This is a genomic window from Allokutzneria multivorans (assembly GCF_039537405.1).
Classification (GTDB): Bacteria; Actinomycetota; Actinomycetes; order Mycobacteriales; family Pseudonocardiaceae; genus Allokutzneria; species Allokutzneria multivorans.
The window spans coordinates 298418-412919 of the sequence record NZ_BAABAL010000018.1 but is presented as its reverse complement, the minus strand read 5'-3'; the positions used below and the strand labels follow the sequence as shown (position 1 = coordinate 412919).

General features: G+C 70.4%; 107 protein-coding genes, 1 pseudogene and 1 riboswitch (1 of these 109 only partly in view). Of the genes and pseudogenes, 62 read left to right on the top strand and 46 right to left on the bottom strand.

Annotation, left to right across the window (positions count from 1 at the left end; all coding sequences use genetic code 11):
* Positions 1-189, top strand: partial view of a LysR family transcriptional regulator gene (locus ABD798_RS25995; RefSeq protein ID WP_344879878.1) — the final stretch only. The gene continues 693 nt to the left of window position 1, outside the view; the window shows 189 of its 882 coding nt (coding positions 694-882); the start codon falls outside the window, past its left edge; the stop codon is at positions 187-189.
* Here the strand turns inward: ABD798_RS25995 and ABD798_RS25990 are convergent.
* Entirely contained in the window at positions 152-1483 is a 1332-nt protein-coding gene (locus ABD798_RS25990) for an FAD-dependent monooxygenase (RefSeq protein ID WP_344879875.1), read from the bottom strand. The two genes, ABD798_RS25995 and ABD798_RS25990, sit on opposite strands and share 38 nt — an antisense overlap.
* A gap of 46 nt (positions 1484-1529) precedes the next feature.
* Here ABD798_RS25990 and ABD798_RS25985 point away from each other — a divergent pair, with 46 nt between their 5' ends.
* The 5 genes from ABD798_RS25985 to ABD798_RS25965 all read left to right on the top strand — a co-directional run bounded on the left by ABD798_RS25985 (position 1530) and on the right by ABD798_RS25965 (position 6851).
* Entirely contained in the window at positions 1530-1937 is a 408-nt protein-coding gene (locus tag ABD798_RS25985; RefSeq protein ID WP_344879872.1) for a MerR family transcriptional regulator, read from the top strand.
* Positions 1934-2497: a hypothetical protein gene (locus tag ABD798_RS25980; protein ID WP_344879869.1), complete on the top strand. Its 564-nt coding sequence runs from the start codon at positions 1934-1936 to the stop codon at positions 2495-2497. The genes ABD798_RS25985 and ABD798_RS25980 overlap by 4 nt, the downstream gene beginning before the upstream one ends.
* A 21-nt stretch (positions 2498-2518) precedes the next feature.
* Positions 2519-3436 carry an alpha/beta hydrolase gene (locus ABD798_RS25975; protein ID WP_344879866.1) on the top strand — a complete coding sequence of 306 codons (918 nt, stop codon included), beginning with the start codon at positions 2519-2521 and terminating at the stop codon, positions 3434-3436.
* 187 nt (positions 3437-3623) lie between these two features.
* A complete protein-coding gene (locus ABD798_RS25970; protein WP_344879863.1) occupies positions 3624-4265 on the top strand; it encodes a lipase family alpha/beta hydrolase in 642 nt (213 codons plus the stop codon).
* A 21-nt stretch (positions 4266-4286) separates the two neighbouring features.
* Positions 4287-6851, top strand: coding sequence for a GH36-type glycosyl hydrolase domain-containing protein (locus ABD798_RS25965; protein WP_344879860.1), 2565 nt, complete (start codon positions 4287-4289; stop codon positions 6849-6851).
* A 180-nt stretch (positions 6852-7031) separates the two neighbouring features.
* Here ABD798_RS25965 and ABD798_RS25960 read toward each other — a convergent pair whose 3' ends face one another.
* The 3 genes from ABD798_RS25960 to ABD798_RS25950 are packed head-to-tail and all read right to left on the bottom strand — an operon-like array spanning position 7032 to position 8958.
* Complete coding sequence (locus ABD798_RS25960) at positions 7032-7943, bottom strand: isoprenoid biosynthesis enzyme family protein (protein ID WP_344879857.1); 912 nt, start codon at positions 7941-7943, stop codon at positions 7032-7034.
* A 43-nt stretch (positions 7944-7986) separates the two neighbouring features.
* Positions 7987-8403 carry an MmcQ/YjbR family DNA-binding protein gene (locus ABD798_RS25955; protein ID WP_344879854.1) on the bottom strand — a complete coding sequence of 139 codons (417 nt, stop codon included), beginning with the start codon at positions 8401-8403 and terminating at the stop codon, positions 7987-7989.
* 3 nt (positions 8404-8406) lie between these two features.
* On the bottom strand, positions 8407-8958 hold the full coding sequence (locus ABD798_RS25950; RefSeq protein ID WP_344879850.1) for a P-loop nucleotide/nucleoside kinase family protein: 552 nt from the start codon (positions 8956-8958) through the stop codon (positions 8407-8409).
* Positions 8959-9310: 352 nt separating this feature from the next.
* Between ABD798_RS25950 and ABD798_RS25945 the strand changes: the two genes are divergently transcribed.
* The 5 genes from ABD798_RS25945 to ABD798_RS25925 all read left to right on the top strand — a co-directional run bounded on the left by ABD798_RS25945 (position 9311) and on the right by ABD798_RS25925 (position 15281).
* Positions 9311-10987: a glycosyl transferase gene (locus tag ABD798_RS25945; protein WP_344879847.1), complete on the top strand. Its 1677-nt coding sequence runs from the start codon at positions 9311-9313 to the stop codon at positions 10985-10987.
* A gap of 296 nt (positions 10988-11283) precedes the next feature.
* A complete protein-coding gene (locus ABD798_RS25940; protein ID WP_344879844.1) occupies positions 11284-12405 on the top strand; it encodes an HNH endonuclease signature motif containing protein in 1122 nt (373 codons plus the stop codon).
* 116 nt (positions 12406-12521) lie between these two features.
* Entirely contained in the window at positions 12522-13784 is a 1263-nt protein-coding gene (locus tag ABD798_RS25935; protein ID WP_344879841.1) for an MFS transporter, read from the top strand.
* 58 nt (positions 13785-13842) lie between these two features.
* Entirely contained in the window at positions 13843-14277 is a 435-nt protein-coding gene (locus ABD798_RS25930; RefSeq protein ID WP_344879838.1) for a nitroreductase family deazaflavin-dependent oxidoreductase, read from the top strand.
* An 86-nt stretch (positions 14278-14363) separates the two neighbouring features.
* Complete coding sequence (locus ABD798_RS25925; RefSeq protein ID WP_344879835.1) at positions 14364-15281, top strand: streptomycin biosynthesis protein; 918 nt, start codon at positions 14364-14366, stop codon at positions 15279-15281.
* On the opposite strand, the gene ABD798_RS25920 is transcribed toward ABD798_RS25925, so the two are convergent.
* A complete protein-coding gene (locus ABD798_RS25920) occupies positions 15265-16167 on the bottom strand; it encodes a LysR family transcriptional regulator (protein WP_344879832.1) in 903 nt (300 codons plus the stop codon). The genes ABD798_RS25925 and ABD798_RS25920 overlap by 17 nt on opposite strands.
* Before the next feature lie 83 nt (positions 16168-16250).
* On the opposite strand from ABD798_RS25920, the gene ABD798_RS25915 reads away from it, so the two are divergent.
* Positions 16251-17105, top strand: coding sequence for an EamA family transporter (locus tag ABD798_RS25915; protein ID WP_344879829.1), 855 nt, complete (start codon positions 16251-16253; stop codon positions 17103-17105).
* Between the two features lie 221 nt (positions 17106-17326).
* Here ABD798_RS25915 and ABD798_RS25910 read toward each other — a convergent pair whose 3' ends face one another.
* On the bottom strand, positions 17327-17809 hold the full coding sequence (locus ABD798_RS25910) for a DUF6194 family protein (RefSeq protein WP_344879826.1): 483 nt from the start codon (positions 17807-17809) through the stop codon (positions 17327-17329).
* Between the two features lie 167 nt (positions 17810-17976).
* Between ABD798_RS25910 and ABD798_RS25905 the strand changes: the two genes are divergently transcribed.
* The 3 genes from ABD798_RS25905 to ABD798_RS25895 all read left to right on the top strand — a co-directional run bounded on the left by ABD798_RS25905 (position 17977) and on the right by ABD798_RS25895 (position 20350).
* Entirely contained in the window at positions 17977-18801 is an 825-nt protein-coding gene (locus tag ABD798_RS25905) for an SAM-dependent methyltransferase (RefSeq protein ID WP_344879823.1), read from the top strand.
* 63 nt (positions 18802-18864) lie between these two features.
* Positions 18865-19704, top strand: a complete 840-nt coding sequence (locus ABD798_RS25900; RefSeq protein WP_344879820.1) for a helix-turn-helix domain-containing protein — start codon at positions 18865-18867, stop codon at positions 19702-19704.
* Positions 19705-19768: 64 nt separating this feature from the next.
* Positions 19769-20350: a dihydrofolate reductase family protein gene (locus ABD798_RS25895; protein WP_344879817.1), complete on the top strand. Its 582-nt coding sequence runs from the start codon at positions 19769-19771 to the stop codon at positions 20348-20350.
* 316 nt (positions 20351-20666) lie between these two features.
* On the opposite strand, the gene ABD798_RS25890 is transcribed toward ABD798_RS25895, so the two are convergent.
* A complete protein-coding gene (locus ABD798_RS25890; RefSeq protein WP_344879815.1) occupies positions 20667-20897 on the bottom strand; it encodes a hypothetical protein in 231 nt (76 codons plus the stop codon).
* A gap of 102 nt (positions 20898-20999) precedes the next feature.
* Between ABD798_RS25890 and ABD798_RS25885 the strand changes: the two genes are divergently transcribed.
* Positions 21000-21503, top strand: coding sequence for a hypothetical protein (locus ABD798_RS25885; RefSeq protein ID WP_344879812.1), 504 nt, complete (start codon positions 21000-21002; stop codon positions 21501-21503).
* Here the strand turns inward: ABD798_RS25885 and ABD798_RS25880 are convergent.
* Positions 21483-22925, bottom strand: coding sequence for a HEAT repeat domain-containing protein (locus ABD798_RS25880; protein WP_344879809.1), 1443 nt, complete (start codon positions 22923-22925; stop codon positions 21483-21485). The genes ABD798_RS25885 and ABD798_RS25880 overlap by 21 nt on opposite strands.
* A gap of 58 nt (positions 22926-22983) precedes the next feature.
* Entirely contained in the window at positions 22984-26265 is a 3282-nt protein-coding gene (locus ABD798_RS25875; RefSeq protein ID WP_344879806.1) for an error-prone DNA polymerase, read from the bottom strand.
* Between the two features lie 436 nt (positions 26266-26701).
* Between ABD798_RS25875 and ABD798_RS25870 the strand changes: the two genes are divergently transcribed.
* Positions 26702-28306: a glycoside hydrolase family 99-like domain-containing protein gene (locus ABD798_RS25870; RefSeq protein WP_344879803.1), complete on the top strand. Its 1605-nt coding sequence runs from the start codon at positions 26702-26704 to the stop codon at positions 28304-28306.
* Here the strand turns inward: ABD798_RS25870 and ABD798_RS25865 are convergent.
* A complete protein-coding gene (locus tag ABD798_RS25865) occupies positions 28256-28645 on the bottom strand; it encodes a hypothetical protein (RefSeq protein WP_344879800.1) in 390 nt (129 codons plus the stop codon). The two genes, ABD798_RS25870 and ABD798_RS25865, sit on opposite strands and share 51 nt — an antisense overlap.
* A gap of 18 nt (positions 28646-28663) precedes the next feature.
* Here ABD798_RS25865 and ABD798_RS25860 point away from each other — a divergent pair, with 18 nt between their 5' ends.
* Positions 28664-29383 carry an AraC family transcriptional regulator gene (locus tag ABD798_RS25860; RefSeq protein WP_344879797.1) on the top strand — a complete coding sequence of 240 codons (720 nt, stop codon included), beginning with the start codon at positions 28664-28666 and terminating at the stop codon, positions 29381-29383.
* 30 nt (positions 29384-29413) lie between these two features.
* On the top strand, positions 29414-30709 hold the full coding sequence (locus ABD798_RS25855) for an APC family permease (protein WP_344879794.1): 1296 nt from the start codon (positions 29414-29416) through the stop codon (positions 30707-30709).
* Here the strand turns inward: ABD798_RS25855 and ABD798_RS25850 are convergent.
* The gene (locus ABD798_RS25850) at positions 30700-32247 is read right to left on the bottom strand and encodes a DNA polymerase Y family protein (protein WP_344879791.1); all 1548 of its coding nucleotides are present in this window, start codon (positions 32245-32247) and stop codon (positions 30700-30702) included. The genes ABD798_RS25855 and ABD798_RS25850 overlap by 10 nt on opposite strands.
* Positions 32232-32816: a hypothetical protein gene (locus ABD798_RS25845; protein WP_344879788.1), complete on the bottom strand. Its 585-nt coding sequence runs from the start codon at positions 32814-32816 to the stop codon at positions 32232-32234. Before ABD798_RS25845 ends, ABD798_RS25850 begins: the two co-directional genes overlap by 16 nt.
* Before the next feature lie 419 nt (positions 32817-33235).
* On the opposite strand from ABD798_RS25845, the gene ABD798_RS25840 reads away from it, so the two are divergent.
* A complete protein-coding gene (locus ABD798_RS25840) occupies positions 33236-34060 on the top strand; it encodes a class I SAM-dependent methyltransferase (RefSeq protein ID WP_344879785.1) in 825 nt (274 codons plus the stop codon).
* A 346-nt stretch (positions 34061-34406) separates the two neighbouring features.
* Here ABD798_RS25840 and ABD798_RS25835 read toward each other — a convergent pair whose 3' ends face one another.
* On the bottom strand, positions 34407-34766 hold the full coding sequence (locus ABD798_RS25835) for a MerR family transcriptional regulator (RefSeq protein WP_344880983.1): 360 nt from the start codon (positions 34764-34766) through the stop codon (positions 34407-34409).
* Positions 34767-34818: 52 nt separating this feature from the next.
* Between ABD798_RS25835 and ABD798_RS25830 the strand changes: the two genes are divergently transcribed.
* Positions 34819-35649, top strand: a complete 831-nt coding sequence (locus ABD798_RS25830; protein WP_344879782.1) for an NAD(P)-dependent oxidoreductase — start codon at positions 34819-34821, stop codon at positions 35647-35649.
* A 209-nt stretch (positions 35650-35858) separates the two neighbouring features.
* Here ABD798_RS25830 and ABD798_RS25825 read toward each other — a convergent pair whose 3' ends face one another.
* The gene (locus ABD798_RS25825; RefSeq protein ID WP_425549266.1) at positions 35859-36656 is read right to left on the bottom strand and encodes a lysozyme; all 798 of its coding nucleotides are present in this window, start codon (positions 36654-36656) and stop codon (positions 35859-35861) included.
* The gene (locus tag ABD798_RS25820; protein ID WP_344879779.1) at positions 36653-37159 is read right to left on the bottom strand and encodes a hypothetical protein; all 507 of its coding nucleotides are present in this window, start codon (positions 37157-37159) and stop codon (positions 36653-36655) included. Before ABD798_RS25820 ends, ABD798_RS25825 begins: the two co-directional genes overlap by 4 nt.
* 199 nt (positions 37160-37358) lie before the next feature.
* Here ABD798_RS25820 and ABD798_RS25815 point away from each other — a divergent pair, with 199 nt between their 5' ends.
* Positions 37359-39671: a transglycosylase domain-containing protein gene (locus ABD798_RS25815; protein ID WP_344879776.1), complete on the top strand. Its 2313-nt coding sequence runs from the start codon at positions 37359-37361 to the stop codon at positions 39669-39671.
* A 42-nt stretch (positions 39672-39713) separates the two neighbouring features.
* On the top strand, positions 39714-40907 hold the full coding sequence (locus tag ABD798_RS25810) for an MFS transporter (protein WP_344879773.1): 1194 nt from the start codon (positions 39714-39716) through the stop codon (positions 40905-40907).
* On the opposite strand, the gene ABD798_RS25805 is transcribed toward ABD798_RS25810, so the two are convergent.
* Positions 40904-41242, bottom strand: a complete 339-nt coding sequence (locus tag ABD798_RS25805) for a DUF5313 family protein (protein WP_344879769.1) — start codon at positions 41240-41242, stop codon at positions 40904-40906. The genes ABD798_RS25810 and ABD798_RS25805 overlap by 4 nt on opposite strands.
* Positions 41243-41252: 10 nt before the next feature.
* Positions 41253-42071, bottom strand: coding sequence for an AraC family transcriptional regulator (locus ABD798_RS25800; protein ID WP_344879766.1), 819 nt, complete (start codon positions 42069-42071; stop codon positions 41253-41255).
* A 79-nt stretch (positions 42072-42150) separates the two neighbouring features.
* On the opposite strand from ABD798_RS25800, the gene ABD798_RS25795 reads away from it, so the two are divergent.
* Positions 42151-43035, top strand: a complete 885-nt coding sequence (locus ABD798_RS25795) for an NADP-dependent oxidoreductase (RefSeq protein ID WP_344879763.1) — start codon at positions 42151-42153, stop codon at positions 43033-43035.
* Here ABD798_RS25795 and ABD798_RS25790 read toward each other — a convergent pair.
* On the bottom strand, positions 43028-43996 hold the full coding sequence (locus tag ABD798_RS25790; protein WP_344879760.1) for an MsnO8 family LLM class oxidoreductase: 969 nt from the start codon (positions 43994-43996) through the stop codon (positions 43028-43030). The genes ABD798_RS25795 and ABD798_RS25790 overlap by 8 nt on opposite strands.
* A 192-nt stretch (positions 43997-44188) precedes the next feature.
* On the opposite strand from ABD798_RS25790, the gene ABD798_RS25785 reads away from it, so the two are divergent.
* The 3 genes from ABD798_RS25785 to ABD798_RS25775 all read left to right on the top strand — a co-directional run bounded on the left by ABD798_RS25785 (position 44189) and on the right by ABD798_RS25775 (position 47007).
* Positions 44189-45727 carry a DHA2 family efflux MFS transporter permease subunit gene (locus tag ABD798_RS25785; protein ID WP_344879757.1) on the top strand — a complete coding sequence of 513 codons (1539 nt, stop codon included), beginning with the start codon at positions 44189-44191 and terminating at the stop codon, positions 45725-45727.
* Positions 45720-46076: a YybH family protein gene (locus ABD798_RS25780; RefSeq protein WP_344879754.1), complete on the top strand. Its 357-nt coding sequence runs from the start codon at positions 45720-45722 to the stop codon at positions 46074-46076. The genes ABD798_RS25785 and ABD798_RS25780 overlap by 8 nt, the downstream gene beginning before the upstream one ends.
* A gap of 172 nt (positions 46077-46248) precedes the next feature.
* Positions 46249-47007: an NPP1 family protein gene (locus ABD798_RS25775; RefSeq protein ID WP_344879751.1), complete on the top strand. Its 759-nt coding sequence runs from the start codon at positions 46249-46251 to the stop codon at positions 47005-47007.
* Here the strand turns inward: ABD798_RS25775 and ABD798_RS25770 are convergent.
* Positions 46991-48214, bottom strand: coding sequence for an MFS transporter (locus tag ABD798_RS25770; RefSeq protein WP_344879748.1), 1224 nt, complete (start codon positions 48212-48214; stop codon positions 46991-46993). The two genes, ABD798_RS25775 and ABD798_RS25770, sit on opposite strands and share 17 nt — an antisense overlap.
* A 44-nt stretch (positions 48215-48258) precedes the next feature.
* On the opposite strand from ABD798_RS25770, the gene ABD798_RS25765 reads away from it, so the two are divergent.
* A complete protein-coding gene (locus tag ABD798_RS25765) occupies positions 48259-49242 on the top strand; it encodes an ArsR/SmtB family transcription factor (RefSeq protein ID WP_344879745.1) in 984 nt (327 codons plus the stop codon).
* On the opposite strand, the gene ABD798_RS25760 is transcribed toward ABD798_RS25765, so the two are convergent.
* The 4 genes from ABD798_RS25760 to ABD798_RS25745 form a co-directional block, all read right to left on the bottom strand.
* Positions 49229-49675 carry a hypothetical protein gene (locus tag ABD798_RS25760; RefSeq protein ID WP_344879742.1) on the bottom strand — a complete coding sequence of 149 codons (447 nt, stop codon included), beginning with the start codon at positions 49673-49675 and terminating at the stop codon, positions 49229-49231. The genes ABD798_RS25765 and ABD798_RS25760 overlap by 14 nt on opposite strands.
* Before the next feature lie 54 nt (positions 49676-49729).
* Positions 49730-50230 carry a hypothetical protein gene (locus ABD798_RS25755; protein ID WP_344879738.1) on the bottom strand — a complete coding sequence of 167 codons (501 nt, stop codon included), beginning with the start codon at positions 50228-50230 and terminating at the stop codon, positions 49730-49732.
* Positions 50231-50305: 75 nt separating this feature from the next.
* Positions 50306-51253: a hypothetical protein gene (locus tag ABD798_RS25750; RefSeq protein WP_344879735.1), complete on the bottom strand. Its 948-nt coding sequence runs from the start codon at positions 51251-51253 to the stop codon at positions 50306-50308.
* Between the two features lie 96 nt (positions 51254-51349).
* Positions 51350-52282, bottom strand: a complete 933-nt coding sequence (locus ABD798_RS25745; protein ID WP_344880977.1) for an NADP-dependent oxidoreductase — start codon at positions 52280-52282, stop codon at positions 51350-51352.
* A gap of 85 nt (positions 52283-52367) precedes the next feature.
* On the opposite strand from ABD798_RS25745, the gene ABD798_RS25740 reads away from it, so the two are divergent.
* A complete protein-coding gene (locus ABD798_RS25740) occupies positions 52368-53330 on the top strand; it encodes a GlxA family transcriptional regulator (RefSeq protein ID WP_344879732.1) in 963 nt (320 codons plus the stop codon).
* 177 nt (positions 53331-53507) lie between these two features.
* Here the strand turns inward: ABD798_RS25740 and ABD798_RS25735 are convergent, their stop codons facing one another.
* Positions 53508-53984 carry a MarR family winged helix-turn-helix transcriptional regulator gene (locus tag ABD798_RS25735; RefSeq protein WP_344879729.1) on the bottom strand — a complete coding sequence of 159 codons (477 nt, stop codon included), beginning with the start codon at positions 53982-53984 and terminating at the stop codon, positions 53508-53510.
* Positions 53985-54079: 95 nt separating this feature from the next.
* Between ABD798_RS25735 and ABD798_RS25730 the strand changes: the two genes are divergently transcribed.
* The 9 genes from ABD798_RS25730 to ABD798_RS25690 all read left to right on the top strand — a co-directional run bounded on the left by ABD798_RS25730 (position 54080) and on the right by ABD798_RS25690 (position 70336).
* On the top strand, positions 54080-55048 hold the full coding sequence (locus ABD798_RS25730) for a ring-cleaving dioxygenase (RefSeq protein ID WP_344879727.1): 969 nt from the start codon (positions 54080-54082) through the stop codon (positions 55046-55048).
* Complete coding sequence (locus ABD798_RS25725) at positions 55045-55644, top strand: alpha/beta hydrolase (RefSeq protein ID WP_344879724.1); 600 nt, start codon at positions 55045-55047, stop codon at positions 55642-55644. The genes ABD798_RS25730 and ABD798_RS25725 overlap by 4 nt, the downstream gene beginning before the upstream one ends.
* A gap of 678 nt (positions 55645-56322) precedes the next feature.
* Positions 56323-59259, top strand: coding sequence for an ATP-binding protein (locus ABD798_RS25720; protein WP_344879721.1), 2937 nt, complete (start codon positions 56323-56325; stop codon positions 59257-59259).
* On the top strand, positions 59256-61928 hold the full coding sequence (locus ABD798_RS25715; RefSeq protein ID WP_344879717.1) for an AAA family ATPase: 2673 nt from the start codon (positions 59256-59258) through the stop codon (positions 61926-61928). The genes ABD798_RS25720 and ABD798_RS25715 overlap by 4 nt, the downstream gene beginning before the upstream one ends.
* Before the next feature lie 5 nt (positions 61929-61933).
* Entirely contained in the window at positions 61934-64786 is a 2853-nt protein-coding gene (locus tag ABD798_RS25710; RefSeq protein WP_344879714.1) for a helix-turn-helix transcriptional regulator, read from the top strand.
* A 659-nt stretch (positions 64787-65445) separates the two neighbouring features.
* Entirely contained in the window at positions 65446-66153 is a 708-nt protein-coding gene (locus ABD798_RS25705) for a helix-turn-helix transcriptional regulator (protein WP_344879711.1), read from the top strand.
* Positions 66154-66834, top strand: a complete 681-nt coding sequence (locus ABD798_RS25700; RefSeq protein WP_344879708.1) for a hypothetical protein — start codon at positions 66154-66156, stop codon at positions 66832-66834. It abuts the gene before it with no gap.
* Between the two features lie 27 nt (positions 66835-66861).
* Positions 66862-68001, top strand: coding sequence for a cytochrome P450 (locus tag ABD798_RS25695; protein ID WP_344879705.1), 1140 nt, complete (start codon positions 66862-66864; stop codon positions 67999-68001).
* 358 nt (positions 68002-68359) lie between these two features.
* A complete protein-coding gene (locus tag ABD798_RS25690; RefSeq protein WP_344879702.1) occupies positions 68360-70336 on the top strand; it encodes a tetratricopeptide repeat protein in 1977 nt (658 codons plus the stop codon).
* Here ABD798_RS25690 and ABD798_RS25685 read toward each other — a convergent pair.
* Positions 70314-71837: a glycosyltransferase family 28 protein gene (locus ABD798_RS25685; protein WP_344879699.1), complete on the bottom strand. Its 1524-nt coding sequence runs from the start codon at positions 71835-71837 to the stop codon at positions 70314-70316. The two genes, ABD798_RS25690 and ABD798_RS25685, sit on opposite strands and share 23 nt — an antisense overlap.
* 136 nt (positions 71838-71973) lie before the next feature.
* Here ABD798_RS25685 and ABD798_RS25680 point away from each other — a divergent pair, with 136 nt between their 5' ends.
* Positions 71974-72780: an SDR family NAD(P)-dependent oxidoreductase gene (locus ABD798_RS25680; RefSeq protein WP_344879696.1), complete on the top strand. Its 807-nt coding sequence runs from the start codon at positions 71974-71976 to the stop codon at positions 72778-72780.
* On the opposite strand, the gene ABD798_RS25675 is transcribed toward ABD798_RS25680, so the two are convergent.
* Positions 72767-73090, bottom strand: coding sequence for an STAS domain-containing protein (locus ABD798_RS25675; RefSeq protein WP_344879693.1), 324 nt, complete (start codon positions 73088-73090; stop codon positions 72767-72769). The genes ABD798_RS25680 and ABD798_RS25675 overlap by 14 nt on opposite strands.
* Before the next feature lie 338 nt (positions 73091-73428).
* Between ABD798_RS25675 and ABD798_RS25670 the strand changes: the two genes are divergently transcribed.
* Positions 73429-74001 (top strand): GNAT family N-acetyltransferase, encoded by a 573-nt coding sequence (locus tag ABD798_RS25670; RefSeq protein WP_344879691.1) that lies wholly within the window; start codon positions 73429-73431, stop codon positions 73999-74001.
* A gap of 1 nt (position 74002) precedes the next feature.
* On the opposite strand, the gene ABD798_RS25665 is transcribed toward ABD798_RS25670, so the two are convergent.
* On the bottom strand, positions 74003-74704 hold the full coding sequence (locus tag ABD798_RS25665; RefSeq protein ID WP_344879688.1) for an SDR family NAD(P)-dependent oxidoreductase: 702 nt from the start codon (positions 74702-74704) through the stop codon (positions 74003-74005).
* A gap of 41 nt (positions 74705-74745) precedes the next feature.
* Here ABD798_RS25665 and ABD798_RS25660 point away from each other — a divergent pair, with 41 nt between their 5' ends.
* On the top strand, positions 74746-75147 hold the full coding sequence (locus ABD798_RS25660) for a DUF3224 domain-containing protein (RefSeq protein ID WP_344879685.1): 402 nt from the start codon (positions 74746-74748) through the stop codon (positions 75145-75147).
* Here ABD798_RS25660 and ABD798_RS25655 read toward each other — a convergent pair.
* From ABD798_RS25655 to ABD798_RS25635, 5 genes are all read right to left on the bottom strand, one after another.
* A complete protein-coding gene (locus ABD798_RS25655) occupies positions 75140-75493 on the bottom strand; it encodes a hypothetical protein (RefSeq protein WP_344879682.1) in 354 nt (117 codons plus the stop codon). The genes ABD798_RS25660 and ABD798_RS25655 overlap by 8 nt on opposite strands.
* Positions 75494-75544: 51 nt before the next feature.
* Complete coding sequence (locus ABD798_RS25650; protein ID WP_344879679.1) at positions 75545-75898, bottom strand: DUF427 domain-containing protein; 354 nt, start codon at positions 75896-75898, stop codon at positions 75545-75547.
* 7 nt (positions 75899-75905) lie between these two features.
* Positions 75906-76346: a hypothetical protein gene (locus ABD798_RS25645; RefSeq protein WP_344879676.1), complete on the bottom strand. Its 441-nt coding sequence runs from the start codon at positions 76344-76346 to the stop codon at positions 75906-75908.
* 11 nt (positions 76347-76357) lie between these two features.
* Positions 76358-77152 (bottom strand): TIGR03619 family F420-dependent LLM class oxidoreductase, encoded by a 795-nt coding sequence (locus ABD798_RS25640; protein WP_344879673.1) that lies wholly within the window; start codon positions 77150-77152, stop codon positions 76358-76360.
* A 103-nt stretch (positions 77153-77255) separates the two neighbouring features.
* The gene (locus ABD798_RS25635; protein WP_344879670.1) at positions 77256-78041 is read right to left on the bottom strand and encodes an IclR family transcriptional regulator; all 786 of its coding nucleotides are present in this window, start codon (positions 78039-78041) and stop codon (positions 77256-77258) included.
* A 104-nt stretch (positions 78042-78145) separates the two neighbouring features.
* Between ABD798_RS25635 and ABD798_RS25630 the strand changes: the two genes are divergently transcribed.
* From ABD798_RS25630 to ABD798_RS25615, 4 genes are all read left to right on the top strand, one after another.
* Entirely contained in the window at positions 78146-78823 is a 678-nt protein-coding gene (locus tag ABD798_RS25630; protein WP_344879667.1) for an HAD family hydrolase, read from the top strand.
* A 15-nt stretch (positions 78824-78838) separates the two neighbouring features.
* Positions 78839-78925, top strand: a riboswitch (ZMP/ZTP riboswitch).
* A 4-nt stretch (positions 78926-78929) separates the two neighbouring features.
* The gene (locus ABD798_RS25625) at positions 78930-80201 is read left to right on the top strand and encodes a serine hydroxymethyltransferase (RefSeq protein WP_425549265.1); all 1272 of its coding nucleotides are present in this window, start codon (positions 78930-78932) and stop codon (positions 80199-80201) included.
* 247 nt (positions 80202-80448) lie between these two features.
* Positions 80449-81570, top strand: a complete 1122-nt coding sequence (locus ABD798_RS25620) for an HNH endonuclease signature motif containing protein (protein WP_344879664.1) — start codon at positions 80449-80451, stop codon at positions 81568-81570.
* A gap of 47 nt (positions 81571-81617) precedes the next feature.
* On the top strand, positions 81618-82580 hold the full coding sequence (locus ABD798_RS25615; RefSeq protein ID WP_344879661.1) for an iron-containing redox enzyme family protein: 963 nt from the start codon (positions 81618-81620) through the stop codon (positions 82578-82580).
* Here ABD798_RS25615 and ABD798_RS25610 read toward each other — a convergent pair.
* Positions 82566-82775: a CDGSH iron-sulfur domain-containing protein gene (locus ABD798_RS25610; protein WP_425549264.1), complete on the bottom strand. Its 210-nt coding sequence runs from the start codon at positions 82773-82775 to the stop codon at positions 82566-82568. The genes ABD798_RS25615 and ABD798_RS25610 overlap by 15 nt on opposite strands.
* Entirely contained in the window at positions 82756-83412 is a 657-nt protein-coding gene (locus ABD798_RS25605; protein ID WP_344879658.1) for a HemK2/MTQ2 family protein methyltransferase, read from the bottom strand. Before ABD798_RS25605 ends, ABD798_RS25610 begins: the two co-directional genes overlap by 20 nt.
* Before the next feature lie 319 nt (positions 83413-83731).
* Here ABD798_RS25605 and ABD798_RS25600 point away from each other — a divergent pair, with 319 nt between their 5' ends.
* The 3 genes from ABD798_RS25600 to ABD798_RS25590 all read left to right on the top strand — a co-directional run bounded on the left by ABD798_RS25600 (position 83732) and on the right by ABD798_RS25590 (position 87607).
* Entirely contained in the window at positions 83732-84613 is an 882-nt protein-coding gene (locus ABD798_RS25600) for a hypothetical protein (protein ID WP_344879655.1), read from the top strand.
* 144 nt (positions 84614-84757) lie between these two features.
* Positions 84758-84991, top strand: coding sequence for a hypothetical protein (locus tag ABD798_RS25595; protein ID WP_344879652.1), 234 nt, complete (start codon positions 84758-84760; stop codon positions 84989-84991).
* Between the two features lie 99 nt (positions 84992-85090).
* Positions 85091-87607 carry a penicillin-binding protein gene (locus ABD798_RS25590; protein WP_344879649.1) on the top strand — a complete coding sequence of 839 codons (2517 nt, stop codon included), beginning with the start codon at positions 85091-85093 and terminating at the stop codon, positions 87605-87607.
* 192 nt (positions 87608-87799) lie between these two features.
* Here ABD798_RS25590 and ABD798_RS25585 read toward each other — a convergent pair whose 3' ends face one another.
* On the bottom strand, positions 87800-88060 hold the full coding sequence (locus tag ABD798_RS25585; protein ID WP_344879646.1) for a hypothetical protein: 261 nt from the start codon (positions 88058-88060) through the stop codon (positions 87800-87802).
* Positions 88061-88253: 193 nt separating this feature from the next.
* On the opposite strand from ABD798_RS25585, the gene ABD798_RS25580 reads away from it, so the two are divergent.
* The 3 genes from ABD798_RS25580 (at position 88254) to ABD798_RS25570 (ending at position 90129) form a co-directional block, all read left to right on the top strand.
* Positions 88254-88742, top strand: coding sequence for a DUF4383 domain-containing protein (locus ABD798_RS25580; protein WP_344879643.1), 489 nt, complete (start codon positions 88254-88256; stop codon positions 88740-88742).
* An 80-nt stretch (positions 88743-88822) separates the two neighbouring features.
* Positions 88823-89206: an STAS domain-containing protein gene (locus ABD798_RS25575; protein WP_344879640.1), complete on the top strand. Its 384-nt coding sequence runs from the start codon at positions 88823-88825 to the stop codon at positions 89204-89206.
* A gap of 41 nt (positions 89207-89247) precedes the next feature.
* Positions 89248-90129: a glycosyltransferase gene (locus tag ABD798_RS25570; RefSeq protein ID WP_344879637.1), complete on the top strand. Its 882-nt coding sequence runs from the start codon at positions 89248-89250 to the stop codon at positions 90127-90129.
* Here the strand turns inward: ABD798_RS25570 and ABD798_RS25565 are convergent.
* Positions 90116-90850, bottom strand: coding sequence for a thymidine kinase (locus ABD798_RS25565; protein ID WP_086830064.1), 735 nt, complete (start codon positions 90848-90850; stop codon positions 90116-90118). The genes ABD798_RS25570 and ABD798_RS25565 overlap by 14 nt on opposite strands.
* 115 nt (positions 90851-90965) lie before the next feature.
* On the opposite strand from ABD798_RS25565, the gene ABD798_RS25560 reads away from it, so the two are divergent.
* The gene (locus ABD798_RS25560) at positions 90966-91388 is read left to right on the top strand and encodes a hypothetical protein (protein WP_344879633.1); all 423 of its coding nucleotides are present in this window, start codon (positions 90966-90968) and stop codon (positions 91386-91388) included.
* 366 nt (positions 91389-91754) lie between these two features.
* Here ABD798_RS25560 and ABD798_RS25555 read toward each other — a convergent pair whose 3' ends face one another.
* Together ABD798_RS25555 and ABD798_RS25550 are read right to left on the bottom strand one after the other, a co-directional pair.
* Entirely contained in the window at positions 91755-93086 is a 1332-nt protein-coding gene (locus ABD798_RS25555; protein WP_344879630.1) for an MFS transporter, read from the bottom strand.
* A gap of 79 nt (positions 93087-93165) precedes the next feature.
* Complete coding sequence (locus ABD798_RS25550) at positions 93166-93990, bottom strand: class I SAM-dependent methyltransferase (protein ID WP_344879628.1); 825 nt, start codon at positions 93988-93990, stop codon at positions 93166-93168.
* Between the two features lie 62 nt (positions 93991-94052).
* Here ABD798_RS25550 and ABD798_RS25545 point away from each other — a divergent pair, with 62 nt between their 5' ends.
* From ABD798_RS25545 to ABD798_RS25535, 3 genes are read left to right on the top strand one after another with little or no spacing between them, the layout of a single operon-like run.
* The gene (locus tag ABD798_RS25545) at positions 94053-95273 is read left to right on the top strand and encodes an FAD-dependent oxidoreductase (protein ID WP_344879625.1); all 1221 of its coding nucleotides are present in this window, start codon (positions 94053-94055) and stop codon (positions 95271-95273) included.
* Between the two features lie 46 nt (positions 95274-95319).
* A complete protein-coding gene (locus ABD798_RS25540; protein ID WP_344879622.1) occupies positions 95320-96033 on the top strand; it encodes a Clp protease N-terminal domain-containing protein in 714 nt (237 codons plus the stop codon).
* The gene (locus ABD798_RS25535) at positions 96030-96947 is read left to right on the top strand and encodes an asparaginase (protein ID WP_344879619.1); all 918 of its coding nucleotides are present in this window, start codon (positions 96030-96032) and stop codon (positions 96945-96947) included. The genes ABD798_RS25540 and ABD798_RS25535 overlap by 4 nt, the downstream gene beginning before the upstream one ends.
* 237 nt (positions 96948-97184) lie before the next feature.
* Here the strand turns inward: ABD798_RS25535 and ABD798_RS25530 are convergent, their stop codons facing one another.
* From ABD798_RS25530 to ABD798_RS25520, 3 genes are read right to left on the bottom strand one after another with little or no spacing between them, the layout of a single operon-like run.
* Positions 97185-98165, bottom strand: coding sequence for a small ribosomal subunit Rsm22 family protein (locus ABD798_RS25530; protein WP_344879616.1), 981 nt, complete (start codon positions 98163-98165; stop codon positions 97185-97187).
* A gap of 16 nt (positions 98166-98181) precedes the next feature.
* Positions 98182-99957, bottom strand: coding sequence for an ABC transporter ATP-binding protein (locus tag ABD798_RS25525; protein WP_344879613.1), 1776 nt, complete (start codon positions 99955-99957; stop codon positions 98182-98184).
* The gene (locus tag ABD798_RS25520) at positions 99954-101711 is read right to left on the bottom strand and encodes an ABC transporter ATP-binding protein (RefSeq protein WP_344879610.1); all 1758 of its coding nucleotides are present in this window, start codon (positions 101709-101711) and stop codon (positions 99954-99956) included. Before ABD798_RS25520 ends, ABD798_RS25525 begins: the two co-directional genes overlap by 4 nt.
* A gap of 111 nt (positions 101712-101822) precedes the next feature.
* Between ABD798_RS25520 and ABD798_RS25515 the strand changes: the two genes are divergently transcribed.
* The 3 genes from ABD798_RS25515 (at position 101823) to ABD798_RS25505 (ending at position 103279) form a co-directional block, all read left to right on the top strand.
* Positions 101823-102431 carry a hypothetical protein gene (locus ABD798_RS25515; protein ID WP_344879607.1) on the top strand — a complete coding sequence of 203 codons (609 nt, stop codon included), beginning with the start codon at positions 101823-101825 and terminating at the stop codon, positions 102429-102431.
* A gap of 85 nt (positions 102432-102516) precedes the next feature.
* A complete protein-coding gene (locus tag ABD798_RS25510; RefSeq protein WP_425549275.1) occupies positions 102517-102969 on the top strand; it encodes a SigE family RNA polymerase sigma factor in 453 nt (150 codons plus the stop codon).
* A 4-nt stretch (positions 102970-102973) separates the two neighbouring features.
* Positions 102974-103279, top strand: a complete 306-nt coding sequence (locus tag ABD798_RS25505; RefSeq protein WP_344879601.1) for a hypothetical protein — start codon at positions 102974-102976, stop codon at positions 103277-103279.
* Here ABD798_RS25505 and ABD798_RS25500 read toward each other — a convergent pair whose 3' ends face one another.
* Positions 103280-103846 (bottom strand): dihydrofolate reductase family protein, encoded by a 567-nt coding sequence (locus ABD798_RS25500; protein WP_344879598.1) that lies wholly within the window; start codon positions 103844-103846, stop codon positions 103280-103282.
* Positions 103847-104015: 169 nt separating this feature from the next.
* On the opposite strand from ABD798_RS25500, the gene mihF reads away from it, so the two are divergent.
* Entirely contained in the window at positions 104016-104330 is a 315-nt protein-coding gene (mihF, locus tag ABD798_RS25495) for an integration host factor, actinobacterial type (RefSeq protein WP_086824577.1), read from the top strand.
* Positions 104331-104409: 79 nt separating this feature from the next.
* Here the strand turns inward: mihF and ABD798_RS25490 are convergent, their stop codons facing one another.
* Positions 104410-105153 (bottom strand): aminoglycoside phosphotransferase family protein, encoded by a 744-nt coding sequence (locus ABD798_RS25490; RefSeq protein ID WP_344879593.1) that lies wholly within the window; start codon positions 105151-105153, stop codon positions 104410-104412.
* 219 nt (positions 105154-105372) lie between these two features.
* Between ABD798_RS25490 and ABD798_RS25485 the strand changes: the two are divergent.
* A pseudogene (locus ABD798_RS25485) lies at positions 105373-111384 on the top strand (type I polyketide synthase); the annotation flags it as partial.
* Here the strand turns inward: ABD798_RS25485 and ABD798_RS25480 are convergent.
* Positions 111332-111589, bottom strand: coding sequence for an AMED_5909 family protein (locus ABD798_RS25480; RefSeq protein WP_344879587.1), 258 nt, complete (start codon positions 111587-111589; stop codon positions 111332-111334). The pseudogene ABD798_RS25485 and the gene ABD798_RS25480 overlap by 53 nt on opposite strands.
* A gap of 134 nt (positions 111590-111723) precedes the next feature.
* Between ABD798_RS25480 and ABD798_RS25475 the strand changes: the two genes are divergently transcribed.
* The gene (locus ABD798_RS25475; RefSeq protein ID WP_344879584.1) at positions 111724-112455 is read left to right on the top strand and encodes a DUF5919 domain-containing protein; all 732 of its coding nucleotides are present in this window, start codon (positions 111724-111726) and stop codon (positions 112453-112455) included.
* Between the two features lie 2 nt (positions 112456-112457).
* Entirely contained in the window at positions 112458-112928 is a 471-nt protein-coding gene (locus ABD798_RS25470; protein ID WP_344879581.1) for an NUDIX domain-containing protein, read from the top strand.
* Here ABD798_RS25470 and ABD798_RS25465 read toward each other — a convergent pair.
* The gene (locus tag ABD798_RS25465) at positions 112921-113259 is read right to left on the bottom strand and encodes a VOC family protein (protein WP_344879578.1); all 339 of its coding nucleotides are present in this window, start codon (positions 113257-113259) and stop codon (positions 112921-112923) included. The two genes, ABD798_RS25470 and ABD798_RS25465, sit on opposite strands and share 8 nt — an antisense overlap.
* Positions 113249-113881, bottom strand: coding sequence for a DUF2238 domain-containing protein (locus tag ABD798_RS25460; RefSeq protein WP_344879575.1), 633 nt, complete (start codon positions 113879-113881; stop codon positions 113249-113251). Before ABD798_RS25460 ends, ABD798_RS25465 begins: the two co-directional genes overlap by 11 nt.
* Positions 113882-114502: the final 621 nt, after the last annotated feature.

The window sequence follows — 114502 nt, the reverse complement described above, 5'->3', positions numbered from 1 at the left end:
ACCACCGAGGGCACCAGCCACAGCCACCCGCACCCCGGCGTGCACTACCTCGCGCTGGCCGACGCCGACCCCGTGACCGTCCACCTGGCCTGGCCGCTCACGCCGCCGCACCCCGCAACCGCGCAGTTCTGCGAGCTGGTTCGCCGTCAGCTCACGCCGTCCACGCCACGATCCCGTCCGGGCGGATGAGGGTCGGCCCGTCCACGACGCGCCAGCCGGAACCGTCCACTGTGGACACAGTTTGGTCCGCGTCCAGCCAGCGGTGCGGGTAGCGGGAACCGACCACGACGCTGTCCACCAGCACATCGGTCTCGGTGTCGCCGTAGGCGTAGAACATCATCGCGCGCAGGTAGTCCTCCGCGATCGACGTCGACGGGTCCGAGTCCCCGTCCAGGTAGGCCTCGTGCAAGCGTCGCGACAGCGCCTGCGATGCCTCGGCAGCGGCACGGCGTTCTGGCTCGTAGGTGTCCAAGAAGCAGGGTTTGCCGCTGAGCGCGGCGGCGAGCTTCCACGCGAGGTTGTGCCCGTCCTGGATTCCGGTGTTCATCCCGAGCCCACCGGCTGAGCTCTGCACGTGAGCGGCGTCGCCGACCAGGAAGGCTCGACCGCTGCGGAAGGAGTCGGCGATGCCGATCGCTGCCGTCCACGCGGTGACCGCGTCGAGCCGGATACTCGCCCGCTCGTCGCCGATCGCGGCCCTGAGCAGGCGGATGGTGTCCTCTTCCGACAGTTCGGAGGGACCGCCCGGTTTGCCGGGGTAGTCCATGATGTGCGAGGACCACTGGTCTCGGCCGTTCTTGGAGAAGATCGTGGCGTAGACGTGCTCGTTGCGGACGAAGCACCTGGTCGTTCCCCACTGGTCGACGATGTCGCCGAGGTCCGCGCGGTAGAAGGCCGTGTTGAGGTGTGCGACCGCGCGCAGGTCCGACATCGCGATGCCGAGCCCGTCGCGGACGTGGCTCCTCGCGCCGTCGGCGCCGATGAGGTAGTCGGCGGTGATCTGCTCCCGCACGCCCGTCCGCTCGTCGACGACGGTGGCGGTGACGACGAGATCGGTCATGGTGAAGTCGAGCAGGCGCACGCCCAACCGCACGCGGTCACCGAGACGGCGGAGCACGAGCAGCTGGATGTCCCGCTGGGACAGGCTGAGGCGGGAATCGACGGGACTGCACGTCCGCAGGCGCCGCGCGTACTCCGGCGGAAGGTCGCCGCGGTGCAGGACGTTGCCCTTCCCGCTGTCCTTGAAGACGGTGCTCATGGGCGGTGACGCGCGCCAGCCCGCCTCGGTGAGCTCCTCGCCCATGCCGAGCGAGCGGAAGATCTCCACCGTCCTCGGGCTGATGTCCGCGCGCGGCGGGGCCTCGGTCGGATCGCGCTTGTCGATCACCAGGGAGTCGACGCCCCAGTGCGCGAGGAACGCCGCGGTCGACAGGCCGACCGGTCCGGCGCCGACGACGAGGACCGGCACGTGTGTTGTTCGCATGCGACCACCCTTTCCGCTCAAGTCGGCTTGAGTGCAAGATGGGCGCGTGCACTCGATCAGCGCGGTGGCGAAGGCGTTCGGCGTCCCGATCTCCACGCTGCGCTACTACGACGAGCTCGGCCTGCTCGCCCCGGCGGAGCGCAGGGGCAACGTCCGCCACTACGGGCGCGAGGAGCTGAAGCGGCTGGCGCTCATCCAGCGGCTGCACCACCAGGGCCTGGTGAGCCTCGCCGACACGGCCGAGCTGCTGGGCGAAGGCGCACGGGGCCGAGAGGTGCTGACGGCGACGGCCGCCGCGCTGGCGGAGCGCATCGCCGAGCTGACCGGAGCCCACCGCCTGCTCGAACACCTGTTGACCTGTCCCAACACCGATCCGGTTCGGGACTGCACGAAGATGAGCGCGGAGCTCGACGGCATCGTCGACTCGGCCCTCGCTGATCAGGAGACCCGGTGACACTGAACGGTTTTGACTCGCTGCTGGTGGAGCAGCCCTGGAGCGCTTCGCGTCACCTGTGGAGCACGCGCTACGAGTGCGCCGTCTACAGCGAGCAGGGCGCGCCGCTGGCCACGGTGACCGAGCGCAAGCGGCTCGGCCCGCTGAGGAAGCTCCTGCGCGCCACGGGGTTCTCCGGGCGCACGGTGTTCGACCTCGTTGTGGCGCAACAGGGTTACCCGGTGCTGTCCATCCACAAGGGAATGGGGCGGCCACCCACCACCGTGGCCAGGCCCGACGGTGTGGCACTCGGATCGGCGCGGCACGTGCGGCGCGGGGTGTACGCGCTGCTCGATCCGGCAGGGAACCAGATCTGCCTGTTGCACGAGGTCGTCGCGTTCACACCGGGCGCGATCACCAAGCGGGACGGGCGGAGGGTGCGCCAGGACTCGCTTCGGTTGCGCCCGAATGTTGCTGAGCCAGTGCGGTCATTGGCGCTCGCGACGTGCTTCGCTTATGACGTGGTGCGCGGGATCGGGACGAACCACACCAGCGATGCGTTCGACTTTCCCGTCGGCTGAGCCCGACCTCTGGAGGTACTGATGCGCCGTGCGCTCGGCATCGCCCTGCTCCTGCTGATGACATCGATGCACGGCGCGGCCGCTGAGCCGCCTCGCGGGGGAGAACTGCGGAGCGCCTCGGTGCACTCACCCGCGCTCGGCGAGGACATCCAGTACACGGTCTACCTGCCGCGCGGCTACGACCGGGACAAGGCGCGGCGCTTTCCGGTGCTGTACCTGCTGCACGGGCGCGGCGACTCGATGAGCGCGTGGACGCGGGTGAAGCCGGACCTGGACCGCATGATCGCGCGCGGTGAGATCCCGCCGGTGCTGGCCGTGCTGCCGGACGCGCCGTGGAGCTCGCGCGGGAACTACTACGTCGACTCCGCGCACACCAGCGGACGTGCGGTGGAAACCGCGTTCACCCGAAATCTCGTGTCTCATGTGGACAGTGCTTTGAGGACGGTCGCGGCGCGCGACGGCCGCCTGGTCGGCGGCTATTCGATGGGTGGCGCGGGCGCACTGCGCTACGCGTTGGCCCATCAGGACCAGTTCGGCCACGCGGTGGTGCTTTCGCCCGCCGTCTACACGCCGCTTCCTCCCGCCGACTCCTCCGTTCGTGAGTTCGGCGCGTACGGTTCCGGCGCGCTGCTCTTCGACGAGCAGGTCTACCAGCGGCTGAACTACCCGAGCCTGCTTCCGTTGCTGCGCAAGGAGATGCCGACTCGCCTGTACATCGCGGTCGGCGACGACGAGTGGCCCAACCCCGATCCGGCCGAGGCGCGCCACGACATCGACTTCGAGTCGGCCGCGCTCTACAACGCGGCCCGGCGCGGGCCCGGGGTCACGGCGGAGTTGCGAATCAGCAACGGCGGGCACGACTGGGCGGTGTGGCGGCCCGCCTTCGCCGACGCGTTGCGGCACTTCGCGCCGACTTTGCGAGCTTCGTGCGCGTGTTGACCCCCTAGCTCGGTCCTATGGGCCGTGCCGGTGACACGGATTGTGCACGCGTGATCACGCAGAGCACCATGATCTCGCGTCAGCTTACCGACTGATAAGTAGGTGAGCTTCCCTTGGCGGAGGGAGCACGACGATGTGCTCGACCGGGTGGAGGATTCCGAGACCACTGCTGATCACGTTGGTGCTCATGGGTTTGCTGACCCCCGCGTCGGCGGCCGCGAGCACACCGGGCCGCAGCCCCGTGGTTCTGCTGCACGGCTGGATGAGCTCGTCACTGCCCTACCTGGCGATGGGCGTTTCGCTGCGCCAGGACGGGTACCCCGTCTACATGATCGACTTCCCCGGCCAGGACAACCTGGTCAACGCCGCCGTGGTGGCGGACGTGGTCGATCGCGTCGCGGCTCGGCACCACAGCCGCGTGCACCTGGTGGGCCACAGCATGGGTGGCCTGTCGACCAGGCACTACATCAAGTTCCTGGGGGGAGCGCGGCGCGTGGACCAGTACGTGTCCATGGGCTCGCCGCAGTACGGCAGCGCCGAGGCGTGCCTGCTCCCGGAGAGCGGGGGCGGCCAGATGTGCCGCACGAGCCGGTTCCTGGCGGAGCTGAACGCCGGCGACGACACGCCAGGACCGGTGCGCTACACCACCATTCGCAGCACGGAGGACGTCCCGGCGCGGGCCACCTGGCTCGACGGTGGCGCGTGCTTCCACGACATCCCCGGTGTGCCGCACGTGCTGGAGCCCGTTTCGGCGGCGTTCATCGCGGCGGTGCGCAAGACTCTCGGCGGCACGTGCCCAGGTCGGTTCGTGGTACTGCCGCCGTCCTGAACAACGACCGGAGGGAACTCGATGAACGACGCCGAGCGCCATGGCGGGATCTTCGGTGACTGGACCACGGACGACGCGGGGTTGCCCGCGTTCGAGTACACCCTGGACCAGCGCACCGATCCCCGGGCGGAGTGGGACACCCAGCTGCTCGGGCCGTCCCGGCTGCACTGGCACCAGCTCGGCAACGACCGGATCGTGGCCATCTCCACCAACGACGGGTGGACCCAGCTGTACTCGCACGAGCGGGGTCCGCGCTGGATCAACAAGCACCGCGAGGGCGACGGCGCCTTCGCGGGCGGTGTGTCGTACCTGCGGGACGAGGACAACGGCTCGGTGTGGTCGACGTTCTACGCCGACCTGCCGGAGGAAGCCGTGGTGCGCCGGGTCTTCGGCTGCGGCTACTTCCGCGTTGTGGTGCGGCACAACGACATCGAACTGGACCGCGTGGTGTTCGCGCCGTTCGGTGAGAGCCGTCTGCTGTGCTCGTACGTGGTCGTGCGCAACCTCGGTGGGACCTCGCGGAGGTTGCGGCACGGCGAGTACTGGGACGTCTGGGTGCACAACCTCGACCTGGGCACGATGGGGGTCGACCCGAACGAGGAGAGGGACCGCACCTCGGCCCGGGCGTACAACGGCTACCGAGCCGACTGGAACGACTCGGTCGGCGGGCTGCTGGCGCGCCACCCCAAGGGAAAGCTGTCCCACGAGATCCCGTTCCCCGTCGGCAGGACGGCTCGCACGCAGCCCGACGTGGTGTGCGTTCCGGTCGGCACGACGGTGGACGGGTGGACCGCCGAGCGCGCTTCGGTGTTCGGCGACGGCGGGCGCGGGTGCCCAGACGGGCTGGTGAAGCCGATGGGGCAGGCGCACCCCGGAGGCGGCGGGCAGGACGTGGCGTTCCTGCTCACCACCGACTTCGAGCTGGCGCCCGGCGAGCAGCGCGTGCTCGGATTCGGTTACGGCGCAACGCCTCCCGAGGAGACCGCGGACGAAGTGGCTCGGCTGGGAGATGATCCCGCCGCGTTGTTCGAGTCGACCTCGCACGCGTGGCGCGGCGTCCTGCCGAAGGTGGACTACGGGCGCGAGGAGTGGGTGTCGCGCGAACTCGCGTGGAGCGCCTACTACCTGCGCTCCGGCGCGACCTACCACCACGGCTTCCGCGCGCACACGCTGTCGCAGGGCGGTGCCTACCAGTACCTCGGCGGCTTCAACGCCGGTCCGCGCAGCACGATGCAGAACTCGCTGTCGCAGGTCTGGCTCGCCCCGGAGCTCGCCGCAGACGCGCTGCGCTTCACGATGTCGGAGACCACGCCCGAGGGCGAGATCGCCTACGCGGAGGTGGGAACCGGCTCGTGGGAGCACATGATGTGGTGCCCCTCCGACAACGACATGTGGTTGCTGTGGCTGGTCTCCGAGTACGTGCTGGCCACCCGGGACCGCGCTTTCCTGCGCCAGTCCGTGTCGTACTGGCCCGCGCCGTACACGAGGCCGGAGCCGGTGTGGGAGCACTGCCTGCGCGCGGTGCACCACCTGCTCAACGACGTCGGGGTCGGCGCGCACGGGCTCATCAAGGTCCGGCTCGGCGACTGGAACGACATGGTGGTGGCCGAGTCCGGCGTGCCGATCGACCGCGTGTGGGAGGAGGGCGAGAGCACGCTCAACACCGCGATGGCCGTGCACGTGCTGCGCCGCTTCGCCGAGCTGGCGGAGTACGCGGGCGAGCACGCCACCGCCGCTGACGCCCGTGCCCGCGCGGAGGGCTTCGCCGAGGCCGTGCGCGCGTGCTGGCGCGGCCGTCACCTCAACCGCGGTTGGACCTCCAGCGCCACCGAAGTGGGCCACAGCGACCTCTTCCTTGAGCCGCAACCGTGGGCGCTGATCACCGGCCTGCTCGACGAGGAGCAGGCGTCGACGCTTGTCGAGGAGATCACCACGAGGTGCGCTGATCCCTTGGCGGCAAGGGTTTTCGCCGATGGCGGTGAGGGGTGCGCGCCACTGGCCGGCGGCGGCCAGTGGTACGCGATCAACTCCACGCTGGCCTGGGGTCTGTCCACAGTGGACAAGCAGCGCGGCTGGGCGGAGTTCCTGGCGAACACCCTGGCCCACCACGCCGAGACCTATCCGGAGACGTGGTTCGGCGTGTGGTCCGGCCCGGACAGCTACCTGCCGTCCACCGCCGACCGCCCCGGCGAGACCTGGTCGTGGCCGGGCGCGTTCTCGATGCAGGCGTGGCCGGTGCAGATCCTGTTCGCGCACTCCGAGCCGCTGAACGCCGCGTTGTGGCTCGCCGGGATCCAGCCGACCGCGCGGGGCCTGCGGATCGCGCCGCTGCTGCCCTTCGAGGGGTGGAGCTGGGACGGCGGTCTGCTCGCGGTCTCCTACCAGCCCGACGCCGTGCGCGGCGAGCTGGGCGCGCTGGCCGCCGAAGTGGTCGAGATCGAGGTGGTGCTGCCGAGTTCGTTGCGGGACAAGGAAGTCGCGGTGACGGTGGCTGGCGCGAAGACGACCGCGCGCCAGTCCTCCGGCACGGTTCACTTCCGTCTTCCCGTGGCTCCCGGACGGCGTGCTTCGTTCGAGATCAGCTAGGGCGCGATTCGCAGATCTCGTTCGATGAGAGTCTGCCCGGCCGCAGGCCGTAGTCGGGCTACTGCGAGGTAGTTCCTGGCAAGACTCGGGGGAGGACGCGTACCGGTGTTGTACGTGGCCTTCGCCGAGGCGCAGCCAGGGGCGGGCTCGGCCCGGCTATCGCGAACACGGATCTGGGAATCACGCCCTGGCCCAGGGACAGGTGCAGCCGGAGGTGACGAGGTTGGTCGCCTCCGGCAGCCGCGGGCGCGGGAACGCCTGCTGCCAGTCGTGGTGGCCGCGCGTCCAGGACCCGAGCCCGGTGACGTAGCGGTCCACCGCGTCGATCTCCGGCTTGTCCAGCTCCAGGCCCGCCATCATCTCCGGCAGGTCCTCGCGGACGCGCTCGAAGGCGCGCATGTCCTCGCTGGCCCGATCGACGGCTTCCCGGTCGTCGGCCCCGCACGCCGACCACGCGGTGACCCGACTGGTGATCAACCGCAGGCTGCGCAGCTGCGGGCTGTCGTGCGCGGTGACCGGGACTTCGCACTCCAGCAAGGATTCCAGCAACTCCGGCACCAGTTCGAAGTCCAGCCGACCGCCGTGCAGGTAGGACACCGCGGAGGCGGTGAACGAGCGGGTCGCGCGCACCACCCAGTCCGGCGTCATGCCCTCGCGCAGCTCCGACCAGAGCCCCGCCCACACGCACACACCGTGGCTCGTGCCCTGCGCGGCGCGCTCGGTGTGGCACGCCTCGACGAGGTCCTTGACGTGGTCGGCGGCCAGCCGGGGTTGCGCGGCGGCGAGGCGGGGGAGCTGGTCGCGCCAGACGAGCGCCCAGCCGAGCACGCGCATCGCCAGGTCGAGCCGCTCCGGCGCGGCGGCCGGGACAGCGCGCGCGGCGAGCGCCGGGACGCCCGCGTCGTCGTAGCTCTCGTACCAGGATTCGGCGGGCGGGAGCAGGCCGATCGAGCGGGCCCAGCCGGGGTGGTCCTCGGCGACGGTGTCGACGTGCGGGTTGACGGTCAGGTCGAACGGGATGGGGAAGTCCAGTGCTCTGAGCATGGCGCAGCCGTTCTCGTGGTGAGCCGGGCGGAGTCCGTCGACCACCATCCCGCGTCCGCCACGCCCGGCGAAAGCGGCCAATGAGGGGGTGTCAGCGGGCTTCGTCCCCGGTGTCGTCGCTCGCGCCGTCCAAGAACTGCTTCGCCAGCCGCTTCGGCGCGAGGCCCAGCCACGCGTCGGTCAGCAGCTCCTCCAGCGCCGCGACGTCGATCGCCGCCAGCCGCACCAGCACCGACGCGTGCCCGTCGAAGTGCGGCGTGGTGAAGCACGGCCCGTCCGCCTCGGCCAGCAGCGCTTCCTTCGCGCCGAGGTCCGGCACCCGCACCCCGAGGATCGGCCCGGTGGGGGCCGCGTCGCCGAGCGCTTCGAGATCGCCTCGGCGCAGCGGGCGCTCCCAGGCGAACGCCTTGTCCTTGACCCGCCACGCGGGCGCGCTGTCGTAGGTCGGGCGCTCGGTCGTCTCCGGGAGCGCGAGTGCGATGCGGCGGACGTCGTCCCAGGTGGCCATCGGTCAAGCGTAACGCTGGGGCGGGGTCCGGCGCGGCAGCGCGAAGTGCTCGGCGATCACCTTCGCGGCGGCCTCCGCGTCGCTCGTCTCGGTGTCGATGTCCACATCGGACGGTGGCTGTTCCGAGGCGGTGTGCGAGTCGCGGACGCTGCGCAGGACGTCGAGGTCGACGAGCTTGTGGAACTCCGAGCGGCTCGGCTGGGCGATCCTGCGCTCCTGCTCGGACCGGCTGACCAGGAGCCGGGCGAAGCGGACTCGGCCGCCGTGGGACTCGACGGCCTCGCGGACGCGCTCGGCGAACCCGGCGGGCACGGTCGGCTCCGGCGCGAAGGTGAAGATCAGCGACGTTTCGGCCCTGGCCGCATCGGTCATCACGTCCAGCCACATCCGCTCGCGCAACCGGATGAACGGCTCGGTGCCGAACGGGAAGACGGTGGTCAGCAGGTCGACGACGAGGTGGTTGTGGAACACCGGGTAACCGACGCGCTCCGACAGGGCGCGAGCGACGGTGAGCTTGCCCGAGGCGGCGGGACCGTGCAGGAAGACGAGATCCATCCGCCCACGTTGGCAGCGCCTCGCCCCGTCGTCCATCCGGTTTCCCGGAGGTGGCCGGGCCCTGTCCTGCACGTCATCAGGTTCGCCGGTCTTCAAGACCACCCAACCCCCGCCCCAGCCGTCTTCAACGACAGCAAACCCCTGCAAGACCGCGGGGTTTGCGGTGGTTAGCGATGATCAACAGCGGGGTTTGGGGGTCTTGAAGACCGGCGAACCCCCGGCGGCACCGTGACCGGAACACGCGGCGCAACCGCTTACAGGACAGGCGCTAGGATCGGGCCCCGCCAGGTGTCGCGTGACAGGTGTCGAGTGACACACAACGAAACACCACTACCGATCGGTATTAGCAGGTGTGAGCCGCTCCAACCGCTTCATCCCGCCGCTGGTCTACCTGGCGCTCGCCTTCTTCGTGTACCTGTACCTGTGGCGCAGCCCTGGGAACAACTTCCTGGTCAACGGCGGCCAGGACCAGAACATGTTCGAGTGGTTCCTCGCCGCGGGCGCCAAGGCGGTGACCTCGCTCGCCAACCCGCTGCACTCCGATCTCCAGAACTACCCGCTCGGCGTGAACATGATGGCCAACACCACGGTGTTCGGCCTCGGTGTTCCGCTCGCGCCGATCACGCTGCTGTTCGGGCCAACCGTCACGTGGACGATCGTGCTGACCGGCTCGCTCGCGGGCACGGCGTGGGCCTGGTTCCACGTGATGCGCAAGGAGTTCGGCCACTCGTGGGCGGGCGCGCTGATCGGCGGCGGGTTCTGCGGCTTCGCGCCGTCGGTGATCTCCCACGGCAACGGTCACCCGAACTTCGTCGCCCTGTTCGTGCTGCCGTTCATCGTCGCCCGCGCGCTGCGCATCGCCAAGGGGACGCGGCCGGTCCGGGACGGCGTGATCCTCGGCCTGCTGATCACCTACCAGATCTTCATCGGCGAAGAGCCCCTGCTGCTGTGCGTGGTCACCCTCGCCATCGCGCTGCTCGTGCACACCGCGGTGCGCTTCTCCGAGGTGCGCGCGATGCTGCTGCCGCTGGCGAAGGGCTTCGGCGTCGCCGCCGGACTGTCCATTGTGGTCTGTTCGGTGCCGCTGTGGTGGCAGTTCTTCGGGCCGCAGAGCTACTCCTCGCTGCGCCACGGCGGCGGCAACGACGTCGCCGCGCTCACCGCGTACGCCACCAAGTCCGTCGCGGGCAACAAGTACGAGGCCGCGATGCTGTCCATGAACCGCACCGAGGAGAACGCGTTCTTCGGCTGGCCACTGATCATCTTCGTCATCGCGATCTCGATCGTGCTGTGGCGCGTGCGCCCGGTCCGCACGATCGCCCTGACGGCGGCCGTGATGGCGGTGCTGTCGCTGGGAGCCGTCATCGTCGTCAACGGCACCGAGACCGTGCCCGGCCCGTGGGCGCTGTTCGGCGGACTCCCGCTGTTCGGGTCCGTGCTGCCGTCGCGCTTGGCCATGGCGTGCGTGCCGCTCATCGGCCTGCTGCTCGCGTTCGGCACGGACCACCTCGCCGGAATGGGCCGCTACCGAGTCCTCTGGTTCGGCATGATCACCGCCGTCCTGCTGCCGATCGCCCCGACCCCGCTCGACGCCAGCGGCCGTCCTTCACCGCCGGAGTTCTTCGCCTCGGGACTGTGGCGGGACTACGTGGACGACGGTTCGGTGGTGGTCGTTCCGCTGCCGGACCCGGGAGACGCCCGGGCGCTGTCCTGGCAGGCGAAGACCGGAATGGGTTTTCGCCTGGCCGAGGGATATTTCGTGGGGCCTGCTGAGGATCGGTTCGGGACTTATGGGGCTGTGCGGCGCAAGACTTCGGACTTGTTGGCCCGGGTTCGCGATGGTGGCGTGGAGATCACGCCCGCGGATAAGGCGGCGGCCGTGGAGGACCTGCGGTATTGGCGAGCGGATGTCGTGGTGTTGACGCCGGAGGAGAGGAGTGGGTTGGTGGGGCCCGCTGTGGCGTCGTTGTTGGGGCGGGACGGGGTTTTTGTGGGTGGGGTTTGGGTTTGGGATGTTCGGGGGCTTTAGGGTTTTTTGGCGGGGGGCTTCCTGGTGCTTCCAGCCTGCGCCGGTTCCTGCGTGGCGCGCTGGTTCCTGCGTGGGGTCGGCTTGACCTGGGAACCCCTTGCGCGTGCCCTTGGGCCTTACAGGGGCACGGGATAGAACACCCGGCCCTCGCGCGAGCGTATGGCACGCGCACCCCAGGTAAAGCCTCGGTTTGTTGGCGGCTTGCGTTCCAGCGTGGGGCGTTTCGGTGTTTTGGACGCCTGGGAATTCATTCTTTAGAGCCATGATCGACTATTATTTGCGGGTATTATTGGGGTATGACCCTCGATGAACTCTTGGTCGAGGTTGAGGCGAAACAGGCCGCTCTGTGTCATGCGAAAGCGGAACTCGCCACAGCCTTGATCACATTCCACGTCGCCGCCGACGATCGCGATTACCGGTTCGTGCAGAATGAGATTGCCTGTGCCCTGCATATCTCCCGGCGTGGTGCTGATCGGATCTTGTCCAACGCCTCCGAACTCACCGAACGCCCTCGCGTGCTCGCAGCCCTGGCGGCCGGGGAGATCGACGAAAGCAAGGCGTTGTTGATCGTGGATCAGATCCGCATCCTGAAGGAACCCCAGACCTCGATCGCCGAGGCCAACCTCCTGGAGTACGCGCCTACCCGCACCTACACCTCGATCCGACGCCGTGCGCAGACGTTGATCCACAAACTCGACCCCAAGGCCGCCGATCTCCGTCACGAGGAGAAGCGCAAGCGGCGTCTGGTGGAGAAGATCAACCTCGACGACGGCATGGCGGAACTGCGCCACACCATGACCGCGCATGACACCGCGATGGCCTTCGACCACGTCGACCGGATCGCGAAATCTCTGCCCAAGGATGACCGCACCCTGGACCAGAAACGAGCCGACGTCGCCCGAGACCTGCTGCTGGGCTTGGATACTCCGGCGCCGCAAGGCCAGACGATGGTCTACCTCACCATGCCCATCACGGCACTCCTCGGTCTCACCGATGATCCAGGCATGCTGGCCGGATACGGACCCACCCCCACCCACGTCGCCCAAGACATCGCAGCAGGCGGCATCTGGAAACGCATCCTCACCGACCCGGTCACCGGGATGGCAGAAGAGGTCAGTGACGCCTACCGGCCGTCGCCGAAACAGCGAGAGCTGATCAACGCCCGCTACCCGCGCTGCACAGCGATCGGGTGCCAGCAGCCGTCACACCGCTGCGACCTCGACCACTGCTGCCCGTTCGACGGAACCAACACCACCATCCGCAACCTGCGGCCGAAGTGCAGGCACCACCACACCATGAAGACGCACTCCAATTGGCGCTGCGAGAACCTCGACGACGGCACCCATCGGTGGACCACACCGGCCAAGCGCAGCTATGACACCGAACTCGAACCCATCGCGGAACCCGCACCGTTCTGACGGGAAGGGCTTCGGGCCGGGGCGAACAGTGCTGAGCGCCACGGCGGCCGAGCTTGCCGGGGTTGGGGTGGGCGAGAAAGCTTCGGTGGGACCACAGCTGGGGAGGAACGGCCACCGTGCAACGCAGGATCGCCTTCGCATCGTTCGCGGGCACAGCGATCGAGTTCTTCGACTTCTTCGTGTACGGGACGGCGGCGGCGCTGGTGTTCCCGACGTTGTTCTTCCCGGCGCTGGGGGCCACGGCGGGGACGGTGGCGGCGTTCGCCTCGTTCGCGGTGGCCTTCGTGGCGCGGCCGGTGGGGGCGGTGCTGTTCGGGCACCTCGGGGATCGGTTGGGGCGCAAGCGAACCCTGACCTACACGTTGCTGTTGATGGGCGTGTCCACGGTGGGAGTCGGCCTCCTGCCGAGCGCGGCGTCCATCGGGGTGGCCGCGCCGGTGATCCTGGTGGTTCTCCGCGTGCTGCAAGGGATCGCGGTCGGCGGGGAATGGGGCGGGGCGGCGCTGCTGGCCGTCGAGCACTCCGAGCCGGGGCGGCGCGGGCGAGCCGGGATGTACCCGCAACTGGGGCCGGGGACGGCGTTCGTCCTGACCAGCGCGACCTTCCTGATCAGCGGGGTGACGATGAGCCGCGAAGCCTTCCTGGCGTGGGGCTGGCGGATTCCGTTCCTGCTGAGCGCGGTGCTCATCGCGGTCGGGCTCTACGTGCGGTTGCGGATCGCGGAGACACCGGTGTTCACCGCCGCCGAACCGAGCCGGCGGCTGCCGTTGCGGACGGCGTTCTCGGCGCACACACGGCACATCCTGCTCGGCGGCGGAGCGTTGAGCGCGGCGTTCGGGCTGAACTACATCGGCACGGTGTACCTGACCAGCTACGGCACGACCGTGCTCGAGCTGTCGCAGCCGACGATGCTGCTGCTCGGGGTGATCGGCGGGATCGTGCTGGTCGCAGCCACGGCGGCGGGGGCGTTGCACTCCGATCGGGTGGGTCGGCGGCGGGTGATCCTCGGCGGCAACATCGCGGCGGTGGTGTGCGGGCTGGTGGTGTTCCCGATCATCGACACCGGATCGGTCGTGCTGGTCGGAGCGGGTCTGTGCCTTCTCCTGGCGATCGGCGGCGGTGTGCTCGGCCCGGCCGCGGCCTTCATGGCGGAGCTGTTCGAGACCGAGCACCGGTACACGGCGGTCGGGTTGAGCTACAACCTGGCGACGGTGCTCGGTGGCGCGGTTCCCCCGTTGGTGGCAACGGCGTTGCAGGCCTCGTACGGCAGCATCGCGGTCGGCGCGCTGATGGCGGTGTACGGAGTGGTGTCGGTGGCGTGCGTGCTGGCGCTCCCGGAGACGCGGCAGCGGTCACTCGAACGGCTGGCACGGGAATAGCGGTGATCTTGGCGCCGTTGCCCGAAGGGCAGATGCCTCGAACTCAAGGAGCGTTGCCATGCCTCTGACCGGCGACTACGAGCCCAGCCCCACCGAATGGGTGCGCCAGCAGGTCGAGCAGTACGAGGGCTCGGGCGGCACCGAGGGCACGACCATGCGCGGGCTCCCGGTGATCATCCTGACCACGAAGGGGAAGAAGTCCGGCAAGCTCCGCAAGACCCCGCTGATGCGCGTGGAGCACGAGGGCGCCTACGCGGCGGTGGCCTCGCTCGGCGGAGCTCCGAAGCACCCGGTCTGGTACCACAACGTCGTCTCCCACCCCGAGGTCGAACTCCAGGACGGCACCGAGCGCCGCGACTACGTGGCCCGCGAGGTGACCGGCAACGAGAAAGCGCTCTGGTGGCAGCGCGCGGTCGCGGCCTTCCCGGACTACGCCGATTACCAGGAGAAGACCGAGCGCGACATCCCGGTCTTCGTCCTCGAACCGGCCTGATCCGGCCGCGTCACCGATTCACGGGGCGTGACCGGCCGGGGGAGCGGCGTTAGCTTCAAGGCTCCCCCGGCCTTCAAGGAGACGTCGTGACCGTCCAGCAGGATGTCGGCACCCAGCCGCGCGAGCGAGCGAGGATGCCGATCGCCGAGCTGCGCGACAGCGACTCACCCAGGCTCGGCGGAGTGGACGAGGAACACGCGCGGCGCATCGCCGAGCAGCCCGACCCGCTCCCGCCGATCCTGGTGTGCCGCTCCACCATGGCGGTCCTCGACGGCAGGCACCGGCTGCGCGCCGCTGAACTGCGCGGTGAGGACACCGTCGAGATCGAGCTGTTCCACGGCGACCCGGACGCGGGCTTCCTGCTCGCCGTCCGCCGCAACGCGCTGTCCACAGTGGACCGCAAGGCGGCGGCCATGCGCCTGGTCAGCACCTACCCGGAGTGGTCGGACCGGCGGATCGCGGCCGCTGCCGGGCTCTCGCCGAAGACCATCGCCGCCGCGCGGGCCACCGCACCCGTGCCCCGGCAGAGCAGCCGGATGGGCCTGGACGGCCGGGTCCGCCCGCTCGACAGGGTCACCGGGCGCATGCGCGCGGCCGAGCTGCTCGCCAGCGCCCCCGGCTCGTCGTTGCGCGAGGTCGCCGCGGCGGCCGGGATCAGCATCGGCACCGCCAAGGACGTGCGCGAACGGGTCCGGCTCGGCCAGGACCCCGTCGGTCCGCGCCGCCGCGAGGACGAGCCGAACGCGCCCCAGGGCTTCACCGACTCGCTGGAGCTGCTGAACAACCTGCGGCGCGACCCCTCACTGCGCTGCTCCGAGGTGGGAAGGGGAGTGCTGCGGCTGCTCGGCGCGCACTTCCTGGACCGCCGCGAGTGGGACCGCTTCGCCGAAGCGGTGCCCCGGCACTGCGCCAAGGGCATGGCCCAGATCGCCCGGCAGTGCGCGGAAGCGTGGTCCGACTTCGCCGACAAGGTCGAGCGGCGGGCGACTAGGGAACGGCGCTGAGCCGCTTCTCCACCAGCTTTTCCAGCAGCAGAGCCAGTGGCGGCCACGTGCTGCGGCCCTTGCGGATCACCGCGTAGGAGCGCAGCCGCACCTCGGGCTCGGCGAGCGGGAGCAGCCGGACACCCGCGCGGTGCGGGCGATCGGCGGGCAGCAGGCCGACGCCGAGCCCCGCGACGATCATCTCCTCTACCAGGTCCAGGCTGTCCGCCTTGTGCCGCACGGCCGGGCCCGCTCCGGCCAGCGAGGTGAGCACGCGCACCACGTCCTCGTCGGCGCGGTTGCGGGAGTTGCCGATCAGGTCGTGCTCGCGGAACGCCTCGAACACCGCGAGCGCGTTCCCGGACACCCCGGCCGCCAGGTGCTCGGGGACGCCGAGCGCCCACGGCGCCGTCCACAGTGGACTTGACTCCAGCGACGGGTCCAGCGGTGCGGGGGCGAGGTTGTAGTCGTAGACCATCGCCAGGTCCACCTCGTCGGCGACGAGCAGCGCGAGCGACTCGGCGGGCTCGTGCTCGTGCAAGGTCATCCGCAGGCCGGGGTGGCTGTCGGCGAACTCCAGCACCAGCGGCAGCAGTGACCGGCTGATCGCGGTCGCGAAGCCCGCTGTGCGCACCGTGCCGACGGGATCGGTGCCGGGGTGCAGGTCCGCGCGCGCCGACTCGACCGCCGCCAGGATCGTCACCGCGTGCTCGGCCAACCGCCGCCCCGCCGGGGTGAGCCGGACCCGCCTGCCGTCCGGTTCGAGCAGTGGCGTTCCCACTTCGCGTGCCAGCACCGCGATCTGTTGGGAGACAGACGAAGTCGTGGTGCTGAGCGCGTCGGCGACCGCGCGCATCGATCCCAGTCGGGACAGTTCGAGCAGCAGCTGCAACCGCCGGGTCTCCATGCCTCCATTGTCCACAAGTCGCGAACATTTTGTTCGCATTTGCGTGGTGGACGCGAATGGTCTCGGTTTCGTTTACTGACCGCATGACCTCCTCGACCCGCTCCGGCGCCGCGATGGTGCTCGCCGCGACGCTGTCCGTGCAGCTGGGCCTCGCGGCCTCGGTCGGCCTGTTCGAGCGGATCGGGCCGGACGGCGCGGCGTGGCTCCGGCTGGCATGGGCGGGTGTGCTGCTGCTGGTCCTGGTGCGGCCACGGCCGTCGAGCTTCAGCCGCTCCGCGTTGCTGGCCGGGATCGCGCTCGGCGTCGCGACGGCCGGGATGACCTTGCTGTTCATGGCGGCGGTCGCGCGCATTCCCCTCGGCACGGCCGCCGCGCTGGAGTTCCTCGGGCCGTTGGGGGTGGCCGTGGCCAGCGGGCGCGGCGCTCGCCTGGTGTGGCCGGTGCTCGCCGGGCTGGGCGTGTTGCTGCTGACCGAGCCGTGGCACGGCGGCGCCGATCTGGTCGGCGTCGTGTGCGCTCTCGGGGCTGCGGTGTGCTGGGCGGCCTACATCCTGCTCACGCGGAAGGTCGGTGATGAGGTCGCGGGGATTCGCGGTTTGGCGATCTCGATGCCGACAGCCGCGGTGGTCGCCACGCTGTGCGGCGGACCGGCGGCGGTGGGGGCGCTGACCTGGGAGTTGGTGCTGGTCGGGCTCGGGCTGGCGCTGCTGCTGCCAGTGATCCCGTACAGCCTGGAGATGCTCGCGCTGCGACGGCTGGACACGGCGGCCTTCGGCACGCTGCTCAGCCTCGAACCCGCCGTGGCACTGGTGACCGGACTCGTTGTGCTGCACCAGGTTCCGAGCCTCAGCGCGCTCGGCGGCGTCGCGCTGGTCGTCGTAGCCTCCGTCGGCGCCGAGCGCACCGGAGCCCGTGTCCCCGCCCCCGTCCCGGGCTAGTGCCTGTCCTGCAAGTGGTTGCGCTGTGCATCCCGGTCACGGTGTCGCTGGGGGTTGGGGTGTCTTCAAGACCCCCAAACCCCGCCGTTGATCATCGTTAACCTCCGCAAACCCTGTGGCCTTGCGCGGTTTGCTGTCGTTGAAGACGGTGGGGGTGGGGGTTGGGTGGTCTTGAAGACCTGCGAACCTGATGACTTGCAGGACGTGCCTTCCGTCCCGGGCTAGGCGCGGTCGCGGCGGGCGCGCTTGTTGGCGTGCTTGCGGGCCACGAATTCGTGCGCCTCCTCCAACATCGGGCGAATAGTGTCCATTGTGGACTCCGTCGGGTTGACCACGGACACCCAGTACTGGGAGGCGTAGATCGGGTGCGGGACGATCTGGTCCCTGGTGTCGTGGTCGAAACCGGTGTCCAGCACGCCCTTCTCGTCGCGCTCCGTCGGCGCGGCGCCGAAGAGCGAGGTGTAGGTGGCCTTCGTCAGGCCGCTGTTGAGCCGGTAGGCGCCGGGCTCGTCGAGCCGGGACACGGTGTCGTAGTGATCGCCGGTGACGATCGTGGCGTACGGGAAGGTGCGCTCCGGCGGGATGTCGCCGTCTGGGTCGTGGATGAAGAACAGGTCACCGGCGTTCTCCATCACGGTGGTTCCGGCGAAGCTGTCCACGATGTGCCGCCGCAGTTCGTCGGCGTCGATCCGGCGAGAAGTCATGCTTCAAGTTTCTCATTGAACTCCTTTTGGAGGGTTGGCCTTGACTGAGGTGTTCTCTTTGCGGTGAACCTTCAAATCGTGTGTTCAAGTGCGCTGGTGGGAAACGACCTCTCCCTGGGAACAATGACCGGCTCCGACCCACGACTGACATCCGCCGGAGCGCGACCATGACGACCCCCGAGCCGATTCCCGTGCGGCAGACCGCTGACTGGATAGCAGCGCGGCGCGCGATGGAGTACGAGGAGACCGAGCCGTTCGTGCGCGACCCGCTCGCGGCGCTGCTGGTGCCGACCGGGGCCAGGGCGATGATCGTCGGCTTGCACGGCAAAGGCATCTCCACCAACGCCGCCGTCATCCGGGGCAGGCTCGGTGACGAGGCCGTGCTGCGCGCGGTCGTCGACGGTGTCCGGCAGGTCGTCTGCCTCGGAGCGGGTTCCGACACCCGCGCGTACCGGCTGAGCCTGCCGGGGAACCTGGCGTACTTCGAGATCGACCTTCCCGGACAGCTGCTGACGAAGTCCCGGAGGCTGGAGGGTTTCGTCCCCCGGAGCCGCTACGCCATTGTCGAGACCGACCTCACCGGGGACTGGGTGCCCGCGCTCACCGAGGCCGGGTTCCGTGCCGAGCTGCCGACGCTGTGGCTGCTCGAAGGACTGCTGCCACACCTGCCGCTGTCCGAGTGCGACCGGCTGATCGCGAGACTCGGTTCGGTGTCCGCGCCCGGCTCGCGGTTGCTCGCCGACGCGCTCGACTCGGAGTTCTTCGCCGCGCCCGCCAACGCGCCCGTCGTGGAGCTGGGGCGCTCGCTCGGCCGGTCGCTGACCTCGATCGACGAGCCCGGCGCGTGGCTGGCCCGCCACGGCTGGACCGCTCAGGTGCACCGGGCGGACGCGCTCGCGGGCACGGGGCACCCGTTGCTGGAGGAGGCGATCCCGCCGCGCCTCGCCGAGGCCCAGGCGGGGCTGAACTACCTCTACGCCACCCGCGCCTGACTCGCCGCTGTCGCTGTCAAATCCAGTGTGGTCCTTCTGCGGGGCGTCGGCGATGCTGTGGGCGTGGAGTACGTGTCCAGAGCGCCGCGACCACCGCTGGTCGGGCTGATCGACGACTTGTACTACCTGGAGGGCGCGCCGCCGTACGCGCGGCTGACGTTGCCGCCTGCGCCGTCGGCGTTGCTCGTCGTCAACCTCGGGGCGCCGTTCCGCATCCGCGCCGGCGCCGACATCGAGGCGGCCGAGTACGCCGACGGCTGCGTGATCACCATGCCCACCCGCGCGTACGAGTTCAGCTATCCACTCCGGACCCGCTCCGTCGGCGTGCACTTCAAGCCGTGGGGGCTCGCGCCGTTCCTGCCGATGCCCGCGGGCGAGCTGTGCGACCGGCCGGTGACGGTGGAGCAGGTGTGGGGCCGGACCGCCGTCGCCGAGCTGCGCGACCGGATGTCCACTGTGGACGGACCGCGCGAGATGCTCGCGCTGCTCGAAGAGGAGTTGGCGCGACGGCTGCGCGAGACCGCGGGCCTGGGGCTGGTCCGCCACACGAGCGGCGTCATCGCGGCGGCCAGCGGGGCGGTGGCGATCGGCGAGCTGAGCGTGGCGGCCGGTGTCAGCAGCACTCATCTGGCGCGGCGGTTCAAGGAGCTCATCGGCATCACGCCGAAGCGGCTGGCCCGCAGCCACCGCTTCACCGCCACCGTGTTCGCGATCGACCCGGCCGACCCGGTCGACTGGGGCGAGCTCGCCGGTGGCGCCGGCTACTTCGACCAGGCCCACTTCGGCCACGAGTTCCGGGAGTTCACCGGGCTCACGCCGACCCGCTACCTCGAAGTCCGGCGGCGGTTCCTGCGCGAACACCCCGGCCACACGCTGGACGGCTGGCCGTTGCCCGCCGATTGATTTCTTACAAGAACACCGGCTCGCGGCAGGCTAATTTGGGGCACCCCAAGCAGAGGAGAGCCCAGTGGGCAAGGTGGTCATGTACAGCACGGTGTCCGTGGACGGCTTCATCGCGGACGAGAACGACCAGCCCGGCCCGCTGTTCGACTGGCTGATCAACGGTGACGTGCCGTTGGACGAGAGTGGCGTGGTGAAGGTGTCGCAGCCCTCGTACGACCACACCCGGACGTACTGGGACCGGATCGGGGTGACCATCGCCGGCCGCCGCGTCTTCGACCTGACCGACGGCTGGGACGGCAAGCCCCCGGGCGGGATCGACCACGTGGTCGTCGTGACGCACCGGCCCGCACCCGAGGGCTGGGACCCCGGGGCGCCGTTCCACTTCGTCAGCGGAGTCGAGGAAGCCATGGCCAAGGCGCAGGAGCTCGCGGGTGATCGCGTTGTCGAGGTCGCCGCCGGGGACGTCGGTGGCCAGATGCTCGCCGCGGGCCTGGTCGACGAGGTGCGCATGGACGTCGCCCCCGTCGTGCTCGGCTCGGGCAAGCGCTACTTCGGATCGGTCCACGCGCAGCACCTGCTGGAGGACCCCGACGTGATGATCCAGGGCAACCGGGTCCTTCACCTGAGCTACCAGGTGCGCCGCTGACCATGACCCGGTGCTCGGGATCAGGTCTCGGATCAGACACTCGCCGACCACCACGTGAGGTCACGGTGTCGCCGGGGGTGTCTTCAAGACCACCAAACCCTGCTGTTGATCATCGTTAACCGCCGCAAACCCTGCGGTCTTACGGGGGTTTGCTGTCGTTGGAGACGGTGGGGGTGGGGGTTGGGTGGTCTTGAAGACCTGCAAACGTGATGACCTACAGGACAGGGCCTGGTCGAAACGTTGGCGGGCGTCCGCGCGGCCATCCTCCTGCCGACGACGGAATCATCCGCGCTCGCTGGCAGATCTGAACGGCGCGTCAGAACCGGAACCGCACGATGCGGGTGAGGTAGGGAACCAGCCCCTCGGCGATCATCAGCGCTGGCCTGCCGCGAGGGACGCGCTCCAGCCAGCTCAGCTCGGTGACGCTTGAGCCGATCACCGTGCAGTGCTCGCGCGCCGGCAGGAACCGTTGGCGCAGTTCGATGACGGAGGGGTGGACGGGGCCGAGGGTCTTCTGCACTCCGACGAGGTTGACGGCGATGACCATGCGCCCTACTTTGCCGTCCTTGTGGGCTTCTGGGGAACGTTCGTGGTGTGTCAGTCGCCTGAGCCGCTGGTCGAGCTGATACCGGACCTTGAGCGTGCTCACGTGGAACCCCTTGATGGAGCGCGCTGGCCCGATCCATGGCGTGGTTGGCGGGTGTGGGGCGAACTGCCCGACGGCGCCTGGGACGCGCTCGCCACGACCGGGTCCGTCCTCGCCGCCGAGATCTACGACAGCGACGGCGCGCGGCTCACGGCGATCAGCCGCACCTCGGGACGCTGGACGACCTACCTCAACCTCGACGGCGTGCTCAGCCACCTCGTCCTGGCGCGCGCCCCGTTTGACGCGAACGGCGAAGAGCTGACTGGAAACGCGCTCGACGAGCACAATGCCGCTCACCGGAGCGAGGTGGCGCAGGTTCGGCAGCGTCTGCTGGAGACGACCCCCATGGGCCTTGTCGCGGCTCAACGGGCTTCGGCATGGGCGCACGAGTCGGGCCTGACCCCGGCCGAGGTCGACGAGCTCCACGTGGTCCTCGACGGCACCGAGGTGTTCGTGGAGGAGTTGTTCTCCCGACTGCTGGTCAGCCTAGGTGTTGATGGCTCGTAGTGCTGCTGCGGCGGCTGACCGGACTGCCGGGTGCGAGTCGACCAGGGAGTCGGCGAGCAGGGAACGCAGGCCAGCGGGAGCGGTTCGGCCCAGGGCGGTCGCGGCGTTGGCGCGGACGCGTGGCCTGGGGTCGTGCAGGGCCTCGGTCAGCAGCGGGAGTGTCTTCGCGTGGGTGATTCGCCCGAGCGCGGCTGCGGCGCGGGACCGGACCACTTCGTCCTCATCCTTGATCGCGTTGATCAGCGCCCACATGTGGGCCGGGTCGGCTCGTTGACCGATGACCCAGACGATGGCGCGGCGGACGCGAGGGTCGGGGTCGTACCCGGGCAGGTAGTGCTGCACGTCGATGCGGGCGAGGATCCGTCCGGCGAGCTTGCGGACACGCCGCTCGTCGGTGGTCGTGAGCACCCGCGCCACGGTGGGCGCGACCGAGTCGTCGGCCAGGCGAACCAGTCCGGTCAGAGCGGTGTGGACGTGCCGACCGTCGCAGGCGGCGACCAACCGGCCGAGAGCGCTGTGGTCGCCGTGCTTGGCCAGGACGCGGAAGGCCCGTGCGCGGACGGCGGGGTGAACGTCGTCGGTGGCCTTGAGAGCGGCGGGCGTCGTCAACGGCCCGCCGATCCGGTTCAGGGCCAGCAGCGCGCCCTCGCGAAGGTCGGGCGAGCTGTGGTCGAGCAGCGCCACGATCACGGGCGCGGCCTCCAGCGCTTCGAGCTTGCCCAGTGCTTCCACCACGGGCAGCGCTTGGGTGCCGTCGGACTCGCGCAGAACGTCGATGAGCGGACCGGTCGCCTCGGCGACGCGCAGGTTGCCGAGCACTTCCGCAGCGGCGAAGCGGCCCGGGCGGCGATGTCGGAGGTGTTCGATCAGCACCGGAGTGACCCGGAGTTCACCGGCCCGGCTCAGCACGCGGGCGATGTCGTGCGCTGTGCCGTCATGCACCTGCCCCAGAGCGCCTGCCAGGACGTCGAGCCGTCTCGGGTCGCTGGTCTCGGCGATGCGCTGGGCGGCGGCGCGGCCGAGCCAGGCCCGATCGCCGTCCGTGTCGTTCAGCAGCGTCACCAGCAGGTCGAACACCTGCTCCGAGGACTGCGCGGTGAGGCCCTCCAAGGCGGCTTGGACGACGATGGCTGCGGGGTCGGACAGGGCTTGCTTGAGGATCGGCTGAGGGGCGGGATCGTGGCCGGAACCGAGCGCTCTGAGCGCGATGGTGCGGACCGTGCCGTTGGGATGGGCTGCCAGGGTGGCCAGCCAGGCCTGCCCTGCCTGCTCGGACACGACCGCGCGCGCGTGCTCGTCGAGCGCCTTGTGCGCCTCGGCTCGCGCCACCGACCAGCCCTCCGGGTTGGCCGGTTCGACCTCGGCCAGCCGGGCGGCCAGCGCGTCCCCGACGGCGGTGGCCGAATCCCGATGTTCGCGCATGACCTCCAGTGTGCCCGGCCACTCCACCGAGATTCGCCCGCAGGACCGGGCCGGTGGGTCAGCGGTAGTCGCGGGATTCGCCGAGTCCCGCGAGGGCGAGGGGTTGCAGGCGGTCGGCGGTGAGGGTGACGGCGCCGTCCACCTGCTGCACCACGCCGCGCACGAGCAGCGCCCGCGCGGTCATGGCCTTGCGGTAGCGGGCGATGATCCCCCTGGTGCACACGACGTTGGCCATGCCGGTCTCGTCCTCCACGTTGAGGAAGACCACCCCGCCCGCGGTCTGCGGCCGCTGCCGGTGGGTGACGGCGCCGCCGACGAGCACCCGCGTCCCGTTGTCCACTGTGGACAGATCTCCCGCACGGAGCGCGCCGAGCCGGTCGAGGTGCGCGCGGACGAACTCCACCGGGTAGCGCGCGGGGGAGACCCCGGTCGCCCACACGTCGGAGACGGTCTCCTCGAACTCGGTCATGCCGGGAAGTGCTTGCGGGGCAGCGGCTCCGACGGTGGTCCCGGGCAGGTGGGCGGGCCGCCGCGCCGCGACCACGCCCGCCGCCCAGAGCGCTTCCCTGCGGCTGATGCCGAACCCGCTGAACGCGCCGCCGGTGGCGAGGGCCTCCACCTGGGCCGTGGTGAGCCGGACCCGCTCGGCGAGGTCGACCATGTCGGCGAAGGGGCCGTTCTCCGTGCGTTCGTCGACGACGGCCTTGGCGAGCTTCGTGCCGATGGTGCGGACCGAGGCGAGGCCGAGCCGCACCGCGGGCGTGGGGTCGTCGGGGCCGAGCGGCTCCAGGGTGGCGTGCTCCAGGCTCGCGTTGATCTCCGGGCGGCGCGCCACCACGCCGTGCCTGCGCGCGTCGGCCACCAGGGACTGCGGTGAGTAGAAGCCCATCGGCTGGGCGCGCAGCAGCGCGGCGCAGAACGCGGCGGGGTAGTAGTGCTTGATCCACGCGCTGGCGTAGACGATGTGCGCGAAGGAGATCGAGTGCGACTCCGGGAACCCGTAGCCCGCGAAGGCCACGATCTGCGCGTAGATCCGGTTCGCGAGCTTCTTGTCGATCTTGTGAAGTTCCCGCGCTCCCTCCTGGAACCGCGCGCGCATCGCCTCGACCCTGGCGTAGGAGCGCTTCGAGCCGATGGCCTGGCGCAGCTCGTCGGCCTCGGTGGCGGAGAAGCCCGCGACGTCGATGGCCACCTGCATGAGCTGCTCCTGGAACAGCGGGACGCCGTAGGTCCGGCGCAGCGCCTCGCGCATCGACGGGTGCAGCGGCTCCCGTGACTCCAACCGCTTGCGACGGCGGAGGTAGGGGTGGACCGAGCCGCCCTGGATCGGGCCGGGGCGGATCAGCGCCACCTCCACCACGAGGTCGTGGAACTTCTCCGGGCGCAGCCGCGGCAGGGTGGCCATCTGCGCGCGGCTCTCCACCTGGAACACGCCGATGGTGTCGGCCTTGCAGAGCATCTCGTAGACGGCGGGGTCGGCGAGGTTCAGCCGGGCGAGGTCGACGTGGACGCCGTGGTGCTCGGCGATCAGGTCGACGGCGTAGTGCAGCGCGGAGAGCATGCCGAGGCCGAGCAGGTCGAACTTGACCAGGTCCATCTCGGCGCAGTCGTCCTTGTCCCACTGCACGACCGTGCGACCGGCCATCCTCGCCCACTCCACCGGGACGACCTCGCCGATCGGGGTGCCGGTGAGGATCATCCCGCCGGAGTGGATGCCCAGGTGCCTCGGCCTCCCGCGCAGTTGCTCGGCCAGCTCCCGCACCGCTTCGGGGATCTCCTCCTCCGACTCGCCCGGAGCCGGGGCGAAGCGGTCGGCCTTCTTGCTCCACGCGTCGGCCTGGCCGGGGGAGTGGCCCAGTGCCTTGGCGACGTCGCGCACCGCCGAGCGCGTCCGGTAGGTGATCACGTTGGCGACCTGGGCGGCGTGCTCGCGGCCGTAGGTGCCGTAGACGTGCTGGATGACCTCCTCGCGCCGGTCGGACTCGATGTCCAGGTCGATGTCGGGCGGGCCGTCCCGCGCGGTGGACAGGAAGCGCTCGAACAGCAGCTCCCACCGCACCGGGTCCACCTTGGTGACGCCGAGGGCGTAGCAGACCGCCGAGTTGGCCGCCGAACCCCGGCCCTGGCAGTAGATGTCGTTCTCGCGGCAGAATTTCACCACGCGGTGCACCACGAGGAAGTAGCCCGCGAGCTTCTTCGTGGTGATCACGTCGAGCTCCCGCTCCAGCTGCGCGTGGGCGTGCGGGGCCTCGGTGAAGCTCCCGTAGGTGCCGAGGGCGCCGAGGTGGACGATCTCGCGGAGGTAGCTGCTCTCGTCGTGCCCCTGCGGAACCGGGTACGGCGGCAGCTCGGGCGCGACCAGCCTGAGGTCGAAGGCGCACTCGGCACCGAGCGCCGCCGCCGTGGCGACCGCGCCGGGGTAGCGGGCGAACCGCCTGGCCATCTCCGCCCCGGAGCGCAGGTGGGCCATGGGCGCGGCGGGCAGCCAGCCGTCCATCTCCTCCAGCGGCAGCCGCGCCCGGATCGCCGCGACGGTCGCCGCCAACCGCCCCTGCTCCGGGGTCGCGTAGTGCACGTTGTTGGTGGCCACCACCGGCAACCGGAACCGCTCGGCCAGCTCGGCGAGCGCGTCGTTCACCTTGCTGTCCAGGGGTTGTGAGTGGTCGATCAGCTCCACCGCGACGTTGTCCCGCCCGAACAGCGCGATCAGCCGGTCCAGCTCCCGCGCGGCCCCGTCGAGGCCCTCCTGCGCCAGCGCCGCCCGCACCGAGCCCTTGCGGCAGCCGGTGAGCACCAGCCACTCGCCCCGGCCCACGGCGGCCAGCTCCTCCAGCCGGTAGGTCGGTTTCCCCTTCTCTCCCTGGGATTTCAGCTCGTTCTTCGCGTCACGGAGATGGGCGCTGGTGATCGCCCCGGCCAACCGGTGGTAGCCGGTGGGCGTGCGCGCGAGCAGCAGCAGGTGCCGCCCGCCGGGATCGGGCACCCCGGCTCCGGCTGAGGGCAGGTCGAGGCTCAACTCCGAGCCGTAGACGGTCCTCAGGCCGGTGCCGCGCGCCGCGACCGCCAGCTTCGCGGCTCCGGGGAAGCCGTCGTGGTCGGTGATCGCCAGCGTCTGGATGCCCAGCCGCACCGCCTCCGCGACGAGCGCGTCGGGATCGGAGGCGCCGTCGAGGAAGCTGTAGCTGGAGTGGCAGTGCAGTTCCGCGTACGGCACAACGGTTTCCGGCTCCCGCGTCGAGGACCGCCGTGGCGCCGCGACGGGCTCGCCGGACTCGTCGGGGTCCCCGGAGAGCAGGCGCTCCAGCGTGCGCCACGGGATCGCGGGGTTGGTGAAGCCCATGCCCGGAACCTACGCGAAACCACCGCTCCAGTCGAACACGTGTTCGAATCTGTTGTTCTCCGAGTCGCGCTGCGAAGAAGACCTCCTCAACCTTCTCAGCGTGGACTGATGTACCCAATGTGGCATTGGTTTCGTCTGGCGAAACAAATGCCACATTGGGTACGTCGCAGCGGCTCCCGGCGCCCGCCTTGACGCACCGGGCCGATGTGGTCTTCAACGACGACAAACCTCGGCCACCCCAACCTGGCGGACGCCGTGACCGGAATCCTCGGCTCGACGCCAAAGTCCCGTTTGGTGCGTTGAGCGCGCTGAACGGGTCGTTCAGTGCGCTCAAGTACCTCAACGGGTCGTTTGGTGCGTTTGGGTGTGCTTGAAGGGGGCTGAGTTCGGGCTGAAACGCCGGACGGACGATCGGGCGAGCCCTAGGCTGTGCGGCGTGTTGAGACGTCTCGTCGCCGCGCCCGTCATAGTTGCCACTGTGGTGGTCGCCGCCCTGGCCGGGTTCGGTGTCCCGGAACCCGCGAAAGCCCAGTCCTCGCCCGCGAAGGTCACCGACCCGGTGCCCATGATCGAACTGCGCACCCCGGCGGGCGGGCGGTTCTACACGCTTTCCCCGCGCGAGGCGGCGGACGCGGTCAGCAAGCACAGGTTCACCCGTGAACCGGGCCAGGTGGGTTACTGGCGCACCGCGTCGTTCTTCGGCTCGCAGCCGGTTTTCCGGTTGCGGGGCGGCAGCGGCTACCTGCTCACCGCGTCGACCTCGGAGCGGGACGCGCTCGTCAAGCAGGGCTTCGCGGACGAGGGCGTCACCGGGCACCTGTGGAGCACGCAGCAGCCGGGCATGGAACGGTTGCTGCGCTTCAGCAAGTCCGGTGAGTGGCGGGTCGCCTTCGAGTCCCGCAGCGGAGAGCTGACCGGACAGGGCTACCGCGCGGACGGGCCGCTCGGGTGGGGGCACACGGAGTGGATTCGCGCGGGCGCGATCTACTTCGGCACCTTCAACCCCGCGTCGACCGACGTGATCGGCGCGACGAAGCGCACGTTCGGCCGCGACGGCGACTACTGGGGCGGAGTCCGGGACTTCTCCGGCCGCGACCCGGCCGTCGCGCAGAACACGCAGGGCTGGAGCGGGAACTTCTCGCACCTGAGCCCGTCGATCGGTTTCTACGACGACTCCAAGCCCGCCACGCTGGAGAAGCACATCGACCAGGCCACCGGCGCGGGCTTGGACTTCTTCCAGTTCTACTGGTACTGGGACACCACCAAGAAGAAGCAGCCGGAGCGCTTCGACGTGTCCCTCAACGCCTTCGGGGCCGCGCGCAACCGGCTCGACATCGACTACACGCTGACGGTGTGCGCGCACCCGTGGGGCAACCTCGGCATCCCGAAGGAGGACTTCGGCACGGTCGCCGACGACTTCGTCCGGCACTTCCGGCAGCCGAACTTCTTGCGCGCCAACGACGGCAGGCTCCTGCTGACCCTGTGCGACCGGCGCGGCATCGGCAACGGCTCCGACGCCGACACCCGCGAGTTCATCTCCGTGGTGCGCCAGCGCGCCGCCTCCGCGCTCGGCGAGGACATCATGGTGCTCGGGTACTGGGAGGCCATGCTCGACCCGGCCGCGCCGGAGCGGTGGGGGACCGAGGGCGCCTACTGCGGCGTCCGCATCGACCACGAGAAGTCCTACGCCCGTTACGCCGCAACGCTTCCCGAGTACCTCGCCAAGGGGCCGTCGCAGTTCATGCGGTGCGCCGCGCAGAACTTCGACGAGCGCCCGCGCTTCCCGCACCTGATCCCGGACCGGTCGAAGATCCGCTTCTACCCGGACCAGACACCGGAGCTGTTCGGCGACGTGCTCTCCACGCTGCGCAAGGACATCGCGGGCTCGCGCAGGATCTCCGCGGTGGACAACTTCGTCAGCATCTACGCGTGGAACGAGTGGCACGAGGGCGGCATCATCGAGCCCAACGCGCGGGACGGCTGCCGCTACCTAGGAATCGTGCACGACTCGCTCGGCCTTCGCACCGGCAAGGGCTGCTAGCACCACGAGCCCGGCGACGTCGATCCACACCACCCTGGTCAGCTCCGCGTTCAGCGGCCCGCCGATCAGTCCACAGAGGACGAAGGTGCCGAAGCTCGCCGCGTTGACGGTGACCGCGACGGCACGCAGGCGGGGGCGGAACGCGGAGACGACCAGGGTGGCCCCGAGGAGGCCGAGCAGGACGGCGCGGTGCCGGAACAGTGCCTCCATGTCGGGGCCCGCGATGCCGACCCCGTAGGCCGCCCGCGAGAGGTCGAGGGAGAGCGCGCCGAGCGAGGGCGCGATGTTGATGAGCCCGGCCAGCACGAGCAGTGCCTGAGCGATCCGTTCACGTCGCATTCTGCGATCATCGGGGACGTGGACCCCGCCGCGCTTCCGGAAACGTGCTGTGCGCCGACGCTCTGGCTGTTGCCGGGGCGCGCGGCCTACCTGGGCCCGTCGCTGCGGCTGGACACCCACTCCGGCTCGGTGCACTGCCTCGCGCTCGGCGTGGACTCGCCGTTCCTGCTCAGCTCCGCCGAGACGGGGCAGCGCAAGGTGCGCAGCGCGCTGATCACCGCGCGCACGCCGCACCTCGTCGAGGGCGACGGCAGGATGCTGTTCTGCTACCTCGACCGGATCGGGGAACTGCGCTCCGCCATGGCCGAGCAGCACTTGTCCGTCCACTTCGGACACCGCGATGAGGAGCGCTTCGCCCGCGACCCGCGCCAGGCCGTGCAGGACCTCCTCGGAGCCTCCGCCGGAGAGATCGACTCGCGCGTCGCCTCGGCTCTGCGCCTCCTGCGGGCCCGGCCGGACGCCAGCGCCGCCGAGACCGCCGCGGCGGTGAACCTGTCCACCTCGCGCTTCCTGCACCTGTTCTCCGAGCACGCGGCGACGAGCTTCCGGCGCTACCGGCTGTGGGCGCGGATGCTGCGCGTCGCGGAGGCGGTGAACGCGGGCGCCAACCTGACCACGGCCGCCGTCGACGCCGGTTTCGCCTCACCGGGCCACTTCAGCGACGCCTTCCACACGATGTTCGGGCTGACCGCGAGCGCGTTCCTGGCGTCGAGAACCCGCGTCATCACCGTGGTTTAGCCGCGCGAGCGCCGGAGAACTCTGCGCTTCATGGCAGCCACGCTGAACCGCTCGGTGACCACACCGCTGCTGTTCCTGTTCATCCTGGGCGACATCCTCGGCGCGGGCGTCTACGTGCTGGTCGGCGAGGTCGCGGGGCAGGCGGGCGGTGCGGTCTGGGTGCCGCTGCTGGTCGCGCTGTTCCTGGCGATGCTCACCGCGGGCTCCTACGCGGAGCTGACGACGAAGTACCCGCGTGCCGGTGGGGCCGCGCACTACGCGGGGCGCGCGTTCGGGCCCTTCGCCGCGTTCCTGGTGGGCTTCTGCATGCTGGCCGCCGGGGTGGTGTCGGTGGCCGCGCTCGCGCTCGGCTTCGCCGGGGACTACCTGAGCCAGTTCGTCACGCTGCCCACCCTGCTGGTGGCCGCGGTGTTCCTGGCCGCGCTCGCGCTGCTCAACGCCAGGGGGATCAAGGAGTCCTTGCGCGCCAACATGGTCGCGACGCTGGTGGAGGTCTCTGGGCTGCTGCTGGTCGTCGTGCTCGGGATCGTGGTGATCGCCAGGGGGGACGCCGACCTCGGCAGGCTCGCGCAGCTGGGCACGGCCGAGCACGGGCCGCTGTCGGCGGTGCTGGCCGGGGCGGTGCTCGCCTACTACTCCTTCGTCGGCTTCGAGACCTCGGTCAACGTCGCCGAGGAGACGGTGGACCCGCGTCGCTCCTACCCGCGAGCCCTCTTCGGCGCGCTCGCCTTCGCCGGGGTTGTCTACCTGGCCGTCGGCTCGGTCGCGGCCACCGTGGTGCCGCCGGAGGTGCTGGCCTCCTCCAGCGGACCGCTGCTGGAGGTGGTGCGCATCGCCGGTGGCGTGCCCACGTGGATCTTCGGCCTGGTGGCCCTTGTCGCGGTGGCCAACGGCGCGCTGCTGACCGGGATCATGTCCTCGCGGCTGGCCTACGGCATGGCCAGGGACGGCTTGCTGCCCGCCGTGCTCGGCCGCGTCCTGCCGAAGCGGAGGACGCCGTGGGTGGCCATCGCGGTGACCGCGATGCTGTCGCTGCTGCTCGCGCTGACCGGTGACGTGGCGTCGTTGGCCTCGACCCTGGTGCTGCTGTTGCTGGTGGTGTTCTTCGCGGTGAACATCGCGGTCCTGGTGCTGCGGCGCGAGGAGGTCGAGACCGGGCACTTCCGCGTCTTCAGCGCGATCCCGGTGCTGGGCGCGGCTTCCTGCGTGCTGCTGGCCACACAGGTGGAGGGCGAGGTGTGGGTGCGCGGCTTGATCGTCCTCGCGGTCGGCCTGGTGCTGTCGGTCGGCGCGGTGTTGCGCGGCCGGGCCCGGACTCACTCGTAGACGCCCTCGACCCACCACGTCGTCCCGTCCCCGGCCAGCAGCAGCGCCCGCTCGCCGCCCTCGCCGCTGGGCTCCAGCACCACTTGCAGCCGGACCAGCGCGGCGGCGGGCCACGGCCCCGACCAGCTCAGGACCTGGCGCGGCGGCCCCTTCTCCGTCAGCACGGCGCGCGGGGGCGCGGTCAGCTCGTCCCGCTCGTCGACGACGACCTCCGCGCCGTCCCCGTCCAGCACCACCACCGGGACCGGGCCGGTGACCAGGCGCTCGGGCGTGGGCTTGGGAACCGCTCCGGGCCACGGCCGCTCGGCGGGGCGCTCCGGGACCGGTGGGTCACCCCAGGGCACCAGCCGCACCCGCTCGCCGGGGCCGCGCCCACCCCCGATCACCCCGCGCCACACCGAATCCGGGCCGAGCAGGCCCTGCACGCGCACCAGCGCCCGGCCCGCGCGCTCGGCCACCGAGGTCTCCGCCTCGCCGCTGAGCAGGTCCAGCTGCAGCGCCTCCGCGCCGATGACCTCGCGAGGATCGAGCAGCAGCACGGAGATCCCGCCGTCCAGCCCGCCGTCGCCCGCCACGCGCAGCCACCCGTCGAGCTGCCAGCGCACGCGGTCCCGCACGCCCTCGGCGGTCAGCGGCTCCGCGCAGCGCCACACCCGCTCCAGTTCGGTGCTGCCCTCGGTGCGCGCGCGGATGCCCAGCCGCACGCACGCCAGCCCCCGCCGGGCCAGTTCCGCGTGCAGCCGTTCCCCGATCGCCTTGGCGGCGAAGGCGGCGACGTCCACCCGCGTCACGGGCGGGTCGAACTCCTCGGTCACGCTCAGCTCCGGCGGCGGTCTTCGCCGCGACGGCGCGCGCTCCTCCAGCCCCGAGGCGAGCCGGTGGGCCAGCGCCCCCGCCGCGCCGAAGCGGTTGAGCACATCGGCGGCAGGCAGCTCCGCGAACTCGCCGAGGGTCCGCACACCCAAGCGCCGCACCAGATCCACCAGTTCCGCGCGGCCGGGAAGGCGCTCCGCCGGCTGGTCGAGCTCGCTGATGCCCAGCGGCGCGAGGAACTCCGGGCTGCCCTCCGGCGGGACGACGAGGCCCCTGCGCGCGGCCAGCGTGGCGGCGAACAACCCGTCGGCGACGCCGACCTGGCACTCCACCCCGGCCTCGGCGACCCGGTCGACCAGCAGTTCGGCCACCGCCTCCTCGCCGCCGAAGTAGCGGCTCGGACCGCGCGCGGGGACGGCGAGGACGCCGGGGCGGACCACCTCCACGCCCGGGGTCAGCCCCTCCACGGCGGCCACGACCGGTTCGAACACCCGCGCGTCCCGGTCGGGGTCGTCGGCGACCAGCTCCAGGTCCGGGCACGCCCGCTGAGCCTGCCTGCGCCGCTGACCCCGCCGCACCCCCACCGCGCGGGCGGTCGCCGAGCAGGCCAGGACGTGGTTCGCGGCGACCACCGCGAGCGGCACGTGCGCGCTCAGCCCCGCCGTGGCGGCCGCCGCGATCACCGGCCAGTCGGGGCACCAGAGGACGATCAGCCGGGTAGGCACACGCGGACCGAGCGGGGGCGTGCGGCGGAGCCTCGGCCGGTGGCGTGGATGTCGACCTCGCGGTGGGTGAGGTGGCCGTCCCCGGCTCCGGTGCCGTGCCAGCGGGTGTTGGCGCAGCGCAGGTGAACGTCGGCGGAAGGCCACGGCCCCAGGGGAAGCAGCACGGTTCCGCGTTGGCGCACGCGTGCGGAGAGCTTGCGGACCTGGGCGGTGCCGAGGGTGGCGGTGCCGGTGAAGGCGACGAGGTCGATGCCGTCGGCGAGCGCGGCGACGACCTCGCCGAGCTGGGTTCCCGGGCGGGGCACCAACGCCAGGCGCTGCACGGCGATCCCGGCTTCGGCGGCGGCCAGCACGCTCAACCCCGGCAGTCCGACGACGGCGGCCCAGGAGCCTTCGGCGGTGGCGGAGGCCAGTACCGCGAACAGCAGCGAGGTCGATCCGCGCAGCGCGATGGTGGCTCCGCGTCGCAGTCCGGGCCACGGAAGGACTTCCCGCAGCTCGGTTCGTACTGGCAGCACGCGTCCGGCGAACTCCTCGCCGGATGCGGTGCTGACCCTGGCCAGGGACACCGCTGTCAACCCTCCTGCCGTGCCGTGGGCGCGCGTGGTTCACGAGCACACCCGCCACGGGGAAGGTGGGCGGACGCTCGAACGTGTGTTCGACTGTGCCGCCGAGTCAACCCCTTGCTGGGGTGGCAAGTCAAGTTCGAATGGACCGGCTTTCAGGCCGAAGTGGACCGTCGTGACCAGCGGTGAGCGGCCGATCACCTTCCTCGTCCGTCCACTGTGGAGTTACTGCGGCCTTGGCGAGTGCGAGAAGTCTTCGAATATCAACTTCTTGGTGTCGACGGCGGGGGTGCGCCGTCCTTAGCGTGGTTTTCGTCGGTGCTCGGCAATCGTGAGGAATGCGCATGGGAAGTGCTGCGGGCCGCGTGGCGAAAAACGCCCTCCAGCCAGTTGTCAGGGCGGTCAGGGGAGCCGTGGCCTCCGTGCGCAGTCCACTGTTCGTGCCGCCGGGTCACTACTATTCGCCAGTTCCCTCCGGCGAGGACGTTCTCCGGGCGATCACCACGGTCCGGAATGTGCCCGACCTCCCAGGGATCGACCTCCGAGAGCAGTCCCAGCGCGAGCTCGCCGTGACACTCTCGCCGATGTGGGCCGATCTGCCGGAGACGGCGTCGAGCGACTGGCGCTACGACCCGGACAACGAGATGTTCTGCCTCGCCGACGCGGCCGTGTGCTATTCGATGGTGCGCGATCTCCAGCCGGGCAGGGTGATCGAGGTCGGGTCGGGGTTCAGCTCCGCCCTCGCGCTCGACGCCGCCGACCGCAACGCCGGCGACACCTCGTTCACGTTCATCGAGCCGTACCCGGATCGTTTGCTGGGGCTGTTGCGCCCGGAGGACAGGAATCGCTGCACGCTGGTGCGCGGCAAGGTCCAGGACGTTCCGGTCGACACTTTCGACCAGCTCCGCTCGGGTGATCTGCTCTTCATCGACTCCACCCACGTGAGCAAGGCGGGAAGTGATGTCAACTACCTCTTCTTCGACGTGCTTCCGCGACTCGCCGAGGGCGTCATCGTGCACGTGCACGACATCTTCTGGCCGTTCGAATACCCGGTCGACTGGCTCCGCGAAGGCCGGAACTGGACGGAGAACTACCTCCTGCGCGCATTCCTGACGCACAACTCGGCGTTCGAGATCCTGCTTTTCAGCTCCTGGCTCTGGGCCTTCGAACCCGACCTCGTCCGCAAAGCCCTTCCCGCGGCGGCGGAGCACGTTCCCGGCAGCATCTGGCTCCGCAAGACCGGCTGACCGCCCATGCCCTGTCCTGCAAGTCATCAGGTTCGCCGGTCTTCAAGACCACCCAACCCCCACTCCAGCCGTCCTCAACGACAGCAAACCGCGCAAGGCCACAGGGTTTGCGGAGGTTAACGATGATCAAAAGCGGGGTTTGGGGGTCTTGAAGACACCTCGACCCCGGCGACACCGTGACCGGACTGCGCAGCTCAACCACTTGCAGGGCAGGCGCTAGGCGATCCGGTAAAGGCCGAGGCGGCTGCGCGAGTGGTCGCCGTAGGTCATAGCCCCACAACCGTGACCGCCCGCTCGCCCAACGCGCGCCGAGGTGTCCAACCCCTCCCGGTTCGTGCTGGTGGTTTCAGGTGGGGCGGGCCTCGGCGGAGATGATCACGTCGAGGTTGGCGCGCGTGGCGGCCAGCTCGTCGATGGCCTCATCGATCTTCGCCCGGTGCTCGACCAGCGCGGAGACCAGTTCCGGGCACAGCGGCGCCAGCAGGCCGTCGTCGTCGAGCATGCACGGCAGCACCTGTGTGATCTGCGCGGTGCTCAGCCCGGCCGCGAGCAGAATGCGGATGCGCCGCACGGCCGCGACATCGGCGTCGCCGTACACGCGGTAGCCGCTGGGCCGCCGCTCCGGGCGCAGCAGCCCCTGTTCCTCGTAGTAGCGCAACGCGCGCTCGGTGATGCCCGTGCGCCGCGCCAGCTCTCCGATCCGCATCCCGGCTCCAAGCTTGACTCTCACGTCGACGTGAAGGTTTAGCTTAGCCGTCATGACACCCGTGACCGTCCTCGGACTGGGCCCGATGGGCCGTGCGATCGCGACCGCCCTCGTCGCCGCCGACCACCCCACCACCGCGTGGAACCGCACTCCTGGCAAGGGAAACGACCTCGACGTCACGATCGCCGACACCGCGCCGGAGGCGATCGCGGCCAGTCCGCTCGTCGTCGTGTGCGTGATGAACTACGAGGCCGTGCGCGCGGTCCTGGACGCCGACGCGCTCAAGGGCCGCACCCTGCTCAACCTCACCGGCGGCTCGCCTCGGCAGGCCCGCGAGATGGCCGAGTGGGCGACGGAGCACGGCATCGACTACCTCGACGGCGTGATCCTCAACGGCATCGTCGGCGGCCCGGACGCGGCGCTGCTCTACAGCGGCTCGAAGGAGATCTACCAGGCGCACCAAGCAACTCTGGCCGCTCTCGGCGAGAACGGGATCTACCTCGGCGAGGACCCGGGCCGCTCCGCCGGGTTCAACATGTCGTTGCTGGACCTGTTCTGGACGTCGATGTTCGGGGTCGTGCACGCCTTCCGCCTGGCCGCCGCCGAGAACATCGGTCCGCGCGAGCTCAGCGGCCACGCGAAGGCGATGGCGGGCATGCTCCCCGACCTGATCGACGTGGTCGCCGAGCACGTGGCCACCGACAGCTTCCCCGGCGAAGCCTCCACGATCGACTCGGCGGCGGCGCTGCTGGAGGACCTCGTGGACACCGTGCGCGCCAACGGCCTCGACGACGGGGTGCTCAGCGCGGGAAGGGCGGCGGTGCGGCGCGCGGTCGAGGCCGGGCACGGAGCGGAGGGGTTCTCCCGCCTCGCGGTGCTCTAGTGCCTGTCCTGTAGGTCATCAGGTTCGCCGGTCTTCAAGACCGCCCAACCCCCACCCCAGCCGTCTTCAACGACAGCACACCCCGCAAGGCCGCTGGGTTTGCGGCGGTTAACGATGATCAACGGCGGGGTTTGGGGGTCTTGAAGACACCCCGACCCCCGGCGGCACCGTGACTGGAACATACAGCGGAACCACTTGCAGGACAGGCGCTAGTGCCCCCGGGCCAGCACCTGGAGCCGCTGGTAGGAGCCGTTGAAGGAGTTCTGGTCGATCGGCTTCGACGAGTACTGCCAGATCGTGTGGATCGACCACGCGTGCGGTAGCTGCCCGACCGCCGAGGCGTAGCGCGCGACCCACAGCGGGTTCGTCCCGCTGAAGTCGCCGGTGTTGCCGGTGCACTTGGCCCACCAGTTCGCGCTGGTGTAGATCGACGGGTATCGCCCCGTACGGCGGTGGTAGGTGTCGGAGAAGTCCTTGATCCAGCCGGTCATCGCCGCAGGGGCGAGCCCGTAACACGTTGGGCCGTAAGGGTTGTACTCGATGTCCAGCGCTCCGGGCAGCGTCTTGCCGTCCTTGGACCAGGAGCCGCCGTTGTCCACGAAGTAGTTGGCCTGCGCCGCACCGCTCGCGCGGTCCGGCAGCGCGAAGTGGTAGGCGCCGCGGATCATGCCGATGGAGTGGGAACCGTTGTACTGCTGGGGGTAGTACGGGTTCTTGTAGCTTGTGCCCTCGGTCGCCTTGACGTAGGCGAAGCGCTTGCCGGAGTTCCACTGCGCGGGCCAGTCGACGTCGCGCTGGTGCCCGCTGACGTCGATCCCCGCGAGCGCGGCACCGGTGCGCGGGTCGAGCGGGACCTCCTCGTGCGTGCGCGGGAGGTCGGGGGAGCTGCCCTCGTGCTTGGCGATCTGCGAACCCATCGGGGTGTCGAACACCTGTCCTCGCGCTGGTCCCGCCGCCACGGACGTGAACGCCATCGCGAGCAGCGTCGCCAGGATCGTGGTTCTCATATCGACCTCCGAATCGGATGCGGTGTGTCACGCCTTTGAGCAGGGGTTTCCCGGGGCAGCTCGTCGCCGGGGAGGTCGGGGGCCAGTACGGCTCGCAGGTCCTGGAGCGAGTTCTCCAGGCTCCGGCGGGAGTGCGGGGGCAGGCGGCGCAGCGCGTCGGAGAGCCGCGTCCTCCGGTCGGAGCCCAGCCGCGCCAGGAAGTCGTTGCCGTCCCGGTTGACCAGCCACACCGTCTCCGAACCACGCTCTTCGCGGGTCACAAACCCGGCCGCGAGCAGGCGGTTCCCCGCGCGCAGCACGGCTTCGACGCTCGTCCCGGCGCGCTCGGCGACCTCCTCGGCGGTGCGGGCGCGCTCGTCCAGGTGCCGCAGGACGTGCAGGTGCCCCTGCGCCAGGCGCGGCCGCAACGACTCCGCGCTCAGCCGCCAGACGCCGAGCACCGCCTCCACAGCGGCTTCGAGCGCTCGGACCTGTCGTCGCAGTCCGCGATCCCCGTGCTCCATGACACCTCCTCGGTCACGTTGTCACTGCGGATAACCCGCGTCGGCGGTGTCAACCAGTGACGATCGGCGGTCACCCGAAAAGTCACACGTGCGCACCGGACGGGTGTCGCCCCGCAGTGGGGCGTTAACCGGCGATTCGGTGGTATTCCGCTGCGGGACAAGAAGAATCCGACGAGACGACCTGAGGGCGGTGATGGCGGTGGGCAAACACTCCCTTGTGGACCCGAGCGAGCTCGACATCACCGCGATCTTCGACGAGGGCGGTGCGGGGCCGGTCGTACCGGGGCGGGCCCGCCTGCTGACGCGGCTGACCGCGCTGTGCGCGCTGGGCGGGTTGCTGCTGGCGGCGGTGCTCTTCCCGACGGCCGCGGGGCTGGGGTCGCTGTCCAACAGGGCCAGCGACGCGGTCGTGGCGACGGCGGCCGAGTTGATCGCGAAGGACCCGCCCCTGGTCACCACGATGATCGACTCCTCGGGCGCGCCGCTGGCGCACCTCTACGACCAGTACCGCGTGCTGGTGCCGCCGGAGCGGATCTCGCCGGTGATGAAGGCCGCCATCGTCGCCATCGAGGACCACCGCTTCTACGAGCACGACGGCGTGGACCTGTTCGCCATCGGCCGAGCCCTGGTCGCGAACGAGGCAGAGGGCAGGATCTCCCAGGGCGGTTCGACGCTGACCCAGCAGTACGTGAAGAACTACCTCGTGCACGTGGCCGCGTCGACCAAACTGGAACGGGAGAAGGCGCTGGAGCAGTCGCCCGCGCGCAAGCTGCGCGAGCTGCGCGCGGCCATGCACCTGGAGAACGCGCTGTCCAAGGACGAGATCCTCGGCCGCTACCTCAACACCGTCCCCTTCGGGCACAGCTCGTACGGGATCGCGGCGGGCGCGCGGACCTTCTTCGACGTGCCCCAGGAGCAGCTGACCGTCGCCCAGGCCGCCCTGCTCGCGGGCATCGTCAACGAGCCGAGCGCGCTCAACCCCTACCGCTTCCCCGAACGCGCGCTCGACCGGCGCAACGTCGTGATCGACGAGATGGCCGGGCAGAACCGCATCACCCGCGCGGTCGCGGAGGAGGAGAAGCGCAAGCCGCTCGGGCTCGCGCCGGAGATGGCCCGCCCCGCCAACGGCTGCGTCGGTGTCGGGGACGCGGGCTTCTTCTGCGACTACGTGCTGAAGTACCTGACCGGAGCCGGTATCGACCTCGCCGGCCTCCGGCGCGGCGGCTACACCATCAAGACCACATTGGACAGAGAAGCGCTCGCCAGCGCCAAGGCCGCCGTGGACGCGCACGTGCCGCCGGATACCGACCAGGTCGCCAGCGCGATGGCGATCGTCAAGCCCGGCAAGGACAAGCACCGGGTCGTCGCGCTGACCGCGAACCGGCGCTACGGCCTGGACAAGCAGAAGAACGAGACGACGCTCGGCCTGCCCTACGCCATGCAGAACCTGGGGGCGGGCTCGATCTACAAGCTCTTCACCGCGGCGGCCGCCCTGGAGAAGGGGGCGGGCGTCAACGACATGATCGACGTGCCGGACTCCCACGTCTCCGAGGTCTTCCTGGGCGGCGGCGCGAGCTGCCCGCAAGGTGCCGAGGGGCTGCGGAAGTACTGCGTGCAGAACAACACCGGCAGCAACTACCCGGAGAAGCTGAGCCTCCAGGACGCGCTCGCGGTCTCACCCAACACCGCGTTCGTGAAGCTGTTGGAGAAGACGAGCGTGTCAGCGGCCGTGGACATGGCCGTGCGACTGGGTCTGCGCTCGCTCGGCACGACGGTGGCCGCCGAGGACGCGAAGAAGCGCACCATCGGGAAGTTCTTCGCCGAGCAGAACTTCGGCTCCTTCACCCTCGGCCCGACCCCCACGAGCACGCTGGAACTGGCCAACGTCGGCGCGACGCTGGCCAACGAGGGGACGTGGTGCCCGCCGAGCCCCGTCGAACAGATCGTCGACCGCTTCGGCGCCGTCCTCCCGGTCCGCGAGCAGCCGTGCGGCCAGGTCGTGGAACCGGGGCTGGCCAGGGCGATGACGGTGGCCATGAGCAAGGACTCCACCTCGGGGACCGCCGCCACCGCCGCGAAGACCTACGGGTGGGACCGGCCGATGGCGGGCAAGACCGGCACCACCCAGGAGCACAAGTCGGCGGGTTTCCTCGGCTACACGCCGCAGCTGGCGGGCGCGGTGTTCACCTTCGACGACTCACCGGCGCCGAGCACGCTGTGCGATCCCGGCGGAGACGCCCCGCCCCGGCCGTGCTCCAGCGGCACCTACATCTACGGCGGCAAACAACCCGCGCGCACCTGGTACCAGGCGATGAACGGCGTCGGTGACGCGCCGGGGATCATGACCGACCTGCCGAGGGTCGATCTGCCCACAGTGGACAGTCGCTACGCCGACGGCAACGCCGGTGGGTCCGTGCAGCGTCGCAGCGTCGCGCCGACCTCCTCCAAGCCGAAGCCCCCGAAGACCACCAAACCCAAGCCCCGGCCCAGCACGAGCCGCAGCGGTGGATGAAAACGTCGCGCGTGCCAGGTCGAATGTGGTCTTGTTCCGAGCATGTCCCTCGGTCGGCCTTTCGCGCTGCTGTGGTCGGCGGCGGCCCTGTCCAACCTCGGCGATGGGGTCCGGGTCGCCGCGTTCCCACTGCTGGCGGCTCAGCTCACCGCGAACCCCGTGGTCATCGCCTCGGTCGCCGCAGCGGAGTTCCTGCCGTGGGTGCTCTTCGGCCCCTTCGCGGGCTCTCTTGTCGACCGGCTGCCGAACCTGCGGGTGATGCTCTTCGTCAACGCGGTGCGTGCGGTGGTGATCGGCGGCGTCTCGGTGGCCGTGGTGACCGGGACGATGAGCGTGCCGCTGCTCGTGGTCGCCGCTGTGGCCTACGGCGTCGGCGAGACGCTTTACGACACGGCCAACTCCACCGTCGTTCCCGCACTGGTGCCGTTGGACCGTCTGGAACGCGCCAATGGGCGGTTGTCAGTCGCTGAGACCAGCAGCAACGAGTTCATCGGCCCCGTGCTCGGTGCCGCGCTGTTCGGCCTGCTCGCGTGGTCGCCGTTCGCGGTGCACGCCGGTGCCCTGCTGGTGAGCGTGCTGCTGCTGTCGGCGTTGTCCCGGCAGAGCCCGCGCAGGGCTGTCCTGGAGGAGGAGAGCACCGACCAGCCGGGAGTGCTGGTGGCGGTACGGCACCTGCTGCGCGATCCCGTCCAGCGCACGATCACCGCCGCCACCGCGGTCATCGCCGCGGTCGACACTGCGTGGTTCGCGATCCTGGTCGTCTACGCCGCCCGCGTGCTGGAAGTGCCGCCGAGCGCCTACGGCCTGCTGCTCGCCGTCGGCGGGGTCGGAGGGATCGCGGGCGGAGTGCTCGTCGACCGGATCAGCGCGCGTCTCGGCGTCGTTCCCGTACTGGTCAGCGCGATGCTGGCGTGCGCGGTGAGCCAGCTGGCGATCGGCCTGACGGCCTCGGCGTGGGTGGCCGGCGCGGCTCTCGCCGTGAGTAGCGCGGCCTTCGCCGTCTGGAACGTGCAGGGGTTGTCGGTCCGCCAGCGCAGGAGCCCTTCGGTGATGCTCGGCAGGCTCACCAGCGTGCACCGCACGACCGTGGCGGCCATGTCCGGGATCGGCGGGCTGCTCGGCGGCGTCGCGGCGGAGGCGTACTCCGTGCGCGCGCCCTTCCTCATCGGCTTCCCGGTCCTCGTCGTGGCCGCCGTCGTCCTGGCGGTGGCGCTGGCGGGTCGGCAGGACCTCTAGGCGTCGCGGGACTTCGTGGCGTGGCCGCGCGGGAAGCCGTACTTGGTGAGCCGGACGTCGGTGCTCTCCGGCGCGTAGGACAGCGAGTAGAACATCCCGACGCTCAGCCCCAGTCCGAGCGCGAGGAACACCACCTCGGGCGGCCCGGCCAGCGCGACGCCGAAGACCAGGTACAGCGCCCCGAGCACGGGGGAGAGCACGACCAGCACCCGCACGAAGTGCCGCACGAGCCACGTCCGGCACGTCAGGTCGCGCACCACCCAGTCGCGGTAGCGCATGGGCAGCGTGCCGCCGAAGGCGTACCACAGCCAGAGCAGTGGATTGGGTCGCCGCATGCCTCCGAGCCTATGCCCGGCGGTAGCGACCGGGCGCGACACCGTGCTCGCGCTTGAACGCGGTGGCGAAGGCGAACTCCGAGCGATAACCGACCTCGGCGGCCACGGCGCTCAGCGGCGCGTCGGACTCGCGCAGCACCCGAGCTGCGACGGTCATCCGCCACCACGTCAGATAGGTCATCGGTGGGCGCCCGGTCAGCGCGGCGAACCGGCGGGCGAACGGAGCGCGGGAGAGACCGGACTCGGCGGCGAGCGTCGCGACCGTCCACGGCCGCGCGGGTTCGCGATGGACGGCCTGCAACGCCGCGCTGACCACGGGGTCGTTGAGCGCGGCGGCCCAGCCGGTCGCGGAGTGCGCGGGTTGCTCAGCGAACCAGGCTCGCAGGAGGTAGATCAGCAAAGCGTCCAGCAGTGCGGGAACGAGCGCATCCGAACCGAAGCGACGGTCTCGTAGTTCGGTGTCGAGGAGCGCGACGGCGGAACACAGTTCGTCGCGCGCGGACAGGTGGACGAGTTCGGGCAGATCGAGCAGTAGCGGGTGCACGCGCGCGGGAGCGACCTCGTAGGCGCCGCACAGGGTCACGGTGTCTTCCTGGTGAGCGAGCGTGTGCCCCTGACCGTGCGGCAGGAACACCACATCACCGGTGTTCAGCACAAGCGGCTCGGCGTCCTGACGGAGCAGTTGGCAGCCGCCGTGCAGCACGACCTGGAACCCGGCCGCTCCGGGGACCGGTGCGAACTCCTGGCTCCAAGGCGCGCGCCAGCTCACACGGGCCGCCACGGGCTTGCCGGTGCGCATCACCGCGACCACATCGCTGAGCACGTCCACCATGCAAGGATACGATCGCGTAGGAAATCGGGACTGTGGAACATGGATCGTCTCGCTGCGGCTGCCTACCGTTCACGTCATGCAGAGCGTGCGCATCCACCACCACGGCGATCCCTCCGTCATCCGCGTCGACGACGTTCCCGTGCCGCGCCCAGGACCGGGCGAAGTGCTCTTGAAGGTCGCGGCGACCTCGTTCAACCCGACCGAGACCGCGCTGCGATCGGGTGCGCTGGCCGAGTTGTTCCCGGTCGCGCTGCCCTACGCCCTCGGATGGGACGTCGCGGGCGAAGTCATCGAACTCGGCCCCGGGGTCACACGCCTCGGCCTCGGCGAGCACGTCATCGGCTGGCTGGACAGCGGTGCCGCAGCGGAGTTCGCGGTCGCGCCCGCCGAGCGGCTCGTCCCGGCGCCCACAACGCTGCCATTGGCTCACGCGGCTGCGTTGCCGTTGGCAGGGCTCACCGCGTTGCGGACGGTCGAGGACCTCAGCGCGGGGGAGCGGGTTCTGGTGAACGGTGCGGGCGGAGGAATCGGCGGCTTCGTGGTGCAGCTCGCCAAGCACGCGGGCGCGCGCGTGATCGCGACCGCCAGTGCGCGCAGCGCCGCATCGGTGCTCGGCAACGGTGCTGACGAGGTCATCGACTACACCACGACTTCGCTCAGCTCGGCGGGGCCGGTCGACGTGGTGATCAACCTCGTTCCGGTCGCCTCGGAGAGCCTGGTTCCGCTACTGCGCGAAGGAGGCCGGATCATCTCCGCCACCACGCCTGTGAGCGGCAACGGGAGGCACGTCATCGCGCGCAACGACCCCGCGCGGCTCGCCGAGCTGAGTCGCTTGGTGGACAAGGGAATCGTGCGTGTCGACGTGACGGCCACCCATGCGCTCGCAGACCTCGCCGACCTGCACCGCGCGAGCGAGGCCGGGCGCCTGCACGGCAAGGTCGTCGTGGAGCCGGTCAGATGAGGTCGGCCAGCCTCTCGTAGGAGTCCAGGAGCGCGTCGCGGTCGTACCCGCTCGTCGTGATCATGAGTTCGTCCGCGCCCGCGCGATGAGTGAGCTTTTCCAGCGCTGAAGCCACTTCGGGTGCTGTGCCGAAGATCTGTTCCTTTAAGGCGCGCTCGAACAGCTCCTGCTCCCGCGCGGTCATGTCGATGCCCAGGACCTCGTCGGGATCCACTAAGGGCGGGAACACGCCGTGGGTCTGCGAGTACGCCGTGGACCACGCTTCGGAGACCAGCAGTCGCCGCGCTGCCGTAGTGGTGTCCGCGACCGCGACGGTGGCCGCCACCACCACGTACGGCTCGGGTGACCACCGTGAAGGGCGGAATCGCGCGCGATAGCGCTCAATGGCTGCCTCACGGGCTCCAGGGATCACCAGAGGCAATCCGAGGTCAGCAGCGGTGTCGGCGCCCGCGCCCGTGGCGAGCACGAACGGCGACACGGGCAGCCCCGCACTGGGGTTCGCGCGCACGCCGCTCGCGGAAGGACCGGTGAAGTAACCGAGCAGTTCGGCGATCTGCTCCGGGAAGGCCTCGGCAGCCGACTTGTCGCGCCCCAGAGCCCGCCGCACGCCCGAGGTGAAACCGACCGAGCGGCCCAGCCCCATGTCGATCCGCCCGGGGAACAGCGACTCCAGCACGCCGAACTGCTCCGCGACCACCAGCGGCTGGTGGTTGGGCAGCATCACCCCGCCGGTGCCGATCCTGATCGTGCTGGTCGAAGCCGCGAGAGCCGCCGCGAGCACGGTCGGCGCCGACCCGGCCACACCGGGGACGCCGTGGTGCTCGGCCACCCAGAACCGGTGGTAGCCCAGCGCCTCCGCCCGCTGGGCGAAGCGGACGCTCGCCCGCAGCGCCTCCGGACCGTCGCCGCCCGCGCGCAGCAGCGAGCGATCGAGAACGGAGAGCCGAGCGGGAAGAGTCACAAATCTTCCAACGTTGTGCCCCACAGGAGATTCCCGGCGTTCACTCACTGGAAAATCCGTGTCGCCGAGAAGCGCGCGCGGGTTGACTGTCAGACCGAAGTGCAATGCTGCCCAGCAGCCCCCGGACGAAGGAGACCAGTGCCCGCCGCAAGTGCAGGGACCACCGCCAGTACAGCGCCGACAACCGACGCGATGCCCACGCCGCACGAGAAGCCGTGGCGCAGCCTGGTGGTGATCGCGTTCGGCATCATGATGGTCGCGCTCGACGGCACCATCGTCGCCGTGGCCAACCCGGCCATCGGCGCCAGCCTCGGCGCGACCCTCGCCGAGCTCCAGTGGGTCACCCACGGTTACCTGCTCGGCCTCGCCGTCTGCCTGATCACGGCGGGCAAGCTCGCCGACCGGCTCGGTCACCGCAAGCTCTACCTGGTCGGCGTCGCCGGGTTCACGCTGTCCTCGGTGGCGATCGGCCTGTCGTCGGGAACCGGCATGCTGATCGGCTTCCGCGTGGTGCAGGGCGTGTTCGGCGCCGCGCTGATGCCCGCCTCGCTCGGCATGCTGCGCGCGGCCTTCCCCGGGCACCTGCTCAACCGCGCGCTCGGTGTCTTCTCCGGCCTGATCGGCACCTCGGCCGCCGCCGGTCCGATCGTCGGCGGCCTGCTGGTGTCCACCCTGGGCTGGCAGGCGGCGTTCTTCGTGAACCTGCCGGTCGGCGTGGTCGCGGTGGCGCTGGCCGTGCGCTTCCTCCCGGCGAACCGGCCGACCGACCAGTCCTCGTCCTTCGACCTGCTCGGCGTGGCGCTGCTGACCATCTCCACCTTCGGCGTGGTGCTGGCGCTGGTGCTCGCCCCGGAGCACGGCTGGACCTCCTCGGCGACCCTGGTCCCCGGCCTGGTCGGGCTGGCCTTCGGCGTGGCCTTCGTGCTCTGGCAGCTGCGCGCGCCGGAGCCGCTGATGCCGATGAGCCTGTTCCGCTCGGTGCCGGTGTCCGTGGGCACCGTGGTGATGCTGGTCATGGCGCTGGCGATGTTCGGCTCGATGTTCTTCCTGACCTTCTACGTGCAGGGCGTGCACGGGCTGTCCGCGTTGGAGACCGGGCTCCAGCTGCTGCCGCTGACCGCGCTGCTGGCCGTGGGGCCGCCGCTGGCCAGCCGCCTGTTCGACCGCTTCGGCCTGCGCTGGCCGATCCTGGGCGGGCTGGTCTCCTCGGCGATCGCGATGTTCGGCATGTCGACCCTGGGCGTCGACGGCGGCACCGGGCTGCTTCCGCTGTGGCTGACGCTGCTCGGCGCCGGGCTCGGCGTGGTCATGGTCGGCGCCACCGACGCGGTGATCGGCAACGCGCCGGTCAGCCTCGCCGGGGTGGCCAGCGGCATGCAGCAGACCCTGCTCCAGCTCGGCGGCTCGCTCGGCACCGCGATCCTGGGCGCCGTGGTGTCCGGCCAGGTCGGCGGCAACCTCGCGGCCCAGCTCACCGCGGCCGGAGCGCCCGCGCCGACCGCGACCCAGGTCGCCGAGTGGCAAACCGTTGTGGCGCAAGGCGGAGCGGTGATCCCGGAGGGCACCGCCCCCGCGCTCGCCGAGGCGATCAAGCACGCCAGCAACGTCACCTTCGTCGACGGCATGTCGCTGGCGTTCACCGTCGCCGGTGTCGCGCTGACGCTGGGCGCCGCGATCTCCGCGCTGCTCAAGCGGGGCGAGCACACGGGCGAGGCCGTCGTCCATGTCTGAGCGCGCCCGCGAACCCGAGGACCTGGCCAGGCTCTTCGTCGAGCGAGCCAACTCCGGCGACGTCGAGGGCCTGGTGGCGCTCTACGAACCCGATGCCGTGCTCGCCGTTGCCGGTGGTGGGCAGGTGCAGGGCTCCGCGCACATCCGCGAGTTCTACGCGAGCCTGCTCGCCGAGGGGCGGCAGTTCACCCCCGGCACCGTGCGTCCCGCGCTGCGCAAGGGAAACCTCGCGCTCACCTCGACGGTGCTGACCGAAGGCAACGCCACCGCCGAGGTCGCGCGCCGCCAGCCCGACGGCAGCTGGCGGTGGCTCATCGACCAGCCCCGAGTGGTGCCACCCGGCCCGTGAGCACGCCGTGTCGCGGAGGTAGCGGCGGGGTTCACCAGAGGCGTTGCGGCGATCGTCCCAGCGCGAGTTTCTGATGTTCGCGCAAGAGACGCCGAAAGGAGGTTCAACCGACCGCCGCGGGCAGGCATTGTCGACGGGGTCGCCGCCGACCCTGCCGAAGAGAGGTCCACGCATGCACGAGCAACGCGGGAGACGCTGGTGGGCCGCGGTGGCCACGGCGGTGCTGCTGGCGGTGGTGCTCCCGGGAACGGCGAACGCCGAGCCGCCGAGGGCGCTGCCCGGCGCGGCGACCGCCGACGAGCTGCGCTGGCAACCGGCCTTCGACTACGACGGCGACGGCTGCTACCCGACGCCGGCGATCGGGCGCGACGGCACGCTCAACCCCGGGCTGAAGCCGAGCGGGGCGCTCAACGGCAACTGCCGCGACGCCTCGGACCTGGACAACACCAACACCTACTCACGCGCCAAGTGCAACAACGGCTGGTGCGCGTACATGTACGACCTGTACTTCGAGAAGGACCAGGCCGTCCCGCTGATCGAGAGCGGGCACCGGCACGACATCGAGCACGTCGTGGTGTGGGTGCAGGACAACGCCGCGCGCCACGTCTCCACCTCCGCGCACGGCAACTACACGACCCGCCCGGCGAACCAGGTCGCGTGGGAGGGCACGCACGCGAAGATCGTCTACCACAAGGACGGCGTCCTCACGCACGCCTTCCGGCACGCGAGCGCGACCGAGCCGCCGGAGAACCACAAGGGCGCGTGGCAGTACCCGCCGCTGGTGGGCTGGGACCACTACCCGGCGGGCATCCGCGACCGCCTGGTGCAGGCCGACTTCGGCAGTGCCAACTTCGGCCTCAAGGACAGCTCCTTCACCGGGCAGCTGGAGCGCGCCAAGCCCTCCGGCATCCCGTTCAACCCGCACGGCTGACCTCGTGCGGTAGCCGTCGGACGGAGGCGGAGGCCAGGGGCAGCAGCACGGCGACGGCGAAGACGATCCCCGCGCCGGTCGCCACCGCTGAGCCCCCGAAGGCCTCCGTCGCCGGTCCGACGGAGAGCTGACCGAACGGGATCGCGACGTAGGACAGCAGCGCGTCGTAGGCGGAGACCCGCGACAGGGACTCCGACGGCACGTGCTCCTGGAGCGAGGTCTCCCAGCTGATCGCCGCCGCCGAGGAACCGAGCCCGCCCACGAACGCGGCCACGACCAGCCAGCTCACGCCCGCCCCGGTGCCGAGCGCGATCAGCGGCAGCGCGCCGAGCGCACTCAGCACCGAACCCCAGCGCAGCAGGTAGCGGGTGGCGAAGCGGTACATCAGCGTGCTCATCACGAGCATGCCGGCACCGCGCGCGCTGAGCACGAGCCCCCACGCGGCCTCGCTGCTGAGCTGGCGCGTCAGCTCCGGGCCCAGGATCTGCCAGGTTCCGGTGTTCACCAGGTTCACCACGCAGAACGCGAGCGCGACCTGCCACACCCACGGGATGCTCCGGAAGGTCGTCCAACCCTCGCGCACGTCGGCGAGGATGCTCGTCGCCTTGGCCGGGGCGGGCGTGGTCAGGCGCGGGAGCCGGGTCAGGCAGCCCGCCGCGACCAGGAAGCTCAGCGCGTCGAAGGCGATCGCGGGGCCGCCGCCGACCGCCACGACGAGCACTCCGGACAGGCTCGGGCCGACGATCTTGGCGGCGTTGCGGGCCGAGCCGAGCAGGGCGTTGGCCTGGCGCAGGCGATCCGGCTCGACCAGCTCCGGCACGATGCCGCGCAGCGCGGGCGTGGTGAAGGCCATCAGCACGCCGTTGGCGAAGGCGAGCGCCGCGAGCGCGGTCAGGTCGTAGGCGTCGGCGAGCAGGACCGCGGCGACGGCGCCCTGGGTGATCCCGCAGCCGAGGTTGGACACCACGAGCACGGTGCGGCGCGACACGCGGTCGGCCACGGCTCCGCCCACGAGCAGGAAACCCAGCAGCGGCACCATGTTCGCGGCGAGCACGATGCCGAGGTCGCCGGAGGCCGTGGTGTTCTTCGAGGCGTCGAGGACCGCGAAGGCGAGCGCGACCGGGGCCATCGCGTTGCCGAGCAACGACACGAGCTGCCCGGCGAAGAACCACTGGAAACCGGACCGGGTGATCAGGGGAGAAGACACCGGGCGAGTCTGCGGAGCCCCCGCAGCGCCCACTATTCTTTCGCGTGGAGGCGAAAGCAATGGCGTTGCTGCGGTTGAGCGCGATGGCGCTGTCCCGGTCCCGGTTCGCCCTGTCGCCGCTCGCGGAGACGGTGGGCGCGGTCCTCGCGCTCGCCGCGCCGTGCTCCGATCCGTGGATCGCCGACTGGCACGCCCGTCACCACCCCGTGCTCACCGCTCGACTGGAGGCGGACCCGTTCGCGAAGGGCCTCGTCCGGCTGCTGGGCTCCACGAAGTGGTTCCCCGACCACGTGGTGATCCCGCCGCGCGGGGGCATGAGCACCGCGCTCGCCGACGAGCTGCCCGAGGTCGCCGCGTTCGCCGACGAGGACGTGGCGGGCCAGCTGAGGGTCTCCGTCGAGCACAGCTGGCGGCATCACGACCTGAAGTGGTTGTCCGGCAAGGACTTCGCGCCCCGGACGGCTGAGCTGCTCGACGCGGCGTGGCACGAGCACGTGCTCCCGGACTGGCCGCGCCGCAAGGCGTTGCTGGAGCGCGACGTCACCTACCGCGCGGGACTGCTCGCCGCCTACGGCTGGCCCAGGGCGCTCGACCGGATGAGCAAGCGCAGCGCATGGGTCGGAGTCGACGCGATCCGCTTCAGCGACCGGGAAGCGCCTGACCGCGTGGTCGGTGACGAGGGAATGCTCTTCGTGCCGACCAGCGCTCCGAACGGCACGTGGCTGTGCGAGGCGCCGCCGGACCGGCACGCGCTCGTCTACCCCGCGCGGGGCCGCGCCGAGCCCGAACGCCCGCCGGTCGAGGACGCCTTGGACCGGCTGATCGGGGACAACCGCGCCACCATCCTGCGCGAACTGGGGGAGCCCGCGACCAGCAGTGAACTCGCCGCACAACTCGGCTTGTCCCTGGGAACCGTCGGCGGACACCTGGCCGTGCTCCGCGACGCCGAGCTGATCACCGGCGACCGCGTGGGCCGACGCGTCGTCTACCGCCGCACGGCCAAGGGCGAGCTCCTCACAGCCCCCTGAACGCAGGGCTTTCAAGGTCGAGCGTGAGCCGGTTTCCCCAGTCGTTGGTGAAAACGGCGCGCACGCCGTCGAAGTGCACGCCGACGAACGGGTTGGAGTGGAACATCATCGCGATCCACCGCAACGAGCCGTCAGCGCCGAGGCGTGCGAGGTAGCCGATGTTGCCCATCCCGCCGCCCCCGCCGGACAGCTGACCCGAGCCGTCCGGCAGCGGGCTCTCGAAGTTGGTGTCGACCTCGTCGACGCCGTGCTCCTCGATGGCCTCAGGCACGTCGAACGGCCCTCCGATGCGGAAGGGGATCGGCTGCCCGGCGTCCGGGCGGTACGCCCCCGGACCCTCGACGTGCAGTTCCAAGGCCGTGTCGTCGGGCCGGTACAGCCCGTCGCGACCCGGCATCCGCCCGGCCTCCCAGAGGCCCTCGACCACTCTCATCGCCGATCTCCACCACGTAGACGAGACCGCACCCTACGTGAAGACCGGCGGAACTCAGGCGTGGTAGTGGAGGGTGCCCTTGAGCGGGGGAGCGGTGGGCGACTCGCAGTGCTGGGTGAAGGTCGCCTCCAGCTCCGTCACCGCGCCCTGCGTGTTCTCCTCGATGCGGAGGATCTCGAACTCACCCCACACCCTGTTGCAGCCGCGGCCGGTGTTGGAGACGGCCAGGCCGGGCGCTTCGCCTTCGCGGAACGGCGCGCGTTGGGCGCCGAGGTAGACACCGGGGCGCAGTCGCTGCCCGCGTGCCGCTGCGAGATCCACGACCCACCACGCGCCGGTGGGGGTGTCCACCGTGACGGTGAGGAACTCCGAGGAACCGGTGATGCGGAACTTGTCCACCGGAGCGCGGTAGGAACCGCTGGCGCCCTCGCCGATGGAGTCGCCCTTCGTGCTGGCGAACTCGTAAGAACTGACGGGGGTCGCGGTCGCGGTCCCGCCGGCCGCGATGCTCGCGACCACCGTCAGTCCCATGAGGACAGTGCCCGTGCGGCGCATGTCCGTCCCTCCGTCGTCGTGTCCGGCGCGCGCGAGGCTATCGCCGGAAAACGATCTTGCGGAGGGGCTTCAGCGCTACGCGAAGGCGTGCACGGTGCCGCGCAGTGCGGCGGTCCCGCGCTCGCAGAACTGCTCGTAGGTCGCGGAGAACGCCTTGACCTTGCCGTCGGTGCCGGTGACCAGCTCGGTGATCGTGAAGGAGCCGCTCAGCTCGTTGCAGCCGCGTCCGTTGCCGCTCACGTTGAGCCCGGGGGAGCCGTCGTTGAACGGGTACCGCTTGGCGTTGGTGTAGGTGCCGACGGCGAGCTTCTGGCCCTTCGGCGGTGCGAACTCGACGTTCCAGCCGTCGCGCTGCCCGGAGACGCCGAGGGTGATGGCGCCGTTGAAGGACTCGCCGACGGTGAACACGGTGTTGGCGCCGCGGTAGCTCTTCGTCTGCCCGCCGCCGATGTAGTCGCCCTCGTCGCTGACGTACTTGTAGGACAGCGGGAACGCCTGCCAGCGCACGGTTCCCTTGAGCGCGGGGGCGTTCGGGCCCTCGCAGTTCTGGGTGAAGGTGGCCTCGAAGACGGTCACCGCGCCCGAGGCGTCGGTCTCGATCTGGTCGACCGCGAACTCACCCCACACCTGGTTGCAGCCGCGACCGGTGCCGCCGACGTCCAGCCCGGGTGCCCGGCCGGTGCGGAACGACGCGCGCTCGGCGTCGCGGTAGAAGCCCGGCTGGAGCCGCTGGCCGCGCGGAGCCGCGATCTGGACGCTCCACCACTCCTTGCCGTCGGCGGAGTCCGCGTTCAGCGTCAGGCTCTCCGCGTTGCCGGAGAGCCTGATCTTGTCCTTCGGCGCGGTGTAGGCGCGGGTCGCCCCACCGCCGACGTAGTCCCCGGCCTGACTGACGAACTCGTAGGAGCTGACCGGAGCGCGCTCGGCGGCCTTCGTCGGGGCGGCGCTGGCCATCCCCGGCGTGAGCAGCAAGATCAGACCTAATAGGACAGTGCCGATTTCAACAGGGCCAGTGCGGCGCATGCCCGTTCCCCTCGTGTCGTTGCCGGTCCACCCGGCGCGGACGGCACGCTATCCCGGGGGACCGGCAACGAAGGAGGCTATTTCAGCAACCGTGAATCACCGGATGACGAGCACGAGTTTTCCCGCTGTGCGGCCGGTTTCGCCCACAGCGTGCGCCTTGGCGGCGTCGGCGAGCGGGAAGCTCTCCGCGACGACGGGGCGCAGCTCGCCCTTCTCCACGAGAGCCGCGATCGCGCGCATCCCGGCGTGGTCGGCCTCGACGAGCATCGGCACCGCGCGGACCCCGGCGCGCGCGGCCTCGGCGATCAGGGCGTCCTGGCCGATCGGCAGGATGGTGACGAGGATGCCGTCCTTGCGCAGGGTGCTCAGCGACCGCAGCGCGACGTCCCCGGCGAGCGGGTCGAGCACCACGTCCACATCGCGCACCACCGAGGCGAAGTCGGTCTCGTGGTAGTCGATCACCTCGTCCGCGCCGAGCGAGCGCAGCAGCGCGTGCTTGCCCGCACTGGCCGTGGCGATCACATGCGCGCCAAGGGATTTCGCGATCTGCACGGCGAAGTGCCCGACCCCACCGGCCGCCGCGTGGATCAACACGCGCTGGCCGGAGCGCAGCCCGGCGGTGTCCACGAGCGCCTGCCAGGCCGTGAGCGCGGCGAGCGGCACGGCGGCGGCCTCGACGTGGTCGAGCGAGGCGGGCTTGGCGGCGAAGGCCCGCGCGGGAGCGGTGACGTACTCGGCGAAGGAACCCGCGCCGTGCGGGTAGGGCAGCATGCCGAACACCTCGTCGCCGGGCTTGAACAGGGTGACGCCGACGCCGACCGCCTCCACGACGCCGGAGACGTCCCAGCCCAGGACGAACGGGGGCTCGCCGAGCCAGCCGCCGTTGGCGCGGTGCTTCCAGTCGGTCGGGTTCAGGCCGGCGGCGTGCACGCGGACGAGCAGTTCGCTCGGGCCCGGGGTCGGCTTCGGCAGCTCGACCTCGGCCAGAACCTCAGGGCCACCAAGGGTGTTCTGGCTGATCGCACGCATCGTGTTGTCGCTCATGACCACGATTCTGTCGCCGAGTGACACCATGCGAAATGGCACGAAGGCCACTCTTCGATATGATCGTGCCATGCATCAGGTCGCGCATCATCAGGTCACCGTGCTGGCGCTGGACGGCGTGTACCCCTTCGAGCTGGGCATGCCCCGACGGATCTTCGGCGCGCTACCGGAGCGCTATGCGGTCACCACGTGCACTGTCGACGGGCTCCCGGTGCGTGCGAACGCGGACTTCACGATCGCTGTCGAGCACGGCCCGGAGGCGTTGGAGTCGGCCGACACGGTGGTGATCCCGCCCTTCGACCTGGAGTTGGTCGCGGGTGGCGTCCCGGAGTCGGTGGTGGCGGCGTTCGCGCGAATTCGGCCTGGCACAAGGATCGTGTCGATCTGCACCGGGGCCTTCCTGCTCGCCGGGATGGGCCTGCTCGACGGCCGCCCTGCCACCACGCACTGGTGCCAGACCGAGCTGTTCCGGAAGAAGTTCCCGACCGTGCGCCTGGACCAGGACGTGCTGTTCGTGGACGACGGGGACGTGCTCACCTCGGCGGGCGCGGCCTCGGGGGTGGACGTGTGCCTGCACCTCGTGCGCCGCGACCACGGCAGCAAGATCGCCAACGATGTGGCTCGCAAGTGCGTGGTCCCGCCGATGCGCGACGGCGGCCAGGCGCAGTTCATCGACCAGCCGGTGCCGGACCCCGCGATGACGAGCACGGCGGCCACCCGGCAGTGGGCGCTGGAGCGGCTGCACCTGCCGTTGACGCAGTCGGACCTCGCGGGGCACGCGCGGATGAGCCTGCGCACCTTCGCCCGGCGCTTTCGCGACGAGGTCGGGGTGAGCCCGGGGCGATGGCTGATCCAACAGCGGGTGTCGCGGGCGCGGGAGCTGCTGGAGGCCAGCGATCTCTCCGTGGAGCAGATCGCCGGACGGGTCGGCTTCGCGACGGGAACGTCCTTGCGGCAGCACCTGCGCGAGGCGCTGGGCATCTCGCCCGTGGCGTACCGGCGGACGTTCCGCACGGAGCCGGAAACGGTGTAGCAGGAGCTCGCTCGCCTCGGTCATCAGCTCGATGAACGCCTCGACCCACCAGAGCTGATCAGGCAGGCCGGACACGACCGGACCGATCGCCACCGCGACCTGCCTGATGTGCTCAGCGAGCTTGCTCCCCATACAAGAGCGTCGATCGGCGACCGCCGAAATCGACACTCACGGGCGCTACTTCCCGTTCGCCGCGCGCAACGCGCGCATCGTCTCCGCGAGGCCGGCTGCCGCTTCGGGGCCCAGGGGAGCGAGCACGCGGCGGCGCAGGATCTCCGCGCACGCGGCGCGCGCCTTGTCGGCCATCTCGGTGCCGTGGTCGGTGAGCGCCGCGTAGATCACGCGGCGGTCGGTCTCGCACGGCTCTCTTCGGATCAGGTCGGCCGCGACCATGCGGTCGGCCACCTTGGTGAAGCCGCCGCTGGTCAGCGCCGCCTCGTGGGCGAGGCGGGTCATCGGCATCCGCCGCTCCGGCGAGCGCACGAGCCGCAGCAGGATGTCGAACGGGGCGGGGGCGAGGCCGAAGCGCTCGGCGATCTCGTCCATCAGTCCCTGGTGGGTGGCCAGGTAGCCCTCGATGACCAGCCCCCACAGCGTGACGACGTCGTCGTCGGAGTCCAGCTGGGCGGGCGGTGCGTGCGGCGGCGGCGTCATGGCGACAGCCTAGCCCACGGTATCTTCTGGGCATACATCTTGCGCGGAAGATAAATCGGGGCTAGCGTCTGCGGCATCACGTCCGAGGAGGAGTCATGACGATCAGCACCAGCGGCCTGCACCACGTGACGGCCATCGGCGGCGATCCCAACCGCAACGTGGACTTCTACCTGCGCACGCTGGGGCTGCGCCTGGTGAAGACCACGGTCAACTTCGACGACAACGGCGCCTACCACCTCTACTACGGCGACTCCTCGGGCAAGCCGGGCTCGCTGATGACCTTCTTCCCATGGCCGGACGCGCCGCAGGGCCGCATCGGCACCGGGCAGGCCAGCACCACCGCCTTCTCCGTGCCGGAGTCCTCGATCGGCTGGTGGAAGCAGCACCTGGAAGCCACGGGCGTCGACGTCGGCCGCGTTCGCAACAGCGACAACGAGGACACGCTGACCTTCCGCGACCCCGACGGCCTGGCGCTGGCGCTGGTGGCGCACCCGCAGGGCGATCCGCGCGACCCGTGGGACACCGCGCTCGTCCCCGCGCAGCACGCGATCCGCGGCCTGCACTCGGTGACGCTCTCGGTGACGAAGGAGGACGCGACGGCCGCGATGCTGACCAACGACCTCGGCCTGCGCTTCGTGCACCAGGACGAGAACCGGCTGCGCTTCGAGGCGGGTGACGGCGGCGCCGGGGCGCTGGTGGACGTGCTGGTCACGCCCAACGCGCCGCGCGGGCTGACCGCCGCCGGGACCGTGCACCACGTGGCGTGGCGCGTGCCCGACGAGCAGACGCAGGTGTCCTGGCGCGAAGAACTGATCGACAAGGGCGTGAACGTCACCTCGATCATGGACCGCCAGTACTTCCGCTCCATCTACTTCCGCGAGCCCGGCGGCACCCTGCTCGAGGTCGCCACCGACACCGGCGGCTTCGACATCGACGAGCCGCTGCTGGAGCTGGGCCGCGCGCTGAAGCTGCCGCCGTGGCTGGAGCCCAAGCGCGAGCAGATCGAAGCGATGCTGCCCGTTCTGGACCTGCCGAAGGAGAACAACCCTGAGGTGACGGCGTGAGCGAGTTGGAGCACCGTTTCATCGAGGGCGACCCGGCGCTGCCCGTGTTGTTGCTGCTGCACGGCACGGGCGGCGGGCCGGACGACCTGCTCGGCCTCGTCGATCACCTGAGCCCGGGGTCGGCGACGCTCGCCCCCGCTGGGCCGGTGACGGAGAACGGGATGGCGCGGTGGTTCCGCCGACTGGCCGAAGGCGTGTTCGACTTCGAGGACGTGCTCGTGCGCGCCCATCAGCTGGCGGACTTCGTGGTCGGAGCCCGCGAGCGTTACGGCTTGGGGGAGCGGCGGATCGTCGCGGTCGGTTTCTCCAACGGCGCCAACATCGCCGCCGCCGTGACCCTCGTGCGCCCGGACGCCTTGCGCGAGGCCGTGTTGTTCGCGGGAATGACGCCGTTGCCTGATCCACCACTGCTCGACCTCTCGGACAGCCGCGTGTTCCTGGCCAACGGGCAGCGCGACCCGATGGCGCCGCTGGCCTCGGCGGACCGGCTCGCCGGACTGCTCGCCGAGCGCGGGGCGTCGGTCGCCCGGAGCCTGCACCCGGGCGGTCACCAGATCACCGCCGACGGTCTCGCGGCTGCCCGCGAGTGGCTCTGATCTGCCCGTTCGGGCCAGACCGGGCCCCGCTGGCGGGAAGGCGCTTTCCAGCCTCGCCCGCCAGCGGTGTGGTTTCGGGCGGTGGTATCGGTTGCGCGGACCCGATCAGGCGGGTGCCGTGCCCGCTTCGGGTCCGGGTGCGGAATGCGTGCCGGTTGTCCGACATTGAACCGGGACAAATGTCATGCACGTTAGTCAGCGGAGTTACCGAACGCGTCGGTAATGAAGCGGAGCCCTTTTTCGTACTCCTTCTTTTTCCGGATCACTTGACTCTGGCCGCCGGGTGTGTCTGAGCATGAGGGTGATCCGCGTCTCGCTCCGTTCGGGGGATCTCCCCAGTTGTGCGGCGCCCGCGCCGTTCCCCGGCCGGTCACCTGCCATGATCGCCTGCCCCCGCGGCACGCTGCGGCATCCCTGCTCCGGTTGCCGCGCCGCCCTGTCAGCCGATGGGTGGACGTCGACTCATCGGGCCACATCAGAGTTCGTTAATCATCGCTGTTCTTTAAGGTCCGCTGATGTGCCGGAGTGGTCCCGTCGCCGGGTGAAGCCACCAGGGAAAACCGTGGTTCGGGCCGTTCTCGGAGAGTGTTCCGTGGGGTTTGCGTTAAATGTCATTCTCTTCAAGTGGGCCGTGTCGGAAGGCTCGCCCGGCTGATCGGACTGGGTAGTCTCTTCCCCGTGGTAGCGCTCTCACCTCGGGGGTGCCGCCGTGGTGGAAGGGAGCTGGCCCGCGTGGTGGAGGACGACGAGCGCGACGGTGGGCGGCCGGTGCGCCCCTCGCCCATCGTCGGCCGCTCCTCGGAGGTCGCCGCGCTGACCGCTCGTGCCCGATCGGCGCTGTCCGGGCGTTCGCAGGCGGTCGTGCTGCGCGGGCCCGCCGGGATCGGCAAGACCCGCCTGATCGAGGGCCTGCTGCCCGGTCTCGCACTCGAACACCGCGCCACCGTGCTGCGCGCCGACTGCCGCGAGGTCACCAGCGGGGTCGGCTACGGCGCGGTCCGCGCACTGTTCGCCCCGCTCGGCATCACCGGCGAGGACGACCCCAGGCTGACCGCGAGCGCGCGCTGGGCACTGCCTGTGCTGACCGAGAACGTCGCGGCGGACGACCTCAGTGACAGCCCGTCCTACCGCGTGCTGCACGGGCTGTACTGGTTGGTGGTCAACCTCGCCGCCGAGGCGCCGTTGGTCCTGGTGCTGGACAACGCGCACTGGTGCGACGAGCGCTCGCTGCACTGGCTGGACTTCCTGCTGCGCCGGGCCGACGACCTGCCGTTGCTCGTCGTCCTCGCGCACAGGGGGGCCGGCAGCGCCGGGCTGGGCGCGCTGCTCACGCACTCGCGCTGCACCTCGACAGACCTCGGGCCGCTGAGCCCCGAGGAGATCGCCGACCTCGCCGGGAACATGCTCGGCGCCCGGCCCACGCCCGCTTTCCTCCGTGCGTGCGTGGAGGTTTCCGGCGGTAATCCTTTGCTCACCGCGAGGCTCTTCACCGAGCTGCGCCGGGATGGCGCTTTCCCCGATGACGCCGCCGTCGCGAGGGCGCGGGAGGTCGGCAGGGACGTGCTGGCCTCCTCGGTGCTGCTGCGCCTCGCGGGGCTGCCGGAGCAGGCGCGCGCCGTGGCGCTGGCGGTCGCGGTGCTCGGCGGAGCGGTACCGGAGGGCGGCGCCGACGTCGTGAGCATGCTGGCCGGGGTGCAGACGCGGATGGTGGGCGTGTGCACGGAAGCCTTGCGGCGCAACGAGGTCCTGCGTCCGGGCGAGCTGGACTTCGTGCACGACGAGGTGCGCGCGGCCGTGCTCGCCGCGACCCCCGCCAAGCAGGTGGACCGGCTGCGCATGCGAGCAGCGCGCCTGCTCAACGACGCCGGGCGGCCCGCCGAGGAGGTCGCCAACCAGCTGATGCTGCTGGAGGGCCTGCCCGAGCCGTGGATGCTCGGCGTGCTCACCGACGCCGCCGCGCAGGCCGAACAGCGGGGCGCGCCGGACGCGGCCGCGAGCTACCTGACCCGCGCGCTGAAGCACCTCGAGCCCGCCGCGCAGATCCCGGTTCGCGCGCAGCTCGCACGCTGCCTCGCGCACACAGATCCTGTTGGCGCGCTTGACCAATTGGGCCGCGTGCTGAGCCTGAGCACGGACGTGCGGCAGCGCGCCGAGGTGGCCGTGCACTACGGCCTCACCGCGCTCGCCATGCAGAAGGCGCCCGAGGCGACGGCCATGTTGAGCGACGTCCTGGCGGAGCTGGGCGAGGCGATCGGGCCCGAGCCCACCGCCGCCGATGCCGACCTGCGCACGCGCTTGTGGGCCGCGCTGCTCTTCGTCGGCTCCGACGAGAAGACCACGATGCCGGTGCTGCGCGAGCTGGCCCGCACGATGCCGCTGCCGCAGGGCGAGACGCCCGCCGAGCGCGAGGTGCTGGCGATGGCCTCCTCGCTCGCCGCCGTGGAGTGCAAGCCCGTGGAGCACGTGGTGGACCTGGCGCGGCGGGCGCTGCGCGGTCCTACCGGGGCGCTTCCGACCTGGGCAGTGCTCAACGCCGCGTTCACCCTCCAGATGGCCGACAAGACCGACGAGTCGCTCGCGGCGTTCGGCTCGGTGCTGGAGGACAGCCGCGAGCACGCGAACCTGTGGTCCTACTGCATGACCTTGGCCAGCCGCGCGCTGTTGCACCACAGCGTCGGGGATCTGGCGGAGTTCAACGCCGACATCCACACGGCGCACGCGGTGTTCGTTCAGGAGCCGTGGGAGAACGCGGGCATGGTGCCGTGGGTGGGACTGGCCGTCTCGCACCTGGAGCGCGCCGAGCTGGACGAGGCCGAGGCGGCGTTGGCGCATGTGCGCACCGATCGCATCGACGACCTCATCTGGGAGGGCCCGCACTACCTGATGGCCGCCGCGAAGCTGCACTGGCGGCGCGGTGATCTGGACGGCGCGCTCGACCACCTGTTCCGCTGCGGCGCGATCCTGGAGGACTCGGGCATCACCAACCCGCTGTACGCGCGGTGGTGGATCGACGTCGCGTACATCCGCGCGGAGCAGGGACGGCAATCCCAGGCAGGCGAGATCGTCGAGCGTGCCCAGGACTTGGCTCAACAGTGGGGAACCCTGCGCGGAGTCGGCCTCGGCCTTCTCGCGGAGGGAGTGCTCGCCGAGCCTCGGCGCGCGGTGCGGGTGCTGAGCGAGGCGGTGGAGGTGCTCTCCGCGACCCCGGCCCGGCTCGACCACGCGCACGCGCTGTGCAAGCTCGGGCAGGCGTCGCTGTGCGCCGACGAGGCGAAGGGTGCGCGCGAGCACCTGCGCGGGGCGCTCGACCTGGCCACGCGGTGCGGCTCGCAGGTGCTGGCCAACGAGGCGGGCAGGCTGCTGGTGTTCGCGGGAGGGCGGCTGCGCAAGGAGATCCGCTCACCGATCGACGGGCTCACCGGCAGTGAGCGCCGGGTCGCGGTGATGGCCGCCGAGGGCAACAGCAACCGCGAGATCGCCGAGTCCCTGTTCGTCACGGTCCGCACCGTCGAGGTGCACCTGACCAACGTCTACCGCAAGCTCGGGCTCAGCCGCCGCGCGGAGCTGCCCGGCGCGCTCGCCCTGACCCCGGCCTCGGAGAAGGGCACGGCGTGAGGGCCGTGGCGGAGCGCGCGATCGGGCGCCGCGGCTGGCGCGACGAGGACGAGCTGGACCTGCTGGTGGACCGGGGAACCGAGCTCGACCTGCTGAGCCGCTCGGTCACCGGGCTCTCGCTCGGCCGCTCGGCGCTCGTGGTGATCGAGAGCCGCCCCGGCGCCGGCCGGACGGCGTTGGTGCGCAGGACGATCGCGCTCGCCGAGGCCGCCGGGATCCGGGTCTGCTCCGCCCGGGGTTCGCGCACGGAGTCCGAGCTGCGCTACGGCGTGGTGTCCCAGCTGCTCGCGGCGTTCCCGGCCCATGACTGTCCAGTGTGGACGGACGTGCGGTGGGCGGAGTCCGAGCGCGAGTCCGAGGTGCTTCCCGCGCTGTGCCGGGAGTTCCTCGGCCTGGCCCGCCGCGAGCCGCTGCTGGTGGTGGTCGACGACGCGCACTGGTCCGACCCGAGCTCGGCGCGGTGGCTGCGCGCGCTGGCCCGGCGGCTGCGCGAGGTGCCGCTGCTGCTGGTCGTCGCGGGCAACGACGGCTGCCGTCCGATCGGTCTGCCCGCGATCACCGAGCTGGCCGCTCCGCGTTCCGGTGCGAGCGCGCACCTGCTCCGGCCGCGCCCGTTGACGCAGGCCGGGGTGAACATGCTGCTGGCCACCGCCTGCCCCGGGCCGCTGGACGAGGACTTCAGCCGGGCGCTGCTGCGGGTCACCGAAGGCCAGGTGTGGTTGGTGCGCGCGGTGATGCGGCAGTTCGCGCGCGCCGGGCTGGCCCCGACCACGGAGCACCTGCGCGAGCTTCGCGAGACGGCCGGAACCGAGCTGGGCGACCGGGTCGCGCGGCTGATCGGAGTGCTGCCGGAGGAACTCGTCGGCCTGCTGCGCGCGCTCGCGGTGTGCGGGTCGCGGCTGGACTTCCGGCTGGTGTGCTCGCTGGCCGGGCTCCGCACGATGCCGGAGTCCGAGGCGCTGGCCCGGCTGGAGGGCGTCGGCCTCGTGCGGCCGGGGGACGAGCCCGAGCTGACCGATGCGGTGACCGCGTCGCGGGTGCTGTCCACGATGCCGGAGCGCCAGCGCGCCGAGCTGCACGCGGCCGCCGCCGAGTTGGGGCACCGCTCGGCGATCCCGGACCGCGACGTGGCGGGCATGCTGCTCGGTGCGTCCCCGGTCGGTCAGCCGTGGGCCGCCGACCTGTTGAGCCGCGCGGCGGCGAGGGACCGCTACGGCGCTCGTCCCGCGCAGGCCGCGCAGTTCCTCCAGCGCGCGTTGAAGGAACCGCTGAGCGAGCCCGCGCGGGCGCGGCTGATGATCGAGCTGGCCACGGCGGAGCTCGGCCCGAAGCCGGTCGCGGGCGCGCGCCTGCTGGGCGAGGTGATCAGCGGGCCTGGTGGTCCCGAGGTCGCGGAGTACCGCCTGGCAGCGGCCGATCTGCTGCTCGCGGGCGGCGAAGTGGGCGTGGCGCGCAGGCATCTCGTGAGCGCGCTGCGCCGCACCGGCCAGCCGCACGCGCGTGCGCTGACCGCCCTGTACCGGCTCACCGAGATCGTCGACGGCGCGGAGGAAGAGCCTTTCGCCCCCGGAGGTGCTACGCCCACATGCAGCGAAAACGACCGTGTGACAACGGATTCCGCGCAGGCGGGGGTGCTCGCGTGGCGGGAGGCGCTCAACGGCACGGGCTTGGAGCGCGTGCGCGCGTCGGCCCGGGTGGCGCTGCGGCCGAACTCCGGCGGAGGTGTGCTGATCTGCCCGAGGATGGCGGCGGCCCGAGCCCTCGGCCTCACCCGTGACTGGGCGGAAGGCCTCGCCGGGCTCGACCAGGTCCTGATCGAGGCCCGTCGGGTCGGCGTGAGCATGGTGCTGGCGTCGGTGCTGGCGATGCGCGCGGGGCTGTGCCTGCGGATGAGCAGGGGCAAGGACGCCGAGCGCGATCTCGCCGAGGCGTTCCGGCAGCTGCCGTTGCCCGAGTGGCGGCCCCTCCTCGCCCCCGCCGTCGTGGCCGTGCAGGCCGCCGTCCACCTGGAACAGGGCGATCCCGAAGCCGCGGGTCGTGCGCTGAGCAGCTTCGCCTCGGCCCTGCCGATCGGGGCCACCGAAGGCATCGCGTGGTGCCACTTCCTGTTCGCCCGCGCCAAGGTCCAGCTCGCCCTCGGTGATCCGAAGGCGGCTGTGGTGCACCTGCGGGAGTGCGGGCGGCGCCTGCTGCACCACCGCGTCGGCAACCCGGCCGTGATCCCGTGGCGCTCCACCGCCGCGCTCGCCCTGCACGCCTACGGCGAGCAGGAGGAGGCGGAGCGCCTGCTCGCCGAGGAGCGCGTGCACGCCAGGACGTGGGGCGAGCCGACGTTCCTCGGCAGCACGTTGCTGGCCTCGGCGCACGTGCTCGCCGACGCCAGGACGGAGAAGGCGGCGGCGCTGCTGGAAGAGGCGAGCGGGCTGCTCGGCGACGCCGTGTTCGAGCAGCTCTCCGGGCGCCGCCCCGAGCTGACCGTGCTGAGCGAGGTGGAGCGCCGCGCCGCCGAGTTCGCCGCGCGCGGTCACTCCAACTCCGAGATCGCCGAGGAACTGGCGCTGAGCAGGCGCGCCGTCGAGCTGAACCTGAACCGGGTCTATCGCAAGCTCGGCCTGTCCGGCCGGGGAGAGCTGGTGGCCGAGCTCGGCCACCGGGGCAGGGGGGAGTAGCCGCCGTGTTGCTGGAGCGGGAGTCCGAGCTGAGCGTGGTCGCCGGGGCGCTGCGGCGTGCAGGGGCGGGCAACGGCTCGCTGCTGGTCGTCACGGGCCCGCTGGGCAACGGCAAGACCGAGCTGATGCACGGGCTGGCCGAGCTGGCGGCGCCCGCCGTGCGCGGTGGGCAGGCGCCCGCCAAGGTCGTGCAGGCCAGCGGCGCGGTGCTGGAGCAGGACTTCGCCTTCGGCGTGGTGCGCCAGCTCTTCGAGCCCGCGCTGGCCGCCGCGCCCGCGCCCGTCCGGGAGCGCTGGCTGGACCACGCGGCCGGGTTCGCCAGGCTCGCCTTCGCCGACGACAGCCCGCCGACCGAGGGCCGTGCGCCCGCCGCCGTCGCGCAGGCGGTGTTGCAGGGGCTGCAAGCCCTGGCCGCGAACATGAGCGCCGACCACCCGCTGCTGATCCTGGTCGATGACCTCCAGTGGGTCGACGCCCCGTCGCTGCGGTGGTTCGGCTACCTCGCCAAGCGACTGGACCGGCTGCCGGTGACCGTGGTGGTCAGCGTCCGCGAGGGCGACCCGCGCTCCGAGCAGCCGCTGATCACCGAGATCACCGGCTCGGCGACGCGCACGCTGCGCCCGCGACCGCTGAGCCACGGCGCGATCAACGAGCTGGTCCGCGAGCAGTTCGGCGAGGCGGGCGACGCGGACTTCGTCGCCGCGGTGCACGAGATCGCCGGTGGCAACCCGATGTTCCTCATGTCGATCCTGCTCAACATGGTGGTCGGCAGGCGCCGCCCGATCACCTCGGAGATCGAGAACGCCAGGATGCTCGGCCCATCGATGTTCCGCGACCGCCTCGTCGCCTGCCTGCGCTCGCAGCCCCGGCCGATCCGGCAGTTCGCCAACGCGATGGCGCTGCTCGGCGAGCACGCCGACCTCGAACTGATCGGGCGGTTGGCCCGGCTGGACTCCGTCGGCTGCACCGAGGCCGTGCGCGTGCTCGACCGGCTCGGGTTGCTCGCGCCGGGGCCGATCCCGCGCTACATCCACCTCACCGTGCAGGACGCGGTCGAGGAGTCGATGACCGTCGAAGAGCGCGCGCGGGTGCACATCAGCGCGGCGAAGTTGTTGCACGGCTGCGGTTATCCGGCCGAGCAGGTCGCCGCGCACCTGCTCGCCGTGACCGCCCCGCAGGACAGCTGGGCGATCGAGGTGCTTCGCTCGGCCGCGCACACCGCGCTGCGCCGGGGCGCTCCCGAGGTCGCGGCCCGCTACCTGCGCCGAGCACTGGTGGACTCCTCCTCCGACGGCGAAGACCGCGCGATGCTTCTAGTCGATCTCGCGACCGCGGAGCGCGGTTTCGACCCGCCCGCGTCGGTTCGCCACATCTCCCAAGCCGTTCCGCTGCTCAGCACCGCCAAGGACCGCGCGGCAGCCGTGGTGCGGATCGCGCCGTCGGTGCTCAACGCCGCGCCGCTGCCCGTCGGTGACCTGGTCCGGCAGGTGGCCGCCGAGCTCGGCGACCCCGACAGCCTCGCCGGTCCGGAGCGCGAACTGGCCCTGCGCCTGGAAGCCCGGCTCCGCTACACCGGCCAGGAGGACCCGGCGCAGCTGGCCGAAGCGGTTGACCGGCTGCTCGCGATGGGGCCCGACCCCGGCACGAGCACCGGATCGGAGCGCGAGCTGCTGGCGGTGCTGCTCTACGCCGCGATGATGAGCCAGAAGCTGCCCGCGTCCGAGATCGTCCAGCGCGCCAACCGCGTCCTGGAGCGCGAGCCCGCGACCGCCTCGCACGTGCACACCGCGCTGCCGTTGCTGGTCAGCACGCTCGCCGCGGCGGACTCGGTGAAGGTCGTGTCGTCGTGGCTGGACATCGCGTTGGAGCAGGCGCAGCGGCAGAAGGCAACCGTTGGCAGCACGTGGATCTACGCCGAGCAGGCCTTGGTGCTGCTGTGCTCCGGCAACGTCGGCAAGGCCCGTGCGCGCGGCATCGAGGCGTTGGAGCTGGTCGACGCGGAGTGGGTGGAGGCGACCACGCTCGCGTCCTCGGCGCTGACCTCGATCGCCATGGACACCAACGACGCCGAGCTGGCGCGGTGGTTGCTCGACCGCAACGGCGACCGCGCCGGGCGAACGCAGTACGGCGTTTCCCACCACGCGATGCACCAGCTGCTGACCGGCTTGGTGCGCGCGGCCGACGGCGAACCGCACGCGGCGTTGGAGTACCTGCTCGACGCGGGGCAGTGGTTGGAGCGCGCTGGCTGGCACAACCCGGCGGTCTACCCGTGGCGCGGGTGGGCGGCGGCGGTGCAGCGCCAGGCCGGTGATCCGGCCGCGGCCGCCGAGCTGATCGAGGAGGAGAGCGCGCGAGCGCTGGCGTGGGGCGCTCCGGCCGCCGCCGGTCGTGCACTGCGCGCACAGGCCAGCCTGCACGGAGGCGCTCGCGGGGTCGAGTTGCTGACCGACGCGGTGGACCTGCTGCGCACCTCGTGCGATCGGTTGGAGCTGGCGAAAGCGTTGGCGCAGTTGGGTTCTCGGCTCCAAGAGCGCGGGGACCCCACCTCGGCCGACCGCCTGCTGCGCGAAAGCCGTGCGCTCGCGCAGGCGTGCGAGGCCGGGCCGCTGACCGAGCTGGCCGCCCCCGAATCCCCTTCCACCCCGGTCGTCGTGGCCGGCCCGCACCACGCCGCGCTCACCAAGACCGAGCTGCGCGTCGCCGGAATGGCCGCGGCTGGTGGCACCAACCAGGAGATCGCCGACGAACTGGGCGTGAGCCTGCGCGCGGTGGAGAAGCACCTCACGAACTCCTACCGCAAGCTCGCCGTTCCCGGCCGCACAGGCCTCGCGGCGGCCCTCTCCAGGCACTCAGCCTGAGTTCGCCGGTCTTCACGACCCGCGAACCCCACCGGAAACCGTCGCCAACCGCCCCAAACCGGCGTGCTGGCGGCGGTTTCCGACGTTCGGGGGCTGGGGCCGCAGCGCGTGAAGAGCACCCAGCGGCCCGGATGGGCGGGGGCGCGAGGCCCGGGAGTGCTGGTCGCGGGGGCGGTGAGCCCGCTCCGCGGTGTCCGGATGCCCGGCTGGGCGCAGCCCGAACTTGAGGATGATTCGACTTTTCTGATGGGTGAGCGGCGACACCCGACGACCGGCCACGCGGACTTCACCTGGAATTGTCATTGGGAGTCATCCCGCAGAACTACACCGCCTGAACCGGGGGAGCTACAACCGCATCCGCACTGATCGCCCGCGCGGCCGGCAGAACCGCCCGTTCATGCCGCTGAGCTGCGGAAACGAGTTCTTGCGCGATCTTTGCGTGCAGCGGGCGACCGTACCGAACCACCGGTGCCGCACCGGTGCACCGAACCTTCCGAACCGTCGGACCACAGTGTTAGGGGTTCGTCCGTCTGCCCGTTGAAGCCGTTCGAGTGAATACATAGTCTTCGTTTTGTGACCGAGAGCGGAGAAGCACTTCCCGCGCGGTCGAAGGCAAATCTGGATGTGTGCCTGAAGTTGGGGTGGTTCTGATGACTGTCATGGCAAGAGACATCGCCGGAGAAGGTATCGGGCGGGTCCCGGCTGAGCTGCCGAAACGCTGGTCCCCGGCACCGCTGTCGCGGCAGGTCGACCTCTACAAGCCGCTTTTCGAGCGCTCCGGCATGTGCATGGCGAATCTCGACCCGGAATTGCGCGTCCGCGATGCCAACGCCGATTTCTTCCGGCAGTTCGGCAGGCGTTCGGCCACCGTGCACGGCCGCCGGTTCCAGGACTTCCTGCACCCGAGCGTGGAGTCCAACCTGCGCCGCCAGCTGAGCAGGCTGGTGGACGGGCAGCGCACCAGCTTCGGTGACCGGATGGTGGCCATGCGCCCCGACGGCACCGTCTTCACCGGTGAGCTGACCGGCATCGCGGCGCACGCCCCCGACGGCAGGGTCGGCGCGGTGGTCGTGGTGGTCCGCCCGGAGACCGACGACCAGCGGGACGCGCGGCCGCCGGTGGACCAGGCGAAGATCCTCACCGACCTCGACGCCCGCATCCTGGAGGGGGTGGCCGCCGGAGTCTCCGCCGTGGAGATGGCCTCCCGGCTCTACCTGAGCAGGCAGGGCGTGGAATACCACGTCAGCACGATGTTCAGGAAGCTCGGCGTCTCCAACCGGCCCGCGCTGGTCTCCAAGGCATACTCTATGGGAATCCTTAGTGTTGGTTGCTGGCCGCCGAGGGTGCTCCCGGAATACGTTAAGTAAATGCCGCGTGAGAAAGACCTGTTCGATCGGAGTGCGGCGGCCTTCGATGCCCTCGACCCGCGGATCGCGGTTTACCGGAAACAGGACCGCGAACTCGTGCTCCGCGTGGCGAACAGCCTGCCGCGGCGAAAAGAAGTGCTCGACATGCGCCAGCGGCACTACGAGCCCACCCTGCGCCGGATCGGCGTCACCGCGTGGGACGCCTACGACGAACGCGCGGCCCAGTTCCTGTGCCACGAGCACAAGGCGCAAGCTCCAGAACTTCCCGTCGGCGGCATGCGGATCGTGCCCAACACCCTGGCCTGGGGCGAGGTCCGGGACGACTTCGGCGACCTGCGCGAGCTGCTGCCCGACGAGGTGGTCACCTCCGGCGCCTTCGCCGTGGTGGGCCGCGAGGTCGTGGTCCCGAGCCACCGCTCCCTTGGCGTCTCGGCCACGCTCGTGCACGCCGCGCTCTCGTGGTGGGGCGCGCGCACCGGGGCCCGTAGGCTGGTGCTCACCAGTCTGGCCTCGGCCAGCCCCGCGGCGCGGTTCTTCGGGGCGGAGCCGGTCACCGGGCCGGTGCCGCTGGGCCCCGGGCGGGTGCCGGTGATCGTGATGACCGTCGAGCTGGCCACGGCCAGGGAACGCGCGGAGAGCTGGTTGCGCGGCCGGGGGTGGGCGATCCACCGCGGCGGCTGAGCGGTGGACCGATCTGGAGGGCGCGCGGTGGTTGTTCCCTTCCCCTTGCCGAGGGCGGGGCTGACCGAACCCGCGCCCGCCTACCGCGAGCTGCGCCGCGACCGCCCGGTCTGCCGCGTCCGCCTGCCGAGCGGAGACCTCGCGTGGCTGGTCACCCGCTACGCCGACGCGAAGCTGGTGCTGGCCGACCCCCGTTTCAGCAAGCGCGCGCTGCTCGACGGCGGCGCCGCGCGGACCCGGCGCGGAGAGCTGCTGGACGGGCTGCTGTTCACCACCGATCCGCCGGAGCACACGGCGTTGCGGGCTCGGCTGGCCGGAGCTTTCACCCCGCGCCGCATCGCCGCGCTGCGCCCCGGTGTCGTGGAGCTGGCAGAGCGCCTGCTCGACGACCTCGAACCGGGCGGCGACCTCATGTCGGCCTTCGCGGAGCCGTTGGCGATGTCGGTGATCTGCGCGCTGCTGGGCGTTTCCGTCGCGGAGAACCGCCGCTACGCGCACTGGGCCCAGGCCGTGCTGTCGGTGAGCTGCTTCTCCGACGAGGAGGTCTCGCAGGCTCAGCGCGACCTCCTCGACAACGTGCACGCGCAGGTGAAGGCCGCCCGTGCGTCGCCCGGCGAGGGGCTGATCGCGGCACTGGTCGCCGACGAGGCCGATGACATCGCCGTGGTGAAGCTCGTGGCGACGCTGCTGGTGACCGGCTACGAGACGATGGTGGCCGGGATCGGTGGCGCCGTGCTCACCCTCCTCGTCCACTGTGGACGCGTGAGCCCGGCGAATCCCGTTCTGCTGGAGGAACTTCTCCGCTTCGCGACCTTCGGCGACGCCCTGCGCTCCCGGCGCGCGATCGCCGACGTCTCGTTGGGAGGGGCCCAGATCCGCAGCGGTGACGTCGTCCTGGTGTCGGTCGCCTCGGCCAACCGCGACGCGGAGGTCTTCGACGACCCGGAGAGCTTCTCGCCCTCGCGGGACGGCGCGCGGCACCTCTCCTTCGGCCACGGCCCGCACTTCTGCGTCGGAGCCGCGCTCGCTCGCCTCGAACTCGAAGTGGCCCTTGAGGTCCTGACGCGCAGGGTTCCGGGGTTGCGCCTGGCAGTGCCCGCCGAAGAGATCCGCCTGCGGCACGGCTCCGCCGAAGCCCCGCCCGAATCGCTGCCCGTCACGTGGTGAGCGCGGAGGACCGTCCACAAAGGTCAGAGCGAAGCTACCCGGGTTCACGGTTCCTTCTAACGATTCCTCGATCACCGTCGAGTACACCGATCCGGCGGGCAGGTTGCTCGTCGTCGCACCGCGCTGTCTGTCCACGTGCCAGCCGTTTCGTCACCCTGACCGCTCGCTCCAGCATTGCCGCCCGGTGCGTGCGGCACCGGACTTCCCGTCGGCGGGGCGATTCCGTCGGCCGCCGCAACGGCCACATCGGACCAGGACATGGGCGAACTCCTAGATGTGCGGGCGGGCTGGGCGTATCCAACCAGCTTCCGCGCGGCTTTCCCGACGTGTGCGGAGCGGGCTCGGTAGGGTGCGCTCCGTGAGCGGCGACGTGACGAACTCGAACAGCGGCGACGGGCACGGGGCCGTGCCGCGAGCGCTGGCCCCGCCGCGCCGGGAGTTCGTGAACCGGGTCGAGTCGCGCCAGCGGATGTTGGACGAGGTCATCTCCGCGAGGTCCGGGAAGGAGCAGCGCCTCGCCCGCGTCATGGTGTACGGACCGGACAGCTGCGGCCGCATGGAGATGATCAACAAGTTCGCGGCGGACCAGGAGGAGAGCTTCTTCCCCGATGGCTCCATCCTGGTCGAGTACGGCGGCCCGAACGCTGTCGGAAGCGTGGATGCCGCGGTGCGCAACGCGCTCATCGACTTGGGCGAGCCCGTCGGCGAACTCACCTCCTTCGCTCAGAAGCGGACGCGGCTGCGCACGATCTTGAGGACGCGTGACGTTCTGATGGTGCTGCGCGGCGTCACCACCCGCGCCCAGGTCGATCCCTTCATCGTGGAGCAGTCGGGGTCCGCGCTGGTCGTGATCAGCGCTCGCACGATCGGCGCGTTGGAGACCGACGGCTTCCAGCCGATCTTGGTCGCCGGGCTCGACAACGTTCACGCCCTTGAGCTGTTTCGGCGGCTCACCCGCACGGCTTCGTCCACGGTGGAAGAGAAAGTCGTGCTGGCCTGCGGAGGTTCCCCGCTGCTGATCGGCCTGCTCGCGGCTCAGATCGTCGAGCGCCCGCACCGCGCCGAGCGCATCACGCGGCGATTCGTGGAGCTGGGACCGATGGCGCTGGAGGGGGACGTCATGGAGAAGATGGGCACGAGGCTGGACGTGCTGTTGTCGACGCTGGAGCCCCGCACCGCGGCGGCGTACGTGAAGCTCGGCCTGCACCCCGGCGCCAGGTTCGACTTCGAGGCAGCGCGAGCCCTGCTCGGACTGTCCACAGAGGACACCGAGGACGTGCTGGACGAACTGGTCCAGTTCCACCTCCTCAACGGCGATGACGACGGCTATCGCTTCGACCCCACGGTGTTCTGGCACGCGCGCGCCCGTGCGGCGCGAGAACTCACCGATGACACCGAGATCGCCCAACGGATCGTTGAGCACTACCTGGACTTCACCGTGCACCGCGACGCCCAGCTGTCCTCGCGCCCGCGGATCGGTCCGCGCTACCGCGAGCCCGTGGCGCTTGCCGGACCGGAGAAGCGCAAGGTCCTGCTCGCCGAGTTGGAGGACAAGCGGGAGACCCTGCTCAGAGTCGTGCTGTTGGCCGAGAAGCACGGCTTCGACGACTTGGTGTGGCAGTTCTGCGAGGCGTTGTGGGGCCTCTACCACCTGCACGGCCACTACGAGGACTGGCGGCGCACCCACGAGATCGGTTTCGCGGTCGCGAAGGAGCCGATCGTGAAGATGAGGATGGCTTCGCAGCTCGGGTCCGTGTACTTCGCGCTCGGCGAGTGGGCACGCGCGGAGAAGTTGTTCGCTGCGTCCGCCGAGTCGGCTCGGCAGGTGCCCGGACCGGCAGGCCACATCGGCGAGCAGAGCGCCTTCGAATGGCGCGGCAAGATCTGCTTCCGGCTCGGCCGCTACGACGAGGCAGCCGCCTTCTACGACGCCTCCGAGGCAGCGGCTCGGCTCGCGCCGGAGGCGGAACAGCCTCGAATGCTCGCGCTGCTGGAGCTTCAACGAGCGCGGCTGCGCCTGAAGCAGACCCAGTTCGAGGCCGCGCTGACACACGCGGCGTCGGCGGGGGAGTTCTTCGACGGCAGCACAGAATCCGACAACAAGGCGAAGGTGCTGCTCGTGCGAGGCATGGCGCTTGCGGGCCTGCGCCGTGACCAGGAGGCCGAGGAGGCGTTGTTCGCCGCCGTGGCAATCTTCGCGGCAGAAGGATCGATGCGCAGCGAACTCGACACTGTCTTGGCACTCCGTGAGGTCGCTGAACGCTTGGCTCACAAGGACATCGTCAAAGAGTGCGATACCGCCGTGCAGAGACTCAGGCTGGCCCTCGGCCTGTGACGCGCAGGTAGATCTCCGAGGTGTACCTGAGCAGATCAGGCCCGTCGTAGCGGAACACCCGCCCGTCGCGATGACGGACCTCGCAGCGGTCGATCACCGCGACGAGTCGACAGGACAGGTCGTCGAACAACGTCGCCGCCTGCACGTCGTCCTGGCAGAACACGATGTCGGCCGCTGAGCGCAACGCCCGGTCCGGGTGCTCGGCGTGCACGACAAGGTGTGGATCGTCGAGCACTGGCGCGTCGAGGAGCCTGCCGGAGAACACGTCCGCCGGATACCGCTTGAGGTCGGCCGTGACGAAGTACGCCGCCACTTCGTCCTTTGTAGACGGTTCGAGTCGGAGCGGCGGTATCAGCACGCCACGAGTCGGCTCCGACAGCCCGAGCAGCTCGTACGCACGCGCTCGGAGGCGCGAAGCGGCTTCGTCGGGATAGGAGCTGATCAGATCGGCCACCTTCTGCAGCTCCCCGGGGACGAAGTACGAGAGCGCCTCCTCAACCTGAGCTCGCAGGGATCGGCCCGGGTCCAGGCGCGGCGCGCTCATCCCCAGAACGTCCACACAGGACCCCATCGCCACATCGTCCTCCGGGTAGGCGGCCAACACCACGGGCAGGTCGAGCGCCGCACCGTAAGCCGTTGTCGCGCCGATGTCCCCGATGACCAGATCGGCGGCGATGAGCGCAGCGCCCCAACCCTCCAACGGCGGAACCAGAACGAGCCCAGCGCGAACGCAATCCGCCAACCACAGGCGAATCTGGTGCGGACCATGACCGAACCACACGTGCGGGTGCAAGATCCCGGCCACAACGTAGTCATCAAGAGGAAGTTCCGCGAGGAGCTGGCGGAACAGGTCCGGCCACGAGCCGAACAGCGACCGCGAGGACCACGTGGAGGAGACCACGACCAGGCGCTGGTTCGGCTTCACACCAAGGGTTTCGCGGTACCGCGTGCGCAGCGGCCGACTGGCGCGGATGCGGTCGAGCGTCGGATCTCCGGCGACGACCGCTGAGGCGAGCGCCTCAGGCACGGCGACCGCGAGCCGATCCAGCTGCTCGGTGTGCGAGAGCACCAGTGCGTCCGCGACCACGCGCCCTTCACGCAGCAGCCACGGCGCTGACAAGCCGTAGGTCTGTTTGTCCCCGGAGTTCTTCGAGTAACCGACGCCGTGCGAGACGATCATGAGCGGCGCGCGGATCTCGTGCAGCTTCCCGCTGTGGTTGGCGGTGATCGCCAGGTCGAAGTCGGTGTCCAGCGCCTGCTCCCACGGCACGGCGAGGACGCCCAGTTCGGCGAAGCACTCGACGACGCCTCCGGTGATCGCCGAGGCCTGCGGACAGGTGAAGACCAGTTGCACGCGGAGGTCGGAGTCGAACAGCGGCACCAGGTCCAGCAACCGGTTCGCCGAGGTGACCGTGTGCACCACGAAGAGCACCTTGCGGGTGCCGGACAGGGTCGACCACCGCTGGGCGTGCACCCCGATCGGACTCTTCACCCAGCTCACGACGATCACCTTAGGACAAGCGGGTGCTGGCGGGAATCAGCCGCCCAACTGCGCGGCGACGGCCGATTCGCGCCGGACTTTCTCGTTGCCGCCGAACAACATTGAGCGGTCCCACCAGTCAACGAGAAGGACTGTCATGGATCTCAAGCTCGACCGCTCGGTCGCAGTCGTCACCGGCGCGTCGAAGGGCATCGGACTCGCGGTGACCAGGACGCTGCTGGCCGAGGGCGCCAGGGTGGTCGCGGTGTCGAGGAGCCGCACCGCCGACCTGGACGCGCTGTCCGGCCCCGACCTGCTGCACGTCACGGCCGACCTGATGGACCCGGAGGCCCCGGCCCGCGTGGTCGCCGAGGCCGTCAGGGCCTTCGGCGGCGTCGACGTGCTGGTGAACAACGCCGGAGGCGTCCCGGCAGGGGTGACGATGCCGCGCCCGTCGTTCCTGGACGCCTCCGACGCCGAGTGGCAGGCGGTGTTCGAGTTCAACCTGTTCTTGGCGGTGCGGGCGATCCGCGCTGTGCTGCCGGTGATGCTGGAGGCCGGAGGCGGCTCGATCGTCAACGTCTCCTCCGGCAACGCCCGCCAGCCGTCGCCGATGAACGCCGACTACGGCGCGGCGAAGGCGGGGATGAACAACCTCACCAAGGTCCTGTCCGAGGAGTTCGCCCCGAAGGGCGTCCGCGTCAACACCGTCTCGCCCGGCCCCGTGCGCACCGCGTGGTGGACCGACGAGGGCGGCGCCGCCGACACGATCGCCGCCATGGCCGACAGCGACCGCGACACGGTGATGGACACCCTGGCGCCGCAGATGATGAGCCTCAGCACCGGCAGGCTCGCCGACCCGCAGGAGATCGCCGACGCAGTGGCGCTGCTGGCTTCTCCGAGGTCGGCGAGCACCACCGGCGCGGAGTTCGCCGTCGACTCCGGCTACCTCAAGGGGCTCTGATCGCGAACTCCACGTCCAGCCCCGTGATCCGCAGCGGCATCAGCACCGCCTCGTGCACCGCGACAAGGCGCAGGTCGCGCCGCTGGTCCCGCAGGGTTCGCTGAAGCCGGACGAGGCCGTGCAACGCGGTCGAGCCCATGAAGCTCACCGAGGTCATGTCGAGCACCACCGCGCCCTCGCTCCTGGCCGCCGCTTCGTCGAGCGCGGAGAGGAAGAGTTGTCGCGAGGCCAGGTCCACCGCTCCGGCCAGGGCGACCAGCCAGGAGTCGTTCGCGGAGCGGGTGGAGACGGTGAGGTGTTCGACTGACACGCGGTGCTGCTCTCTTCCGGTGTTTCGACGGGCTGATGCCCGGGTGCCCACCGTCCACAGAGGACGGTGGGCACCCGGTGGCTGAACGCCTACCGTCATGATCCGGACGACCTCCCCCGCATGCCGTCACGGACACGCCAAACACCCGAACGTGTCAGAACGGCGCCGTTCGACGGTTTCTCGCACCGCCAGCGCACTGAATCGCCGGGGTGATCACCACTCGAAACGTCACGAGCCACGACGTAACGCCGCAAAACCGCGCGTCCACCGAAAGGACCAACGACGAGAACCGAAAGCAGGACTGCCCCACAACCCGCCGCCCATTACCATCGCTGCTGATGATCACCCAGCTCTCCGGCATCACCGGCCACAAGGTCCGGCTCCGGGACGTCACGCCCTCCGACGACCGCACCCTCCGCGGCTTCGACCGGGGCGCGACGCGGGTCGGTGGCTACCGGCACTGGGCGGCGCACCGCACGGACGACTCCGGCGAGGACGTCCACTTCGCGATCGAGACCCTGCGCAGCCGCATGCTCGTCGGCTCGATGTGGACGATCCACGACGGGGACCGCTTCAGCTACGGGATCGGGGTCGGCGCGCAGCACCGGCGCTGCGGGTACGCGGGCGACGCGATCACGACGCTGCTGGGGTTCATGTTCGAACGGCACGGCTACGACGCGTGCGAGGTGAGCATCCACGGCGGCAACGTGGCTTCGCTGTCGCTGCACGGCATCCTCGGGTTCCACGAGGCGGGGCGGGTGCGCGACACCGAGGTGCTGCGCGGGCGGATCAACTACCTGGTGCTGATGCGGATCACCGCGGCGGAGTTCGCCGAGCGCGGCCAGAAGGAGCGCTCGCGGCGAGGTCGGCACTGGCGCCCCCGCCGCGGTCGCCACTGGCAGGCGAACTGACTCAGCTGCCGGGGAACGTCGGTGCCAACCCGGCCGCGACGCGCTGAGCGCGGTCGACGACGGCGGGCTGCCACTCCCGGGGGACGACGGCGAAGACACCGTCGTCGATCGCCTTGAGCGCTTCGGCGGCCACATCGGCGGCCGCCACGCCCTCCTTCGACATACCGGTCGCGACGAGCGCCGGGCAGATCATGCTCACCCGCACCGGCGTGTCCTCCAACGCCAGCGCGGTGTGCTGGACGAGCGCGACGACCGCGTGCTTGGACGGCCCGTAGGCGCCTCCGGCGGGGAACACGGTCAGCCCGGCGAGCGACGCGGTGACGAGGACGTGGGCCGGTTCGCCCGACGCGAGCAGGCGCGGCACGAACGCGCGCAGCCCGTTGACGACACCGCTGACGTTCACCGAGAACACGCGGTCCCAGTCCTCGGCCGGAACCTCCCACGGCGCGCCGACCGCACTGCCGACGATCCCCGCGTTGAGGCAGATCAGCCGCGCGTCCCCGGACCGCTCGGCCAGTGACTCCATCGCGGCCGGATCGGCGACGTCGGCGACCACTCCGCTCGCGCCGAGGCGGTCCGCCGCCGCCGTGAGCGCATCCGCGTCGACGTCGGCCAGCACGAGCCGGTTTCCCTTGGCGTGCAAGGCTTCGGCGAGCGCGAGGCCGATGCCGCCCGCCGCCCCGGTGATCACTGCGGTTGTCATCGGGCCAGCCTAGTGTCGGACCCCGCACCTACGATCGCCGCATGAGAGCCAACGCGACCTTCAGCGTCACCGCCTTCGTGCCGACCGAACTGAGCCCAGCCGTGGCCACCGGAGTTCCGGTCTCGGTGGCCACCATGGAGAAGGCCTTCGACGGCGAGATCAGCGGCCGCGCGGCGACGCTGTTCACCTCGGCCTTCGACCACGAGACCGGAGTGGGCACCTACGTGGCCATGGAGTCGTTCGAGGGCACGGTGCACGGCCGCTCCGGCGCGTTCAACTTCGCGCACTCGGCGACGACGACCGGCACCGACCGCTCGGGCGAGCACTTCGTCATCGTGCCCGGCAGCGGTACCGGTGAGCTGGCGGGCATCACCGGTACCGGCGGCCTGACCGTCGAGCAGGACGGCACGCACCGGGTGTGGCTGGACTACGAGCTCAGCTGACACCCCGGGACTGGCCGACCACGCGCAGCACCCCGAAGACGAACGAGAGGAGGACGAAGAACGGCAGCGACGTGACGAGCAAGACGCCGAAGCCGGTCGGCCTGCGCCGGAAGATCAACCAGGTGAAGAGCGCGGCGAGCAGCAACGGCACCAGCATCCGGCCGACGACCAGACCCAGGGCGGAGGCCGACCCGGGCGCGCCCAGCGTGGCGAACAGGACCACGAGCACGACGCCGAACCACACCAGCGCCGCGAGCACGCACTTCCCGAACGAGGCGCCCGGTCGCGCCTGCGGCTGGTGGTCCGGGAGCGGGGGCATGGGGCCGAGGTCGTTCGACGAGGTCATCGGTCTTCCTTACGCACGATGTGGTGAGGAGAGGATGGTGCCACGTCGCGATCAGTCAACGGTGACGGACACGTGTGATGCGTAGAAGGCCACATGGCCCGCGATCTCCCGCACGGCCTCGTAGGGCTGCTCGTAGAACCACACCACGTCGGTCAGCTCGGGCTCGCCGGTGATCGTGTAGTACCCGGCGTCGCCCTTGTACGGGCAGTGCGTGCTCGTCTCCGTGCGCCGCAGCTGCGACTGGTCCACGTCGGCGAGCGGGACGTAGCGCACCGCCGGATAGGTCGATTCCTGGAGCACCAAGGACTTCGACGTGTCGGCGATGACGCGCTCGCCCACGCGCACGACCACGTGGTCGGAGGATGGCGTCACGGTGATGGGGTGGTTCGGGCCGGGAAGCTTCATGCCCTGTTCAACCACCGCCGCCAGCGGCTGATTCCCCCGCGAGCACGCGCCGTGCCTCCGCTGCCGCGCGCCATCCCGCGTGGCGGTGCGCGTAGGACGAGTAGTCGACGGCGTGGTACCGGACGCTGGTGAGCACCACGCGCACCGCGATCACCGGGCCGTCCGCAGAGCCGTCCAACCGATCGACGGGGAGGGGGAGGTCGTCGTTCTTCTCCGCGCCGACGAGGTTCAGCAGGATTCCGTCCATGATCGACGGCGCGCACTCCCGGTGGGTCTCGGCGTCGTACTCGTCGTGCCCGTAGTCCAGGTCGGCGACGAACTCGTGGCCGGGAGCGTCGAGCGGCTCGAAGTCCACGGTGAACTGCACGAAGTTCGGCGCGCAGTTGGCACCGCGCCGGGAACTCACGGTGATCCCGCGAACGGCGCGGGACGGGAAGGAGCCGGTCACCGCTGGTCCTGTCACCGCTGTGCCTGCGCCTGCGCGAACTCGGCCATGCGGTCGGCGAAGCCCTCGTGGGAGCCGAACCACACCGCGACCGCCTCGGCTCCGGCCTCAACCAGGGCCTGGGTCTCTTCGACGGCCTGCGCGAGCTGGTCGCGCCCGCCCTCCCAGGCCAGTCGCGTGGTCGCGCGGACCTTCTCACCGCCCAGCTCGCGCAACCGTGCCAAGCGCTCGGCGAACCGCGCGGGGGAGAGGCCGACCGCCTGCCACTCGTCGGCCAGCGCAGCGGCTCGGCGCAGGGCCGGTTCACTGGTGCCGCCGACCATGATCGGCAGGCGCCTGCGCGGGCGCGGCTCGAACACCCCTTCCTCGTGCTCGCCGTCGAAGAGCTTGCGCAGCAAGGAGATCGCCTCGTCCGTGCGCGCGCCCCGGCTGCCGAAGTCCGAGCCGACGGCGGCGAACTCGGCGCGTTCCCAGCCGACCCCGACCCCCAGCGTGAACCGCTCCCGCGAGAGGCGGTCGAGGGTGGCGGCCTGCTTCGCCACGACGAACGGGCTGCGCATCGGCAGCACGAGGACCGAGGTGCCCAGGCCGATCGTGCTCGTGCGCGCCGCGATGAAGGACAGCGACACCAGCGGCTCGTAGACACCGCCGTAGCGGCCGCCGCCGTACGGGCCGGGCGGGAGCAGGTGGTCGGGCAGCCACACAGCGCCGTAGCCGAGCCGCTCCGCCAGCACGGCAAGCTCGGCCAACTGGTGCGGGTCCATCTCGGCGGACTCGTCCGGCAGCACTACCTGGAGATGCGTGGTCACAGCTCGACGATAGACGTTGACGCCGGTGTCAGGGTCAAGCTGGAGCAACTCCAGGAATTATCGCAGCGATATTCCGCATGAATTCTCCGGGAAACCGAAGCGGTCACCGGAGTCGGTCGGTGACATCGGCGAATCGCAGTTCCTCGGCGATGAGCCGGGCGTGGTCGGCGACCCGTTCGCCGACCACCGGCAGGTCCTCCGGCAGCAGGCGGTTGTCCGGGCCCGCCACCACCAGCCCGCACCGCGCGCGGCCGTAGCGGTCCACCACGGCCGCGCCCACCGCGCACACCTCCGGCTCGGTCTCGCCGATGTTGGTCGCGTAGCCGCGCTCCCGGGCCAGCCGCAGCTGGCCGAGCAGCGCGGACTTCGTGCGCACGCTGGCCGGGGTCATGGTGATCAGCTCCTCCTCCGGGTAGAGCCGGTCCACCATCGGCTCCGGCAGCCGGGCGAGCATCGCCTTACCGGCACTGACCAGGTGTGACGGCAGCGGGCGGCCCAGGCGCGTCCCGTGCTTGACCAGCCGGTCGGACTCGACCCCGTCCAGGAACTCGACGTAGCGGCCCTGGAGCACCACGAGCTGCACCGACTCGCCGAACTCCGCCGCGAGCGCGGTGAGGTGCGGGCGCGCGGCCAGGCGCAGGCCGTGCGGGTCCAGCAGCCAGCCCAGCTCCCACATGCCGGGACCCGCGACGTAGCGCCTGCTCACGGAGTCCTGGAGCGCGAAGCCCTCCTGGCGCAGGGTGGCCAGCAGCCGGTGCGTCGTGGAATGCGGCAACCCGAGTTCCCTGCTCAGCTCCGTCAAGCGGATCTCGCCATTGCCCGCGAGCAAGCGCAACAGCCGCAGGGCGCGTTCAGCGGCGACGGTCGAGCCCGCCTCGGATTTCCGCACGGCGGAAAGGATAACAGGGCCTGATTTGACCGAAGGTGATCCGATGAGGTCGTCTGCGTATCTGGATTTCGGCCACGGCCGATTCTTTTCGAGCGGAGTCCTGAATGGCTGAATGCGCGGCCGTGCTGTTCGACCTGGACGGCACGCTGCTCGACACGCCGACCGCGTCGGCGCCGCTGCTCCGCCGCGTGGTGGCGCGTTCGGGGCGGCCGATGCCCCCGGCGAACCGCGTTCGGGCCTGTGCGGACCTCCCGATGGAGCCCGCGTTCGCGCGACTGCTGGGCCTGCCGCCCGGACACGGGCTGGTGCGGCTCTCGGTGCACCGCTTCCAGGAACTGTTCCGCGAACGCGTTCTTCCCGACGCGGCGCGACTGGTGTTCCCCGGGATTACCGAGCTGCTGCGCGGCCTGCGCGAATCCGGCCACTGCCTCGCCGTGATCACCGGCCGCACCAGGTCGGGGGCGGAGGAACTGCTCTCGGCGGCCGGGCTTCGCGACGCGGTCGACCTCGTCGTCGGGAGCTGGATGACCCCGCGCGGCAAGCCCTACGCCGACCCGGCGCTGCTGGCGGCGCGCACGTTCGGGATCGCCGCGCAGGACTGCGTCGTCGTCGGGGACGCCGTCGAGGACGCCCTGATGGCCTCCGCCGCCGGGATGCGCGCGGCCGGGGTCACCTTCGGCGTCGACCAACCCGGCCAGCTCGTCGCGGCGGGCGTGACGTGGCTGGTCGGCTCGGCGGCTGAGCTGCGCGGCGTGCTCGAACCCGGCGCCCGCGCGCGGTGATCCACCACCTACGATGCGGGTGTTCGCGACTGGCGCGCCGAGGGTGGGGTCAACCACCGGGGAGCGGGAAGTCGGAGCGCGCCGCGCGCCTGGGTGCCTCCGCGGCGTGCTGTCACGCCCGGAGGTCGTCGTGCACGAACCGAACATCCCCACGCTCACCGCCGCCGACCCGCAGGTCGCCGAGCTGGTGCACGCGGAGGCGCAGCGCCAGTTCGAGAAGATCCGGCTGATCGCCTCCGAGAACTACGTCTCCACCGCCGTGCTCGAAGCGACCGGCACGGTGCTGACGAACAAGTACTCCGAGGGCTACGCGGGCCGCCGGTACTACGAGGGCCAGCAGGTCATCGACCAGGTCGAGCAGCTCGCCGTCGCGCGCGCGAAGCAGGTCTTCGGCGTCGAGCACGCCAACGTGCAGCCGTACTCCGGCTCGCCCGCCAACCTCGCCGCGTACCTGGCGTTCCTGGAGCCCGGCGAGAAGGTCATGGGCATGGCGCTGCCGATGGGCGGCCACCTCACCCACGGCTGGAGCGTCTCGGCCACCGGCAAGTGGTTCTCCAGCGTGCGCTACACCGTGCGCCAGGACACCGGCCGCGTGGACATGGACGAGGTCCGCGACCTCGCGCTGGCCGAGCGGCCCAAGCTCATCTTCTGCGGTGGCACCGCGATCCCGCGCACCATCGACTTCCCCGCCTTCGCCGCGATCGCCGAGGAGGTCGGCGCCGTCCTCGTCGCCGACATCGCGCACATCGCGGGCCTCATCGCCGGTGGCGCGCACCCCTCGCCGGTCGGGCACGCCCCGGTCATCACGACCACCACGCACAAGACGCTCCGCGGCCCGCGCGGCGCGATGATCATGACGGATGCCGCGCACGCCAAGGCGATCGACAAGGCCGTGTTCCCCGGCTTGCAAGGCGGCCCGCACAACCACACGACCGCCGCGATCGCTGTCGCGTTGGGTGAGGCCGCTCAGCCGTCGTTCTCGACCTACGCGCACGCGGTGGTGGAGAACGCTTCCGCGCTCGCCGCGGCTTTGGTGGAGCGCGGGTTCGACCTGGTTTCCGGTGGGACGGACAACCACCTGATTCTCATTGATCTGACGTCGAAGGGGATCGCGGGCAAGCCTGCGGCTCAGGCGTTGGATCTGGCCGGGATCGAGCTGAACTACAACACGGTTCCGTACGACACGCGGAAGCCTTTTGATCCCTCGGGGATTCGGTTGGGGACCGCGGCTGTGACCACGCGGGGTTTGGGCGTGGAGGAGATGCGGTTGTTGGCCGGGTGGATTGATCGGGCTGTTTCTGGTGAGGATGCCGAGAAGATCGCTCTGGAGGTTTCGGAGTTGATGGCTGGGTATCCGATGCCTGGGTTTGTTTCGTAGCTGATTTCCAGCGTGGGGGTCGGCTTGACCTGGGGGCCCCTTGCGCGTGCCGTCATGGGCCGGACGGGCACGGTGAAGGATCACCGGCCCACGCGGGCAAGCGTATGGCACGCGCACCCCAGGTAAAGCCGACCAGTTGTGTTGGCGTCTTGCGTTTGGTGGGGGTTGCGTTTTCGGGGTTGCGGGCGCCTGGGAATTCATTCTTTAGAGCTATGATCGACTATTATTTGCGGGTAGAATTGGGGGTATGACCCTCGATGAACTTCTTGTTGAGGTTGAGGCGAAACAGGCCGCTCTTTGTCATGCGAAAGCGGAACTCGCCACAGCCTTGATCACATTCCACGTCGCCGCCGATGATCGTGACTATCGGTTTGTGCAGAATGAGATTGCCTGTGCCCTGCACATCTCGCGACGTGGTGCTGATCGGATCTTGTCCAATGCCTCGGAGTTGACCGAGCGTCCCCGAGTGCTTGCGGCCCTGTCGGCCGGGAAGATCGATGAGAGCAAGGCGTTGCTCATCGTGGACCAGGTGCGGATCTTGAAGGAGCCCAACGCTTCGATCGCCGAGGCGAATCTGCTGGAGTACGCCCCGACTCGTACTTACACCTCGATCCGGCGGCGTGCTCAGACGTTGATCCACAAGTTGGACCCGAAGGCCGCTGATGCTCGTCATGAGGAGAAGCGCAAGCGGCGTCTGGTGGAGAAGATCAACCTGGATGACGGCATGGCCGAGCTGCGTCACACGATGACCGCGCATGACACGGCGATGGCTTTCGATCACATCGATCGGATCGCGAAGTCCCTGCCGAAGGATGACCGGACCCTGGATCAGAAGCGGGCGGATGTGGCGCGGGATCTGTTGCTGGGTCTCGATACTGCGGCGCCGCAGGGGCAGACGATGGTGTATCTGACGATGCCCGTCACGGCGCTGCTCGGGTTGACCGATGATCCGGGCATGCTGGCGGGGTACGGGCCGATCCCGACCCATGTCGCGCAGGACATCGCGGCAGGCGGGGTCTGGAAGCGGATCCTGACCGACCCGGTCACTGGGATGGCAGAGGAGGTCAGTGACGCCTATCGGCCGTCGCCGAAGCAGCGAGAGTTGATTAACGCCCGGTACCCGCGCTGCACAGCGATCGGGTGCCAGCAGCCGTCACACCGCTGCGACCTCGACCACTGCCGCCCGTTCGACGGAACGAACACCACCATCCGGAACCTCCGGCCGAAATGCCGACACCACCACACCATGAAGACCCACTCCAACTGGCGGTGCGAGAACCTCGACGACGGCACCCATCGGTGGACCACACCGGCCGAGCGCACCTATGACACCGAACTCGAACCCATCGCGGAACCGGCGCCGTTCTGACGGAAGTGGTACGTCTCAACAGGACTTCTCGGGGGTAGTCCGAGCCTGTGACTACCACTCGCACGTTGCCGAAGCCGGTCGGCCCGCTGACCGAGGCCCTGTTCGCGACGCTCGCCGGAGCGCCGGCCGGGGCGGCACTGCCGTGTGTGCCCGTCGCGGCCTACGAGCGTGACCTGCAGCTCGCGTTGTACACCTGCTACGAGCTGCACTACCAGGGGTTTCCCGGGGTGGACGCGGCGTGGGAGTGGGACCCGGAGCTGTTGCGGTTCCGGGCGGTGCTCGAAGACGCCTTTCTGGGGGCGTTGCGGCGCGACGTGCCGGGCGGGGACGACGTGTGGGGGGAGGTGGACGGCTTGCTGGTGGACAGCTCGGGGGTCTCGGGGTACCTCTGCGACGAAGGCGAGTGGTGGCAGATGCGGGAGTTCTTCGTGCACCGCTCGCTCTACCACCTGAAGGAAGCCGATCCGCACGCCTGGGTGTTGCCGCGTCTGAGCGGAAAGGCGAAGGCGGCCTTGGTGGCGGTGGAGTACGACGAGTTCGGCGGTGGGCGGGCGGAGCGGATGCACTCGCGGCTGTTCGCGGACCTGATGGACGGAGCGGGGCTGGACTCCGGGTACCTGGCCTACATCGACGACGTTCCGGCGGCCGCGTTGGCGGTGGTGAACATGATGTCGCTGTTCGGATTGCACCGGGGACTGCGCGGAGCGCTGGTGGGGCACTTCGCGGCGGCGGAGATCACGACGGCCCCGGCGGCACAGCGGATGGAGAAAGCGTTGGAGCGCATGGGAGCCCACCCGGTGTGCATCCGCTTCTACACCGAGCACATCGAGGCCGACGCGGTGCACGAGCAGGTGCTGCGGCACGACGTGCTCGGCGATCTCCTTGAGCGCGAACCGGAACTGGCCGCCGACGTGGTGCTGGGCATCCAGGCGACCGAGCTGCTGGAGACCCACCTCGCGGACCACGTCATGGGCTGCTGGACTCAGGGGCGCACTTCACTTCTCAGGTGACTTGCGGGGGCGGTGGCTGGTGTCGCAGATCGGGTAGCGCTTGCTCCTGCGGCACATGCAGACCGCGACCTGGAAGCGTTCGCACAGCACGGTGTTGCCGTCGGCGTCGACGAGCTCGACGGGACCTTCGATCATCAGCGGGCCGCCGCGCACCATGCGTGCGCGGCGGGGCTGCTCAGCGGGTTCGGTCGGCACGGATCACCACCAGCTCCTCGTCGCGCTGTCCCGGCTCGATCAACCCGGCGCGCTCCAACCAGTCCGCGCGGCTGCTCATCACCGGGCCGAACGGGCAGCGGGCGCGGGCGACGACGGCCGCCTTCAGGCCTCCGTCGCGCAGGCGGACCAGGGTTTTTTCCGGATCGCACAGCGTCGAGTGCACCATGAGCATCATTCCCTTGGGGGACAACAATCCTGGCGCGCGGTCGCACAGCGGGTCGAGCACCGCCCTGCCGTCCGGCCCGGCGTCCCACGCGCGGGCGGGGGAGTGCCTGCCCGGCGCGCCGCGTCCACAGGGGACGTAGGGCGGGTTGGCGAGCACCACGTCGAAGTGCCTGCCGGGCAAGCACTTCCGGATGTCCCCGTGCCGGAGCCGCACGCGCCGCCCGCTGAGCCTGGTGTTGACGAACGCCGCCGCCAACGCGCGCCAGGACACGTCCAGCGCCGTGACTTCGGCGGCGCCGCAGTCCGCTGCCGCTCGGGCGAGCGCGCCCGAACCAGTGCCGATGTCGAGCACGCGCGCACCACGCGGGATCGGCGCGAGCAGCATCGCGTCGATCAGGAGCGCCGTGTCGTCCTGGGGAAGGTAGACACCCGTGTTCCCTGGCAACCACACAGCACTTCGATACCTCCGGGAGCACGTCCCAAACGTCGGAGTGCCGGACCGTCCATAGCAGACTGATCATCGTCAGCAGGCTCGTCTTCAGGCATTTCCCGCTGGGCCGCATGGATGGAACAGTGCTCCTACTGGCGGGTGACGAAGCGCGGCGGAGGTGACTCAGCGAGAGCGCCGCGCGGCGTCGAAAACGGGTGAACGCGCTTCTAGCTGCGGCGGAGGAGTTGTACCCGACCGGGGAAATCAAAAAAGGTAACTTCGGAATCGGAACAACTCCTCGGGGTGCGAGCCCGCTTTTTGTCTGGAGAAGGAGAATGTGGTGAAAACCGATCGTGCGGTTGGCCGTGCCGTGCTCGTGGCGGCGACGCTGGCAGTTCTGATGCCGTTCAGCGTGGGAACCGCTCATGCCACTCCCGCCGTTCCCACTTCCGGTGCCAATGGCGTCGTGGTGGGCAATACCGGCGGGGACGACAACGACGTCGAGGTCGGTAACCACCGAGCCGTGGGAAACCGCGTCGGTGTGCGCAACGACGATTCCAACCGCAACCGCACCGGCGTGCGCAACAAGAACGCCGACCGCAACGACACGCTGGTCGACAACGTCGGCTCCGACGACAACGACACCGGGGTCAGCAACCACAACGCCAACGGCAACCGGACGGCGGTGCGCAACAAGAACGCGCACGGCAACCAGGTCGTGGTCATCAACGAGGGCTACGGAGGCGCTGGTCAGGCGCGGTCGGCCGACCGCAACGACGTGGTCGCGGTCAACCGGGGCGCCCACCGCAACGACATCGCGGTGGCCAACCACCGGGCCGGCCTGAACAAGGTCGCCGTCGGCAACACCAACGCCAGCGACAACCGGTCCCGGGTGGTCAACGCGGTCGCCGACCGCAACCGGTCGGTCATCGGCAACAACGACGCCAACTCCAACGACAGCGACGTGGTCAACCTGCGTTCGCACCGCAACACCTCGGTGGTCAGCAACAACGGCAGCGACCGCAACTCCTCGGCGGTCCGCAACACCGGCTCGCACCGCAACACGACCGTCATCAGCAACAACGGCTCGCACGGCAACCGCTCGATCGTCGAGAACACCGGCTCGCACGGCAACACCACGGTGATCAGCAACAACGGTGGTAGCAGGAACACCGTCCGCATCGGCAACAGCGGAACCAGTGTGGAGATCGAGAAGGGCTGATTCGCCCGATTTTCCAGAAGGCCCGCCGGCGCTCTCCGGCGGGCCTTCTCTTTCGGGTGACAGGGGTGATCGTTAGCATTTTCCGGGCGAGCTCGGGAAATTGCTTGCGCGATCAATCGGACGCGATGAGTGGAGATGATCTAGATGTCAGTCAGAACGCGCGCCACCGCCGTTCTCGCCGGGACCGCCGCGATGATGGCGGTGAGCGCTCCGGCGCACGCGATCGGCCTCGGACTGGACACCCGGCCGACGCCGATCGAGATCCTCAACAACGTGAGCGTGCTGCCGATCCAGCTGTGCGGCCCCGCCCCCTGCCGCAACGCCCCGGTGGGTGACGACGAGCAGGAGTTGATCACGGGCAGCCACGTCGGTCCCTGACCCCGCCCGGCCACCCCATCGTGCGCGTGGCGTTGCCCTGCGCTGGAACCCGAAACGGCTACACCTAACGGGGAACAGCACCACGGGGATGGGGGAGGCGTGCGGGACAGGGTCTCGATCCGGGTGTCGAACAAGCTCGACATCACCGATCTCACCTGGGACGACGAGCCGGTACGGCACCGGAAACGGCCGAAGCTGAGGTTGCTGGCGCTGTGCGTGCTCACCGGGGTGCTGCTGGCGGCGGTGCTCTTCCCCGGCGTGGGCGCGCTGGGCATGGTCGCGGTGCGGGCGGGCGACACGGTGGACAGCACCGCGACCGAACTGGTCGCCAAGGACCCGCCACTGCTCACCACGATGCAGGACACGACGGGCAAACCGTTGGCGCACCTGTACGACCAGTACCGGGTGCTGGTGCCCGCCGAGAAGATCGCCGTGACGATGAAGGCCGCGATCGTGGCGATCGAGGACCAGCGCTTCTACGAGCACGAGGGCGTCGACCTGGTCGCGATCGGCCGCGCGCTGGTCACGAACACCTTGCGCGGCAAGGTGTCCCAGGGCGGGTCGACGCTGACGCAGCAGTACGTGAAGAACTACCTGACCCACATCGCGGCCGAGACCAAGCTGGAGCAGACCAAGGCCCGCGAGCAGTCGGCCGCGCGCAAGCTCCGCGAGCTGCGGACGGCGTTGCAGCTGGAGCGGGTGCTCACCAAGGACGAGATCCTCGGGCGCTACCTCAACACCGTCCCCTTCGGGCAGAGCTCCTACGGGATCGCCGCCGCCGCGCAGACCTACTTCGGCATCGCGCAGGAGGACCTGACGGTGGCGCAGGCGGCGCTGCTCGCGGGCATCGTGAACGAGCCGAGCGGGCTCAACCCCTACCGCTTCCCCGAGCGCGCGCTGGCCAGGCGCAACGTGGTCATCGACGAGATGGCCAAGCAGAACCGCCTGCCCGCCGAGATGGCCGAGGCGGAGAAGAAGGCGCCGCTGGGCCTCGCCCCGGAGACGGCCCGCCCGCCCAACGGCTGCATCGGAACCGGCGACGCGGGCTACTTCTGCGACTACGTGACGAAGTACCTGGAGAGCGTGGGGCTGTCCAAGGAGAAGCTGCGCAGGGGCGGCTACACGATCAGGACCACGCTCGACCGCGACGCGCTCACCAAGGCCAAGACCGCCGTCGACGCGCAGGTGCCACCGGACACCGAGCACGCGGCCAACGCGATGGCGATCGTCAAGCCCGGCAAGGACAAGCACCGCGTCGTGGCACTGGCCGCCAACCGCGCCTACGGCCTGGACCGGGACAAGCACGAGACCACGCTGGGCCTGCCGTACGCGATGCAGAACCTCGGCGCGGGCTCCATCTACAAGATCTTCACCGCCGCCGCGGCCCTGGAGAAGGGCATGGGGATCAACGACAGCCTCCCGGTGCCGGGCTCCTACACCTCCACCGTCTTCACGGGCGGGGCCGGGAGCTGCCCGATGGGTGCGGAGGGGCTGCGCAAGTACTGCGTGCTGAACGCGGGGGAGTACCCCGATCGGATGTCGATGCAGGACGCGCTCGCGACCTCGCCGAACACCACGTTCGTGCAGCTGCTGGAGAAGACGGGCGTGCCCGCCGCGGTGGACATGGCCGTGCGACTGGGTTTGCGGTCGCTGAACACGGTGCGCGCGGGCGAGGACCCGAAGAAGCGCTCGATCGGCAAGTTCTTCTCCGAGCAGAACTACGGCTCCTTCACCCTCGGCCCGACACCGACGAGCACGCTGGAGCTGGCCAACGTCGGCGCCACACTGGCCAGCAACGGCACGTGGTGCCCGCCGAGCCCGGTGGAGGAGGTCCTGGACCGGCACGGGCGCCGCGTCCCCCTCACCGAGCCGCCGTGCGCGCAGGTCGTGGAACCGGGGCTGGCCAACGCGATGACGGTGGGGCTCAGCAAGGACGCGCTGACCGGGACGGCGCGGGCCGCCGCGAAGGAGTACGGCTGGGACCGGCCCATGGCGGGCAAGACCGGGACCACGCAGGAGCACAAGTCCTCGGGTTTCCTGGGCTACACGCCGCAGTTGTCGGCGGCGGTGTTCACCTTCGACGACTCGCCGAGCCCGACGACGCTGTGCGATCCGGGCGGGTCGCTGCCGCCGCGCCCGTGCTCGGGCGGTCGCTACATCTACGGCGGCAAGTACCCGGCGCGCACGTGGTTCCACGCGATGAACGGCGCGGGGGAGCAGCCCGGGATCATGACCGCGATGGAGCGGGTGGAGCTGCCCGAGGTCGAGGACCGCTACGCCGACGGAGAACGTGAACGCCGCGAGCCCGAGGTGCGCGAACGCGCCCCGTCGGTCGTCGGGCTCAGCCTGGCCGAGGCGAGGGAACGCCTGGAGGGCGCGGGCTTCACGGTCCGCGTGGTGCAGAAGGCCAGCCAGAAGCCGAAGGGCACGGTGATCGGTCAGAGCGGTGGTGGCTCGGTGATCACCGTGCAGGTCAGCACGGGGGTGGTGGCCGAGACGGGCTCGGAGGCCGCCGCGCCGGGAACCACCGCCACGACGACCAGGCCCAAGCCCCGGCCCACCACCGAGCAGCCGACCACGACCACCAGGCCCCGCCCGACCAGAACGACCGGCTAGCGCTGCTCCGCGAGCCGCCGAGTTCGCCGGTCTTCAAGACCAGCACACCCCCGTCCCAGCGGTCTCCAACGACGACACACCATCGGGCGGTGCCGGAGCAGGGGGCGGTTGGCGATGATCGACAGGGGGGTTCGGTGGTCGTGAAGACCGCCGAACCCCCGCGTCACCCGGCCCGTCCGGGAGAGCGGCGGGTCAGGGCCTGCCCTTCACCCCGCGCACGACGCTGTTGGTGATGATCTCCGAGATGTGGTCGCCGACGGGGGCGTTCTCGCACGAGCTCGCCCCACCGCAGAGCTGGACCGGAAGGATGCTGACGTTGTTCAACGCGCGCAGGCCCAGCGGCTGGTCGTTGAGCACGACCGCCGCCTGGGCGGGGGAAGCGGAGGCGAGCACGCCTGCGACGGCCACGGCGACACCGGCCGCACGGGCGGAGAAGGACCGAGAGAAAGACACGGCTGAGCACTCCAGACACCGGGGGAACGCGCCGGAAACCGTTGTCGGCGCGGGGAAAGCTCAGGCTAGCGACGAAAGCCCCTCCGACTTCGCGGGGGTGGCTGGCGTTCCGCTGCCCCGGGACGGGAGAATGATCGACGCGGGAGTTGGTGGACGGGCCGCCGACGGTGATCACTCGGTAAGGGCGGCTGCGGTGCCACAGCTCCTCCTCGCGGGTCAACGCGCGGCCGTGCAGTGGGCGGCGGGCGTTGTCGCCGCGACCTTCCTGCTGCTGGGCATCTGCGGCTTGGTCCCCGGCCTCACCACGGACTACGCGCTGCTCAAGATGGCCGGACCGCGTTCGGGCGCCGAGCTGTTCGGGCTCTTCGACGTCTCCGTGCTGCACAACGTCGTGCACCTGCTCTTCGGCGCGGCCGGGCTCACCCTCGGCAACACCAGCAGGGGAGCGCGGCGCTTCCTGGCGGTCGGCGCGGTGGTCGCGCTGGCGCTCGGGCTGTACGGCTTCTTCGTGCCGCAGGGCAGTTCGGCGAACGTGCTGCCGCTGGACACGGCCGGGTCCTGGCTGCACGTGGGGCTCGCGGTGATCATGGTGATCTTGGCTCTGTGTTGGCGTGTGCCGGAGAAGTCCACCCCGCCAGGTGAGCTTTCGCGGCAGCAGGACGCCGTTCCGGCCTGCCGTTGAGACCTGGTGCCGGGCCGGGAAATCAGTACGCTGGCGGGATTCAAGTCGCATCCGCTCACACATCCGGGGAATGTGCAGTGATGGCCAGCGAAAGCTCCGATCCCACGCCGAGCGAGCCGGGACAGTCGGCTCCGCTGGTGCACGTCCAGGTCACCAGGACCGGCGCGACGAACGTGGTGACCGTCGTCGGCGAACTCGACATGTACTCCGCCCGCGAGCTGGAGGAGGCGTTGACCGCGACGGACGCGGACACGGCGGTCGTGGTCGCCGATCTCGACGGCGTGTCCTTCATGGGGTCGGTCGGCTTGGCGGTGCTGCACGAGGCCGCGCAGCGCGTGGCGGCACAGGGCGTGCAGCTGCGCCTGGCGGTGTCGACCAAGCCGGTGACGCGCGCGTTGGAGGTCTCGGGGCTGACCTCGGAGTTCAGCCTCTACCGGAGCGTGCGGGAAGCCCTGGCCGCGTGAACCCGGTTTGAGTTCTTTGCACTACGGCAACTACCAGGGGTGTGAGAATCGCCCTGGTGTCGGCCGAGTCAGCTCGGCATCCGTACGCCGATGAGCTGCCGCAACGGTTGTCCGCACTCGGACACGCGGTCACCCGCTGCGGTCACATGCGCCTGGGGCGGGATCTCGCCGCCGATCCACCGGACGTCGTGCACGCGCACTCCTGGCTGTCCGGCTTGGCGGCACTGGCCGCCGTGCAGCACACCGACATTCCCGTTCTGCTGACCTGCGGCGGGTTGGACGCGTCGGAACACCGGCTCGCCAAGCGCGTCGTCGGTGGCACGGCGTCGCGGATTGTTGTTTCGTGCCAAGACGATGTGGCCGACCTGGTCGCAGCCGGAGTACCGCGCAGCCGCATCTCGGTCGTGCCCGTGGGCGTCGACACGACGGTGTTCAGTCCCAATGGGCCGGTGGCGGAGCGCGCCGAGACCTACCGCGTGATCGCGCCGGACGAGGACGGCATCGACGTCGTGCGCGCGGCGATGGCCTCGGTTCCGGAGACGGAGCTGGTGATCGCCGGGGATCGGCTCACGCCGGAGATGCTGCGCTCAGCCGACGCTGTGATCTGCATGTCGCGGCAGGATTCCGCCGGCCGCCTCGCGCTCGAAGCGATGGCGTGCGGAGTTCCCGTTGTGGCACAAGCTGTTCGAGCCTTCGCCGATGTCGTGGTCGATGGCATCACCGGAGTGCACGTGCCGACCCGGGACCCGCGCGCGCTCGCGCAGGTGCTGCGGGGCTTGGTAGGCGATCCGGTGCGGCGCTGCACATTGGGCGTGGCCGGGCGGGACCGCGTCGAGTGCCGCTACTCGTGGGAGCGCGTCACCGAGGAGATGGTGCGGCTCTACGCGAAGTGCGCCCCGCCCGCCGCGCTCACGCCAGGCTGAGCTGGCCCGCCGGGACGGCCTGCGGGCCGAGCTCTCCGCTGCGGTAGTGCCTGCGGCAGAGCACCTGGTAGCGCACGGTGCTCTCGGCTCCGGGGTCGCTGTCGGCGGTGTCGGCGACGAGCACGGTGTCGCCCTCGCGCAGTATCCGGTTGTCCTGCGTGCGCGCGTTGAACTTGCCCGGCAACCCGCACCAGCACAGGACTTCGACCTGCACGGGGTGCAGCTCGTCGGCCAGCTCCACCAGCCGCTGCGTTCCCGGGAAGAGGTGGCTGCGGAAGTCGATGGCCAGGCCGAAGCAGTAGACGTCGACCTGCGCGTGGTCGGCCAGCTCGGCGAGCTGCTCGACCTGGCAGGGGGAGAGGAACTGCGCCTCGTCCACGATCAGGTAGTCCACGCGCTGGTTGCCCGCCCACTGCGCGCGCACCAGGTCCTGGATGTTCATCTCCTCGTGCACCTCGATGGCGTCCCTGGTGATGCCGATCCGGCTGGAGATCGTCGGCGTCCCCGAGCGGTCGTGGCGCACCAGCAGCAGTCCGCGCCGCCCCTGACGGGCGTGGTTGTGGTCGATCTGCAGCGCGAGCGTGGACTTCCCGCAGGCCATCGGGCCGAAGTAGTACCGGATCCGCCCCGGGACGGGTTGGTCGCGGCGCGCGGCGGCGGAGGGCACCGGCGAGAGGGCGTGCGTCGCGTCCACGGCAGGGGTGTGTCCGGTCTGTGTCACGGGCGCCGACACTAACGGGTGGTGACGCCTCCCTGTGCAAGGGCATGCCGCGCGCGTCGCAAGATCAGCGCGGGGTCGCCCTCGATGCGGAGAACCGTGTCCCTACACTGCGCCGATGAGTTTGGTCGATGTCCGCTCCTGGACTCCCGCGGCGCGCTCCGTCGCTGAGGCCGCGCGCCGCTTCCTTATCGACGTCTGCGCCACCCACGGCGCGCTGCCCGTGACCGCGATCGTCGCTGACCACGGCGATCCCGGCGTCCAGATCAGGCTGCGTTTCGGCGGCGGCGAGGTCGAGGGCTCGGTCTCCGCGCGGGGCGATGACGAGGACGTGTGCGCGGAGGTCGCCTCGTGCCTTCAGGGCGTGGTGGCGGACCACCTGCTCGGCTGGCCGGAGTGCCCGGGTCACGGGCATCCGGCGCGGAGCGAGCGGCTCGCCGGGGGAGCGGTGTGGCTGTGCCCGGCCGAGGGCGAGGCGCGCTTCGCCGTCCCGATCGGCCACTACCCGCACCCCGACGTGGCAGCGAACGTGGCTTCCTAGTGCCTGTCCTGCAAGTCGCCGGGTTCGGCGGTCTTCAAGACCTACACACCCCTGCCCCAGCGGTCTTCAACGACGGCAAACCTCACGAGGCTGCTGGGTTTGCGGCGGTTGGCGATGATCAACAGGGGGGTTTGGTGGTCTTGAAGACACCCCGGCCCCCAGCGGCACCGTGACCGGAATACGCAGCTCAACCACTTACAGGACAGGCCCTAGTCCTGCGCGTAGTTCGCCAGTCTTCAAGACCGCCAAACCCCTGTTTCGATTATCGCTAACCGCCCCCCACCTCGCCGCTGCCCGATGGTGTGTCGTCGTTGCGGACCGCTGGGGCGGGGGTTTGTGGGTCTTGAAGACTGTCGTACCGGCTTCCTAGCTCACGCGTTGCTTGCGGGTTTCCGGGGCGGCGTGTGCCATCCAGAACACGGCCAGCAGGACCGCCGCGCCGATCACCGCGAAGGTGAGCGCGAGCCCGAGGTGCGGCCACAGGACGGTGCCGAAGAGCAGGGGCACGAAGCCCGCGCCGACGCGGCTCACGGTGGAGGCCCAGCCGAAACCGCTCGCGCGCAGCTCGGTCGGGTACAGCTCGGAGACGTAGGCGTAGAGCGCGGGAATGGTGACCTGGACGAGGAAGCCGTACACCGCGATCCAGAGCTTGGCGGCGGAGGCGATCTCCAGCTGCGCGGCGAAGAGCACCAGCGCGAGCGCGGACAGCGGGGCGCTGACGCCGATCACCCACTTGCGGCCGACCACGTCCACCAACCACGCCGAGACGAGCACGCCGAGGATGCCGACGGCGGTCATCAACGTGGCCACCATGAAGGCCGCGTAGTCGCCGTAGCCCTCGGCCTTGAGGATGCTGGGAAGCCACGTCAGCGCGCCGTAGTAGAGGACGAAGACGGCCAGGAACACCGCCCACGCCGCTGAGGTGATCTTCGGGCTGAACCGCCAGAGCGCGGCGACCTGGGCGGCGACCGCACGCGGGGTGAGCCGGGGAGCGGGTTGCGCTTCGGGGAGCCGCCACGGCTCGACCTCCGCGCCGGTGCGGGCGACGAGCCGGTCGATCACCGCGCGCGCCTCGTCACCGCGCCCGCGCCGCACCAGGTACATCGGGGACTCCGGTACCGAACGGCGCACCCAGAACACCAGCAGCGCGGGCAGCACCATGACGAGCATCAGAGCTCGCCAGCCGCCGATGTCCGCGAGCAGCGTGGAGGTCAGGCCGCACAGGGTCGCGCCGATCGGCCACCAGATGTCCATCGCGGTGAGGACGCGCCCGCGCACCCGGGCCGGGGTGAACTCGCCGACGAGGGCGTAGTCGACCGGGATGCAGCCGCCGAGCCCGACTCCGGCGAGGAAGCGGAACACGCAGAAGGTGACGTAGTCCGGCGCGGCGGCTCCGGCCACGGTGAACAGCGAGAACATCAGCAGCGTCCAGCGGAACGCGCGTTGCCGCCCGACGATGTCGGCGATCCCGCCCCACGCGAACGCGCCGACCGCCATCCCGATCAGGTTGGCCGTGCCGACCCACCCGCGCTCCCCGGTGGTCAGGCCCCACTCCGCGCCCACGAGCGGGATCAGGAAGCCGTTGAGGGCCACGTCCCACGCGTCGAACATGAAGCCGAGCCCGCCCACCAGGAAGATCGTTCCCTGGGTGTTCCACCGCCAGGGCAGCTCCTGGACGACCTGATCACCGGTTTTCACCAGCGCATCCTAAGCCATCACTAACCTCGATGACTTCAGTGTCGGGTGAAATTAATGGTGGACGGGAAGGCGAAGAGCATCAAGGACGGCGCGCGAGGACGATCCAGGCCGCGGAGCCGTAGAAGACGCCGTGCTCGGTCTGGTGCTCGTGCATGCTCGCGCGCACCTCCTCGACGACGCGGTCCCGCGTCTCGGTGTCGAGCTCGCGGGTCATCCAGCCGAACTGCTCGACGACGAACGCGAGGGCGTCCTCCACGTCGCGGCCGAAGTACATGGGCTCGCTGACGGGGCGGAGCTCGACATCGGTGAAACCCGCTGACGTCAACAGGTCCCGGGTGAGGTCGGGGTCGTTGAGCGCGCCGGCGCGAGGCGGGACCACGGGCTGCTCTCGCCCGGCGGCGAAGGCGGTGCGGAAGGTGGTCATCCACTCGTTGCGCACGGCGGGCTGCCACGTCAGCAGCGCGAGCCGACCGCCGGGGCGCAGTGCGCGGGCGATGTTGCCGAACGCGGCGAGGGCGTCGCCGAAGAACATCGCGCCGTGGCGGCTGATCGCGATGTCGAAGCTGCCTTCGGGGAAGGGGTGGATCTGCGCGTCCGCGTGGAGGAAGGAGACGTTCGGCGCCGCCTCCCGGCGTGCGAGTTCGAGCATCTGCTCCGACAGGTCGACTCCGAGCGCTGATCCGTCCTTGGCCTGGAGGGCCGCGTCACGCGTGGTCTGTCCGCTGCCGCAACCGATGTCGAGCACGGCTTCGTGCGGCTGGATGGCGGCTGCGGTGAAGAAGTGGTCCCGGTAGGCGGCGACGCCGTCGTTGAACCGCTGCGCGCGTCTGGTCCAGAACGAGCCCTGATCGCCGTTCCAGGCGTCGAGTTGGGCGGAGTTGGACGGGTCAACGGTTGCAGTCATGTTGCGCAGGCTATTCCGGACGGCGATTCGGGCACTGGTCAATTTAGGGTTCGACGAAGTTGATGCTGACGGAATGGGGCCGCATGTCGAGGTGCTGTGTTGTCGGGGGTGGGCCTGGCGGCCTGGTGCTCGCGTACTTGATGGCGCGGGCGGGGGTCGAGGTGACGCTGCTGGAGTCGCAGCCGGACTTCGACCGCGACTTCCGCGGCGACTCGTTGCACCCGGCGACGTTGGAGCTGATGGACCAGCTCGGGCTCGCCGATCGGCTGCTGGAGCTGGAGCACTTCCGCGCGACCACGTTCTCCCTGCACAGTCCCAGTTGGACGGTCAGGACCGCCGACTACGACCGCATCGGCGGCAAGTTCCCTTACGTGGCACTGATGCCGCAGGCGCGGTTCCTGGACTTCCTCGCGAGCGAGGCCGCCGTCCACCCGAACTTCGAGCTGCGGACCAGCGCGAAGGTCACCGGGCTCGTCGAGGAGGACGGGCGCGTGGTCGGCGTGCGGTGCGGTGGGGAGGTCGTGCGCGCCGACCTGGTGGTCGCGGCGGACGGGCGGTTCTCGCGCATGCGGCGGCTGGCCGATCTGCCGGTGACCTCGCTCGGCGGGGGCGGGGACATCCTGTGGTTCCGGCTGCCCCGGCGCTCCGACGACCCGCCGGAGGCGGACGTCGACATCTACTTCGGCGCCGGGCACTACATCGGGTTGCTGGGCGGGCCGGATTCGTGGCAGGTGGGCTACACGATCCCGAAGGGCGGTTTCCAGCAGGCGCGGCGCGCGGGCGTGGAGCCGATCCGCGAGTTCGTGCGCGAGAACGTGCGGTGGCTGGCCGATCGGGCTGACCTGCTGACCGGCTTCGAGCAGATCACGTTGCTGTCGGTGGACATCGCGCGGGCGAAGCGGTGGTACCGGCCCGGCCTGCTGATGATCGGCGACGCCGCGCACGTGATCTCGCCGGTGGGGGGAAACGGGATCTTGATGGCGGTCCAGGACGCCGTGGTGGCGGCGAACGTGCTGATTCCCGAGCTGAAGGCTGGCGCGGTGTCGGAGGAGGCGCTGGCGGAGGTGCAGCGGTTGCGCGAGCCCGCGATCGAGAAGGTCCAGGCGCAGCAGGTGCGGGTGGAGGAGCGGACCGCGAAGGCGCTCGCGACGGGGTTGCCGTACCGGTTCCCGCTGGCGTTCCGGCTGCTCTGCGCGCTGGCGCCGTTCCGGAAGGCGGCGGCGAGGGCCAACGCCTACGGCCCGTTCCGCCCTCGGCTGAACCCGGCGGTGCTGGACAGGTAACCCCACAGGGGGTACAAAGGGGGTACACCTAGCGAAGGGGTACCCCGTGCCGAAGATCAACGTGTACCTGCCGGACGAGCTGGCCGAGGCCGTCAAGGAGACGGGCGTGCCGGTGTCGGCGATCTGCCAGCGCGCGCTGGAGCAGTCCGTGCGCCGAGTGACCGCGATCAGGGAGACCGCGCTCGGCGACCTCGACGTGGACGACCCGACCGCGCGTCTGGCGAACTACACCCCGCGCTCCCGCACGGCGGTCAAGCTCGCCATCGAGCGGGCTCGTCTGAGTGGCGCGGAGAGCGTCGGTTCCGAACACCTGCTGGGCGGGATGCTGGCTGAGGGCGGCAACCTGGCGTTGCAGGTGCTCGGCGTGCTGGAGATCGATCCGGCGCAGCTGCTGCGCGAGCTGGACGGTGCCGTGCCTGCGGCTTCGGGGGAGGGGAGCGGGCAGCGGTTCGGCAGCGACGCGGCGAACGTGCTGGAGCTGGCGGTGTCCGAGGCGATCGCGCTCGGCCACAACTACGTCGGCTGCGAACACCTGTTGCTGGGCTTGGTTTCCGAGCCTGACGGAGCCGGTGGTCAGCTCCTGCGGTCGCACGGGGCTGAGCTGCGGTTGACGCGGCGTGCGGTGACGGCCGCGCTCGCGGGGTACGTGCACCTGCGCGCGCAGGCCAGTCCTCAGGCTGCTTCTCAGGTTGACGCCGCCGCTCTGCTCCAGCCGATCATGCAGCGGTTGGAGCGCATCGAGAAGCACGTGGGCCTGTGAAGCCGACCCTGGTCCTCGCGACCGCCGACACGATCGCGCAGTCCCGCAACGCGGTCGCGCGCGGCGCTGACTTGGTGCCGTCGGGAGTGGTGGTCGAGGACCTCCTGGCCGAACCGAGTTGGGATGTCACGCCGTCGACGATGCTGCTGATCGCGCGACGTGTCCGTGACGCGCTCGCGGTCGACGGCTTCGGCGGAGTCGTTGTGGCGCACGGGTTTGACACCGTCGAGCACACGCCGTTCTTCACCGAGCTGATGCTGGGCGATGTGGGCGGGTTGGGCTCGGTCGTGTTCACCGGCGCCGTGCGACCGCGCGACGAGCCGTCGAGCGACGCGCATCGGAACCTGGCTTCGTCCATCGTGGCCGCTGGCGATGTGGCGCTGCGCGGAGCCGGAGTGGTGGTGTGCGCGGGCGATGAGCTGCACGCCGCGCGGTGGGTTCGCCAGGTCGACGCGCTGTCGGTCCGCGGTCTGTCGTCCGGGCTGAACCCGTTGGTGGGCAAGGTGACCGATGGCCGGGTGGTGTTGCTCGGCGGTCGTGCGCTGTCCGTGCCCGCTCCGGTCGGGGAGCCCGAAACCGACGTTGCGGTGATCGCGGTCTACCCCGGTGCTCGGGCGGAGCAGTTGACGGCTGTCGTGGATGCGGGGGCGCGAGGGATCGTGCTCGACGGGACCGGCATCGGCAACGTTCCCGTGGAGATGTTCGCGGCGGTGGGCGAAGTCGTGGACTGGGACATCCCCGTCGTGGTCGCTTCGCGCGCGCAGCAGCACCCGTTGGCGGACATCGGGATCGTCGGCAAGGTCGGCGCGATCGGCTCACGCGGGCTGGGCGTGGGCCAAGCCCGCAGCGCGCTCATGGTGGCGTTGGGCGGGGGAGGGGTCTCCGGTGTGCGTTCGTACTTCGCGCACTTCTAGCCTGTGGTGGCTCGTGCTGCTCCTCGTCGCGCTCGCCTACTGGTCCACCCTGTGACCCCCGCACTCCGTCCCGGCGGGTTCGCCAGTCTTCAAGACCCACCAACCCCCCTCCCAGCGGTCTTTAACGACGGCAAACCTTCGGATGCCGTGTCGGAGGTTTGTGGCGGTTAACGATGATCGAAACGGGGGTTTGGTGGTCTTGAAGACGGCTGAACCTCGTGGGTGCCTAGGTTGGGCTCAGGGAGCGGGGGGCCAGGCGTCGCCCCAGGTGGCGTCGCGGGCGGAGCGGTAGAGGTCGCCGTGGCGCTTGGTCACCTTGGCTTCGGTGAGCACGCCCTCGGCCGAGCACAGCTGTAGGGAGACCAATCCCTTGCGCTTCAAGGGATGCCGGAGGATGCGGTTCTCGGCGTGCGCGGTCGGCGTCGTCGAGGCGGCGATGTAGGCGAACTTCTCGTCCTCGAAGTTGAGGGTGCCGTCCTTGATCAGGCGGTGCGCGCCGACACGGGGCAGGCGGGCGGAGAAGTGGCACCAGTCCTTGTCCTGCGGGATGGGGCACGTGTGCGAGTGCGGGCACGGCGCGACGAGCGACCGCTCCAGTTCGAGCAGCTGCGCGCGGGCCTCGGCGATGCGCTGATACCCCGCCGGAGTACCGGGTTCGATGAGCACCACCATCGACGCGGACGCGGCGAGCCAGGCGACGGTCCGCGCGCGCATGCCCTCGGGGAGCTCGCCGAGCACGTAGGACAGCGTGACGATGTCGGCGGCGGGCAGCGGGGTCTTGGTGTCGATCACGCCTCGCCGCCAGGTGGCCGAGCGCAGCGCCGACGACGACGCGGAGGCGGCGAGCGCGCGGCCCAGGTTGAGCGCCTTCTCGACCTGCTCGACCACGGTCAGCTCGCTGAGCGTGGGCCAGGTGTCCGCCGCCGCCCACAGCGCGGTCCCGGTGCCGCCGCCGACGTCGACGTGGGACTTCGGTGCGAACTCCGGCGCGAACGCGGCGACCTCGCCGAGCACCGCGCGCACCGCCGCGTAGGTGGCGGGCATGCGGTAGCCGGCGTAGGCCGCCACGTCGCTGTCGGAGTTCATGATCGGCGCGGTCGCGGCGCGCCCCTCCCGGTACCGCGTGCTCAGGCGGTCCACCGCGCGGGCCAGCTCCTGGTTGGGGAAGCGGCTGAGCGCGGTGTCCAAAGCGGACTGGAGGTCGGTCGGGAGGGCCACGTAGGGAGATTCTGGCTCATGCCGCGACGGGCTGGGCGAACTGGGCCGCGTACAGCCGCGCGTAGTGGCCGTCGGCGGCGAGCAGGTCCGCGTGCGAGCCCTGCTCCACGATGCGTCCGGAGTCCATCACCAGGATCACGTCGGCGTCGCGGATCGTGGACAGGCGGTGCGCGATCACGAAGCTCGTGCGGCCCTGGCGCAGCGAGGACATCGCCTGCTGGAGCATCAGTTCGGTGCGCGTGTCCACCGAGCTGGTCGCCTCATCGAGCACGAGCATCGCCGGATCGGCCAGGAACGCGCGCGCGATGGTGATCAGCTGCTTCTCGCCCGCGCTGACGTTGGAGCCCTCCTCGTCGATCACCGTCTCGTAGCCGTCGGGCAGCGTGCGCACGAAGCGGTCGACGTGCGTGGCGCGCGCGGCCTCGACGATGCGCTCTCTGGAGACGTCGTCGACGCCGTAGGCGATGTTCTCCGCGATCGTGCCGCCGAAGAGCCACGTGTCCTGAAGGACCATGCCGATGTTGCCGCGCACCTGCGAGCGCCGTGCCTCGGCGATGTCCACGCCGTCGAGGGTGATCCGGCCGCCGGAGACCTCGTAGAAGCGCATGAGCAGGTTGACCAGCGTGGACTTGCCCGCGCCGGTCGGGCCGACGATGGCGACGGTCTGGCCGGGCTCCACGGACAGCGACAGGTCTTCGATGAGCGGCTTGTCGGGGGAGTAGCGGAAGGACACGTTCTCGAAGGCCACGCGTCCGCGCACCGTGCCGAGCGGGATCGGGCTCAGCGGCTCCGGGCGCTGCTCCTCGGCGTCGAGCAGGCCGAAGACGCGTTCGACCGACGCGAGGCCCGACTGCACGATGCTGGTCATCGCGGCGAGCTGGGTGATCGGGTGGTTGAACTCGTGCACGTACTGGATGAAGGCCTGGACGTCGCCGAGCGACATCGTTCCGCTGGCCACGCGGAGCCCGCCGACGACGGCCACCATCACGTAGGTCAGGTTGCCGACGAAGGACATCGCGGGCTGAGTGGTGCCGGAGACGAACTGCGCGCGGAAGGCCGCCTTGTACAGCTTTTCGTTGTGCTGGGCGAAGGTCGCGACCGCTTCGCGCTGCCTGCCGAAGAGCTTCACCAGCGCGTGCCCGGTGTACATCTCCTCGATGTGGCCGTTGAGCTCGCCGGTGGTGGCCCACTGCTTCTTGAAGTGCGGCTGCGCCCGCTTGGCGATCGCCCTGGTGATCACGATCGCGACGGGGATGGTGATGAGCGCGAGCAGTGCCATGGTCGGCGCCAGCCAGAACATCATCACGACCACGCCGAGCAGGGTGAGCAGCGAGATCGTGATGCGGCTCAGAACCTGTTGCAGCGCTTCGGAAACGTTGTCGATGTCGTTGGTGACCCTGGACAGCACCTCGCCGCGCGGGCTGCGGTCGAAGTACGCCAGCGGCAGCCGGTTGAGCTTGTCGGCGGAACGCTCGCGCAGCCGGAAGGCCAGTCGCTGAGCCACAACGGCGGTCAGCCTGCCCTGCACCCACGCGAAGCCCGACGAGCCAACGATCGCGGCGAGCGCCCATGCCAGCGAGGTCCCGACGGCGCCGAAGTCGATGCCCGTCCCGCGCACTCCGGTGAAGATCAGGTCAGTGACGCGCCCGAAGATCAACGGCACGGTCACCCACGTCGCGACGTAGCCCAGCCCGGCCGCGAACACCCCCGCGAGCAGCGCGCGCTCGGGCTTCATCATCCGCAGCAGCCGGGACAGCGTCGCGGCGAAGTCAGTGGGCTTCTCGGTCTTCATGCCATCTCCACGGTGTGTTGGGAGAGCACGATCTCCCGATAGGTGTCGTTGGTGGTCATCAGTTCCGCGTGCGTTCCGGTCCCCACGACCCGCCCCGCTTCGAGGACGACGATCCGGTCGGCCTCGCGGATCGTGGAGATCCGCTGCGCGACGATGATCACTGTCGCGCCGCCGAGTTCCTTTGCCAGTGCGGCACGAAGCGCTGCGTCGGTGCTGTTGTCCAGCGCGGAGAACGAGTCGTCGAAGAGGTAGATGTCCGGCTTCGCGACGAGTGCCCTGGCGATGGCCAACCGCTGCCGTTGCCCGCCGGAGACGTTGCTCCCGCCTTGCCCGATCGGGGCGTCCAGCCGCTCCGGCAGCGCCTCGACGAAGTCCCTCGCCTGAGCGATCTCCAAGGCTCGCCACAGGTCCTCGTCGGAGGCGTTCGGGTTGCCGTAGCGCAGGTTCGACGCGATCGTCCCGGAGAACAGGTACGGCTTCTGCGGGATGAAACCGATCTCGCTGGACAACGTCGCCGGAGCCAGTTCGCGCACGTCGACACCGCCGACGCGCACTTCGCCGCCCGTGGCATCGAAGAGCCGGGGGAGCAGGTTGAGCAGCGTGGTCTTGCCACTGCCGGTCGAACCCACCACCGCCGTGGTCTGTCCCGGGCGGGCGATGAGGTCCACGTCGTGCAGCACCGGCTGCTCCGCGCCCGGGTAGCGGAACCCGGCTCCGCGCACGTCGACGTACCCCGGGCGAGGTAGCTCCGTGACCGGGTTCTCCGCCACCACAACGCTCGTGGTGGTGGTCAGGACCTTCTCGACGCGGCCCGCCGACACCCGCGCGCGGGGGAGCTGGAGGATCATGAAGGTCGCCATCAGCGTCGACATCAAGATCTGCATCAGGTAGTGCAGGAAGGCGAAGAGCGCGCCGATCTGCATCGCGCCCGCGTCCACCCGCAGGCCGCCGAACCACATCACGGCGGCGTTGGATAGCTCCATCACCAGCAGGATCACGGGCAGCATCAACGCCATCAGCTTGCCGACCCCGAGCGCCACGCCCATCAGTTCGCCGTTGGCGTCGGCGAAGCGCTCGCGCTCGTGGTCCTCGCGCACGAAGGCCCGCACCACGCGGATGCCCGTGATCTGCTCGCGCAGCATGCGGTTCACGCGGTCGATGCGCTGCTGCACGAAGCCCGCCAGCGGTCCCATCCCGCGCAGGATCAAGCGCATCGCCACCGCGAGCGTGGGCACCACCACGATCAGCAGCGCCGAGAGCGGGACGTCCTGCCCCAGGGCCATGATCACGCCGCCCACGCCCATGATCGGCGCCGTCACCATCGACGCGAGCGCCAGCATGGTGATCATCTGCACCTGCTGGACGTCGTTGGTGGTGCGCGTGATCAGCGACGGCGCCCCGAACTCGCCCAGCTCGCGCACGGAGAAGGTCTGCACCCGCTCGAAGACCGCCGCCCGCACGTCGCGGCCCACCGCCATCGCCGTGCGCGCCGAGAAGTAGATCGCGGCCGCCGCCGTCACGACCTGCACCAGCGTGACCGCGAGCATGACCGCGCTGGTGCTGAAGATCCGGTCGGTGTCCCCTTCGAGCACGCCGTTGTTGATGATGTCGGCGTTCAGCGCGGGCAGCAGCAACGAGGCGAAGGTCTGCGCGAGCTGCAACAGCACCACGATCGCGATGGACCCCCGGTACGGCCGGAGATGGGTGCGGAGCAGGCGGAGGAGCGCTCCCCGGCGCTCTGGTTCGTCGGTCACGTGATCACGCTAGAAACTCAACCAACGTTGAGGTCAAGCTCGCCGCGTGCAACCTTCCGGGCCCCTCGCGGCATGTAGTGGGTGAAGCTCACCGATCCGAGGAGTTCGCCCATGCGCACACGCCTGATCTTCGCCGCCGGAGCGCTCGTGCTCGGCGGAGTCGGCGCCGCCGCCCCCGCACTCGCCCAGCCCGCCCCCGCTCCGCCGCCCGCCCTCACCCCCGTTCCCGGCCCGGCCCCGGGCGCCGGTGCCGGTGCCGGTGAGTGCGTGTACCCCGCCCCCGCACTCCCGGCTCTTGAGCGGCCCAGTCCGGTGCATCCGATGCCCGGTCAGCCCACCGTGGCTCCGCCGGTCCCCGGCCAGCCCGGCCCAGCCCACCCCGAGCCTGGCCAGCCCGTATCGCCATTCCCCGCGCCTGGCCGGATCGCGCCAGCGCACCCCGCCCCCGGCGTGCCAGCGCACCCGGCACCCGGCCAGCTCTCGCCGGTCGACCCCGCCTCCGGCCAGCCCGCGCCCACGGATCCCGCACTGGTGCCGGGACCGTCCGTGCCCGCCCCTGGCAATCCGGTGCCCGGCCACGTCATTCCGGGCAACCCGGCGCCGGTCCCGCCCGGCGTGGTCCTCCCGCCAGCGCCCGGCCAGGCGACCGCTCCTCCCGCCCCGAACCAGCCCGCGCCGGTTCCAGCTCCCGCGCGGTGCCCGGCGCCCGCGCCCAAGTGACTCGCGACGCGGAAGACCACCACGCGTGACTGACCCCATCTGGGACGCCGAGTTCAGCGCCTGTTTCGACAGGTGCGCCTCCGGCATGCGCTTCACCGCCTACCTGCTGTGCGGTGACTGGCACGAGGCGGAGGACCTGATGCAGGCGGCGTTCCTCAAGCTGTACCTCGCGGGGCCCCGGTTGGCGCGTCGCGAGGGCCTGGAGCCGTACCTGCGCCGGATCGTGGTCCGGACCTTCCTCGCCGAGCGGCGGCGGGTCCGCTGGCGCAGGGAACGGGTCACTGACGCGCCGCCTGAGCTGCCACAGGACTCGGCGCTGAGCGAGGACAAGCTCATCCTGTGGCAGGCGCTCGCGGCCGTTCCGGCACGTCAACGCGCGGTGCTCGTGCTGCGCTACTGGAACGACCTCAGCGTCGAAGAGACCGCCGCGGCCCTGAAGTGCTCGACGGGCAACGTGAAGAGCCAAGGCAGCCGTGGTCTCGCGGCGCTCCGGCGCATCCTGGGACCCGACTTCGCCGACATGCCAGTGGAGGTGTGACGTGGTGCGTGAAGAGGACGTGCGAGCGACCTTCGCGGTGCTCAACGCGCGCAGCGCGCCGCCGCTGGCCGTGAACGCCGAGGACGTCGTGGCCTACGGCAGCCGGATTCGCAAGCGCCGCAAGCGAACCCTCGCCGCAGCGAGCACGGGGCTGGCCGTGGCGGTGGTGCTCGCCGGGGTCTTCCTCGGCCTGCCCGAGCACCGCGCTCCGACGAACACCACCCCCGCACGCGCCCCCGAACCCACCTCGATCGTCGAGCCACCCCACGACCCGGCCTACCCGGAACCCGTCATCCCGGGCCAACGCTGACTAACGGGTGTAGTGGAGCCAGACGACTCCGGTGTGGAAGTGGCGAACGGCTTGCAGTGCAAAGGATTCCGGGCGGAAGTCGCCTGTGAACACCGGAGTGCCGGAACCGCACACGACGGGGTTCACCTTGAGCACGAGTTCGTCGATCTCCGAGCGCAGGTGGCCCGCGAGCTGACCGCCGCCGCACAGCCAGATGCCCGAACCGGGCTCGGCCTTGAGCTCGCGGACGGCGGCGACGGGGTCCGAGGCGAGGATCTCCACGCCGGGGGTGGGGGAGAGGCTGCGGGAGAACACGATCTGGCGCAGGTGCGAGTACGGGCTGGTGATGCCGTGCGCCAGCGCGGGTTCGTAGGTGCCGCGCCCCATGACGACGGTGTCGAAGCGGTGGTTCGGCGCGTCGACGGGAACGCCGAGCAGCGGGCGGACGTGGGTGGGAACGGTTTCGGGGTACTCCTCGGTGAGGGCGGTGATGTGCTCGCCCTGCATCGGGAAGAAGTCCATCTCGTGGTCGGGACCGCTGATGAAGCCGTCCAGGGTGGTCGCGACGAAGTAGGTGAGCTTTCGCAAGGTGTCTCCAAGGGTTTGGTCGAGCGCGCCACGCCGAAAGGCACGCCTTTAGGTGACAGGAGGGCCGTTTCCGGGCTTCCGGAGTGCTGGTGCGGCTGGTCGCGGTGATGATGCTGCGGTCATCCGCGTCCGGTGGGACGCGGGTTTCCTGGCAGGAAGGACGTCAGCAGTGCCTCTTCCGACGATGACCCCCGAGCAGCAGGCCCAGGCCCTGGCCAAGGCGCAGCAGGCCCGCGCGGCGCGCAGCGCCCTCACCAAGGAGCTCAAGGAGGGTTCGCTCACGCTGCCTCAGGTGCTCGCCAAGGCGGACTCCGACGACGTCGTCCGCAAGACCAAGGTGCTGGCGCTGGTGAAGGCGCTGCCGGGGATCGGTGCCGTCCGCGCCGCTCGGGCGTTGGAAGCCGCGGGCATCCCGGAGAACCGCCGCGTGGGCGGGCTCGGGGAGCGGCAGCGCGCCTCGCTGCTGGCCGAACTGGCCGACTGAGCGGGCGTGCCGGGCTGGTCGCGTCATCAGATCACGCGGCCAGCCTGGCACGGCGCCCTGTTGCGGGGCAAGTGAATACTCACTGCCCGAAGAGGCAGAGGTTCTCCCGCGACCACCGCACCCGCTGCGCCAGCTCGTCGAGAACGCCGCCCTCGACCCACGCGCGCTGCGGCTCAAGACCTCGTTCGGCCAGCGTCACCACCTTGACCGCCGCGGCCTCCTGTCGCTCGATCACCTTGTCCACCAAGCCTTCCGTGCTGGTGAGGCCGTAGGCGTCGGCGAAGATCTCGATGCGGCGAGCCCGATCCGGCGGCTCGGTGAAGTCCTGCAAGCGCATCGCCGTCGCGTCGTCGCGAAACGGAGCGCTGTACTCCAGTGCATGGGCGACGTCGTTGAGCGGATCACCGGGACCGGCCATGTCGAAGTCGATCAGGCCGACCGGCGTCGAGCGCTCCCACACCACGTTCCACGGCCCGAAGTCGCCGTGACAGATCACCTCGCCCGGCCCCGCGCCGCCGGTGCGCAGCGCCCACTCCGCGCCAGGCGGAGCCACGAATCCGCGCACGGCCTCGTGGTAGTCGCGCAGGAACATCGCGAAGGCGCGCAACCCGCGTTCCGGAGTGGCTTTCGCCCACGCGTCCCGGCCAGCGTCGCCGGGCAGCATCGTCACGATTTCGCATCCTGCCTCGATGCCGAGCGGGCGCGGCACCCGGTCGAAACCGACGGCGTGCAGGTGCTCCAGCAGCGCGTGCACGGTCGGCGTCCACCAGGCGGCCGGGCGCAGGACGCGGTCGCCGTCGATGGTGATCTCTCGGTCAGCCACCCCGTCATCCTCCCGGTTGACAAGTAGGGGCCGTTAGGGGTTCCCCCTAGCCGCCCCGGCCGGGGTTTAGTTCAGCTCCCAGCGTTGCCATGCGGGTGCATTGTTAAAAGTTCACCTGTGGTTCGCGCTGGTGAGAGAACTGGACGTGGCCCGGCACGCGCGCAGTGCCGGACCCCGCTCTCATGAGGAGACGCGCACATGGACCGAGGCAACAGCACTGAGCAGAAGTTGAGGGACTACCTCAAGCGGGTGACAGCCGACCTGCACCGGGTTCGCCAGCGACTGGGCGCGCTGGAGGAACCGGTGGCGATCGTCGGCATGGCCTGCCGCTACCCGGGCGGGGTGAGCACCCCGGAGCAGCTTTGGGAACTGGTCGCCTCCGGGACGGACGCGATCGAGGGCTTCCCGGCCGACCGGGGGTGGGACCTGGACGCGCTCTACGACCCGGATCCGGACACGCCCGGGACGACCTACGCCCGCGAGGGCGGCTTCGTGACCGGGGTCGACCACTTCGACGCCGCGTTCTTCGGCATCGCCCCGCGTGAGGCGATCGCGATGGACCCGCAGCAGCGGTTGCTGCTGGAAACGGCCTGGGAAGCGCTGGAGCGCGCGGGCATCGACCCGACAACGCTCAAGGGCAGTCGCACCGGCGTGTTCGCGGGCGTGATGTACCAGGACTACACGGCACGTCCTGGTCTGTCCACAAAGGACTTGGAGGGCTCGCTGGGGGCGGGCGGTTCCGGCAGCGTCGCGTCGGGGCGGATCTCCTACGTGCTCGGGCTGGAGGGCCCGGCCGTCAGCGTGGACACGGCGTGCTCGTCCTCGCTGGTCGCGCTGCACATGGCGGTGAAGGCGATCCGCAACGGCGAGTGCGACCTGGCGCTGGTCGGCGGCTCGATGGTGATGTCGACGCCGGTGGCCTTCGTCGACCTGTCCCGGCAGCGGGGGCTCGCCCGGGACGGCCGCTGCAAGGCGTACTCCGACGAGGCCGACGGCACCGGGTGGGGCGAGGGCGTCGGCATGATCGCGGTCGAACGGCTCTCGGACGCGCGCCGCAACGGGCACCCGGTGCTGGCGGTGGTGAAGGGCTCCGCGCTCAACCAGGACGGCGCCTCCAGCGGTCTGACCGCGCCCAACGGGCCGTCGCAGCGCCGCGTGATCGAGGCCGCGCTCGCGGACGCGGGGATCTCCGCGGCGGAGGTCGATCTCGTGGAGGGGCACGGGACCGGGACCGCGCTGGGTGATCCGATCGAAGCTCAGGCGCTGCTGGCGACCTACGGCCGGCGCGAGTCGGGCGAGCCGCTCTACTTGGGCTCGCTCAAGTCCAACATCGGTCACACTCAGGCCGCCGCCGGCGTCGGTGGTGTGATCAAGATGGTGATGGCGTTGCGGCACAAGCTGATGCCGAAGACGTTGCACGCCGAGAACCCGTCGGAGAACGTCGACTGGACCGCCGGTGAGGTCTCGATCCTGACCGAGGCCCGGGAGTGGACGCGCGCGGAGCACCCGCGCCGGGCCGGTGTCTCCTCGTTCGGCTTCTCCGGCACCAACGCGCACGTCATCCTCGAAGAAGCGCCGGAAAGCACGCCCGTGGAGCGGCGGAACGCCAACGGTGCGGTGCCACTGGTGGTGTCTGGGCGGACACCAGAAGCACTGTGCGCGCAGGCGGAGCGGATCGCGGACTTCGTGGAGTCCTCTGAAGAGTCCCTTGTGGACATTGCCTACTCGTTGTCCGCGACGCGGTCGGCGTTCGAGCACCGGGGGGTGGTGGTCGGAGCGGATCGCGCGGACCTCGTGGCGCAGCTGCGCGAGCTGGCGGTCTTCGGCCAGGTCCGGGGCGACGCGCGCCGCCCGGTGTTCGTCTTCCCGGGCCAGGGCTCGCAGTGGGTGGGCATGGCCGTTGAGTTGCTGGACAGCTCGCCGGTGTTCGCGGAGCGCATGGCGGAGTGCGCGGCGGCGCTCGCGGAGTTCGTGGACTTCTCGGTGCTCGACGTGCTGCGCGGGGTGCCCGGGACGCCGCCGATGGAGCGGATGGACGTGCTCCAGCCTGTGCTGTGGTCGATCATGGTCTCGCTGGCGGAGGTGTGGCGTTCCTTCGGCGTCACCCCGGCCGCGGTGATCGGGCACTCCCAGGGCGAGGTCGCGGCGGCCGTGGTCTGCGGAGCGCTTTCGCTTGCTGACGCGGCAAAGATTTGTGCGTTGCGCAGCAGAGCGATCCGGACCGTGACCGGTCAGGGCGGGATGCTCTCGCTCACGATGCCGCGCGACGCCGTCGACGACCTGATCGCCCCGTGGGGGAGTGCGGTCTCGGTCGCGGTGGTGAACGGCCCGCAGGCGGTGATCATCTCTGGGGACCTGGAGGCCTTGGAGCAGATCAGGGTGCTCGCCGAGGAGCGGAGCGTGCGCGCGCGGAAGGTCGCTGTCGACTGCGCGGGTCACTCGGCGCACATGGACCCGCTGAAGGCCGGTGTACTGGCGGACCTGGCATCGGTGCGGCCGATGGCCACCAACACGCCGTTCATCTCGACGGTGACCGGCGAGGTGCTCGACACGTCGACGCTGGACGCTGAGTACTGGGTCAGGAACCTCCGCGAAACCGTGCTCATGGACGCGGCCACGCGGACCGCCTTGGAGCGCGGGCACCGCACCTTCATCGAGGTCAGCCCGCACACCGTCCTGGCGATGGCGGTGCAGTCCACTGTGGACGACGCCGGGGTGGACGCGGTGGTCGTCGGGACGCTGAAGCGCGATGAGGGCGGGCTTGAGCAGTTCCTGCGCGCGGCTGCCGAAGCGCACGTCGTCGGCGCGACGGTCGACTGGTCGACGGCGTTCGACGGCGCGCACGTGGTCGACCTGCCGACGTATGCCTTCCAGAGGCAGAAGTTCTGGCTGGAGTCCGTCGAGTCGGTCGGAGACGTGGCCGGAGCCGGGCTGCGCGGCGCGGAGCACCCGTTGCTCGGCGCGATCATGGAGCTGCCGGACGGGGCGGGCGTGCTGTTCTCCGGCCTGCTGTCCACGAAGACGCAGCCGTGGCTGGCCGATCACGCGCTCGGCGAGACGGTTCTGTTCCCGGGAACGGGTTTCCTGGAACTGGCGATCCGTGTCGGCGACGAGGTCGGCTGCTCCAAGGTCGAAGACCTCACGCTCCAGGCGCCGCTCACGCTGTCCACAAAGGACGGTGTGCAGCTCAGGATCAGCGTCGGCGGGCCGGACGCCACGGGCGCGCGTGAGCTGAACATCTACTCGCGACAGGACGAGGGCTTCCTCTGCCACGCCACCGGCACGCTCTCCGCCGACCTGGCCGAGCCCGGCGCCGCGTTGTCCGCGTGGCCGCCTGCTGGAGCTGAGGAGATCGAAATCGGCCAGCTCTACCAGCGCTTCGCGGAGAACGGCTTCGCCTACGGTCCCGCGTTCCAAGGTGTTCGCGCGGCTTGGGCGAGCGGTGACGACGTGTATGCCGAGGTCGCGCTGCCGCCGCGCCAGCGGGCCGACGCGGAGTCCTACGGCCTGCACCCGGCGCTGCTCGACGCCGCGCTGCACCCGATCGCGCTGAGCACGAAGCTCTTGGAGCCCGGCGAGCACAGCTGGCTGCCCTTCGCGTGGACCGGTGTGTCGCTGCACGCATCCGGCGCGGAGGAACTGCGCGTGAAGCTCTCCAGCGCGGGCTCCGACGCGGTCGCGCTGACGATCGCTGACGGCGTCGGCAACCCGGTCGCTGACGTGGAAGCGTTGGTGCTACGTCAAACCCGTGCGGTCGAGACGCCCGTCAAGCGTCACGACTCACTGTTCACTGTGGACTGGCAGGTGGCGCGGGCAACCGCTGAGCTGCCACAGCGCGTTGCCGTGGTCGGTGACGACGCGCTCGGGATCACCGACGCGCTGCAAACGGCTGGCATTCGCGTCGAGTCCTATGTGGACTTGGTGGACATGCCCGTGCCGGACGTGGTCGTGGCACCCGTGAGTGGCGGGACTGCGCACGAGGTCACGCGTCACGCGCTGGGGCTGTTGCAGAAGTGGTTGGGGGACCAGCGGTTCGCTGACTCGCGGCTCGTGTTCGTCACGAAGGGCGCCGTGGGTAGCGGAATCACCGACGTGGGGGCGTCGGCGCTGTGGGGTTTGGTGCGAACCGCGCAGTCGGAGGAGCCGGAGCGCGTGCGGCTCATCGACACCGACGACGTCGCCGCCCTGCCCGCACTGCTGCTGGGCGCAGAGCCGCAGATCGTTGTGCGGGAGGGAAAATCGCACACGCCAAAGCTCATCGCCGCGAAGGAGCAGCGCCCGGGAACGCTGCCCGTCGGCGGCACGGTGCTGGTGACCGGCGGCACGGGCTCGCTGGGCGGAGCACTCGCGCGGCACCTGGTCGCCAACCACGGCGTGCGGAACCTGGTGCTGACCAGCCGCAGCGGTGCGAAGGCGGAAGGAGCCCGTGAGCTGCGCAACGAGCTGATCGAGCTCGGCGCCTCGGTCACGGTCAGCGCCTGCGACACCACGGACTTCGAGGCGCTGGCCAAGGTGATCGCGGCCATCCCGAGCGACCGTCCACTGTGCGCGGTCGTGCACACCGCCGGAGTGCTCGACGACGGCACGATCGGCTCGCTGACGCCGGAACGCCTGGACACCGTGCTCCGGCCGAAGGTCGACGCGGTGACCAACCTGCACGAGCTGACCAAGCACCTCGATCTCGACGCTTTCGTGCTGTTCTCCTCCGCAGCCGGAGTGCTCGGCGGTGCCGGGCAGGGCAACTACGCCGCCGCGAACACCTTCCTGGACGCCTTCGCTCAGCAGCTGCGCGAGCAAGGGCACCGGGTGACGTCCCTCGCCTGGGGGCTGTGGGACAACGTCAGCGACGAGACGCGCTCCGGCATCGTGCCCCTGACCTTCGAGGAGGGGATGGAGCTCTTCGACGCCGCGCTCGGCATGGACGACGCGCTGCTCGTCCCGATGCGCATCAACAAGTTCGCGCTCCGTGACGCCGTCGGAGCACCGGCGCTGCTGCGCGGCATGGTGAAGGCGCCGACTCGACGTGCGGCTGCCAGGGCTGCGGTCAACACGGGCGACCTGAGGCAGAAGTTGGCTTCGTTGAGCGAAGAACAGCAGCTGACCACGGTGACCGACCTCGTCCGCGAGCACGTCGCCACGGTCCTCGGGCACGCGAGCGCGGTCAGCGCGGAACACTCCTTCGTGGACTCCGGGTTCGACTCGCTCAGCGCCGTCGAGCTGCGCAACCGGGTGGCCACGGCGACCGGGCTACGGCTGCCCGCGACCCTGGTGTTCGACCACGCCAACCCCGTGTCACTCGCCCAGCACCTCCTGGGAGAGCTGGGGACCTCAACGCCCGTGGAAGTCGTTGCGGCACCCGTCGCTTCTGGGAACACGATCACCGCGTTGTACAACGAGAGCCTGGGCGCGGGTCGGTTCACCGAAGCGTTCGACTTCCTCCGCGCGACCGGAGCACTGCGACCGCGCTTCGAGGGAGCGGCCGACCTGGGCGAGCTGCCCATGCCCGTGCTGCTGGCGCGCGGACCGCAGGCGCCGAAGCTCTACTGCTTCTCCTCCTGCATCGCCACCGCCGGAATCCACCAGTGCGCGCGCTTCGCCACGAACTTCCGCGGAGTCCGTGACGTCGCCGCGCTCGCACTGCCGGGCTTCGAGGACGGGGAGCGCGTGCCGAGCAGCATGGCCGCCGTGATCGAGGCGCAGGCCGAAGCCGTGCGGCGCGACGCGGACGGAGGGCCCGTGGTGCTGCTGGGGGCCTCGGCGGGCGGCTGGTTCGCCCACGCGGCGGCGGCACACCTGGAGCGCATGGGCGAGGAGGTCGCGGGCGTCGTGCTCGTCGACACCTACACGCCGCAGAGCAACGTGCTCAAGCACTTCGGGCTGCCGCTGATGGACGCGATGTCGCAGCGCGAAGGCGTGTTCGTGACGATGGACGAGGCCCGCCTGACCGCGATGGGCTGGTACCTCACGCTCTTCGGCACGTGGGAGCCGTCGGCTATCCGGGCACGCACCCTGCTGGTCCGGGCGACCGAGCCGATGGGGCAGCGCCTGCCGCAGGACACCGGCGAGGACTGGCGTCCTGAGTGGGAGCACCCGCACGACGTGGTCGACGTGGCGGGCGATCACTTCTCGATGATGGAGCGCCACGCCTCGGGCACGGCGCTGGAGATCGAGAAGTGGATCACCGCCGTTGCCGGGGAAGCCGCTGCTCCACGTCAGCTAGCTTCTGCCTGACGTGGCTGACCCAGTACAGCGCCTCGTGCCGGTGGTCGGTGTCGACCTCCGCGACCTGGGCGTACACCTCCACCGTCTGCTGGTGGTAGGTGTGCCACTCCGAGGGGCGGGCGTGCGGGGCCGGGCGCAACCTGAGCAAGGTCTCCCGCGCCTCCAGCAACGTCCGTGACCGCATCGCCACCGCCCAGCCGTCCCTGCGTCGCACCCCGGAAGCCTCCTTGATCGTTCTCGACCAGGGAGGCTTTCGGCGGAATACCGGGACGCGCGCACCGCATGGCGGGACATCTGAAGACGTCCTTGCTAGGTTGCGCGCGTCCCAGGAGGCGCGAAGGAGCGTGTGTGGCCAACCAACGACTCAAGGAAGCGTTGCAGCGCAACGGTTTCGACCTCGAACGCGCGGCAGGGGTCACCGGGGTGGACCGCAAGACCGTGGAGCGGTGGATCACCCAGGGACGAGTTCCCTACCCCCGGCACCGGCGCGCGATCGCCACCCTGGTCAGCGAGGCCGAGGACTACCTGTGGCCGGACTCGGTCACCCCGGAGCTGGCCGAGTCCGAACTGGTGAAGCTCTACCCGAGGCGCAGCGACGTGCCGACCGACCTCTGGGACCGGCTGCTCGACACCGCGACCGACCGCGTCGAAGCACTCTCCCTGGCCGCGTTGTTCCTGGTCGAGCGCCCGGACTTCGCCAAGCAGCTGCGCGCCAAGGCCGCACAGGGCACCCGGGTCCGGCTGCTCTTCGGCGACCCCGGCGCCCGCGAGGCGGCCAAGCGCAGCGAGGAGGAACAGCTCGGCAGGGGCACCGTCGCCGCGCGCATCCGCAACGCGCTCGCGTTCGTCCGGCCGCTGGCCGACGTGGCGGGCATCGAGATCCGGCTGCACAAGCGCACGCTCTACAACTCCGTGTTCCGCTTCGACGACGAGATGGTCGTCAACACCCACGTGTTCGGTGTCCCCGGAGGCCACGCGCCAGCGATGCACCTGCGCAAACTGTCCTCCAGCCACATGTTCGAGACGTACGCGACGAGCTTCGAGACCGTGTGGGCGGGAGCCGAGCGGGTGAGGTTATAGGCGTGCGACGCATCGACCACTTCAACGACCCCGCCGCGCCGAGGGCCACCAGCCTCAAGCCCGCCGTGAGCGCCGTCGTGCTGGACGCCGAGGGCCGGTTGCTGCTGATCAGGCGCACCGACAACGACCGCTACGCGATCCCCGGCGGAGCGCAGGAGTGCGGGGAGACCGTGGCGCAGGCGGTGGTCCGCGAGGTCGAGGAGGAGACCGGCGTCGTCGTGGAGGTGGTCAGCCTGGTCGGCATCTTCTCCAACCCAGCGCACGTGGTCGCCTTCCCCGACGGCGAGGTCCGCCAGGAGTTCTCGATGTGCTTCCGCGCGGTGCCCACCGGCGGGCACCCGCGCGGCAGCAGCGAGTCGAAGGAGGTGAGGTGGGTGGCGCCGGAGGACCTGCGGTCCCTGGACATCCACCCCTCGATCCGGCTGCGGATCGAGCGGGGCCTCGCCGACCCCACCTCCCCGTACTTCACCTGATGTGGGACAGGATGTTCACCACGTTGCCGTCCGGGTCCTCCACGAAGAACCGGCGCACGCCCCACGGCTCGTCGGTCAGCTCGTAGATGATCTCCGCGTCGGAGTCCAGCGCCGCCTGGTAGCTGGCGTCCACGTCCTCGACCTGGATCGAGGCCACCGGCACCACGGGCGCTGTCGCGTCGTGCGTCATCAGGCTGAGCTGCACCTCCGGGTGCTGCGGGTCCGCGAGGGTGACGATCCACCCGTGGTTCATCACCACGCGCATCCCGACGACGGCGGTGTAGAACCTCACGGCCGCGGCCATGCTCGTGGTCGGCAGATCAGCGACCACCCTGTTCACCTTCATGGGCTACCTCTACCAGTTTGATCTCGCGGTCCTGCACCCGGGAGAACAGAAGCAGCGCCGAGCAGGCTCCGAGCAGCGCCATCGTCATGTCCCACTGGGTGTCCCACTGATCGCCCTGCGTGCCCAGGTAGTCGGCGGCGTTGTCCCCGCCCAGCATCCCCACGAAGCCCTCGAACACCTCGAACCCACCGCTGACGCCCAGGCAGACGAAGATGATCAACGTCACCAGCCAGCGGCCCGGCACCAGGGGAGTGCGCCGCAGCAGCAGCTCGCGGACCACCACGGCCGGGACGAACCCCTGCGCGAAGTGGCCGATCCGGTCGTAGTGGTTGCGCTCGAACCCGAACCAGTCCTGCATCCAGGCCCCGAGCGGAACCTCGGCGTAGGTGTAGTGCGCGCCCAGCGTCAGGATCAGCGCGTGCACCGCGATCAGCCGGTAGGTCAGCGGCGTGAGCCGGAAGCGCTTGTAGCTCAACGCCAGCGGGACCAGCGCGATCCCGATCGGCAGCACCTCAAGGGCCCAGGTGCCCCAGGAGTGCGGGTTGATCGCCGACACGGCGACCGCGACGAGGACGACGCCCAGCAGGACGAGGGGTTCACGCTTCACGCGAGGTTCCTACCCAGTTCCGGAGGATCTGCACCGCGGTGATCGGTGCTTCGGACGGCAGGAACACTCGCAGCCGCGGTCGCGTCGCGGATGAGTACTCCTACGGGGTTGGTGGCGTTTTCTCCCGTGGTGGGTTGGCTTCCGCCTTGCACCGGTACCAGCGTGGGGTCGGCTCGACCCCGGGGCCCCGCACACGTGCCCCCCCCAGGTAACGCCTCGGTTGGTGGGGCTTGCGGTTAGTGGGGCTTGCGTTTCCGAGGCCGTGGTGGGTGGCAGGGGGGTTTGCCCGTCTTCAAGTACGCCTTACCCCCGGCCAGGAGGTCGTTAACCGCCGTAAACCCTTGGCCTGCTGGGGTTAGCGGGGGTTAACGATGATCAACAGTGGGGTTTGGGGGTCTTCAAGTACGCCCAACCCCCGTCGCGGAGGTCTCCAACCACCACAAAGCCCGGGTGGGCCCGGGCCGTTGACGTACCCAATGTGGCATTTGTTTCGTCAGACGTAACCGATGCCACATTGGGTTCATCAGTCGGCGCTGAGGGGGTTGAGAAGAGGAGGCGGAGTGCGGGGCGGCGGAGTGCGTGTGAGGGAGTGAGAGGGGCGGCTGAGTAAGGGGAGGGCGG

Excerpts from the sequence above, each read along its gene's own strand:
- ABD798_RS25990 (WP_344879875.1), bottom strand. The coding sequence starts at position 1,483 with ATGCGAACAACACACGTGCCGGTCCTCGTCGTCGGCGCCGGACCGGTC.
- ABD798_RS25975 (WP_344879866.1), top strand. The coding sequence starts at position 2,519 with ATGCGCCGTGCGCTCGGCATCGCCCTGCTCCTGCTGATGACATCGATG.
- ABD798_RS25970 (WP_344879863.1), top strand. The coding sequence starts at position 3,624 with ATGGGTTTGCTGACCCCCGCGTCGGCGGCCGCGAGCACACCGGGCCGC.
- ABD798_RS25965 (WP_344879860.1), top strand. The coding sequence starts at position 4,287 with ATGAACGACGCCGAGCGCCATGGCGGGATCTTCGGTGACTGGACCACG.
- ABD798_RS25960 (WP_344879857.1), bottom strand. The coding sequence starts at position 7,943 with ATGGTGGTCGACGGACTCCGCCCGGCTCACCACGAGAACGGCTGCGCC.
- ABD798_RS25955 (WP_344879854.1), bottom strand. The coding sequence starts at position 8,403 with ATGGCCACCTGGGACGACGTCCGCCGCATCGCACTCGCGCTCCCGGAG.
- ABD798_RS25950 (WP_344879850.1), bottom strand. The coding sequence starts at position 8,958 with ATGGATCTCGTCTTCCTGCACGGTCCCGCCGCCTCGGGCAAGCTCACC.
- ABD798_RS25940 (WP_344879844.1), top strand. The coding sequence starts at position 11,284 with ATGACCCTCGATGAACTCTTGGTCGAGGTTGAGGCGAAACAGGCCGCT.
- ABD798_RS25930 (WP_344879838.1), top strand. The coding sequence starts at position 13,843 with ATGCCTCTGACCGGCGACTACGAGCCCAGCCCCACCGAATGGGTGCGC.
- ABD798_RS25920 (WP_344879832.1), bottom strand. The coding sequence starts at position 16,167 with ATGGAGACCCGGCGGTTGCAGCTGCTGCTCGAACTGTCCCGACTGGGA.
- ABD798_RS25915 (WP_344879829.1), top strand. The coding sequence starts at position 16,251 with ATGACCTCCTCGACCCGCTCCGGCGCCGCGATGGTGCTCGCCGCGACG.
- ABD798_RS25910 (WP_344879826.1), bottom strand. The coding sequence starts at position 17,809 with ATGACTTCTCGCCGGATCGACGCCGACGAACTGCGGCGGCACATCGTG.
- ABD798_RS25905 (WP_344879823.1), top strand. The coding sequence starts at position 17,977 with ATGACGACCCCCGAGCCGATTCCCGTGCGGCAGACCGCTGACTGGATA.
- ABD798_RS25890 (WP_344879815.1), bottom strand. The coding sequence starts at position 20,897 with ATGGTCATCGCCGTCAACCTCGTCGGAGTGCAGAAGACCCTCGGCCCC.
- ABD798_RS25880 (WP_344879809.1), bottom strand. The coding sequence starts at position 22,925 with ATGCGCGAACATCGGGATTCGGCCACCGCCGTCGGGGACGCGCTGGCC.
- ABD798_RS25875 (WP_344879806.1), bottom strand. The coding sequence starts at position 26,265 with ATGGGCTTCACCAACCCCGCGATCCCGTGGCGCACGCTGGAGCGCCTG.
- ABD798_RS25865 (WP_344879800.1), bottom strand. The coding sequence starts at position 28,645 with ATGCGACGTGAACGGATCGCTCAGGCACTGCTCGTGCTGGCCGGGCTC.
- ABD798_RS25855 (WP_344879794.1), top strand. The coding sequence starts at position 29,414 with ATGGCAGCCACGCTGAACCGCTCGGTGACCACACCGCTGCTGTTCCTG.
- ABD798_RS25835 (WP_344880983.1), bottom strand. The coding sequence starts at position 34,766 with ATGCGGATCGGAGAGCTGGCGCGGCGCACGGGCATCACCGAGCGCGCG.
- ABD798_RS25830 (WP_344879782.1), top strand. The coding sequence starts at position 34,819 with ATGACACCCGTGACCGTCCTCGGACTGGGCCCGATGGGCCGTGCGATC.
- ABD798_RS25825 (WP_425549266.1), bottom strand. The coding sequence starts at position 36,656 with ATGAGAACCACGATCCTGGCGACGCTGCTCGCGATGGCGTTCACGTCC.
- ABD798_RS25820 (WP_344879779.1), bottom strand. The coding sequence starts at position 37,159 with ATGGAGCACGGGGATCGCGGACTGCGACGACAGGTCCGAGCGCTCGAA.
- ABD798_RS25810 (WP_344879773.1), top strand. The coding sequence starts at position 39,714 with ATGTCCCTCGGTCGGCCTTTCGCGCTGCTGTGGTCGGCGGCGGCCCTG.
- ABD798_RS25805 (WP_344879769.1), bottom strand. The coding sequence starts at position 41,242 with ATGCGGCGACCCAATCCACTGCTCTGGCTGTGGTACGCCTTCGGCGGC.
- ABD798_RS25795 (WP_344879763.1), top strand. The coding sequence starts at position 42,151 with ATGCAGAGCGTGCGCATCCACCACCACGGCGATCCCTCCGTCATCCGC.
- ABD798_RS25785 (WP_344879757.1), top strand. The coding sequence starts at position 44,189 with ATGCCCACGCCGCACGAGAAGCCGTGGCGCAGCCTGGTGGTGATCGCG.
- ABD798_RS25780 (WP_344879754.1), top strand. The coding sequence starts at position 45,720 with ATGTCTGAGCGCGCCCGCGAACCCGAGGACCTGGCCAGGCTCTTCGTC.
- ABD798_RS25775 (WP_344879751.1), top strand. The coding sequence starts at position 46,249 with ATGCACGAGCAACGCGGGAGACGCTGGTGGGCCGCGGTGGCCACGGCG.
- ABD798_RS25760 (WP_344879742.1), bottom strand. The coding sequence starts at position 49,675 with ATGAGAGTGGTCGAGGGCCTCTGGGAGGCCGGGCGGATGCCGGGTCGC.
- ABD798_RS25755 (WP_344879738.1), bottom strand. The coding sequence starts at position 50,230 with ATGCGCCGCACGGGCACTGTCCTCATGGGACTGACGGTGGTCGCGAGC.
- ABD798_RS25750 (WP_344879735.1), bottom strand. The coding sequence starts at position 51,253 with ATGCGCCGCACTGGCCCTGTTGAAATCGGCACTGTCCTATTAGGTCTG.
- ABD798_RS25745 (WP_344880977.1), bottom strand. The coding sequence starts at position 52,282 with ATGCGTGCGATCAGCCAGAACACCCTTGGTGGCCCTGAGGTTCTGGCC.
- ABD798_RS25740 (WP_344879732.1), top strand. The coding sequence starts at position 52,368 with ATGCATCAGGTCGCGCATCATCAGGTCACCGTGCTGGCGCTGGACGGC.
- ABD798_RS25735 (WP_344879729.1), bottom strand. The coding sequence starts at position 53,984 with ATGACGCCGCCGCCGCACGCACCGCCCGCCCAGCTGGACTCCGACGAC.
- ABD798_RS25730 (WP_344879727.1), top strand. The coding sequence starts at position 54,080 with ATGACGATCAGCACCAGCGGCCTGCACCACGTGACGGCCATCGGCGGC.
- ABD798_RS25705 (WP_344879711.1), top strand. The coding sequence starts at position 65,446 with ATGGCAAGAGACATCGCCGGAGAAGGTATCGGGCGGGTCCCGGCTGAG.
- ABD798_RS25700 (WP_344879708.1), top strand. The coding sequence starts at position 66,154 with ATGCCGCGTGAGAAAGACCTGTTCGATCGGAGTGCGGCGGCCTTCGAT.
- ABD798_RS25680 (WP_344879696.1), top strand. The coding sequence starts at position 71,974 with ATGGATCTCAAGCTCGACCGCTCGGTCGCAGTCGTCACCGGCGCGTCG.
- ABD798_RS25670 (WP_344879691.1), top strand. The coding sequence starts at position 73,429 with ATGATCACCCAGCTCTCCGGCATCACCGGCCACAAGGTCCGGCTCCGG.
- ABD798_RS25665 (WP_344879688.1), bottom strand. The coding sequence starts at position 74,704 with ATGACAACCGCAGTGATCACCGGGGCGGCGGGCGGCATCGGCCTCGCG.
- ABD798_RS25660 (WP_344879685.1), top strand. The coding sequence starts at position 74,746 with ATGAGAGCCAACGCGACCTTCAGCGTCACCGCCTTCGTGCCGACCGAA.
- ABD798_RS25655 (WP_344879682.1), bottom strand. The coding sequence starts at position 75,493 with ATGACCTCGTCGAACGACCTCGGCCCCATGCCCCCGCTCCCGGACCAC.
- ABD798_RS25650 (WP_344879679.1), bottom strand. The coding sequence starts at position 75,898 with ATGAAGCTTCCCGGCCCGAACCACCCCATCACCGTGACGCCATCCTCC.
- ABD798_RS25630 (WP_344879667.1), top strand. The coding sequence starts at position 78,146 with ATGGCTGAATGCGCGGCCGTGCTGTTCGACCTGGACGGCACGCTGCTC.
- ABD798_RS25620 (WP_344879664.1), top strand. The coding sequence starts at position 80,449 with ATGACCCTCGATGAACTTCTTGTTGAGGTTGAGGCGAAACAGGCCGCT.
- ABD798_RS25595 (WP_344879652.1), top strand. The coding sequence starts at position 84,758 with ATGTCAGTCAGAACGCGCGCCACCGCCGTTCTCGCCGGGACCGCCGCG.
- ABD798_RS25575 (WP_344879640.1), top strand. The coding sequence starts at position 88,823 with ATGGCCAGCGAAAGCTCCGATCCCACGCCGAGCGAGCCGGGACAGTCG.
- ABD798_RS25560 (WP_344879633.1), top strand. The coding sequence starts at position 90,966 with ATGAGTTTGGTCGATGTCCGCTCCTGGACTCCCGCGGCGCGCTCCGTC.
- ABD798_RS25550 (WP_344879628.1), bottom strand. The coding sequence starts at position 93,990 with ATGACTGCAACCGTTGACCCGTCCAACTCCGCCCAACTCGACGCCTGG.
- ABD798_RS25545 (WP_344879625.1), top strand. The coding sequence starts at position 94,053 with ATGCTGACGGAATGGGGCCGCATGTCGAGGTGCTGTGTTGTCGGGGGT.
- ABD798_RS25525 (WP_344879613.1), bottom strand. The coding sequence starts at position 99,957 with ATGAAGACCGAGAAGCCCACTGACTTCGCCGCGACGCTGTCCCGGCTG.
- ABD798_RS25515 (WP_344879607.1), top strand. The coding sequence starts at position 101,823 with ATGCGCACACGCCTGATCTTCGCCGCCGGAGCGCTCGTGCTCGGCGGA.
- ABD798_RS25510 (WP_425549275.1), top strand. The coding sequence starts at position 102,517 with ATGCGCTTCACCGCCTACCTGCTGTGCGGTGACTGGCACGAGGCGGAG.